Origin of the sequence: Bacteroides ndongoniae, from assembly GCF_900108345.1 — a bacterium.
Classification (GTDB): Bacteria; Bacteroidota; Bacteroidia; order Bacteroidales; family Bacteroidaceae; genus Bacteroides; species Bacteroides ndongoniae.
The window spans coordinates 114,071-229,413 of the sequence record NZ_FNVV01000013.1 but is presented as its reverse complement, the minus strand read 5'-3'; the positions used below and the strand labels follow the sequence as shown (position 1 = coordinate 229,413).

The 115,343-nt window shown below is 48.3% G+C and carries 99 protein-coding genes, 8 tRNA genes, 3 rRNA genes and 1 pseudogene (1 of these 111 cut by a window edge); 22 read left to right on the top strand and 89 right to left on the bottom strand.

Features of this window, described 5'->3' with window-relative positions; genetic code table 11:
* Positions 1-384: 384 nt before the first annotated feature.
* From BQ5591_RS05235 to BQ5591_RS05220, 4 genes are all read right to left on the bottom strand, one after another.
* Positions 385-1,296: a glycosyltransferase family protein gene (locus BQ5591_RS05235; protein WP_071148670.1), complete on the bottom strand. Its 912-nt coding sequence runs from the start codon at positions 1,294-1,296 to the stop codon at positions 385-387.
* A 151-nt stretch (positions 1,297-1,447) separates the two neighbouring features.
* Positions 1,448-3,802 (bottom strand): translocation and assembly module lipoprotein TamL, encoded by a 2,355-nt coding sequence (gene tamL, locus BQ5591_RS05230; RefSeq protein ID WP_071148669.1) that lies wholly within the window; start codon positions 3,800-3,802, stop codon positions 1,448-1,450.
* Between the two features lie 23 nt (positions 3,803-3,825).
* Entirely contained in the window at positions 3,826-8,382 is a 4,557-nt protein-coding gene (locus tag BQ5591_RS05225; protein ID WP_071148668.1) for a translocation/assembly module TamB domain-containing protein, read from the bottom strand.
* A 561-nt stretch (positions 8,383-8,943) separates the two neighbouring features.
* The gene (locus BQ5591_RS05220) at positions 8,944-9,597 is read right to left on the bottom strand and encodes a DUF1349 domain-containing protein (protein ID WP_022162871.1); all 654 of its coding nucleotides are present in this window, start codon (positions 9,595-9,597) and stop codon (positions 8,944-8,946) included.
* Between the two features lie 120 nt (positions 9,598-9,717).
* Between BQ5591_RS05220 and BQ5591_RS05215 the strand changes: the two genes are divergently transcribed.
* Positions 9,718-10,500 carry a response regulator transcription factor gene (locus BQ5591_RS05215; RefSeq protein ID WP_235817044.1) on the top strand — a complete coding sequence of 261 codons (783 nt, stop codon included), beginning with the start codon at positions 9,718-9,720 and terminating at the stop codon, positions 10,498-10,500.
* A gap of 45 nt (positions 10,501-10,545) precedes the next feature.
* Here the strand turns inward: BQ5591_RS05215 and BQ5591_RS05210 are convergent, their stop codons facing one another.
* The 4 genes from BQ5591_RS05210 to BQ5591_RS05195 all read right to left on the bottom strand — a co-directional run bounded on the left by BQ5591_RS05210 (position 10,546) and on the right by BQ5591_RS05195 (position 16,427).
* Entirely contained in the window at positions 10,546-12,867 is a 2,322-nt protein-coding gene (locus BQ5591_RS05210) for a hybrid sensor histidine kinase/response regulator (protein ID WP_071148667.1), read from the bottom strand.
* 55 nt (positions 12,868-12,922) lie between these two features.
* Positions 12,923-14,266 carry an MATE family efflux transporter gene (locus tag BQ5591_RS05205; protein ID WP_071148666.1) on the bottom strand — a complete coding sequence of 448 codons (1,344 nt, stop codon included), beginning with the start codon at positions 14,264-14,266 and terminating at the stop codon, positions 12,923-12,925.
* A 64-nt stretch (positions 14,267-14,330) separates the two neighbouring features.
* Positions 14,331-15,566, bottom strand: a complete 1,236-nt coding sequence (locus BQ5591_RS05200; RefSeq protein ID WP_071148665.1) for a M16 family metallopeptidase — start codon at positions 15,564-15,566, stop codon at positions 14,331-14,333.
* Positions 15,567-15,587: 21 nt separating this feature from the next.
* The gene (locus tag BQ5591_RS05195; protein WP_071148664.1) at positions 15,588-16,427 is read right to left on the bottom strand and encodes a peptidylprolyl isomerase; all 840 of its coding nucleotides are present in this window, start codon (positions 16,425-16,427) and stop codon (positions 15,588-15,590) included.
* Positions 16,428-16,518: 91 nt separating this feature from the next.
* On the opposite strand from BQ5591_RS05195, the gene BQ5591_RS05190 reads away from it, so the two are divergent.
* Positions 16,519-17,892 carry a sigma-54-dependent transcriptional regulator gene (locus BQ5591_RS05190; protein ID WP_071148663.1) on the top strand — a complete coding sequence of 458 codons (1,374 nt, stop codon included), beginning with the start codon at positions 16,519-16,521 and terminating at the stop codon, positions 17,890-17,892.
* Positions 17,893-18,361: 469 nt separating this feature from the next.
* Here the strand turns inward: BQ5591_RS05190 and BQ5591_RS05185 are convergent, their stop codons facing one another.
* Genes BQ5591_RS05185 through BQ5591_RS05175 form a run of 3 tightly spaced genes read right to left on the bottom strand, consistent with a single transcriptional unit; the run spans position 18,362 to position 20,410 of the window.
* Positions 18,362-19,036, bottom strand: coding sequence for an RluA family pseudouridine synthase (locus tag BQ5591_RS05185; RefSeq protein WP_022162880.1), 675 nt, complete (start codon positions 19,034-19,036; stop codon positions 18,362-18,364).
* 9 nt (positions 19,037-19,045) lie between these two features.
* Entirely contained in the window at positions 19,046-19,792 is a 747-nt protein-coding gene (gene fabG, locus BQ5591_RS05180; RefSeq protein ID WP_022162881.1) for a 3-oxoacyl-[acyl-carrier-protein] reductase, read from the bottom strand.
* 30 nt (positions 19,793-19,822) lie between these two features.
* Positions 19,823-20,410 carry a TetR/AcrR family transcriptional regulator gene (locus BQ5591_RS05175; protein WP_022162882.1) on the bottom strand — a complete coding sequence of 196 codons (588 nt, stop codon included), beginning with the start codon at positions 20,408-20,410 and terminating at the stop codon, positions 19,823-19,825.
* Between the two features lie 343 nt (positions 20,411-20,753).
* Between BQ5591_RS05175 and BQ5591_RS05170 the strand changes: the two genes are divergently transcribed.
* The 5 genes from BQ5591_RS05170 (at position 20,754) to BQ5591_RS05150 (ending at position 24,083) form a co-directional block, all read left to right on the top strand.
* Positions 20,754-20,826, top strand: a tRNA-Met gene (locus BQ5591_RS05170).
* Between the two features lie 384 nt (positions 20,827-21,210).
* Positions 21,211-22,056 carry an ABC transporter ATP-binding protein gene (locus BQ5591_RS05165; RefSeq protein WP_071148662.1) on the top strand — a complete coding sequence of 282 codons (846 nt, stop codon included), beginning with the start codon at positions 21,211-21,213 and terminating at the stop codon, positions 22,054-22,056.
* Between the two features lie 8 nt (positions 22,057-22,064).
* The gene (locus BQ5591_RS05160; protein WP_071148661.1) at positions 22,065-22,886 is read left to right on the top strand and encodes a hypothetical protein; all 822 of its coding nucleotides are present in this window, start codon (positions 22,065-22,067) and stop codon (positions 22,884-22,886) included.
* A 1-nt stretch (position 22,887) separates the two neighbouring features.
* Positions 22,888-23,271, top strand: coding sequence for a GntR family transcriptional regulator (locus BQ5591_RS05155; RefSeq protein WP_022162885.1), 384 nt, complete (start codon positions 22,888-22,890; stop codon positions 23,269-23,271).
* On the top strand, positions 23,268-24,083 hold the full coding sequence (locus tag BQ5591_RS05150) for a hypothetical protein (protein ID WP_071148660.1): 816 nt from the start codon (positions 23,268-23,270) through the stop codon (positions 24,081-24,083). Before BQ5591_RS05155 ends, BQ5591_RS05150 begins: the two co-directional genes overlap by 4 nt.
* 538 nt (positions 24,084-24,621) lie before the next feature.
* Here BQ5591_RS05150 and rrf read toward each other — a convergent pair.
* The 6 genes from rrf to BQ5591_RS05120 all read right to left on the bottom strand — a co-directional run bounded on the left by rrf (position 24,622) and on the right by BQ5591_RS05120 (position 31,195).
* Positions 24,622-24,732: ribosomal RNA gene (rrf, locus tag BQ5591_RS05145) — 5S ribosomal RNA — on the bottom strand.
* A gap of 76 nt (positions 24,733-24,808) precedes the next feature.
* Positions 24,809-27,691, bottom strand: a 23S ribosomal RNA gene (locus tag BQ5591_RS05140).
* A 141-nt stretch (positions 27,692-27,832) separates the two neighbouring features.
* Positions 27,833-27,906, bottom strand: a tRNA-Ala gene (locus BQ5591_RS05135).
* A 13-nt stretch (positions 27,907-27,919) separates the two neighbouring features.
* Positions 27,920-27,993 (bottom strand) — tRNA-Ile (locus tag BQ5591_RS05130).
* A gap of 125 nt (positions 27,994-28,118) precedes the next feature.
* A 16S ribosomal RNA gene (locus BQ5591_RS05125) occupies positions 28,119-29,647 on the bottom strand.
* Together the 16S, 23S and 5S rRNA genes with 2 tRNA genes alongside form the textbook arrangement of a ribosomal RNA operon.
* 855 nt (positions 29,648-30,502) lie before the next feature.
* On the bottom strand, positions 30,503-31,195 hold the full coding sequence (locus BQ5591_RS05120; RefSeq protein WP_071148659.1) for an SGNH/GDSL hydrolase family protein: 693 nt from the start codon (positions 31,193-31,195) through the stop codon (positions 30,503-30,505).
* A gap of 195 nt (positions 31,196-31,390) precedes the next feature.
* On the opposite strand from BQ5591_RS05120, the gene BQ5591_RS05115 reads away from it, so the two are divergent.
* Positions 31,391-33,745 carry a beta-N-acetylhexosaminidase gene (locus BQ5591_RS05115; RefSeq protein WP_449374829.1) on the top strand — a complete coding sequence of 785 codons (2,355 nt, stop codon included), beginning with the start codon at positions 31,391-31,393 and terminating at the stop codon, positions 33,743-33,745.
* Positions 33,746-33,755: 10 nt separating this feature from the next.
* Here BQ5591_RS05115 and BQ5591_RS05110 read toward each other — a convergent pair whose 3' ends face one another.
* The 14 genes from BQ5591_RS05110 to BQ5591_RS05045 all read right to left on the bottom strand — a co-directional run bounded on the left by BQ5591_RS05110 (position 33,756) and on the right by BQ5591_RS05045 (position 50,562).
* A complete protein-coding gene (locus BQ5591_RS05110) occupies positions 33,756-35,255 on the bottom strand; it encodes an MBOAT family O-acyltransferase (RefSeq protein ID WP_071148657.1) in 1,500 nt (499 codons plus the stop codon).
* 31 nt (positions 35,256-35,286) lie between these two features.
* Positions 35,287-36,222, bottom strand: coding sequence for an SGNH/GDSL hydrolase family protein (locus tag BQ5591_RS05105; protein ID WP_235817043.1), 936 nt, complete (start codon positions 36,220-36,222; stop codon positions 35,287-35,289).
* Complete coding sequence (locus BQ5591_RS05100) at positions 36,203-37,585, bottom strand: SGNH/GDSL hydrolase family protein (protein WP_071148655.1); 1,383 nt, start codon at positions 37,583-37,585, stop codon at positions 36,203-36,205. The genes BQ5591_RS05105 and BQ5591_RS05100 overlap by 20 nt, the downstream gene beginning before the upstream one ends.
* Positions 37,586-37,631: 46 nt before the next feature.
* Complete coding sequence (locus BQ5591_RS05095; protein WP_071148654.1) at positions 37,632-38,273, bottom strand: TetR/AcrR family transcriptional regulator; 642 nt, start codon at positions 38,271-38,273, stop codon at positions 37,632-37,634.
* A gap of 138 nt (positions 38,274-38,411) precedes the next feature.
* Complete coding sequence (gene hutH, locus BQ5591_RS05090; protein WP_071148653.1) at positions 38,412-39,908, bottom strand: histidine ammonia-lyase; 1,497 nt, start codon at positions 39,906-39,908, stop codon at positions 38,412-38,414.
* Entirely contained in the window at positions 39,905-40,534 is a 630-nt protein-coding gene (locus tag BQ5591_RS05085; RefSeq protein WP_071148652.1) for a cyclodeaminase/cyclohydrolase family protein, read from the bottom strand. Before BQ5591_RS05085 ends, hutH begins: the two co-directional genes overlap by 4 nt.
* A gap of 303 nt (positions 40,535-40,837) precedes the next feature.
* Positions 40,838-42,088, bottom strand: coding sequence for an imidazolonepropionase (hutI, locus tag BQ5591_RS05080; protein WP_071148651.1), 1,251 nt, complete (start codon positions 42,086-42,088; stop codon positions 40,838-40,840).
* Positions 42,089-42,100: 12 nt separating this feature from the next.
* Complete coding sequence (gene ftcD, locus BQ5591_RS05075) at positions 42,101-42,997, bottom strand: glutamate formimidoyltransferase (protein ID WP_071149338.1); 897 nt, start codon at positions 42,995-42,997, stop codon at positions 42,101-42,103.
* A gap of 205 nt (positions 42,998-43,202) precedes the next feature.
* A complete protein-coding gene (locus BQ5591_RS05070) occupies positions 43,203-45,218 on the bottom strand; it encodes a urocanate hydratase (protein ID WP_071148650.1) in 2,016 nt (671 codons plus the stop codon).
* Positions 45,219-45,462: 244 nt separating this feature from the next.
* Positions 45,463-48,015 (bottom strand): glycosyl hydrolase 115 family protein, encoded by a 2,553-nt coding sequence (locus BQ5591_RS05065; RefSeq protein ID WP_071148649.1) that lies wholly within the window; start codon positions 48,013-48,015, stop codon positions 45,463-45,465.
* A gap of 65 nt (positions 48,016-48,080) precedes the next feature.
* Positions 48,081-48,305: a hypothetical protein gene (locus BQ5591_RS21510; protein ID WP_162493691.1), complete on the bottom strand. Its 225-nt coding sequence runs from the start codon at positions 48,303-48,305 to the stop codon at positions 48,081-48,083.
* Between the two features lie 91 nt (positions 48,306-48,396).
* Positions 48,397-48,849 (bottom strand): DUF6078 family protein, encoded by a 453-nt coding sequence (locus BQ5591_RS05055; RefSeq protein WP_071148647.1) that lies wholly within the window; start codon positions 48,847-48,849, stop codon positions 48,397-48,399.
* The gene (locus tag BQ5591_RS05050) at positions 48,846-49,499 is read right to left on the bottom strand and encodes a DUF6563 family protein (RefSeq protein ID WP_071148646.1); all 654 of its coding nucleotides are present in this window, start codon (positions 49,497-49,499) and stop codon (positions 48,846-48,848) included. The genes BQ5591_RS05055 and BQ5591_RS05050 overlap by 4 nt, the downstream gene beginning before the upstream one ends.
* Positions 49,500-49,611: 112 nt before the next feature.
* A complete protein-coding gene (locus BQ5591_RS05045; RefSeq protein WP_235817042.1) occupies positions 49,612-50,562 on the bottom strand; it encodes a sialate O-acetylesterase in 951 nt (316 codons plus the stop codon).
* 293 nt (positions 50,563-50,855) lie between these two features.
* Between BQ5591_RS05045 and BQ5591_RS05040 the strand changes: the two genes are divergently transcribed.
* Positions 50,856-52,667, top strand: coding sequence for a MutS family DNA mismatch repair protein (locus tag BQ5591_RS05040; RefSeq protein WP_071148645.1), 1,812 nt, complete (start codon positions 50,856-50,858; stop codon positions 52,665-52,667).
* A 98-nt stretch (positions 52,668-52,765) separates the two neighbouring features.
* Here BQ5591_RS05040 and BQ5591_RS05035 read toward each other — a convergent pair whose 3' ends face one another.
* From BQ5591_RS05035 to rpsL, 35 genes are all read right to left on the bottom strand, one after another.
* The gene (locus BQ5591_RS05035; protein WP_071148644.1) at positions 52,766-53,293 is read right to left on the bottom strand and encodes a hypothetical protein; all 528 of its coding nucleotides are present in this window, start codon (positions 53,291-53,293) and stop codon (positions 52,766-52,768) included.
* Between the two features lie 252 nt (positions 53,294-53,545).
* Entirely contained in the window at positions 53,546-53,959 is a 414-nt protein-coding gene (locus tag BQ5591_RS05030) for a hypothetical protein (protein ID WP_071149337.1), read from the bottom strand.
* A gap of 138 nt (positions 53,960-54,097) precedes the next feature.
* Complete coding sequence (gene rplQ / locus BQ5591_RS05025) at positions 54,098-54,601, bottom strand: 50S ribosomal protein L17 (protein WP_071148643.1); 504 nt, start codon at positions 54,599-54,601, stop codon at positions 54,098-54,100.
* A gap of 3 nt (positions 54,602-54,604) precedes the next feature.
* A complete protein-coding gene (locus tag BQ5591_RS05020) occupies positions 54,605-55,597 on the bottom strand; it encodes a DNA-directed RNA polymerase subunit alpha (RefSeq protein WP_071148642.1) in 993 nt (330 codons plus the stop codon).
* 11 nt (positions 55,598-55,608) lie between these two features.
* On the bottom strand, positions 55,609-56,214 hold the full coding sequence (rpsD, locus tag BQ5591_RS05015; protein ID WP_022161568.1) for a 30S ribosomal protein S4: 606 nt from the start codon (positions 56,212-56,214) through the stop codon (positions 55,609-55,611).
* Positions 56,215-56,327: 113 nt separating this feature from the next.
* The gene (gene rpsK, locus BQ5591_RS05010; protein WP_007567382.1) at positions 56,328-56,717 is read right to left on the bottom strand and encodes a 30S ribosomal protein S11; all 390 of its coding nucleotides are present in this window, start codon (positions 56,715-56,717) and stop codon (positions 56,328-56,330) included.
* Positions 56,718-56,728: 11 nt separating this feature from the next.
* Positions 56,729-57,109, bottom strand: a complete 381-nt coding sequence (gene rpsM, locus BQ5591_RS05005; protein WP_022161567.1) for a 30S ribosomal protein S13 — start codon at positions 57,107-57,109, stop codon at positions 56,729-56,731.
* A 34-nt stretch (positions 57,110-57,143) separates the two neighbouring features.
* Positions 57,144-57,260 carry a type B 50S ribosomal protein L36 gene (gene ykgO, locus BQ5591_RS20655; RefSeq protein ID WP_002558051.1) on the bottom strand — a complete coding sequence of 39 codons (117 nt, stop codon included), beginning with the start codon at positions 57,258-57,260 and terminating at the stop codon, positions 57,144-57,146.
* 9 nt (positions 57,261-57,269) lie between these two features.
* Positions 57,270-57,488: a translation initiation factor IF-1 gene (gene infA / locus BQ5591_RS05000; protein ID WP_002558052.1), complete on the bottom strand. Its 219-nt coding sequence runs from the start codon at positions 57,486-57,488 to the stop codon at positions 57,270-57,272.
* A 9-nt stretch (positions 57,489-57,497) separates the two neighbouring features.
* Positions 57,498-58,295: a type I methionyl aminopeptidase gene (gene map / locus BQ5591_RS04995; RefSeq protein WP_071148641.1), complete on the bottom strand. Its 798-nt coding sequence runs from the start codon at positions 58,293-58,295 to the stop codon at positions 57,498-57,500.
* Positions 58,296-58,309: 14 nt separating this feature from the next.
* Entirely contained in the window at positions 58,310-59,653 is a 1,344-nt protein-coding gene (secY, locus tag BQ5591_RS04990) for a preprotein translocase subunit SecY (protein ID WP_022161565.1), read from the bottom strand.
* 4 nt (positions 59,654-59,657) lie between these two features.
* The gene (gene rplO, locus BQ5591_RS04985; protein ID WP_022161564.1) at positions 59,658-60,104 is read right to left on the bottom strand and encodes a 50S ribosomal protein L15; all 447 of its coding nucleotides are present in this window, start codon (positions 60,102-60,104) and stop codon (positions 59,658-59,660) included.
* Positions 60,105-60,135: 31 nt separating this feature from the next.
* Positions 60,136-60,312, bottom strand: a complete 177-nt coding sequence (gene rpmD, locus BQ5591_RS04980; RefSeq protein WP_004291222.1) for a 50S ribosomal protein L30 — start codon at positions 60,310-60,312, stop codon at positions 60,136-60,138.
* 11 nt (positions 60,313-60,323) lie between these two features.
* Complete coding sequence (gene rpsE / locus BQ5591_RS04975) at positions 60,324-60,842, bottom strand: 30S ribosomal protein S5 (RefSeq protein ID WP_022161563.1); 519 nt, start codon at positions 60,840-60,842, stop codon at positions 60,324-60,326.
* 5 nt (positions 60,843-60,847) lie between these two features.
* Positions 60,848-61,192: a 50S ribosomal protein L18 gene (gene rplR, locus BQ5591_RS04970; RefSeq protein ID WP_022161562.1), complete on the bottom strand. Its 345-nt coding sequence runs from the start codon at positions 61,190-61,192 to the stop codon at positions 60,848-60,850.
* A 22-nt stretch (positions 61,193-61,214) separates the two neighbouring features.
* The gene (gene rplF, locus BQ5591_RS04965) at positions 61,215-61,784 is read right to left on the bottom strand and encodes a 50S ribosomal protein L6 (protein ID WP_071148640.1); all 570 of its coding nucleotides are present in this window, start codon (positions 61,782-61,784) and stop codon (positions 61,215-61,217) included.
* Between the two features lie 16 nt (positions 61,785-61,800).
* Positions 61,801-62,196: a 30S ribosomal protein S8 gene (gene rpsH, locus BQ5591_RS04960; RefSeq protein WP_022161560.1), complete on the bottom strand. Its 396-nt coding sequence runs from the start codon at positions 62,194-62,196 to the stop codon at positions 61,801-61,803.
* Between the two features lie 56 nt (positions 62,197-62,252).
* Positions 62,253-62,552 (bottom strand): 30S ribosomal protein S14, encoded by a 300-nt coding sequence (rpsN, locus tag BQ5591_RS04955; protein ID WP_022161559.1) that lies wholly within the window; start codon positions 62,550-62,552, stop codon positions 62,253-62,255.
* A 6-nt stretch (positions 62,553-62,558) separates the two neighbouring features.
* The gene (gene rplE / locus BQ5591_RS04950) at positions 62,559-63,116 is read right to left on the bottom strand and encodes a 50S ribosomal protein L5 (protein ID WP_022161558.1); all 558 of its coding nucleotides are present in this window, start codon (positions 63,114-63,116) and stop codon (positions 62,559-62,561) included.
* A complete protein-coding gene (gene rplX / locus BQ5591_RS04945) occupies positions 63,116-63,448 on the bottom strand; it encodes a 50S ribosomal protein L24 (RefSeq protein ID WP_022161557.1) in 333 nt (110 codons plus the stop codon). Before rplX ends, rplE begins: the two co-directional genes overlap by 1 nt.
* 20 nt (positions 63,449-63,468) lie before the next feature.
* The gene (gene rplN, locus BQ5591_RS04940) at positions 63,469-63,834 is read right to left on the bottom strand and encodes a 50S ribosomal protein L14 (RefSeq protein ID WP_022161556.1); all 366 of its coding nucleotides are present in this window, start codon (positions 63,832-63,834) and stop codon (positions 63,469-63,471) included.
* 2 nt (positions 63,835-63,836) lie between these two features.
* Positions 63,837-64,106: a 30S ribosomal protein S17 gene (gene rpsQ, locus BQ5591_RS04935; protein WP_113740847.1), complete on the bottom strand. Its 270-nt coding sequence runs from the start codon at positions 64,104-64,106 to the stop codon at positions 63,837-63,839.
* On the bottom strand, positions 64,103-64,300 hold the full coding sequence (gene rpmC / locus BQ5591_RS04930; RefSeq protein WP_022161554.1) for a 50S ribosomal protein L29: 198 nt from the start codon (positions 64,298-64,300) through the stop codon (positions 64,103-64,105). The genes rpsQ and rpmC overlap by 4 nt, the downstream gene beginning before the upstream one ends.
* A gap of 5 nt (positions 64,301-64,305) precedes the next feature.
* Positions 64,306-64,740: a 50S ribosomal protein L16 gene (gene rplP / locus BQ5591_RS04925; protein ID WP_022161553.1), complete on the bottom strand. Its 435-nt coding sequence runs from the start codon at positions 64,738-64,740 to the stop codon at positions 64,306-64,308.
* A 21-nt stretch (positions 64,741-64,761) separates the two neighbouring features.
* Positions 64,762-65,493, bottom strand: coding sequence for a 30S ribosomal protein S3 (gene rpsC / locus BQ5591_RS04920; protein ID WP_005656540.1), 732 nt, complete (start codon positions 65,491-65,493; stop codon positions 64,762-64,764).
* A 5-nt stretch (positions 65,494-65,498) separates the two neighbouring features.
* Entirely contained in the window at positions 65,499-65,909 is a 411-nt protein-coding gene (gene rplV, locus BQ5591_RS04915) for a 50S ribosomal protein L22 (protein ID WP_022161552.1), read from the bottom strand.
* Between the two features lie 37 nt (positions 65,910-65,946).
* Positions 65,947-66,216, bottom strand: a complete 270-nt coding sequence (gene rpsS / locus BQ5591_RS04910) for a 30S ribosomal protein S19 (protein ID WP_022161551.1) — start codon at positions 66,214-66,216, stop codon at positions 65,947-65,949.
* A gap of 20 nt (positions 66,217-66,236) precedes the next feature.
* On the bottom strand, positions 66,237-67,061 hold the full coding sequence (gene rplB, locus BQ5591_RS04905) for a 50S ribosomal protein L2 (RefSeq protein WP_071148639.1): 825 nt from the start codon (positions 67,059-67,061) through the stop codon (positions 66,237-66,239).
* A gap of 5 nt (positions 67,062-67,066) precedes the next feature.
* The gene (gene rplW / locus BQ5591_RS04900; RefSeq protein WP_022161693.1) at positions 67,067-67,360 is read right to left on the bottom strand and encodes a 50S ribosomal protein L23; all 294 of its coding nucleotides are present in this window, start codon (positions 67,358-67,360) and stop codon (positions 67,067-67,069) included.
* A 16-nt stretch (positions 67,361-67,376) separates the two neighbouring features.
* On the bottom strand, positions 67,377-68,003 hold the full coding sequence (gene rplD / locus BQ5591_RS04895) for a 50S ribosomal protein L4 (RefSeq protein ID WP_022161692.1): 627 nt from the start codon (positions 68,001-68,003) through the stop codon (positions 67,377-67,379).
* Complete coding sequence (rplC, locus tag BQ5591_RS04890; RefSeq protein ID WP_022161691.1) at positions 68,003-68,620, bottom strand: 50S ribosomal protein L3; 618 nt, start codon at positions 68,618-68,620, stop codon at positions 68,003-68,005. The genes rplD and rplC overlap by 1 nt, the downstream gene beginning before the upstream one ends.
* A 24-nt stretch (positions 68,621-68,644) precedes the next feature.
* Complete coding sequence (gene rpsJ, locus BQ5591_RS04885; RefSeq protein ID WP_004291244.1) at positions 68,645-68,950, bottom strand: 30S ribosomal protein S10; 306 nt, start codon at positions 68,948-68,950, stop codon at positions 68,645-68,647.
* A 90-nt stretch (positions 68,951-69,040) separates the two neighbouring features.
* Positions 69,041-71,158: an elongation factor G gene (gene fusA / locus BQ5591_RS04880; protein WP_071148638.1), complete on the bottom strand. Its 2,118-nt coding sequence runs from the start codon at positions 71,156-71,158 to the stop codon at positions 69,041-69,043.
* Between the two features lie 47 nt (positions 71,159-71,205).
* Positions 71,206-71,682: a 30S ribosomal protein S7 gene (rpsG, locus tag BQ5591_RS04875; RefSeq protein ID WP_022161689.1), complete on the bottom strand. Its 477-nt coding sequence runs from the start codon at positions 71,680-71,682 to the stop codon at positions 71,206-71,208.
* A gap of 156 nt (positions 71,683-71,838) precedes the next feature.
* Positions 71,839-72,240, bottom strand: a complete 402-nt coding sequence (gene rpsL / locus BQ5591_RS04870) for a 30S ribosomal protein S12 (RefSeq protein WP_021846443.1) — start codon at positions 72,238-72,240, stop codon at positions 71,839-71,841.
* A 364-nt stretch (positions 72,241-72,604) separates the two neighbouring features.
* Here rpsL and eno point away from each other — a divergent pair, with 364 nt between their 5' ends.
* A complete protein-coding gene (gene eno / locus BQ5591_RS04865) occupies positions 72,605-73,879 on the top strand; it encodes a phosphopyruvate hydratase (RefSeq protein ID WP_071148637.1) in 1,275 nt (424 codons plus the stop codon).
* 104 nt (positions 73,880-73,983) lie between these two features.
* Here the strand turns inward: eno and BQ5591_RS04860 are convergent, their stop codons facing one another.
* Positions 73,984-74,298, bottom strand: coding sequence for a DUF3467 domain-containing protein (locus BQ5591_RS04860; RefSeq protein ID WP_022161755.1), 315 nt, complete (start codon positions 74,296-74,298; stop codon positions 73,984-73,986).
* 257 nt (positions 74,299-74,555) lie between these two features.
* On the opposite strand from BQ5591_RS04860, the gene BQ5591_RS21755 reads away from it, so the two are divergent.
* The 5 genes from BQ5591_RS21755 to BQ5591_RS04835 all read left to right on the top strand — a co-directional run bounded on the left by BQ5591_RS21755 (position 74,556) and on the right by BQ5591_RS04835 (position 84,475).
* Positions 74,556-76,442 carry a hypothetical protein gene (locus BQ5591_RS21755; protein WP_235817041.1) on the top strand — a complete coding sequence of 629 codons (1,887 nt, stop codon included), beginning with the start codon at positions 74,556-74,558 and terminating at the stop codon, positions 76,440-76,442.
* Positions 76,443-76,604: 162 nt separating this feature from the next.
* A complete protein-coding gene (locus BQ5591_RS04850) occupies positions 76,605-77,087 on the top strand; it encodes a hypothetical protein (protein ID WP_235817040.1) in 483 nt (160 codons plus the stop codon).
* Between the two features lie 101 nt (positions 77,088-77,188).
* Positions 77,189-79,453, top strand: a complete 2,265-nt coding sequence (locus BQ5591_RS04845; RefSeq protein WP_235817039.1) for a TonB-dependent receptor — start codon at positions 77,189-77,191, stop codon at positions 79,451-79,453.
* 112 nt (positions 79,454-79,565) lie between these two features.
* Positions 79,566-81,884 carry a TonB-dependent receptor domain-containing protein gene (locus BQ5591_RS04840; protein WP_071148635.1) on the top strand — a complete coding sequence of 773 codons (2,319 nt, stop codon included), beginning with the start codon at positions 79,566-79,568 and terminating at the stop codon, positions 81,882-81,884.
* Between the two features lie 914 nt (positions 81,885-82,798).
* Entirely contained in the window at positions 82,799-84,475 is a 1,677-nt protein-coding gene (locus tag BQ5591_RS04835) for a VapE domain-containing protein (RefSeq protein WP_071148634.1), read from the top strand.
* 111 nt (positions 84,476-84,586) lie between these two features.
* Here the strand turns inward: BQ5591_RS04835 and rpoC are convergent, their stop codons facing one another.
* From rpoC to rpsU, 16 genes are all read right to left on the bottom strand, one after another.
* Complete coding sequence (rpoC, locus tag BQ5591_RS04830; RefSeq protein ID WP_071148633.1) at positions 84,587-88,882, bottom strand: DNA-directed RNA polymerase subunit beta'; 4,296 nt, start codon at positions 88,880-88,882, stop codon at positions 84,587-84,589.
* Between the two features lie 52 nt (positions 88,883-88,934).
* A complete protein-coding gene (rpoB, locus tag BQ5591_RS04825; protein WP_071148632.1) occupies positions 88,935-92,747 on the bottom strand; it encodes a DNA-directed RNA polymerase subunit beta in 3,813 nt (1,270 codons plus the stop codon).
* Positions 92,748-92,852: 105 nt separating this feature from the next.
* Positions 92,853-93,230 carry a 50S ribosomal protein L7/L12 gene (gene rplL, locus BQ5591_RS04820; RefSeq protein ID WP_022020579.1) on the bottom strand — a complete coding sequence of 126 codons (378 nt, stop codon included), beginning with the start codon at positions 93,228-93,230 and terminating at the stop codon, positions 92,853-92,855.
* 97 nt (positions 93,231-93,327) lie between these two features.
* The gene (gene rplJ, locus BQ5591_RS04815; RefSeq protein ID WP_071148631.1) at positions 93,328-93,849 is read right to left on the bottom strand and encodes a 50S ribosomal protein L10; all 522 of its coding nucleotides are present in this window, start codon (positions 93,847-93,849) and stop codon (positions 93,328-93,330) included.
* Between the two features lie 15 nt (positions 93,850-93,864).
* Positions 93,865-94,563 carry a 50S ribosomal protein L1 gene (gene rplA, locus BQ5591_RS04810; protein ID WP_071148630.1) on the bottom strand — a complete coding sequence of 233 codons (699 nt, stop codon included), beginning with the start codon at positions 94,561-94,563 and terminating at the stop codon, positions 93,865-93,867.
* A gap of 15 nt (positions 94,564-94,578) precedes the next feature.
* On the bottom strand, positions 94,579-95,022 hold the full coding sequence (rplK, locus tag BQ5591_RS04805; RefSeq protein ID WP_071148629.1) for a 50S ribosomal protein L11: 444 nt from the start codon (positions 95,020-95,022) through the stop codon (positions 94,579-94,581).
* Positions 95,023-95,080: 58 nt separating this feature from the next.
* Positions 95,081-95,623, bottom strand: coding sequence for a transcription termination/antitermination protein NusG (nusG, locus tag BQ5591_RS04800; protein WP_071148628.1), 543 nt, complete (start codon positions 95,621-95,623; stop codon positions 95,081-95,083).
* 13 nt (positions 95,624-95,636) lie between these two features.
* Positions 95,637-95,825, bottom strand: a complete 189-nt coding sequence (gene secE, locus BQ5591_RS22150; RefSeq protein ID WP_083380883.1) for a preprotein translocase subunit SecE — start codon at positions 95,823-95,825, stop codon at positions 95,637-95,639.
* Positions 95,826-95,839: 14 nt separating this feature from the next.
* Positions 95,840-95,912 (bottom strand) — tRNA-Trp (locus tag BQ5591_RS04795).
* 56 nt (positions 95,913-95,968) lie between these two features.
* Complete coding sequence (gene tuf, locus BQ5591_RS04790; RefSeq protein WP_071148627.1) at positions 95,969-97,153, bottom strand: elongation factor Tu; 1,185 nt, start codon at positions 97,151-97,153, stop codon at positions 95,969-95,971.
* 48 nt (positions 97,154-97,201) lie between these two features.
* Positions 97,202-97,273 (bottom strand) — tRNA-Thr (locus BQ5591_RS04785).
* A gap of 20 nt (positions 97,274-97,293) precedes the next feature.
* Positions 97,294-97,376: transfer RNA gene (locus tag BQ5591_RS04780), tRNA-Tyr, on the bottom strand.
* Between the two features lie 34 nt (positions 97,377-97,410).
* A tRNA-Thr gene (locus tag BQ5591_RS04775) sits at positions 97,411-97,484 on the bottom strand.
* An 89-nt stretch (positions 97,485-97,573) separates the two neighbouring features.
* Positions 97,574-97,873: a ribosome hibernation-promoting factor, HPF/YfiA family gene (hpf, locus tag BQ5591_RS04770; RefSeq protein ID WP_022161943.1), complete on the bottom strand. Its 300-nt coding sequence runs from the start codon at positions 97,871-97,873 to the stop codon at positions 97,574-97,576.
* Between the two features lie 18 nt (positions 97,874-97,891).
* A complete protein-coding gene (locus BQ5591_RS04765; RefSeq protein ID WP_071148626.1) occupies positions 97,892-98,776 on the bottom strand; it encodes a tyrosine recombinase XerC in 885 nt (294 codons plus the stop codon).
* 71 nt (positions 98,777-98,847) lie between these two features.
* Positions 98,848-99,039 (bottom strand): 30S ribosomal protein S21, encoded by a 192-nt coding sequence (gene rpsU / locus BQ5591_RS04760; RefSeq protein WP_022161941.1) that lies wholly within the window; start codon positions 99,037-99,039, stop codon positions 98,848-98,850.
* A gap of 325 nt (positions 99,040-99,364) precedes the next feature.
* On the opposite strand from rpsU, the gene BQ5591_RS04755 reads away from it, so the two are divergent.
* Both BQ5591_RS04755 and BQ5591_RS04750 read left to right on the top strand, forming a co-directional pair.
* Complete coding sequence (locus BQ5591_RS04755; RefSeq protein WP_071148625.1) at positions 99,365-101,146, top strand: aminopeptidase P family protein; 1,782 nt, start codon at positions 99,365-99,367, stop codon at positions 101,144-101,146.
* A 39-nt stretch (positions 101,147-101,185) separates the two neighbouring features.
* A complete protein-coding gene (locus tag BQ5591_RS04750) occupies positions 101,186-101,701 on the top strand; it encodes a gamma carbonic anhydrase family protein (protein ID WP_022161939.1) in 516 nt (171 codons plus the stop codon).
* A gap of 101 nt (positions 101,702-101,802) precedes the next feature.
* On the opposite strand, the gene BQ5591_RS04745 is transcribed toward BQ5591_RS04750, so the two are convergent.
* A complete protein-coding gene (locus BQ5591_RS04745) occupies positions 101,803-103,029 on the bottom strand; it encodes a 3-deoxy-D-manno-octulosonic acid transferase (RefSeq protein ID WP_071148624.1) in 1,227 nt (408 codons plus the stop codon).
* Between the two features lie 44 nt (positions 103,030-103,073).
* Positions 103,074-104,600: a glutamate--tRNA ligase gene (gene gltX / locus BQ5591_RS04740; RefSeq protein WP_071148623.1), complete on the bottom strand. Its 1,527-nt coding sequence runs from the start codon at positions 104,598-104,600 to the stop codon at positions 103,074-103,076.
* 97 nt (positions 104,601-104,697) lie between these two features.
* Between gltX and BQ5591_RS04735 the strand changes: the two genes are divergently transcribed.
* Together BQ5591_RS04735 and BQ5591_RS04730 are read left to right on the top strand one after the other, a co-directional pair.
* Positions 104,698-106,758, top strand: a complete 2,061-nt coding sequence (locus BQ5591_RS04735) for an HD family phosphohydrolase (RefSeq protein WP_022161936.1) — start codon at positions 104,698-104,700, stop codon at positions 106,756-106,758.
* Positions 106,759-106,785: 27 nt separating this feature from the next.
* A complete protein-coding gene (locus BQ5591_RS04730) occupies positions 106,786-107,553 on the top strand; it encodes a hypothetical protein (protein ID WP_071148622.1) in 768 nt (255 codons plus the stop codon).
* 21 nt (positions 107,554-107,574) lie between these two features.
* On the opposite strand, the gene BQ5591_RS04725 is transcribed toward BQ5591_RS04730, so the two are convergent.
* From BQ5591_RS04725 to BQ5591_RS04715, 3 genes are all read right to left on the bottom strand, one after another.
* A complete protein-coding gene (locus tag BQ5591_RS04725) occupies positions 107,575-108,108 on the bottom strand; it encodes a low molecular weight protein-tyrosine-phosphatase (protein WP_071148621.1) in 534 nt (177 codons plus the stop codon).
* Between the two features lie 317 nt (positions 108,109-108,425).
* Complete coding sequence (gene priA / locus BQ5591_RS04720) at positions 108,426-110,894, bottom strand: replication restart helicase PriA (RefSeq protein WP_071148620.1); 2,469 nt, start codon at positions 110,892-110,894, stop codon at positions 108,426-108,428.
* Positions 110,895-111,011: 117 nt separating this feature from the next.
* Positions 111,012-111,590 carry a porin family protein gene (locus tag BQ5591_RS04715; RefSeq protein WP_071148619.1) on the bottom strand — a complete coding sequence of 193 codons (579 nt, stop codon included), beginning with the start codon at positions 111,588-111,590 and terminating at the stop codon, positions 111,012-111,014.
* A 230-nt stretch (positions 111,591-111,820) separates the two neighbouring features.
* Between BQ5591_RS04715 and BQ5591_RS21335 the strand changes: the two genes are divergently transcribed.
* Positions 111,821-111,909, top strand: a tRNA-Ser gene (locus BQ5591_RS21335).
* 262 nt (positions 111,910-112,171) lie between these two features.
* Here the strand turns inward: BQ5591_RS21335 and BQ5591_RS04710 are convergent.
* On the bottom strand, positions 112,172-113,530 hold the full coding sequence (locus BQ5591_RS04710) for a hybrid sensor histidine kinase/response regulator transcription factor (protein ID WP_159434432.1): 1,359 nt from the start codon (positions 113,528-113,530) through the stop codon (positions 112,172-112,174).
* A gap of 174 nt (positions 113,531-113,704) precedes the next feature.
* On the opposite strand from BQ5591_RS04710, the gene BQ5591_RS04705 reads away from it, so the two are divergent.
* Together BQ5591_RS04705 and BQ5591_RS04700 are read left to right on the top strand one after the other, a co-directional pair.
* Positions 113,705-114,991: an IS1380 family transposase gene (locus tag BQ5591_RS04705; protein WP_071147970.1), complete on the top strand. Its 1,287-nt coding sequence runs from the start codon at positions 113,705-113,707 to the stop codon at positions 114,989-114,991.
* A 172-nt stretch (positions 114,992-115,163) separates the two neighbouring features.
* Positions 115,164-115,343, top strand: a pseudogene (locus BQ5591_RS04700) (undecaprenyl/decaprenyl-phosphate alpha-N-acetylglucosaminyl 1-phosphate transferase) (its annotated part continues 294 nt past the right edge of the window); the annotation flags it as partial.

The window sequence follows — 115,343 nt, the reverse complement described above, 5'->3', positions numbered from 1 at the left end:
GCATCTAACTAAATCAGGAAAAGATAATGCGCATACTGTGCCGTTCCAGTGCACTGCCTGCTGCACTGCAAGTGCACTAACTATTGCACTGTGAGTGCACTGACTACTGCACTGTTAGTGCACCAGTTATTGCACTAACAAGGGATAACTGGGAACTGTAACCAGCCGTTAAGCCTTAGCCATCCATTACTCAGGCCGTTAGTTAGCGAGTAGGTACAGCCGCCTGCTTTGATGCGGCTGTCCTTTTCTATCAAAAAGTATTCAACCGGAGAAAATTACTGTTTCGTTACTTTTTTCCCCACTTGGCCTGACCTGTAGTAACAAAAAAGCGCAGAACTTGCAACAGTTCCACGCTTTCTTTATAATGGTTATATAAGTTTCTGATCAGAACAACTTAGCTGGATATTCACCGGCATCAACCAATGCCTTGATCTTGTCAACTACGCTTTGACGATCTTCCGGATAGGTAACGCCAAACCATTTGCTGGTAGTATCCAATACCTCTACAGTAGCAGTACCTTCGTTGATCAGTTTATCTACCATCAACGGAATAAAGAACTCGCTCTTCAGATTTTCTATGTTCTTCGGATCGCTCAGGAAAGTCTTGAAGAACTCTGCGCTATAAGCAAAGTAATCGGGAGTAAAGCCCCAGAAGTTCATGCTGACCGGAGTTGTGTCGGCTGTAGCTGTCCATTCACCGTTGTCATCAATATACTTCACTTCACCGTCAATGCGTTGGATCTTAGTACGTTCTACTACAGAAGTCAACAGATGCTTATCGTCTGTAGTACAAATACCACGTGATACAGTTCCACTCTCGCTCAGTGTGTTACCTACACGGAAACCAACCATTGAATATACATTCTTGGAACCTTCCGGCAAGTTAGCAAGGAATTTACCCATTACTTGGAAAGAATCACGTCCGTAGAAGTCGTCGCAGTTGATTACAGCAAAAGGTTCCTTAATAACGTCGGCGCCCATCATTACTGCATGGTTTGTACCCCACGGTTTCGTACGGCCTTCAGGGCAAGTAAAACCTTCGGGCAGTGCGTCCAATGACTGGAATACCAATTCACACGGAATATGATTTTCGTATTTAGACAGAATCTTATCACGGAAATCTTGTTCAAAATCCTTACGGATAACAAAAACAAGCTTGCCAAATCCGGCCTTGATTGCATCGTAGATAGAATAATCCATAATGGTTTCACCATTCGGACCCAGTCCGTCCAATTGTTTCAAGCCTCCGTAACGGCTACCCATACCAGCAGCCAGCAAAAATAAAGTTGGTTTCATATCAGTTATATTAAAAATAGGTTAGTATATCGTTTTGCATAGATAATGCGACAAAGTTAAAGAATTTTGCTGGAATAATCCAATAAAATTGCCGGAATACAACCAAAATAACCTACACCCCACAAACAGACCTACTTATTGTAACAAACTATCAGAACGGATAACCAATGGCAAAATGTACAGCCAAGCTATCGCGGAACTTCGGAATATTATAATAACCCGACTTGCCAGTGTCGTAAGGATTATGAAGTCCGACACCACAGTCGACACGGAAAACAAGGAAATCCAAATCGTAACGCAAACCGACTCCCGTGCCCAAAGCTATCTGGTTGGCAAAATCTTTCAGAGTCAGTTCACCACCGGGTCGGGAATCGTCCTTACGCATCAGCCACACGTTACCCGCATCGAGGAACAAAGCTCCGTGTAAATCACTGATAATACGGAAACGATACTCCACATTGGCTTCGAAACGGATATCACCCACATGATTGATGAACGAGTACTTATTGTCTTCATCGGGCGGATAGCCACCAGGACCGATATTACGCGCCGTAAAAGCACGTACACTGTTGGCACCACCGATATAGAACTGTTCGGTATAAGGTGCCGTAATAGCATTGCCATACGACCAAATGGCACCGGCAGCTATACGTGAAGCAATCATCTGATTTCTGTCTATTCGGAAATGATAACGAAACTCCGTATTCAACTTCAGGAATTGGGCAAAAGGTACCCCCAACAGCGTTTTATCCCTTTTACTGAAAGGTTCACCAAACATTCGGTAAATCGCAGAAGTCAGGTTACCTGCCGATGCTACGGTTGTCTGCCACCAGATGGGGTTACGTACCGAACGCAATGAAGCGTTGTCGTATGTATAAGTATACTCTATGGCCGGAATAAACTGGTCGCGCAAGCTGACATACAGAGCCGGATTTTCTGCCTGCAGATTCTGAAACGCCTCTGTAGGATTACGCAGCACATTAAAGGTTAGCCGGAAAGGTGTAAAGCTATGCTTGCTGGTAGGCTTGGGTTGAAAATCATACGTAGCGTTTCCGCCAAAAGCCAGCAATTTATAGTACTTGGCACGATTCAGCTGATCAACATACAGACGGAAAGTTGTCGTAGCCGGAAAGTCATACTCACGATCGCCCATCCGGGGAAAAACAACACGCGGAAACATCAACGACGTGGATAGGCCCATTTCGTAACTGTTCATCAGCGAAGAACGGTCTTTACCCGTCTGCCATTCGTAAGACCCGCTCAACTTCACATTCCACGTCTCGCCACCACCAAACACATTGTTCTTCGCCAACGTAAACGATGCTCCCGGACCAGTCTGGTTGTTACTTTTCATCTTTACATTGAAGTCGAACTCAGCATCGTAAGGCTTGTCGAGCATAGCCACAATCTTAACATCGAGCGTATCGGAAACAAGTGCCGTATCGCGAGGCACATATTGAATATCGGCATAACGGAAAATGCCAACGTTGGACAGACGACTCTGCACACGACTCTGGCGATAAGCACTATACAGTCCTTCGAACGAGCGGCGGCGTGTGATACCGGTACTGTCCTGCACCTGACGCTTCATGCGATAACCCTGATAGTTCGTCCATCGGTACACCATATTGGAACGAAGCTTTAACTTGTCGTGATAATAAATCTTCAGACCTTTGTACTCCACACTGTCATTGGGCATTTCTCCTTGTCTTCCCATCAGGAAAAATGATTTCCGCCCCACATAAAAAGGCCGTTCTGCCTGTTTCGACATGCCGGCAACCGGTACCATACGCATAGCCACATGCCCACCGGGCATCAGCGTAGTATCGGCCTGGTATACCAGATAATCAGGACGGAAATAATAACATCCTACGTTGCGAAGCAAATCACTGATGCGAGTACGTTCACCATCCAGATCGAGTACATTAAACTGCTCGCCCGGACTGATGAGCGACCGGCGACGGCTCGCCTCCATGATACGCAGCGTACGTTCACTGAAACCGTGATAGGTCACCGTATCAATCACATAAGGATTGCGCATGTCGACCGTATACTGCAACTTGGCCTTCAGCGAATCCTTCGGGTCGATAAAAGTCTGATAACTCACCGTACCATTGAAATAACCATAATCGCGCAACAGATTGCTCGCCGCTTTCTGACGGATATCGGGATTGACTGAGGAAAGCAATACCGGCTTGGCTGCAAACTTATTGAATATCCAGCGGCCGATGCCTTTCTCGTACTTCACAAACCCATTGTATACCCACAGGCCAAAAGGAAACGGAATACGCACGGTCGAACTACCGAAAAAGGAATTGTTCGGAGCAGTGGCAAGGGCAGCTTCAATCTCTTCCATAGCCGTCTCGCCTACCGGCGTAGTGCTGCGGTTTTCCACGATCATCGGCTTCTGTCCCGTATAGAGTATTTCTCCTTCGGGCAGATGTTTCGTTGTAGAACATGCCGACAGAAAAGCCACACCTATTATATATAATATCAGTCGTTTCATATCATTTCTCCTCATTCTTCTTGTCACTCTTCTATCAGTTTTTCGTCCTTCTTCTTATTACGCTTGAAGATGAAAAGCTCGCCCAGGCGGTCCATTTTCCGGCGAAGCACGAGGCCGACACCTGTTTCTGTAATTTCACCGTCCAGAATACTCTCGTAGTTCTTGTTGTGGAACACACGCACATAACGGGTGCCCGAAGCATCCAGACGATACTCCAGCGAGATGTTGTCGATGAACGATTCTACATCGTTGGTAGCATTGGCTCCGGTTGATACCTTGCCGCCAATCACAATTTGTACGCGGTCGTTGAAGAAGCGTTGCGAATAGCGGAAACTTACATCGGTCTGTTTCTCGCCAGTTTCGGCTGCCGTCCGGTCCTCAATGCCTACGCTGAAGCTGGCATCCATCTTCTCGAACGCCGAACCGGCAAGAGCATTGATCTGGCTCTGCAGCACACTGTTCAGTGCGGCACCCATATTCAGGCCGCCTCCTTTGCCGCCGTTCTTCATGTAGACACCCGTAGCAAGCATGGCAATGGCCTGCGTACTACGCTCCTCGGCTCCCATAGCCTGCAGTTCGTTCTCGACCGTTGCATCTTCGGGGGCTGTAATGTCGAACACCAGATCGGGCGCTTCCAAGCGGTTCTTGATAGAGATGGAAACATCGAAGCTGACCATCCTCGACCCGCCGTTATCATCGCTGGCCACCGAAGCACGTTTACGCTCTGTTGCCTTCAGGTTCAGGATAGGATTCATCAGATCGCCTCTCCACTCCACATAACTGCCATTTGTCAGCTGGAATTCTTCCAACGGAATGACAGGAAGCGAATACTTCAGTCTTCCTCCCGACAGCGTATAGCGCCCGTTCAGATTCATATCACCCATCGGGGTATATTGCAGCGTAAGGTCACCGCCGCCTTCCAGCACTACGTAATTACTGCGGTCTGGATTGAGGTCGGCCCGCAACTGCACAGAGTTGTCTATGTGAACCGATACAACCATATCCATTCCGCCCAGCGACAACGTCGGTACCTCGGCCTGCCGGACAGTGGTCGTATCGGAAAACGAAGTAAAGGTTACCAGGCCGTCCAGACGGTCCTGTACCGTCAGCGGCGAATCGGTCATGACGTATGTCACATCGGTGTTGCTCAACAGATTCATATTGCCTCGCATCACCAACGCATCCAGCGGACCGCGTACGGTGGCCATCAGGTCGACACATACCTTGCCGTACACCAGACTTTCGCGGGTGCGCGGAGCATCGAGCAATGTATAATTCTTTGCCCGCAGATTCAAGTCAGCAGTAGGCCGGTTCATATCGCGGAAATCAACATTACCGTCTATCGTGAAAGGATTGCGGCTGGTCGTATAAATGGCAAACTGATTGAACAACAACCGATTGTTTTCGAAATGTATCGGGCGGTTGTCAAACCAGAACTTTGCTCCCGCCTGACGGGCATATACCGACACACTATCCAAAGAAATGTCACCATTAAGCACAGGTGTATCCAACGAGCCTTCCAGATGCAATCCGCCGCCCACATGTCCGCTAAGCTGTACCATACGGTCGGGCACAAAAGCATTGGCTATTTGCAGAGGGAAACGTTCCAACGTAGCCATTACATCCAGCGATTCCTTCTCGCCTTTCTGAGTAAGGGTTCCGTCGGCAGTCATTACTTCCTCATCGTTCACCATCAGATAAGAGTTGAGGTAGTGTTGCCCCGTTTCACCGGGCAGCCAGGTAGCACCCAATCCCACATCGCCTACCGGCTGTTTCTCGTACGTCAGCTGCTTGATGTTTGCCTCGGCCGACAGTTGCAGGGAAGTTGCAGTCTGTACATAGTGTGCCTCGGCCGAGAACAATCCCGTTATGCGAGGCATATAAGGCATGATAGCAGTCAGCTCGCTCAGCCTGAAACGATCGAGTTCGATATTCATGTTCTGCAACGACACCGTATCGTCCCTGGCCGACTGCATACGGAAACACATGCCATCGTCGCTATCCATATCCACATTGGCGTACAGACGCATGTCCTTGTGCAGATACAGCCAGTTGGCCTCATCGGCAAAATGAAACTTACGGGAAGCGATGACAGGTTCCGACGGGGTAAGGCGGAACAATACTCCATTGCCTTTGCCATTTCCCTCTGTCAGCGGACGGGCATTAATGCCAAACAACAGTCCTGTACGGCCTTCACCATCCACAAAGTCAGCGGTCAGTTCGGCATCCTCGCTGCGTATCTCGCCCGTCAGCGTACTGCGGAATACAAACTGAGGGTTGCCGGGAGCATTGACGACACCTCCTTGCAGCTTCATGCGGGTCGTATCTTGTGCGATGGCAAAGAACAACGTATCGAGCTGCAACGAGTCGACGTGCAGTCCGTGTAGTGCTGTTCGTCCGTTGATACCTATTTCGGGAGTAAACCCAAAGCCTAAACTGAAATCATTGTAAGAAATGTTTTTCGTTGCCAGATAATAGCTGACAGGATTTTCCTTGCCTGCCGTCAGATACATGCCTGCCGATGGAAGCAACTCGCGCAGGGCAGCATGATCCAGCTTACGGTTGTCTATCTGGGCTGTCAACTCTTTCATGAAGCGATCGGACTGATCAAGCAAATGTTTCAGCGTATTCTCGGCACGGAAATTCAGCTTCAAATCGCCCGCATTCATATTCAGTTTGATGGAGTCTCGACGGGCCTCCGCTCCTACCGCAAAGGCAAAAGGACGCTTCAGAGGTTGGGGGGCGATGCCCAATTTGTGCAAATCGAGCTGAGCCACATCCATTTTCAGTTTGCCGTCCAAATAGCGACGATCGAGGCGCATATCGGCATCGGCCTGCATCTGCAACAAAGCATTGTCACTGGTCAGGCTGACCGTAGCAAGCTGAGACTTCAGCCCGGCATCCAGATGTACACCCGATACGTTCCAAGGGCCATACTGCAACCTATCCAGTGATGCCTGTACGGTAGCCTTTGTCCGATATGAAGTAAAGTCGGTTCCCTGCCCTTTGGCACGTACTTTAGCCGATAGCAGATAAAGGGAGTCTTTCGGCAGGAAGTGATGCAGTTGCAGAGAGTCTATCACCAAATCAGCTTCGTAAGTCTCGGCAGACGTATCATAAAAAGCATTCAGATCGAGAAGCCCGTGTCCTTCGTTCAGTTTCAGCTGGGCTGTATAGCGTGAGCCTTCCAGATCGAGACGTGCTCCCAAGTTCATACTGTCAGGGATGATAAAAGAACCGTCGGAAGCTGTTCCGGCCAAGTCGGCCAGAAAATTCAGGTCGTGCGTCTGCATCTCGAAGTCCAGCGTTCCTGTGCGTGTCAGGCTATCAGTCAGGTTCCACAATTCGCCCCCGCCGCTCAGCGAGAAGGCTCCCGGCAGATCGGCCGTAAAGCGTGAAATCTGCATCTGTTTCAGGTTACCTTCTGTACCGGCATGAATCACCAACGGGCGGAAGGGATAAGATTCCTTGAAACTGTCGGGCAGGCCACCGGCAAAAAGCAATACATCCTGCTTACCGATAAAGGCATTGAAGCGGGCCGACAAGCGTCCGGTAGTGGGTATATCGACCAACTCCCAATAGGTTTGCGCCGTCAGGTTCATTTCGCTGTTGGGCGTCTGCAGTTGCAGGGAAGGTACCCGTATCACAGTCGAATCTGACAAGAGGCGTCCGGTCAACGACGTAACACTCAGTCCGGAACGCTCGTTCATCGAAAATTCGCGTATCACAGCACTCATATCTCTGCCATGATACAACACCGAGTCAACTCCTATCCGTATGTCGCGCAAGGCTATGTGCGATGCGTCGAAACCTTCGGCTGGCTGAGCCGAACCGGAATCATACGTAAGTGTCGCTCCGGCAAGCTGAAAGCGGCGCCAACCATAAAGCTGACGTTCCAAATCGACAGTGGCATCTTCCAATCCCACTTCTTCAAGACGGGCAGCCAGCTGCATCGAATCGAGCGGCATATCAAGGCCGACCGATATGTTTTTCAACCGCATGGTATTCAGTTTCACCTTCCAGTTGACAGGCGTCGAAGTCGTATCGGGCACTGCCTCGATTGTGTCGGCGAGCATCACCTGCAGGTGAGTATCGGCCAGTTCCACATCGTTCAGTACGACAGTTTCGTTCATCAGGTTGATACCGTGACTTTTAAGCGAAAATTTTCCAAGTACCCCCTTGACCAGCATTCCGTCTACCAGATTGGAAGTATTGACTGTAGCCTGATTCAGCGTAATGTCGTCCACCTCGACCTGCCCACGTAGCAAAGGCCAGGCCTGCACATGCACATTCAGACTTTCCAAGGTAAGCAACGTATCAGGCTTCATCACTCCCGCCGAAACGTCAGCAGGCTGTATCACCTGCACTCCACGTACCAGCAGATTCAGTGGAAAACGCAGGTCGATACGCTCCACGGAGATGTCCATACCCGTTGATTCGGATGCAATAGACGTTATCTGCTTCCGCAGAAAATTCTGAACCGGAGGCACATAAAGCAATATCATCAGCAGAACGAACAGCAGGACCGGCGTGAGCAATATCCAGACCACCCATTTCAACCATTTCTTTTTCTTTTCCATACACAAGATACGAAGTGTTTTTTTGTAAAGGACGGCGAATCATACCTATGCCAAACTACACAAGCCGCATCCCTCCCTCACAAACATTCACAAAGTAAACAATTAATTTCGACATTTGTTGCTCTGAGGCAGAAAAGTATTTCACCTTTCACACACAAAAGGCCTCAACTGCATGCACCTTTCACAGCAACCAACTGGGGAATAGCCGTTTACGGTGAAACGTGAAACACAACAACCGTTATAGAAACGGCAGTGAAAGAAAAAACATATACACATACATCTTTGCCGGAACACCTTCCAAACATGCGTACGGCATAAAAGAAACATTGTTCTCTCCGGAACAAAAACAATACAAAATACAAGACTCTGTATTAAAGCCTTTTACAGTGCTCCCTACAACAGCCCAGCAAACCCGATATACAACACTTGCACGGCTCGCGAGCCGTACAAGTGTTGCTCGCGAGCCGTGCAAGTGTCCCACACGAGCGACACAAGTGTGGTAGAAAGGCTGCAAATACACGTATCGTAGTGTCTGCAGCCTAATCGGAAAAACAGGCAAACTTACTCGGCATTTTTCTTAAGCCACTCCAGTCTGCGCTGGTCGGGCAAGTGTTTCACCTTGAAGTGCTCGAAGGTAGCCTTGAACCCCTCGCCATCGGGACTGGCTCCCATCAGTCCGACCTGCATGGGGATATTATCCTGCATCCAGGCATTGCGCATCAGTATATATTCCTTGTCGTCGAAAGAATAAAACACTTCGACAGCATCAAGTCGTCTAACGGCCTTTATCCAGACACAATCCACCTTTTGGTCCAAAGCAATGACACTCCAGTCGGAAGTTTTGTGAGTGACTACCGTACTCAAATTGAATTTTCCGTCCACAAACTCAATACCGGCCTTGATATAGTTCTCGTGATCGATGCGCAGCATGAGGCCTGCCTGGTCAAAACGCGCTTTATAGTCTCCCGTCACCTTCACCTTGGCTTCGAACTCGCCTCCATACGTGGCGTAGTAGAAAGGCGCATCGTCCACTGTAAATCCGTAGTGCGAAATACGCCAATAGTCACTCTGAGGCGTTACAAACATGGACAATGTACGCCCCTCTATTTCCCATTCTTCCGGTTCGTTGAACCACTGCATTTTTTCCAAAGACTGTGCCATAGCCGACTGTAAAGACATTGCAACAAATAAAATTGATAATACCCGTTTTTTCATCTTGAACTTGTTTTAAAACTATTGCCAAAGGCCGATTATAGCTTTTCCGGCACTTTTCTGATCGGTCTTTGTACAAATTGATTATTTTTGCAAAAATACAGTCTCGCATCCAACTGTACAATGACTATTAATAACCATTTTGCCATGGAAATCATCCATCAGCTGAACAACGAACTACTCAAACCAGCGTCCGACGGCATGCCAGTGTGTCCCGACGAACTGAACTACTTCAAAAACATTGCCCGAAGCTACGCCTGTACCGAACAGGCCATTGCCGTACTGAGCGACATGCATACAGACACTAGCTACATTTACTATGGCAAGTTTGCGGAAACCCTCGGCCTCAAAGAAGACAACAAAACCGAACGGATTTACTCCATCTGGGAAGAAAAAATTCTCCAGCTTATCCATCCGGACGACCTGAACAGCAAATATCTGCAAGAACTCCGTTTCTTCCATTTCGTAAGGAAGCAACCCAAGGACAAGCAATCGTCCTTCTTTCTGATGAACAAGTTGCGTATGAAAAATCTCGCCGGAAACTATATCTGGGTACTGCACAGACTGTTCTACATCGCTATGTCTCCTACCAGCAACAACTTATGGCTAGCATTATGTCTGTACAACCCTCTTCTGTTCGACATATCGGCAAAAGGAATCGTAGCCAACGCCGTCAGCGGACAGACAATCGAGCTGAAAGACGACAACGGCCTCAATATCCTCTCCCGACGCGAAAGGCAAGTCCTTCAGCTGATCAGCCAGGGAAGAACAAGCAAAGACATCGCCGACGAACTGTACATAAGCATCAACACCGTGAACCGGCACCGGCAGGATATATTAAACAAACTGCAAGTGAGGAACTCCATCGAAGCCTGCAGAATAGCCAAAGAAATGAAAATTATATAGCCCCGTTTCCGGTCTGTCAGCCTGCAACAGAATTTCCGGAAGACGTCAGAATTCTTTCTTCAACTGCTCCAACACCTCATCGACCGCGGCAAGCACCTCGCCCGTGCATTGTTTCAGGTGGTCGGTGAAAGGTACATCGCGGGCAGCCTCCAACTCGCGCAAACGTACGACCAGTTCCGTCGCACCAATCAGGGTGAACAACGGTATCATCTTATGCGCTACGGCCGAAACATCTTTCAGGTTACCGTCATCAAGACCTTTCTTCAAGCGTTCTCTATTCAGCCCGGTCTCGGTAGCAAAACTTTCGAGGATGGACTTCGAAGCCTCAGCATCGTTACCCGAAAAGGCGGTCAGTGCCGAGAAGTTATAACCATGTGGTGAAGGAACGTCTGCATTCCCTGTTGCTGTTTCCGTCCGCTGCGGTATTTCCTGCCCACCCAGTTCGCCCAGCAGTTCCGACACCGTAAAGGGCTTGTGCAGGCATCCGGCAAAGCCATGCTCAACAAACTCGCTGCGCTGCATGTCGCTACGGGCCGTGACGGCTATTACCGGAATCTCTTTTGCCTGAGGAATATTGGAAGCGCGCAACAACTTTAGCAGGTCGAATCCGCTGATGGCCGGCATCTGTACATCCGTCAGCAACACATCGAACTGTTCCGTGCGAAGAGCGTCGAGCAGTTCGTCTAATTGCAGACACGACACAGACCCGATGCCGCTTTGCGACAACATGGCTGCAGTCAGCGTCAGCTGGATGCGGTCGTCATCAATCAGCAACACTCTCTTCAATGCCAGACTTTCCGGTTCCGGCTGTCTCACTTCTTCTGCAACGAGTACATCTGTTTCTTGCTTTTCGGGTAACGCCTGTTTCTTGCCGTCAGCCTCGCTCTTGTTCACTGGGAAGATGGGGATGCGAACCGTGAACGTACTGCCCTTGCCGGGAACACTATCCACATCGATACTACCTTCGAGCAGCTGCACCAGCATGCGAACTATGGAAAGTCCCAAACCGAACCCTTCTTTCCCCTGTGCACTAGGCAAGCGGGTAAACTCCTGGAAGATGCGTTCGCGATCGGCCGGTTCCATGCCCTTTCCGGTGTCGGATACGGCTACTACCAAACGACGGTTCTCATAACGTGCCGTCAGCGTAATGCCTCCCTTGTCGGTGAACTTGACCGCATTCGACAGCAGGTTGGTGATGATCTGCCGCAGGCGCAGGGGATCGCAAATATACGTGCCGTTCAACTCGTCCGAAATCTCACGGCTCAGGGTCAGCCCTTTTTCTGCCGTCAATGGTTCAAAGCTGACATAGATTTCTTCTAATAAATGGGCGGGATGGAAGGTCACACGATGAACCTCGGCTTTATGCAGATCAAGACGATGAAAATCGAGCAGATCGACTACCAACTTCAGCAGATGTTCCGACGAAGTCTTCATATTATCCAGATAGAAACGCTGACGTTCGTCCACCGTAAGCCTTGACAACAGATCAGCATACCCCATGATGGAGCCTAAAGGTGCCTTGAAGTCGTGCGTAATGGCCAGCATCAGCTTCTCGCGCGTCACCAACAGGTCTTCGGCACGGCGACGGGCTACCTCCAGTTCTCGTTTATAACGGTTACTGCGCGCCACGTCGCGCCCTATCAGCACCAGGAAGAAAGCTGCCAGCAATACAGCCCCCACAGCCACTCCGGCAATGGTACGCGCCGAACGCTGACGAACCTCCTGCTGATATTCGGCCTCAGTACGGGCACGTTGAAGCGTTTCTTCCTCGTAATTCTTCAACAAGCTGTCGATTCGTGCCGAAAGCATGTGGTCCATTCGTTTCAGATTATAATTGCGTCGCCGCACGATAACGCTATCGGCACGCTTCTTCTCGGTAATTTCACGTAATTTGGCCTGTAAAGAATCTGTCGGATTGTAGACATCGATCACCGTATCGACGGCAAACTCCAGCGATGTCTTCACTTGGATGGCAGTATCCTTCTTAGGAGGCGAAAACACTTCGCCCAACCTCTTGAAAAAGCCTTTCTTCTTAGGCCGTGTCACCATCGTGTCACGATGCGTAATGACCCGCCGTTGCACGCGCTGCTGCACGACGACCGAGTCGATCCGCTCGGCAATAATATGTTCGATATCGCTGGTCGAGAGCATCTTTTCATTCATCTCGCTCAGCGTACGCAGCATCCGGATGGTATTCTCGTCCTTCTCTTTGAGCAACACCAGCAGACTGTCGGCCCACTGCATGTCTTTACCCTCGGACTGGGTGAGCTTCTCGACCTCTCTGTGCACAAAGAACAAGGCCGACAGCAGCACCACCAGCAACAGGGCATAGCCCAAAATGATCTTCAGTTTCGAAACGCTGTTCATAAGTATCTACTATTTTTTGTTCTTTATGCCCAATCAGAGATTGAAAAGACATTCTTCAGTTCTTCTTGTACGTATCCCAGCGGAAACGGAGCCACAGCATCAGGCCGGCACTGGTCAGGCCGAAGGGGAATGCCATCCAGACTCCCGTTACACCCAGATTCAACACGAATCCACAAAAATATCCTACAGGCAAAGATATGACAAAATAGGCGATAAACGCTATCAGCATCATCGGCTTTACGTCCGAAATACCACGCAAGGCATTCGCGAAGTTAATCTGCAGACCGTCGCCAAACTGATAGATAAGGAACGGGAAGAACAGAGCCGACACCATGGCCGACACCTCGGCACTGTCCGTAAACCATCCGCCCACCCGGCTACGGCAGGCAAAGACAATGCTAAGCAAAACGACCTCCATAAACAGAATCAGATGAAAACCGGCATAAGCCACCCGGCGCACATTGGGCGTATCGCCCTGCCCGTGGAAATTGCTGACACGTACCGCTACCGCTGCTCCCATACCATAGAACATCATAAACGTGAATTGCGAAATGGTAAGCATAATCTGATGTGCAGCCAGTGCCATCGTACCCAGCCAACCCACCATCACCGTACTAAGACTGAACGAAGCAGTCTCCATACCCATCTGCAAGCCTACAGGCCAACCCAGCGCATTGAGCCGGCGGAATACGGCAGCCGACCAACCCAACCGCCACAGTCCTACCCTGTAGCGGGCAAAGCGGCGGCTGCGCCATACGATAAGGGCAAATGCTACCACCATCACAATGCGCGAAAACAGCGTACTCAGCCCCGCTCCCAGTAATCCTAGCTCGGGCAGTCCCAATTTACCGTTGATCAGAATGTAATTGCCTGCAATGTTCAACGCGTTGCCGCCCAGAAGCAGCCACATAGCTGTCTTTGTATCGGTAATACCGTCGGTAAACTGTTTGAAGCCGTTGAACAACAGAACAAAAAGCAGCGAAGCAAGCAACACCAGATAGTAAGGACGGATAAGCGGCAAAAGCTCTTCGGGCTGTCCTAAACGCCCGATATTGAAATAGAGTCCCCCCATAATCAGCGTCAGCAGTACGGCTACCAGCGCATTGGCCACCAGACTGCACAGCAAAGCCTGACCGGCTTCGGGGAAACGACGGTTACCGTAAAGCGCACCCACCACAGGCGTCAGTCCGTAACTGAAACCGGTACTGAAAATGATGCATAAGTTGAAAAGATTGTTCACGAACGAAGCCGCCCCCAGTTCCTCTGTACTGTGGTGGCCTATCATCAACGTATCGGCAAATCCCAATATGATTACGCCCAATTGTCCCACCACGATGGGAAAACCTAAACGGACAAGGGCACGGTAATGACCACCGTAGGTCTGCATCCAATGTTTCATTGGTTATCTCTTTTTAGAATAAAAGTTCTTTAAGTTTCGCAAGCACATAAAAGATTGCGCAAGCCTATCCCTTCCGATAATGCAGCACCGAACAGTTTTCCTGCCGAAAAGCCTGACGTGCCACAGCCTGCAACTGTCCGGAAGTCACCGCACGATAACGCTCCACCGTCCGGTTGATGTCCTCGGCCTGTCCAGTCAGCTCGTACCAGGCCAGGTTGGTAGCTACATTCAAGTAATTGATATTCCCGAATATCTGGGTAGACTCGAACTTGTTCTTCACCTTCTCCAACTCAGCAGCTTCTACGGGCTGTTGCTGCAACTGTTCCAGTTCCTTGCGTACAGCCGCCTCGGCCTGCTCAAGTGACACACCCGCAGCAGGTTTTCCGCTGATATGAAACAATCCGGCATCGCGCGACCCACTGATATAAGCATCGATACTGGAAAACAAGTTCTGCTCCTGCACAAGATGCCGGATCAGACGGCTCGAACGCCCGTTGCTGAGGATATCCGAAAGGATGTCGAAAGCATAGTAGTCGGCATCGTCCCGACTGCACATGTGATAGACCATGAACAAAGCATCCAACGGTACATTGCGTTCTACCGTTAGTCTGCGTTCCGCCTGTTGTTCGGGTTCGGCGGGCAGATGTCTTTCCGGTACATGACGATAAGGGACAGGAGCAAACCACTTTTCGGTAAGCCGTAGAGTTTCTTCCCACGAGATGTTGCCCGTCACGGCAAGTACGGCATTGTTGGGTGCATAATACCGGTAAAAGAAGTCTTCCACTTCCTGCAGCGTTGCCTGTGCAATGTGCGAAAGCTCCTTACCGATAGTGGGCCAGCGATACGGATGTACCTGATAGGCCAACGGACGCAGCAGATGTCCCACGTCGCCATAAGGCTGATTGAGACAACGCTGCTTGAATTCCTCCATCACCACCTCGCGCTGTACCTCCAGACTGTGCTCGCTAAAGGCCAGTCCCAGCATACGGTCGGATTCCAGCCAGAAGCCGGTTTCCACATTGGCTTTGGGCACCGTGAGGTAGTAATTAGTAATGTCGTTGTTGGTCCATGCATTGTTCTCGCCGCCGGCCAGCTGAAGCGGAGTATCGTAATCGGGGATATTCACCGATCCACCAAACATCAGGTGTTCAAACAAATGCGCGAAGCCTGTATGCTGCGGATGCTCGTCGCGCGCACCCACATCATAGACGATATTCAGCGCAACCATCTGCGTACTGGCATCTTCGTAATGCACCAGCCGCAGACCATTGTCCAACGTATGTCTGTTGATCTTGAACATTCCCCTTTTCCCGCTTTATACTTATTCCAATACTTCCACTTTGATAATCTTCACATCTTCTTCGGGACGGTCGTTGCGGTCGGTTTTCACCTTCTGGATTTTGTCTACTACATCCATGCCTTCCAGCACTTCACCGAACACGGTATATTCACCGTCCAGGTGGGGTGTACCTCCTACGGTTGTGTAAGCCTTTACCTGCTCGGGCGTAAAACGGAACTCGGGCATTTTGGCAACCTCGGCTTCAGCCTGTGCAATCAAGGTATCCTGTAAGTTCATCAAGCCTTCGTGGTCGCCGCTCTTACGGAGCTTATAGATTTCCTTCATGTGCTTTTGTGCCAAGGCGTTGAATGCATTGTTCAAGCGCATCTGTCCCATCTGCTGTTCCATGCTCAGCAAAGCCGAGTCACTGTATACCTTACCCGTAACGATATAGAACTGACAACCCGACGAAGCTTTCTGCGGATTCACGTTATCACCCTGACGGGCAGCCGACAAAGCACCTTTTTTATGGAAATATTTGGGATAGACAAACTCGGCAGGAATCGTGTAGCCAACATCGCCCGAACCCAGCATTTTACCTTTCGGCGCATTCTTCGATTCCGGATCGCCGGCCTGTATCATAAAGTCCTTAATGACACGATGAAAAAGAGTCCCTTCGTAAGTTCCGTTCTCGGCCAGCTTGATAAAATTATCACGATGTTGCGGAGTCTCATTATAGAGCTTCACCACAATGTCACCGGCACTTGTTTCAATCTTCAACTTTGTTTCTGTTTCCATACTTCTGTTCTTCTTGTTTCCCGGCCCGCAAGCGGTCAGCCCGCCAACCAGTAATATTAATAATAGTATAAAATACCTTTTCATCTTACTTTTTGTTTAAATTAAGTTTGCAAATATACGACTTTCGGGCAAAACGTCTTACCTTTGTACTTTAAAAGAAGTAAAACAGAAGGCTATGAAGTCAATATTGATCGTAGAAGATGATATCACTTACGGCATGATGCTGAAAACATGGCTCGGAAAGAAAGGATTCCAGGTCAGTTCGGCCAGCAGCATTGCCCGTGCACAAAAACTCATCGGTGAGTCGGAATGCATCGACCTGATATTGTCCGATTTGCGACTTCCCGACCGCGACGGCATAGACTTGCTGAAATGGCTGGGTGAAAAAGGCCAGTCCATTCCCCTGATTATTATGACCGGATATGCCGACATCCAGTCGGCCGTACAGGCGATGAAATTAGGTGCATGCGACTACGTGGCCAAACCTATCAATCCGGACGAACTGCTGAAGAAAATAAACGAAGCACTCAGTACACCGGCTGCCCCCACCCATCACCCCGTAACTACCAAAGAGAAGAAAGAACATCCAGCCAACCGGACAGAGCATTCGGCCTTCCATACTGATTTTTTGGAAGGAGAAAGCGATGCGGCCAAGCAACTGTACACTTATGTGAAACTGGTTGCACCCACCAACATGTCCGTACTTATCAATGGGGCAAGCGGAACAGGTAAAGAATACGTAGCCCACCGCATTCACCAGCTCAGCAAGCGGGCCGATCAACCGTTTGTGGCCATCGACTGCGGCTCCATACCCAAGGAGCTTGCTGCCTCCGAGTTTTTCGGCCACGTGAAAGGCGCTTTTACCGGCGCACTGACCGACAAGACCGGAGCTTTTGTTGCAGCCAATGGCGGAACCATCTTTTTGGACGAAGTTGGTAATCTGAGCTACGAAGTTCAGATTCAGCTGTTGCGTGCATTGCAAGAGCGCAAAATCCGTCCCGTAGGTTCGAACAAGGAAATCAACGTAGATGTCCGTCTGGTGACAGCTACCAACGAAAATCTGGAACAGGCCATCGAAAAAGGCTCTTTCCGTGAAGACCTGTATCACCGCATCAACGAATTCACCCTGCGCATGCCACAGCTGAAAGAACGCCGCGAAGACATCCTGCTCTTCGCTAACTTCTTTCTGGATCAGGCCAACCGCGAGATGGACAAACAGCTCATCGGCTTCGACGAAAAGGCCTCGAAAGCCCTGTTGGACTATCACTGGCCGGGCAACCTGCGCCAGATGAAGAACATTGTGCGCCGCGCCACCCTGCTGGCACAGGGAAAATTCATCACTCTGAACGAACTGAGCGAACTGAAGGAAATAAAAGAGCAGGCTGCCCCCATACCGAACATGGCCCTGCGCAACGAAGAGACTGAAAAACAGCAAATCATCCATGCCCTGCAACAGACTGGCAACAACAAGAGCCGTGCGGCACAACTGTTGGGCATTGATAGAAAAACACTCTACAACAAGCTGAAACTTTATAATATCACAGATTAAAAAAGTGTGGACTTATTCCACACTTTTTCCACAATTCCACACTTTTTCCACACTGGGATTTTTTCGCCTATTTACCCTTTTCATCTAAGGATCAGCCAATTATAGAAGATTCTTGAATCTGGCACGTATTTTGAGATTAAAATAATGTAGTGAGATGTATACACCCATCCACAACTACAGCAAAACAGGAAAAGAGTAAGCCCAAACCTAAATTATAGAATCTAAAAAAAGCAAATGAATTTATGAGATTATGACAAAGTATTAGTAGCAGCCCTGTTTATGTTTGTTTGTGGTGGTGCGTCTCTGGCCAGTCGTGGCCAGGGGCGCCCAAAACCAAGCATCAAACGAAGGTCGCCGAATAATAGTAAGCACACTGCTATATAAAAGCCGTTCCCTCCTTGTCTATTCTGGGGAACGGCTTTTATATTTTTCATCCGACCGGCGCATCATCAGCTACCGGAAATGACAATCAGATATCTGCCGGAAAGGCATGCCACAAATTACTATCAGGAACAGGCGCTACCACCTCAATGAGTTCTTTCGAAACCGGATGTACAAAACGGACCCGACGTGCATGCAGGCAAATGCTTCCATCGGGATTGGAACGCGGAAAGCCATACTTCAAGTCACCACGGATGGGACAGCCCATCTTAGCCAACTGGCAACGAATCTGATGATGGCGTCCGGTCTTCAGATCGACTTCAAGCAGACAGTAATTGTCCGAACGCCCTATCAGGCGATAGTGCAGAATAGCTTTCTTGCTGCCGGGTTTCTCTGAATCGTAAGCATAGCTCTTGTTCTGCTTCTCGTTGCGCACCAAGTAATGCACCAGTTCGCCCTCCGGCTCAGGGGGCATGTTCTTCACAATGGCCCAATAAGTTTTCTTCACCTCGCCGACTCTGAACATCTCATTCAGACGTCCAAGCGCCTTACTGGTCTTGGCAAAAACAACAAGACCGCTCACGGGGCGGTCCAGGCGGTGGGTCACACCGATAAAGACGTTGCCGGGTTTCTGATACTTTTCCTTCAGATACTGTTTGACAATCTCCGAAAGCGGCGTATCGCCGGTCTTGTCTCCCTGAACAATCTCGGAAGCGGTCTTATTGACTATAATGATATGATTGTCTTCGTACAGGACAGTCATAGGCACTGATTACATATTCATACCACCATCTACCTGAATCACCTGACCGGATACATAAGATGACATATCAGAAGCCAGGAAGGTAGCAATGTTAGCCACGTCTTCGGGCGTACCGCCACGACGCAAAGGAATCTTCTTGCACCATTCAGCCTTCACCTCGTCAGACAGGGCATCGGTCATAGCTGTCATGATAAAGCCCGGAGCGATGGCATTGGCACGGATACCGCGCGAACCGAGTTCCTGTGCGATAGACTTGGCCAAAGCAATCATACCTGCCTTCGAAGCAGAATAGTTAGCCTGTCCGGCATTACCGTGAACACCTACTACAGAAGCCATGTTGATGATGCTACCGGCTTTCTGACGCATCATAATCGGAGTACATGCATGGATAAAGTTGAACGCCGACTTCAGGTTGACGTTGATTACCATATCCCATTGTTGTTCGCTCATACGCATCATCAAACCGTCGCGAGTGATACCTGCATTGTTAACCAGAATATCAATGCGGCCAAAATCGGCATGTACGGTCTCAACAACCTTAGCTGTATCTTCGAAGCTGGCTGCATTCGAAGCATATCCTTTGGCCTTTACACCCAACGCTTCAATTTCTTTAACTGTAGCTTCGGCATTTTCATCGATCACCAGGTCGGTGAAAGCGATATTGGCTCCTTCTTGAGCAAACTTCAGAGCGATAGCCTTACCGATGCCACGAGCGGCGCCGGTGATAAGGGCTGTTTTTCCATTTAATAATCCCATAATTGTAATTGATTTATGAATGATTGATAATTATACTTTCTTTCCCAAGGCACCCAATACCAGACGTGTCACATAACGGTCACGCGTATCATCGTCCAGATTGGCACCGACATGCCCCCGAATATAAGGTGCCTCAATACCCTTTATACTGTAATGCATGATTTCGGCTGTCATGTCCAAATCGTCGATATCGAACACGCCTTTCTCCATTCCTTCGCGCAAGACATCCCTGAAAATCAATATTTCGTTGGCATCGAAGCGCTTACGGACTTTCTCAACCCGCCATATATCGCGGAAGAAATTGGCACGCAACGTACCGTTACGGTAAACCACCTCTTTCACCGCATCCAGATGGGTATAAATCATTTCCATCAGTTTCAGATCGGGCGAAATATCCTTCTCGACTACGCGTTTCATCATGTCCGAAAGGATATCGAGTTCCGACTCGACAACAGCCATGTAGATGTCTTCCTTACTTTTAAAATAGGTATACAGCGTACGTCGGCCTTTCTTGGAAGCGAGGGCGATATCATTCATCGTGGTATTCTCCACCCCCATCTTTGCAAATAGCTGACGAGCTACATCCACTAACTTGGCTTTTGTCTTCGATACGGTCATAGGTTAATTGCACATTGCTTAATAATTTGAGCAAAAGTAAGACTTTTCCGCATATATTACAAACAAATAAAGCAATTAATACCAATCTGGAGTTGAAATACATGCTTCGGACGCAGATGGCACAGATAAACATGGAATTTATAATTCGCCCCATATTGAAGCAACGCTTATACGAACAAATCTCATTGAACATCGCATCATCTTCGTCTGAAAAAATTTGCTTGCTCATACAGATAATATCTTCCCAAGTATTGCCTCCATTATCAACCAGAAAAAAATATTCTGCAAAAAATTTGCATATTCAAATAAAATCCGTACCTTTGCACTCGCAAATGAGAAACATCGCGGAGTGGAGCAGTTGGTAGCTCGTTGGGCTCATAACCCAAAGGTCGTCTGTTCGAGTCAGGCCTCCGCAACTAAATATAGAAAGAAAGGTGACCCGCAAAGGCCACCTTTTTTGTTATATTCCTCCTTTCCTTTCGTGGGGCAGTGAGCCACTCAATCAATCTGCCTGCCACATAAAAAAATCCTCAGCAATACACTTGCCCATCCCCACTGCCTATTATAATAAGGTGGAATTATCCTTCTGCCGTAAAACCCTACCGCATTCCAATACCACGTTCCCCCAAAAAAAAACTTTTTTATGCGCGAACTATTGTTTTTCTAAAAATCCTCTTTATATTTGCAGTGCACTATTATACTAATACACTTAATCAGCAGAAGGAAAGGCAAAGATACAGGTTGATAAGGCCTGCACTTGTATCTTGGAGCCTGACATCTGACTTTAAACAAATTACGGTATGTTGCAAGTAAAAAACATTTCATTCAGCTATCACCGCAAGAAAAAAGAAGTCTTGCACGACTTCTCGCTTGCGCTGGAAAAAGGAAAGGTCTACGGGCTGTTGGGCAAGAACGGTACCGGTAAATCTACACTGCTCTACCTGATGGCAGGTCTGCTTACTCCGAAGAGTGGAGAGGTTACGTTTCACGACTTAAATGTCCGCCGGCGGTTACCTGCCACTTTACAGGACATGTTTCTGGTTCCGGAAGAATTCCAGCTTCCGGCTATCTCACTGGTAAGTTATATCGAACTGAACAGTTCGTTCTATCCGAAATTCAGCAAAGAAGACATGGTGAAGTATCTGCACTTCTTCGAAATGGATCTGGATACTGACCTGGGCAGCCTGTCAATGGGACAGAAGAAAAAAGTCTTTATGAGTTTCGCCCTTGCCACCAACACTTCGCTTCTGCTGATGGACGAGCCGACCAATGGTCTGGACATCCCCGGCAAAAGCCAGTTCCGCAAATTCATTGCATCGGGCATGTCGGACGAACGAACCATTGTGATTTCTACCCATCAGGTACGCGATATAGACAAGGTGCTGGATCACGTACTGATTATAGACAACAGCCGCATTCTGCTTGATGCATCGACAAGCGATATCTGCGACAAATTCATGTTTGTAGAAAGCGACGACCGCACGCTGGCCGCACAGGCTCTATACACGCTGCCATCCATACAGGGCAATTATCTGATGTTGCCTAATACAGACGGTGAAGAGACTGAGTTGAATCTGGAATTATTGTTTGGTGCAACCCTGTCCCTGCCGGAACAGATTGCCGAGATGTTTCACCCCACAAAATAGCAAAGAATATGATAAAAGATACTTTTTTCAGCATGCCTCGCTTTGCCAGTATCTGTCGCAAAGAGATGGTGGAAAGCTGGCGCCCCAACCTGCTCCGTTTCGTCATGATGTACGGCATCATGGCCATCATTCTGATATGGGGAGGTTATTTGCAATACTCAAGCGAACTGCCCGGAAGTCATTATTCCGAAGACATCATGTGGAACATGACAGTGACATTGTTTGTCATAGCCATACATATCATGGGAATGCTGAGCGCTTCTTTCGTCATGGAACGGATGAAAAGCAAAACCGGACGGATAAACATCCTGATGACACCCGCCACCATGTTCGAAAAGTTCCTCGCACGATGGCTGATATATACTTTTGCCTTTCTGGTATGCTTTCTGATAGCATTCAAACTGGCCGACTGGACACGCGTAGTGATTTACAACATCTTCTACCCGGACATCGAACCGATAGCTCCCGTACCTTGGGATTATTTTCTGAAATCGGGATTCTATCAGGCTAAATCAAGCATCAGCATTAACATAGCCGTTTATTTCTGCCTGCAATCTTTCTTTGTACTGGGCAGCGTCATCTGGCCCAAACGCTCGTTTGTCAATACTTGCGTAGCCCTTGTGTGTATCAGCATTGCATACATCACGGTAGGAGTTATTGTTGCAAAAGTCTTTGCAGAACAATTTAAAGTACATGTAATAAACGGGATATACAGCTCGGAGGATTCTTTCAGTTTTGTTGTCATTAGCTTATGTTCATTCATAGCCCTGTTCAACTGGACGCTCGCCTATTTCCGTTTCAAAGAATCAGAAATCATAAATCGCTGGTAACATGAATTTTAAAGAAAGCAAAGCCATCTATCTGCAAATTGCAGACCGTATCTGCGACGAAGTATTACTCGGAAAATACGGGGAAGACGAACGCATACCATCGGTCAGAGAATATGCAGCTGTGGTGGAAGTTAATGCCAATACCACTATGCGCTCGTACGACTACCTGCAATCGCAAGGAATCATCTACAACAAGCGTGGCATCGGCTACTTTGTTTCACCCGGCGCATCCAAACTGATACTTTCGCTACGACGCGAATATTTTCTGAAAGAAGAAGCCGACTATTTCTTCAAGCAAATGTACACCCTCGACATTAAGCCTGAAGAACTCTCGGCCATGTATCAAGAGTTTATAAAGAATAAAAATAAAGAAAACGAATTATGAAACGTACCACATATATTATAATAGGAATGCTGTTTGCCGGAGCAATACTGGTGATTGGCACCCTGGCATCTATTCTCAGCACAGGTACCACCTGGGAAGAATCCTGTTTAGACATCAAAGGAGAACAAACAAGCAGACAAATGCCCGAATGCAGAGTTGTACACCTGATGTGTAAAGTGGAAGCACAGGATCTCGAAGAAAGGCATGTCAGCTTTGAACAGACAACACTGAAAATCGGCCCAACCGATTCACTGACCGGCAACCTGACATACACTTCCGAATTAAACAATTACATGGAATGGAAGACAGCAGGCGACACCCTCCAAATTTATTTCTCGTTCCCGACAGACAAACTGGCTCCACAATACCAAAAACTGAAATGGCTGAGAGTACGTTGCGAAGCTATCCAAATGAATATTCCCCAAGGAGTAGAGGAAATCATCTCAGAAAGCTATAACATGCATACACAGTTCAGCGGCCTATCCCGCGACTCACTTGCGTTCAATATCAATAGCCAAGGAGCAACGCTCATTAATGATTGCCGGATAAAATCCCTTTCAGCCAAGGCTCCAGCCCTGTTTTTCCAGAGTGGACAAGTAGATAACTTATATCTCAATCTTGACTTTATCACAGAGTGGACAGTTGACACAGATTCATTCCATATCGACACCGAACACCTTAGCGGCTCATACGAACCTAACTGTTATTTGCAAAAAAATGAATGCCGCCAGGTGCTCTGGACTCCGCTGAGCGAAAAAGCCGAACTGAACATCAAGCTGAAAGAAAAAGCCAGAATCAACGTCATAGAGTAAAGCACTATCCACGCTTTACATCGTTCCGGTGGAGCACTTACAGTAGGATCAATCAAGAAACAAAAACGAAAGGCAACGCTGCCACTGAAACTTTCTCCTTCATCAGGTTACGGTTTCAAGGGCAGCGTTACTTTTATATACTTATTCAGCCTGTACAATATTCTATTTTCCGATCCTTAGCCAGTCTGACTCACAGCCTGGTTAATCTTCTCCAGCCAATTTTGCCTATTATCCTTCTAAAACTCCCCAGTTATCCCCAGTGAGTGCACCAGTTATTGCACTCACAGTGCAGTAGTCAGTGCACTCGCAGTGCAACAGTTGGTGCACTAACAGTGCAGTAACTGTTGCACCGGAACACAGCAGTCGGCGCATTTGGAAAGCACAATTCAAAAGAAAGACATGCGGTATATATTGTTTTCAGGCGCGGCTTTCCCGTGTCTTTCCGTGTCATCCGTGCCTGAGGGGAAAAAAAGAATTCTACGTGCATGCGGAGGGAAAAAAAAAGCCCCTCCGGAACTGTCCGAAGAGGCTTCTACTAAAACGGCGACTACCTACTCTCCCACTGTTACGCAGTACCATCGGCGTGACCGGGCTTAACTTCTCTGTTCGGAATGGGAAGAGGTGGAACCCCGATGCTATAGTCACCTTAATAAGGTCGACATGATGTCTGAAAGTAAAACTTTCAATTCTGAACGTATATAACGACTATGCTGTTACTATTCAAGACCTAAAAGTGAACGGGCAATTAGTAATGCTCGGCTTTGGTGTCGCCACCTTTACACCTGCATCCTATCAACGTCATCGTCTTTGACGACCCTAAGAAATCTAATCTTGTGGCTGGCTTCGTACTTAGATGCTTTCAGCACTTATCCAATCCCGACTTAGATACCCGGCAATGCACCTGGCGGCACAACCGGTAAACCAGAGGTCAGTCCAACACGGTCCTCTCGTACTAGTGTCAGAGCCACGCAAATTTCATACGCCCACGATAGATAGAGACCGAACTGTCTCACGACGTTCTGAACCCAGCTCGCGTGCCACTTTAATGGGCGAACAGCCCAACCCTTGGGACCTTCTCCAGCCCCAGGATGTGACGAGCCGACATCGAGGTGCCAAACCCCTCCGTCGATATGAGCTCTTGGGAGGGATCAGCCTGTTATCCCCGGAGTACCTTTTATCCTTTGAGCGATGTCCTTTCCATACAGAAACACCGGATCACTATGCTCTAGTTTCCTACCTGATCGACTTGTATGTCTCCCAGTCAAGCGCCCTTATGCCATTACACTCTGCGGACGGTTACCAATCGTCCTGAGGGCACCTTTAGAAGCCTCCGTTACGCTTTTGGAGGCGACCACCCCAGTCAAACTACCCACCAAACAGTGTCCTCCATCCAGGAGTTAGAACTCAAACAACCAAAGGGCCGTATTTCAACAGCGGCTCCACGATGACTGGCGTCACCGCTTCGATGCCTCCGGCCTATCCTACACATCAGTTGCCCAAATTCAATGTTAAGCTATAGTAAAGGTTCACGGGGTCTTTTCGTCCCATCGCGGGTAATCGGCATCTTCACCGATACTACAATTTCACTGAGCTCACGGTTGAGACAGCGTCCGGATCATTACACCATTCGTGCAGGTCGGAACTTACCCGACAAGGAATTTCGCTACCTTAGGACCGTTATAGTTACGGCCGCCGTTTACTGGGGCTTCAATTCAACGCTTCTCTTGCGATGACGTCTCCTCTTAACCTTCCAGCACCGGGCAGGTGTCAGGCTGTATACTTCATCTTTCAATTTTGCACAGCCCTGTGTTTTTGTTAAACAGTTGCCTGGACCTATTCTCTGCGCCTCAACTTGCATTGAGGACCCTTTATCCCGAAGTTACAGGGTCAGTTTGCCTAGTTCCTTAACCGTGATTCACTCAAGCGCCTTAGTATATTCAACCCGACTACGTGTGTCCGTTTGCGGTACGGGTACCATACAAGTTATGTTTAGCGGATTTTCTCGGCAGTATGTTTACCCACACTATTGACTTGTCCCGAAGGACGCGTCATACTTTCAGGTTCGATTCTTTCCGTGGATTTGCCTGCGGAAATCAACATCTACTCCCTTAAACCGGCTATTCCGTCAGCCGGCGGTGGTGTCACTCCTGCGTCCCCGCGTCACCCTGCATGGTAGTAACGGAATATTAACCGTTTCTGCCATCGGCGTCGCCGTTCGGCTGAGCCTTAGGACCCGACTTACCCTGATCCGATTAGCGTTGATCAGGAAACCTTAGTCTTTCGGCGGGCAGGTTTCTCGCCTGCCTTATCGTTACTTATACCTACATTTGCTTTTCCACACGCTCCAGAATACCTCACGGTACGCCTTCAACGCTGAGTGGAATGCTCCCCTACCGATGTATAAACATCCCAGAGCTTCGGTAGAATACTTATGCCCGATTATTATCCACGCCAAACTCCTCGACTAGTGAGCTGTTACGCACTCTTTAAATGAATGGCTGCTTCCAAGCCAACATCCTAGCTGTCTTAGCAATCTGACTTCGTTAGTTCAACTCAGTATTCATTTCGGGACCTTAGCTGCTGGTCCGGATTGTTCTCCTTTAGGACATGGACCTTAGCACCCATGCCCTCACTCCCGACATAGAACTGGCACGCATTCGGAGTTTGTCAAGACTTGATAGGCGGTGAAGCCCTCGCATCTTATCAGTCGCTCTACCTCATGCCAGTATAAGTCGAGGCTGCACCTAAATGCATTTCGGGGAGTACGAGCTATCTCCAAGTTTGATTAGCCTTTCACCCCCACCCTCAGTTCATCCAGAAGCTTTTCAACGCTTATTGGTGCGGTCCTCCAGCTGGTGTTACCCAGCCTTCAACCTGACCAAGGGTAGATCACTTGGTTTCGCGTCTGTTCCTTCCGACTATCCGCCCTGTTCAGACTCGCTTTCGCTTCGGCTGCAGGCCTCAAGGCCCTTAACCTTGCCGGAAATAACAACTCGTAGGTTCATTATGCAAAAGGCACGCCGTCACACCGAAAGGTGCTCCGACCGCTTGTAGGCGCACGGTTTCAGGAACTATTTCACTCTTCTGTTCGAAGTGCTTTTCACCTTTCCCTCACGGTACTGGTTCGCTATCGGTCTCTCGGGAGTATTTAGCCTTACCGGATGGTCCCGGCTGATTCACGCAGAATTCCTCGTGCTCCGCGCTACTCAGGATACCACTATGCTTCGTCTGACTTCATGTACGGGACTGTCACCGTCTGCGGTGCTACTTTCCAGAAGCTTCCATTCGTCAGATTTCTTGCAACGACGTGGTCCTACAACCCCTGTCATGCCGTAACATGGCAGGTTTGGGCTATTCCCCGTTCGCTCGCCACTACTTGGGGAATCATTATTTATTTTCTTTTCCTGCAGGTACTAAGATGTTTCAGTTCCCTGCGTTGGCCTCCACCATAAGGATGGATGGTATTCCTTCAGAATACCGGGTTGTCCCATTCGGAAATCCGCGGATCAAAGGTCATTTGCACCTACCCGCAGCTTATCGCAGCTTATCACGTCCTTCATCGCCTCCGAGAGCCAAGGCATCCGCCATGCGCCCTTGCTTACTTTTTTGTCTTATCGACACAGCAGTCGATATATACTTTCAGCTTTCAACTTTTACTTTCATTTTGTACATCATGTCATAGATCGTCGTGAATGAAGAATGAAGAATTATGAATGAAGAATCAAAATTCAGGCATCCCATCACATAAGTGGAGAATAACGGATTCGAACCGTTGACCCCCTGCTTGCAAAGCAGGTGCTCTAGCCAGCTGAGCTAATCCCCCAGATATTTTCAGGTAGTCCCAGGCAGAGTTGAACTGCCGACCTCTACATTATCAGTGTAGCGCTCTAACCAACTGAGCTATAGGACTGTCAGTCTAACCCTCGCCTTTCGGCTCGGCTTCTACTTTTCTCGCAATATCGTAAAAACAATCACGCAGGTACAAGAGAACGGTAAGAGAACCATCCGAACTTCATCTTTCGGACGTCACTCCAGAAAGGAGGTGTTCCAGCCGCACCTTCCGGTACGGCTACCTTGTTACGACTTAGCCCCAATCACCGGTTTTACCCTAGGGCGCTCCTTGCGGTTACGCACTTCAGGTACCCCCGGCTTTCATGGCTTGACGGGCGGTGTGTACAAGGCCCGGGAACGTATTCACCGCGCCGTGGCTGATGCGCGATTACTAGCGAATCCAGCTTCGTGGAGTCGGGTTGCAGACTCCAGTCCGAACTGAGAGGGGTTTTGGAGATTGGCATCCTGTCGCCAGGTAGCGGCCTGCTGTACCCCCCATTGTAACACGTGTGTAGCCCCGGACGTAAGGGCCGTGCTGATTTGACGTCATCCCCTCCTTCCTCACATCTTACGACGGCAGTCTATCCAGAGTCCCCAGCATGACCTGATGGTAACTGGATATAAGGGTTGCGCTCGTTATGGCACTTAAGCCGACACCTCACGGCACGAGCTGACGACAACCATGCAGCACCTCCACAGCGGCGATTGCTCGCTTATCCGTTTCCGGATAATTCCGCTGCAGTTCAAGCCCGGGTAAGGTTCCTCGCGTATCATCGAATTAAACCACATGTTCCTCCGCTTGTGCGGGCCCCCGTCAATTCCTTTGAGTTTCACCGTTGCCGGCGTACTCCCCAGGTGGGACACTTAACGCTTTCGCTAAGCCGCTGACCGTATATCGCCAACAGCGAGTGTCCATCGTTTACTGTGTGGACTACCAGGGTATCTAATCCTGTTTGATACCCACACTTTCGAGCATCAGCGTCAGTTACAGTCCAGCAAGCTGCCTTCGCAATCGGAGTTCTTCGTGATATCTAAGCATTTCACCGCTACACCACGAATTCCGCCTGCCTCTACTGTACTCAAGGCTTCCAGTATCAACTGCAATTTTACGGTTGAGCCGCAAACTTTCACAACTGACTTAAAAGCCCGCCTACGCTCCCTTTAAACCCAATAAATCCGGATAACGCTCGGATCCTCCGTATTACCGCGGCTGCTGGCACGGAGTTAGCCGATCCTTATTCATACGGTACATACAAACATCCACACGTGGATGACTTTATTCCCGTATAAAAGAAGTTTACAACCCATAGGGCAGTCTTCCTTCACGCTACTTGGCTGGTTCAGGCTCTCGCCCATTGACCAATATTCCTCACTGCTGCCTCCCGTAGGAGTTTGGACCGTGTCTCAGTTCCAATGTGGGGGACCTTCCTCTCAGAACCCCTATCCATCGTCGACTTGGTGGGCCGTTACCCCGCCAACTATCTAATGGAACGCATCCCCATCGCTGACCGGAATCCTTTAAAAGGATATCCATGCGGAAGTCCTTTGCTATCGGGTATTAATCTTTCTTTCGAAAGGCTATCCCCGAGTCAGCGGAAGGTTGGATACGTGTTACTCACCCGTGCGCCGGTCGCCATCAATTGAAGCAAGCTTCAATCATGCTGCCCCTCGACTTGCATGTGTTAGGCCTGTAGCTAGCGTTCATCCTGAGCCAGGATCAAACTCTTCATTGTAAGAATATCTTTTGCGACAGTTGCCTGTCGGCATTTGCTCTGTTCAGGACGACCGATTGATTTACCGAAGTTCTCAATTCTTCTCTTTCTTTATATATATATAAGGAAAGAGCATTGACGGTTCTTCTTTACCCGGAGAAATCAGATCTTGCAATCTTCATTTCTCCGCTCTTGTACTACGTATTGTTTATGTAATCTCTTCATAGATCGTTTCTTCTTGACGAAGGCTTTTCTTTCGGAAAGCGGATGCAAAGATAAGAACTTTATTTCATATCTTCCAAATTTTTTCGAAGTTTTTTTTCGTTTTTCTTTTTCAGGGGTTCTTTGTGAAGCGCTGCTTGACAAAGATTACCTTCAGGCTCACTTTCCTTACAGAATGTAAGCAGAAAAAGATCTAAAACTGCGAATCGTTTGTTCCGCGTATCTCAGAATGTCATTTCGCCGCTGCTCTCGTTCTCGAAAGCGGGTGCAAAAGTAGTGGGTTTTTAATTATGCTCCAAATATATCAAACACTTTTTTTCAACTTTTTGATGAAGTTTTTGCTAAATAGCTGATTTATAGATATGTTGTAGAACATGTTTTTAAAGGAGGAATCACGGGGAAAGGAAAAGGGAACACATTATATATTCACATGCGCGCGCGAAAGGGGAAAAAGAGAAGAAAAAGGAGATAGAAAGGGAAAAGGGGGAAAGAAAGGGACTAAATGGCCAAAAGGAAAGGACAAGGAGGAGAAAAGAGAAAGATTTGGAGGAAGAAAGAATACGAATTCAGAAAAGAAAGATGAAGGGGCTAAAAGTTATATTAAAGATTGCCCCTTCATCAAAAAAGTCTTCTTTATCTTAAAAGACAAAGCTACTACTTGCATGCAACACTCGCCACTTGTTCACAGATACTCTTCATACCAGCTACAGAAGGATGACCAGATTGTTTTTCCACATCATGCAAAAGGATGTTCTGCACATTGTAATGACGGCATATCTCGGCCATTGAAGATGTTACTTCAGCTGACAATTCCGAATTGGTAATATTATAAATGGTTGCCTCCGGATACAACTTGATCAGGGAATCGAGCAAAAAGCAAAAAGCCGGACGGAACTGATACAAATCTTCTTTACTCCAATCGGAATATTGATATTCTCCAATCGGGGCACCTGCCCAACTATCATTTGTCCCACCAAATATAAAAATCACATCGGGACGTCCCAGATTATACATACGGGTGATAAAAGCCCGATCAGAATAGTCGTTCTTATCATAACCGGTACAACAGACGGTAGCTCCCGAAAATGAATTATTACGCTCCAACTGATAGCCGTTTTCCTTTATCAGCCGATACCACCAGGTCTCTTCCACATGCCGTACATCGTTTTGAGCATTCTTACCTCCTACTTCAGCATCGTACCAGCAGATATTAACAGACGGAGAAACATAACCTCCGTACGTAGAATAAGAATCACCTAAAATAGAAACTTTCTTTTGTGCAAAAGCATTGGTATACAAGCATAAAGAAAGCAAAAGAACAGATAACAAACAAAAATTTCTTTTCATATTAAATCAAACTAAAATATATAACACTTAATCAAGGAAACTGCCCAGTTTAAGCCTGATTACTGAGGTTTCCGGCATACAAAAATAATAAATATAAAGTAAAACAGATGCAGAGCATTATGCCTTATAAGATTTTAAGAAAACAAATATAAAAATCCGTGGATTTTAATAACTTTGCAACCTAATCCTTAAATAATTAACCATATGAAAAAGTATCTTTTACCAATTGTAGCACTTGCTTTTGCCGCTTGTTCTTCGAATGAGCAACAAGCCTCCTACTCCGTGGTTCCCCTCCCGCAAGAGGTTAACCTTACACAAGACTCTCCGTTCAAGCTGACACGAAGCACAATAATAGCCTATCCGGAGAATAACCCGTTACTGAAACGCAATGCAGAATTTTTGGCTGAATACATTGCTCAATCGACCGGTTATACCCTCCAGACTAAAGCCATAAAGGAAGGAGAAAGTGCAACAGGATGTATCACTTTAGGCCTCAACAGCGAAATAACCAATCCCGAAGGATACAAGTTAAGTACTTCGGCAGAAGGCATCCGCATTGAAGGACAGACCGAAAACGGTGTATTCTACGGCATACAGACATTACGCAAATCTATCCCAGCCGTAGCTCAAGGAGCTACCCTCCTATTGCCCGCAGGCGAAATTAACGATGCCCCCCGTTTTGCTTATCGTGGTATGATGCTGGATGTAGGAAGACACTTCTTCCCCGTTGAATTTATCAAAGAGTATATTGACCTGCTGGCTCTGCATAACATGAATACTCTGCACTGGCACCTCACCGAAGACCAGGGCTGGCGAATCGAAATCAAGAAATATCCGAAACTGACCGAAATTGGCTCTACACGAAACCGTACCGTCATCGGACACAATACCGACCAATACGACAACACGACCTACGGTGGTTTCTACACCCAGGATGAAGCACGCGAAATCGTACGCTATGCACAAGAACGCTACATCACCGTTATCCCCGAAATAGACCTTCCCGGACACATGCTGGCAGCTCTGGCAGCCTACCCCGAATTAGGTTGCACCGGAGGCCCGTATGAAGTGTCTCCCCTTTGGGGCGTATTCGAAGACGTGCTTTGCATCGGCAACGAAAAGACTTTACCATTTCTGGAAGATGTAATGACAGAGATTATCGATATTTTCCCATCGAAATACATCCACATCGGAGGCGACGAAGCTCCACGCACCCGCTGGGAAAAGTGCCTCAAGTGTCAGGCCTTAATCCGTGCCAAAGGACTGAAAGCCGACAAAGAGCACAGTGCAGAAGATCGTTTACAAAGCTATTGCATGGCACACATCGAGAAGTTCCTGAATGAGAAAGGAAGACAAATCATCGGATGGGACGAAATTCTGGAAGGCGACATAGCCCCCAACGCCACCGTCATGTCGTGGAGAGGCAGTGCAGGAGGCATCAAAGCGGCCCAGATGGGACACGACGTCATCATGACACCGAACACCTATTGCTACTTCGATTACTTCCAAAGCGCCGACAAGGCCAACGAGCCTTACGATGCCATCGGAGGATATGTTCCGGTAGAAAAAGTATATAGCCTTGAGCCCACTGAGGGCCTCAACGACCAACAGAAGAAACACATTCTGGGAGCACAGGCCAACTTGTGGACCGAATACATACTGTCACCCGAACAGGTAGAGTACATGGTGCTTCCGCGCATGGCCGCCCTTGCCGAAGTACAGTGGACACAACCTGAGAAGAAAGATTACAATGACTTTGTAAAACGCCTACTCTCTCTTATCCAACTTTATCAAAGAGACGGACTGAACTATGCCAAACACATCTTCGACATCCGGGCCGAAATCTCACCTGCCCCAACCGGAAAAACATCGAAGAAATCAGCCCTGATCACCTTGAACACCGTTGACAATGCCCCTATTTACTATACCCTCGACGGCAGCCAACCCAACGAAACCTCTCAGCCATACGACACGGCAGGCATCAGCATCGATCAGACAACCCAACTGAAAGCCATCGCCATCCGTGCGGACGGAAACGATAGCAAAGTGCTGCAGCGCGATTTCTTCTTCAACAAGGCCACACTCTGCCCTATTCAGCTGACCGGCATACAGCCATCTCCGAAATATACGTATGCGGGAGCCTCCATGCTGGTTGACGGACAACGGGGCAGTGACAACTTTGCCTCGGGCGAATGGCTCGGTTTCATCGGCGGAGACATCACGGCTGTGATCGACTTAGGAACAAGCGGAGACGAAATCAGACGTGCCGGAACTCATGCCTTCGTATCTTTGGGCGACTGGATCATGGGATGCAGCGAGATGCACGTAGCCATCTCCGACGACGGACAGTCGTACCGCGAAATAGCCACCAAAACATTCCCCGTGAAGACTGCGCCCGATACAAGAGGCATCGAAGACTACAGCATCGACTTCGCCCCCGTACGGACGCGCTATGTACAACTCACCCTGAGACCTGCCGTATTGCCCAAGGGACACAACGGAGCAGGCAATCCCGCCTTCCTCTTCCTCGACGAGATAGAAATAGACTGATAGCGACAGATCAGAACTGGAAATAAATGAAGGGCTGGATGTCCGAACTCTTCATCTGAATAACCAGATAAATCAGTGCAATCATCAGTACCGCCTTTCCCAGCAGGGGGAGGCGGATTACTGTTTTTGTACAGGCACGTTCCCAACTGTCGGGCAGGAAGTGAAGTACATATCCCAGCCCCATCAGGGCAAACACTTCCCAATAACCGGCCAGCAATTGCGGCAACAGTTGCGGACGGAACACGGTAAAAATCTGTCGAAGCATATCGACCGACGTAGCGAAGTCGGCATTGCGGAAGAAGATCCAGCAGAAACATACGAAGTGGAAAGTTACGACCACCCCGAAGAAACGCCGGATGCCATGACTCTGCTCGCCCTTCTTGCGCCCCGTCAGCGACATCCAGAACTTATGCACTGCCAAGGCCACACCGTGAAGCACACCCCACAGCACAAAGTTCCAGGAAGCACCATGCCACAGCCCACCCAGAAACATGGTAATAATCAGGTTGACGTACTGCCGCACTTTCCCCTTCCGGTTGCCTCCAAGCGAGATGTACAGATAGTCGCGCAGCCAACTGGACAGCGAGATGTGCCAACGGCGCCAGAACTCGGTGACCGAGGCCGATTTATAGGGCGAGTCAAAGTTGATATTGAAATGGAAACCAAGCAACAAGGCTATTCCTATCGCCATATCGCTATAGCCCGAAAAGTCGCAATAGATTTGCAACGCATAGCCATATACCCCCATCAGGTTCTCTACCCCCGAATAGAGCGTAGGGTTATCGAAAATGCGCTCTACAAAGTTGACGCTGATATAATCGGATATCACCGCCTTCTTAAACAAGCCGCTCACTATCAGAAAGATGCCGCGCCCCAGCATCTCGTTGGAAACAAACAACGGGCGGCGGATCTGCGGGATAAAGTCGCGGGCGCGCACAATGGGACCCGCCACTAATTGCGGGAAGAAGGATACATAGAATGCGTAATCGAGCAAATTGGTGAGCGGCTTTATCTCGCGCCGATACACATCGATGGTGTAGCTCAGCGACTGGAAGGTGAAAAACGAAATGCCCACAGGCAGGAAGATGTCCAGCATGGAGAAGGTGCCGCCCGTCAGCGATGCCCAGCATTCGAGCAGGAAATTGGTGTATTTGAAGTAGCACAGCAAGCCCAGGTTGACACACAGACTGACGACCACCCACAGCTTGCGTTTCCAGCGGGTCACCGTACGGTCCATCAGCAGGGCAAGCAGGAAGTCGCTTACGGTGACGACGGCCAGCAAAAAGAAATAGGTACCGCTGCTTTTATAATAGAAATAATACGAGAACAACGTGACAAACATCAGCCGGGCCGTCGTACGACGCTGCAACAGCAGATAGACGACGATAAAGGCCGCAAACAGCCAGAGAAAAATGCCACTGCTGAAGATCATCGGCGAATGCGGATCGTACACAAAGACATCGCGCAAACGCGTCACGTCGATATGGAGCCAGGAAAACAAATCATCCATAAAACAACTGAATTTAGAGTTTCATCAAATCTTATCTCATCCCCATGCAATAATCGTTGTAAGCCCTCAGCAGAGCCTGATACAGCATCTCGCCCTGCAGACGATAGCCCTCGGGCAAATAGTGCACATGGTCGGGGCGCATCAGGCCGGCCTCCTGCCAGTTCAGGCAGGCGCGTCTGACACCTCCTGCAATATTGTACAGGTCCCAGACGGCCAGACCATTGTCGTCGGCATAGCGGCGGATGGTCTGCACGGTCCTATCGGTACGGGGATTGATCTTATAGGTACGACGGCGCCGGCTTTGGCGGAAGCTTTCGTACGAGCCGGGAGGGGTCGTCATCAGCATGGGCACCTCCGGCAAACGTTCGCGCAGCATACGCACCAGGTCATCTATCTGCCTGTAGTGGGTCATGGAGTTGTATCGACGGTTATGGCTCTCGTTGGTACCGAACGACAGTATCAGCATGTCCGGATGCAGCTCGGCTATCTGGTCTATACGGTCGGGACGGGTAAAGGTGACGCAAAACGCCCCGTTAATGCCGAGGTCGGTATAACTGACCGTACCAAAATCGCGCTGCATCGCTTCGCCTACCGTGCGTGGGAAGATATGTCCGCGGATATGGCTGTCGCCCACGTGGACGATGCGCAACGTGTCCGTCACGACGCCCAAGTGACGCAGCCTCAACTGCTCCCAGATCGGGTCGAGGACGCCCAGACTGTCGGTCAGTACGTTGTCGGCCAACTGCCGGAAAGCAGCCGGATACGTCAGCCGCGGCAGAGCAATGGTATCGGTACGCATGGAGCAGACCGGCAACGTATCGGCACCGACCGCCACCACGTCCGGCATGGGGCAAAGCGGCACGGCATCCTGCGCCTGCACCACCGGCACGGCAATCAGCATCCACACTAAGCAGCACAATGCGTTGCGCCACCCGGCCGACAGCTTGTCAAGGTTCCATTTCTTCATAAGCACGCCTCCTGTCATACTGTTCCTTTCCGTAAACCAGCGCTTCGTACAGCAATTTTGCCAGATGCTTTCCGCCGCGGAAGTTGATGTGTGTATAGTCGTAATTGGCCATTGCAGGTTTCGCCTCCACCAGTCGTGCCATGCTGCCATCGCCACCCATGGCCTCGAACAGATTCCAGAATGCCACGCCGGCATCGGCCGCCAGATTCTGCTGATAACGCATCAGGTTCTTTACTCCCGGCATGGTTCGCAACTCGCCTTCTTCGGTCTTGTAGTCGCGGTCGCCCACGCCCACAATCAGGATGCCGGCCTGCGGAAAGGCTTCCTTCAGGTGCTCCAGCGCGGTATGCATGCCGGCTATGTATTTATCGTACTTCCTGCCAAGCTCGGTAGCCACATTCAGCCCGTACTGAAGAACAATGAGGTCGTACGGGCGTTCGCGGTCAAATTCGCGCAGCGTATGCATCGGTATGGAGCGCAGAGAGAGTCCCGACGTACCGCGCAGCGAGAAATTATCTACCGCAATGCCCGCGTCGCCATCCATCGTTGCGCCATAGAACAGCGTAGAGTCGGCCCGATCCACCGTCCAGCGGACCGACCCGATACGGCCTTCTACGGTCATCGCCTGCAGGCCGCCGGTAGGCTGAAACGTTTCAGTAACGGGTTCGTTGCGGTTGACACGCACCGTAATGGTGGTTTCACCCTTATTACAGAACAGGATGGAGACACGCCGGCACGTATCCAGCAGAGAGGCATATCTGCTCTGCCCCTTCAGCTCGACATAGGCGCCGGGGCCGGGAATGAAGTAATGGCCGGAGATACCCTGCCGGCTCTTGTCGAAAGCCACCGAGTCCATTGCCGAATGGCTTTCCCAACCGCCAAAGGTATGGCGTACGGTGGGGCGGAACCCGCTGACGATGGAAGTGATGGGCACAAAACCTACCCCACGGCCACCGTACTTGCGCTGCAGCATCTCGCGCAAATCGGCAGTCAGGATGTCGCCTTCGATAAAGGAATCGCCGAAGTAGGCGATGCGCACCACCCGGCGCGAGCGGGACGACAATTCGTCCAGTGCCCGGTAGAAAGGAGCCATGCCACGCATGGCGGAATCGCTGTAGTCTTCGATGCAGGTCATGCCCGTACGGCACGTATCGGCAAAGGCCGGCTTCGGCTTGGGCGGCGGAGGCAGCAGCGTATCGGGTTCTTCGAGCGGAACAGCAGGCGGACGCACGTCGCTCAGCAGATCGACCCGCCTCAGCTTATGCCCGCCAATGTTCAGGTCGGGCAGCAGGTACATCAGCAACAGCCCACCCAGCACAAGGAAGACCCAGATAGCGGTATATTTCAATGCATTTTTTTCCATACTTACTCCTTAGAGGAGGGCAAAAGTACGAAAAATGCAGGAAACGTTATCGCTTGTTTCTACGATATTCACAGATAAAGTTTTCCAAGACCTGCGCCCCTTTGATGGTCGAGATGCCACGCAGATAAGTAAACATAATTGTTTCGTAAACAGAGAGGAACGAATACTTCTGACAAATGTCCGTGTTCATCAGCAAGTCCAGCTGTTCGCGTACAAGCAGGCTCATGATCTCAAAATTGACATCATCGCGGAAGAGACCTTGCGAAACGCCTTCCTCGAAGAAACGGATGGCCTCTTCCGAGTTGCGGTTGTGACGGTTCATCATCAGCTCAGCCACCCGCGGATACTTCTTTATGTCCTCAAAAAATTTCTTATTGGTGGCATGAAACTGCTCGATGCTGTACTGGAAAAGCTTCAAGATCACTTCCAACACGTTGCCGGCTACGGCTTGTACCTCCTTCAGGTACTGTTCCTCCATTTCCTGGCGGCGAAGCACGCATGCTTCCAGCAGTGTCTCCTTATCGTAAAACACCTCGTAGAGGGTACGTTTCGAGATGCCCAACGAGGAGGCTATCTCGTCCATCGTGATACTCTTGATGCCATGTTTTGTAAATGCCTCGAGCGAACTGTCGATGATTCGTTTTTTCAGTTCAGCCCGCGGGGCAGGATTCTTCGTATTTTCTTCCATATCGATGCTCTCTCTCTGTACAAACCCATTACTATGGATTCCATGTTGAAAATTAAACGAAGCAAAGATAGAAAGAAAACTCAATATAAAAAGTGAGTTTTCTTTCTATGGTCAAAAGATTAATAAAAATTATATCATTCAGTAATCAAACTTCGTCCGGTTCAGGAACGCGACGGTTTTGTGAATTTCCTTGTACATCACGATGTCGTCTTTCACAAAAGGCACTTCCTTGCGGTACTCGTGCAGGAAGCGTTCCAGCAGAGGCGACGTCTTGAGCGGACGGCGGAACTCGATACCCTGCGCGGCGTTCATCAGCTCGATGCTGAGGATGTGCTCCAGATTGTCCATGATGCGGAAGAGCTTGGTGGCGGCATTGGCGCCCATGCTGACGTGGTCCTCCTGCCCGTTGCTCGACACGATGGAGTCGCTGCTGGCGGCGTAGCAGTACATCTTGTTCTGGCTGACCATCGAGGCGGCTGCATACTGCGGTATCATGAAGCCGGAGTTCAACCCCGGATTGGCCACAAGGAACTCGGGCAACCCGCGCAGGCCCATGATGAGCTGGGCAATGCGTCGCTCGGAGATGTTGCCTAACTCGGCCAGGGCGATACCCAGGAAATCGTACGAGATGGCCAGCGGCTGACCGTGGAAGTTACCGCCGGAGATGATGCAGTCCTCGTCGGGGAAGATGGTGGGATTGTCCGTCACCGAGTTGATTTCGGTGAGCAACACCGACGACACGTAGCGGATGGCGTCCTTGGTGGCGCCGTGCACCTGCGGAATGCAACGGAACGAATAAGGGTCTTGCACATGCTGTTTGGGCCGGGCGATGAGCTCGCTGCCCTCCAACAGCGTGCGGAAGGCTGCGCCTGTCTCTATCTGTCCCTGATGAGGGCGTATCTGCTGGATGCAGTCCATGAAGGGGTCGATGCGCCCGTCGAAGGCTTCGAGCGACAGGGCGGCGATGAGGTCGGCCTTCTTGCTGAGGCGCCGGGCCTTGAGGATGGCGAACACACCGTTGGCGCTCATGAACTGGGTGCCGTTGAGCAGCGCCAGTCCTTCCTTGCTCATCAGGTGGACGGGCTCCCAGCCGAACTCGTCGAGCACGCTGATGGCTTCGCGTTTCTTGCCTTTGTAATAGACGTCGCCCACGCCGATGAGGGGCAGGAAGAGGTTGGCCAGCGGTGCCAGGTCGCCCGAAGCGCCCAAGGATCCGCGGTCATAGACGATGGGCATGACGTCGTTGTTGAAGAAGTCGAGGATGCGCTGCACGGTGATGACCTGCACGCCGCTGTGCCCCAACGACAGGGCATGTGCCTTGAGCAGCATCATCAGTTTCACGATAACGGGCCTTATCTCCTCGCCCACGCTGCAGGCATGGCTCTTGATGAGGTTTTCCTGCAGGGTGCCCAGTTCGTCGGGCGAGATGTTCTTGTTGCACAGCGAGCCGAAGCCGGTGGTGATGCCGTACAGGGGTACGTCGGATTCGGCAATCTTCCGGTCCAGATAGTCGCGGCAGCGCTGGATGCGCAGCTTGGCTTCCGGAGCCAGTTCCAGTTTCAGGTTTTCGTTGATGATTCGCTCGATCAGTTCGAAGGTCAGGTCGCCCGACCCTACATAATACACGTTGTTCATACTCGCAGCTCCCGGTTTATTTCGTCCAACAATGCTTTCTCTTTCAGCAGGGCCTGGCGTTCCAGTTCGTCGGCCTCGTCCTGCAAGCTCAGGGCAAACTCCTTGTCCTTCAGCGAGCCTAAGTTGATGCGCACGTTCATCAGTGCGCCCAGCACGGCACTGCGGGCGGTCATCATAGCCACGCAGGCGTCGGTCACGGCGTTGCGGTTGCCGTGGCGGGCCACTTCCACGATGACGCTCATCAGCTCGTAAGCGTTGCGCGCCACCTGCATCGGTACCAGAGCGGCGTGCTTCGTGGCCTCCTGGATGGCGGCGCTGCGGGCACTCTTCTCCTCATCGGTGGCCTTGGGCATCTTGAAGCAGGCAAATACGCGGTCGTAGGCTTCGGAGTCGCGGTCGATGTCGGCCACGAAAACGTCCTTCCGTTCCGCTGCCAGCGCGGCGATGTGCTGCATCTGCTCCTGGCAGGCTTCGTAGTTCTTCTTGCCGAGGGTCAGGTTGGCCACCATGGCGGCTAAGGACGAGGCGATGGCACCACACAAGGCAGCCACACTGCCGCCGCCGGGCACGGGGGCGTTGCCGGCTACTTTATTCAAAAACTCTTTTACGGTTAAATCGACTAACATGATATTCTGATTTTAAGGTTTTACTTCTGTTTTTTCGGGTGTCCGAATGGCGGGACCGACGGGTAAATGTAACTTTTTATAACCATCAGCAAGCCTTTCTGTAAACCACTGACTATCAGAGCTCTATATTTAGACCCTCTCAGTCGTATAGAGAGGGGGTCTCAGTCCTATACTTAGGTACCCTCAGTCCTATACTTAGGCCCCCTCGGTCGTATAGCGAGGTGGAAAGGGCACAAGACTGTCAGGAAAAGCTACCGGTTCTTACCTTCGGTCACAGCCGGACACATTGCTTTATGAGGCAGGTCAGGAGGGATAAATCACTCCTTCCTTGATGGTCGCAATCACGCAGTTCATGCCGATGTAATAGGGCAGGAAATGGTAATTGTCGGTGTTCAGCACCACCAAGTCGCCCTTCTTGCCCACTTCGATGCTGCCTATCGAACCGGCACGGTTCAGCGCGGCGGCACCGTTCAGGGTGAGGGCCGTGATGGCTTCTTCGATGCTCATCTGCATATAGATGCAGGCTAAGGCAAACGTCAGCGGGATGGAACCCGAGAAGCAGCTGCCGGGGTTCAGGTCGGTGGCTAAGGCCACGGCACAGCCGGCATCTATCATGGCACGGCCGCGGGCGTAGGGTTCCTTCAGTGCAAAGGCAGTCAGGGGGAGCAGCGTGGCGACAACTCCCTTCTCGGCCATGGCGCGAATGTCGGCATCGGAGGCATGCAGCAGGTGGTCGGCCGACGTGGCAGACAGTTCCGCTGCTAATCCGGCACCGCCCAAGGGCACTATCTCGTCGGCATGCAGCTTCAGGTTGAAGCCCATCCCGCGGGCGGCGAGCAGCAGTCGGCGCGACTGTTCGATGGAGAATACCCCCTGCTCACAGAAGACGTCGCAGAACTCGGCCAGCCCGGCCTCGGCCACACAGGGCATCACCTCGCGAATGAGGAAGTCGATGTAGTCGTCGGTGCGTCCGGCATACTCCTGCGGCACGGCGTGAGCACCCAGAAAGGTGGGCACGATGTCCACCCGGCGGTGCTCGTCGCCATTCAGGCTGCGCATGATGCGAAGCTGCATCAGTTCCGTCTCTTTGTCCAGTCCATAGCCGCTCTTGCCCTCCACGGTTGTCACGCCCATGGCGTTCATCTGCTTCAGGAAACCTTCGGCCTTGGCGCGCAGACGTATGAAGTTGGAGGCTCGCGTGGCCTTCACGGTGCTGACAATGCCGCCGCCCCGCTCCATGATGCTCATGTAGCTTTCGCCTTTCAGCCGCCACGAGAACTCGTCGGCCCGCTCGCCTCCGAAGACGAAGTGCGTGTGCGAATCGACAAAGCCGGGCAGCACGCAACGGCCGCGGGCGTTGTAGTGCCAGTAGTGCTGATAGTACCCGTCGCGGTTCTCGCCGCGGTTGGGACCCACATAGGTGATGACGCCGTCGGTCACCTCGATGGTGGCGTGGTCCATCACCAGCAACTCGCCCATCTCTGCTCCCTTGCGGGCGGCAAATCCCATTGGGGTCACTACACGGGCATCGAATATAATCAGGTTTTCGCTCATAACTCCTTGTCTTTACTCCATAATGCGTGCTTCCAGTACCTGCTGCATCGAGAAATTCTCCAATCCCAAGTAGTAGGAGGCGGTATCAATCAGGGCTTCCATCGGCACCAAGCCAATGATCTCACTACCCACGATGCTCACGCCGTAACGACGTGCTTCGATACGTACCAACTCGAAGGCACGGTAGAGGGCAGTGCGGGTATAGTCGGTCATGTTGATGGACACCTGCGTGATGCCGCGGTCCTTCAGCTCTACGCCCATCGCCTTGCAGTAGCGCAGGCCGCCGCCAATGAAACGTATCTTCTTGGCAATGTCGTGGGCAATCTCTAAGCTGGGTGTGGAAAGGTTGATGTTGTAGGCCACCAGCGGCATGCGTGCTCCGATGGCCACAGTACCAGCGGTGGGGTGACGCTCGGTCGGACCGTAGTCGGGATGCCATTCGGGCTGGTGTATCTTCTCGGCCATGCCTTCAAACTCGCCTTTACGGATGGCTGCCAGGTTCTCGCGGTGGGGAGCCGTGGCAGACTTCTCGTACAGGAAGACGGGCAGCTGGTAGCGACGGGCCACTTCCTCGCCGACTTCGCGCGACAGGGCAATGGCCTCATCCATCGTCACGCCCTTGATAGGGATAAAAGGCACCACATCGACGGCACCCATACGCGGGTGTTGTCCCTGGTGGTGATTCAGGTCGATCAGTTCTACTGCCACGCCGATGGCTTCGATGACTGCGTCGCGCAAGGGTTCGGGTTCGCCCACGACGGTCACTACCAGGCGGTTGTGGTCTTCGTCGTTGCTATAGTCAAGCAGTTTCACACCGGCACGTGCACGGAACGGAGCTACAATCTGGTCAATCTTCTGCAAGTCGCGTCCTTCGCTGAAGTTGGGGACGCATTCCATAATTCTGTTCATATACATTATTTATAAGCCTTTCCGGCCTCACCCCCGCCCCTCTCCCAGGGAGAGGGGGGAAAGGAAAGAGAGGGAAAAGGAAAAGTGATTCATATTTCTATCAAAGTAAAAAAGCGTTTATTCTCCCCTCTCCTTGAGAGAGGGGGAAAAGGAAAGAGAGGGAAAGGGAAAAGTGATTCATATTTCTATCAAAATAAAGAAGCACTTACTTCCCCCTCTCCTTGGGAGAGGGGCCAGGGGTGAGGCCCGCCAAACTATTTATCAGCTCCTCATCCGCCAGATAGGGCATCGTGATGTGATAGCCGTCTTCATGGGTGCGGTTGAAGGTCTCGCTGGTCTCCATGGCGTGCGGATTGCGGGCCCACGAACGGCGGGCTACACCGCCCATTACGTCCCACAGCATGGCCGAGCGCAGAATCCGGTCCACCCGCTCGCTGCCGTCGCACACCATGCCGAAACCACCGTTGATGGCTTTGCCGATGCCTACGCCGCCTCCGTTGTGCAGGGCTACGAGGCTCATGCCGCGGGCACAGTTGCCGGCAAAGCACTGTACGGCCATGTCGGCCATGACGTTACTGCCGTCCTTGATGTTGGCCGTCTCACGGAAGGGCGAGTCGGTGCCGCTGACGTCGTGGTGGTCGCGCCCCAGCATGATGGGACCTACCTCGCCACGGCGCACCATCTCGTTGAACCGCAGTGCTATCTTCATGCGTCCCTCTGCATCCTGGTAGAGGATGCGGGCCTGGGTGCCCACTACGAGGTTGTTCTTCTCGGCATCGCGAATCCAGTTGTAGTTGTCCCTATCCTGTCCGCGGCGGGTGGGGTCGATGCACTCCATGGCGGCGTGGTCGGTCTTAATCAGGTCCTCGTGCTTGCCGCTCAGACATACCCAGCGGAAGGGACCGTAACCGTAATCGAACAGTTCGGGGCCCATGATGTCCTCCACGTAACTGGGGAAGATAAAGCCGTTCTTGTCGTCTCCGCCGCGGGCTATCTCGGTGACGCCTGCGTCGAAAACGGCCTTCATGAACGAGTTGCCGTAGTCGAAGAAATACGTGCCGCGGTCCACCAACGTTCGGATAACCTCGAAGTGTCGCTTCAGCGAGGCGTCCACCAGGCGGCGGAATGTGGCCGGATCTTTGTGAAGTAACTCCGTGCGTTCGGCAAAGGTGATGCCTGCGGGACAGTAGCCGCCGTCGTAAGCGGCATGGCAAGAGGTTTGGTCGGACAGGAGGTCGATGCGGATGTTGTAACTGGCGGCATACTCCAGCAGATCGACAACATTGCCGTGGTAGGCGATGGAAACGGCTTGTTTCCGCTGCATGGCCTCATCGGCCAAGGCAAATGCTTCGGGGAGGGAGGAAGTGACATGCCCTACCCAACCCTGTCGGTGGCGCGTCTCAATGCGCGAAGCGTCCACCTCGGCTATGATGGCTGCCGCTCCGGCCATTTCGGCGGCCTTGGGCTGTGCGCCGCTCATGCCGCCAAGTCCCGAAGAGACGAAGAGGCGGCCTGCCAGGTTGCCGTCCTGCGGGATGCCCAATTTCAGACGCCCAGCATTGAGCAGGGTGTTGAACGTGCCGTGTACGATGCCCTGCGGACCGATGTACATCCAGCCGCCGGCCGTCATCTGACCGTAGTTGGCCACGCCCATCTGCATGGCGGTATGCCAGTCCTGCTGGTTGTCGTACAGCCCTACCATCAGGGCATTGGTAATAATGACGCGGGGCGCTTCGGGCTTCGATTTGAACAGTCCCAGCGGATGCCCGCTCTCGATAACGAGTGTCTGCTCCTGCGTCAGCACCTCCAGGTATTGCTTGATGAGCCGATACTGCATCCAGTTCTGACACACCTGGCCCGTCTCGCCATAGGTAACCAGTTCGTAAGGATAGAGGGCGATGTCGAAACAAAGGTTGTTGTCGATCATCACCTGAAAGGCTTTCCCTTCGATGCAGTTTCCCTTGTATTCGTCAATCGGCTTAGCCTTCAAGTCGCCCTGCGGGCGATAGCGATAGCCATAGATGCGTCCGCGGGTACGAAGCTCTTCCAGGAACTCGGGAGCCAGGGTCTCATGCAGTTCTTTAGGGATATAGCGCAGCGCATTTTTCAATGCCGTGGCCGTCTGCGCGGGAGTAAGTGTATAGCCACGGTCCGGCGCCCGCCGGATGCCCTCCACAAAACTGGGATAGGGAGGCAATGTCTTGCTCAGGGTTATTTCCATGATATGATAGGTTAAGGATTTACAAAGTGTCAGTCCATTACAACTGATTCGTGTTGCAATATAGCAATTAATCCGGAAATACCCAATGAAAGAGGGTGAATATTTATCAAAAAGAAAGGAGGAAAGTCAAAAGCAGATAAAAACCAACCTGCAAGTATGATTCAGGCACGGATACACGACAGAACGGAGAGCTACACTCCGCACTTGTTCGTGCTATCCGTGCCTGAACACATTATCGGTACAATTACTTCCGCGTACACTCCGACTCGTCCATGTACAAATAGGACTTGCGGTAGCCACCGAGATCGACTACAATCTTCTCCAGTACCACGGCGGGGTGAAGTGGCTTGAAGTCGAGCGTATAGGTACCGTCGGACGAAGCGGGAAGGGTGAGCGTTACTTCCTTTTCAATCACGCGGCGAGCCACGGTGGGATAGAATACGGAGTAGACGTTCTCGGGCAATTCGTTCAGGTTGTGGTTGAAGTTGACGGTTTCTTCGTTGCCACCGCGGAAACCGACGGTGTATTTGTGGCCCTCAACGTCCTGGAAGGCCAAAGTAGACTTCACTACGACGATGACCTTTACCTGCTTCAGGTCGCGGGCCTCTTCGGGCAACTTCATCTTATAAGACAGAGACGAACCGGCTACGGGCACGGTATAGGGCATCAGCGTAACGCCGCCCAGCGTGCGGCCCATGTCGGGAATCACTTTCCACGACGTGCCTTCGGCGGCCTGACACTCGAAGAAGTGGGGAGCCTCCATGGCTACATAACCGTCGGCACCCGTAAAGACGTAGCCACCCACGGCCTTCTCGGGCTCGGCGATGCGGAATACTTTGGGCAGACGGTCGGCAGGGAAGTTGTCGTTCCACGAGCGGTAGCCGATGTGTTTCTGTATCATCATGTTCTTCCACTTGCCGCCGGACATCACGTTGTTGTAGTCGTCGGTCAGAGCCTTGTCGCGTGCAAAGGTCTGCTCCACCTTGTCGGCCCAGGCATTCGCCTCGGGATTGCCTTCGGCATAGAGCTTGTGGTTCATGGCCTGGGCGTAGTACATTTCGTAGAGGTTGGACATGGCCTGCACGGGGAAGAGTATCAGTTGCTTGTAAGCGTCGCGGTAGGCAGGAGCCAGCGTGAGGTACTGGCGCAAGGCTTCGGCCTCAAGGCGGGCATAGTCGTCGGCCACCTGCTTCCATTCGCCTGTAGCGAGGTTGTAGGTGCGGGCGTCGAGCATCTCGGCAGTCACACGACCGTTGTACTTGTTGTAGAGGTTGAGGATGCGGGCAGCCTCGTCGGCCTGTTCTTCGCCGAAAGCCTGGGCACAGAAGTTGCGGGGATGCTGCATGAAATTCTCGGCGGTATAGGCCAGCGGATTCCAGGCCATGTCGAGGAAGAGGGTGATGGGATATTCCATCGGCTTGAGGTCGCCCACGTTGAGTACCCAAAGTTTATCCACACCGTACTCATAGGTCAGGTGGAGCTGTTCCCACATACCTTGGATGGGGGTCACGTTCAGCCATTTCGTATTGCGGGGCGCGCCCACGTAGTCCACGTGGTAGTACATGCCAAAGCCGCCGGGATGCTTGCGTTCTTCGGCATTGGGCAGACGGCGTACGTTGCCCCAGTTGTCGTCGCAAAGCAGCATGATGACGTCGTCGGGCACACGCATACCCTTATCGTAATAGTCGAGCACTTCCTTGTAGAGCGCCCATACCTGCGGTGTCTCCTTGGCGGGTCGGCCGGTGACTTCCTTGATGATGCGGCGTTGGTTGTCGACAATGTCTTCGAGCAGTTTCACGTTGGTGTCCTCGCTCATGGCTTCGTCGCCGTCGCCACGCATACCGATGGTCACCACGTCTTCGGTGCCTTTCATGCGCTCGATGCCCTCGCGGAAGAATTGGTCGATGACTTCTTTATTGGTCGAATAGTTCCAGGCACCGTACTCCTTGCGCTTGCGTGCCCACTCCTGATGGTTGCGTGCCATCGGTTCGTGATGCGAAGTGCCGATGATGACGCCCATCTCGTCGGCCAGCTTGCCGTTCTCGGGGTCGTCTGCATAGAAAGCCCAGCTCCACATGGCAGGCCACAGGAAGTTACCGCGCAGACGGAGAATGAGTTCGAACACCTTTCCGTAGAATTCGTGCCCGCCGTAATTGGTGCCGAAGGCGTGCTTCACCCATCCGGTCAAGCAGGGTGCCTCATCGTTCAGGAAGATGCCACGATAGGTCACCGCAGGCTCACCGTCGGTATAGACACCGGGACGGACGCAGACAGCCTCGCGGGTCGGTACAGGCACGTCGGCCCACCAGTACCAGGGCGATACACCCATCTGGCGCGACAGTTCGTAGATGCCGTAGATGGTGCCGCGCTTGTCGCTGCCGGCAATGAGCAGCACGTCGCCTTCGATTCCCTCAAGGGGTGCGTGGAGGGTGGTGATGATGTATTTCTCGCGAGCGCCTTCCAGCTGTTTCTTGTCCAGCTTCTTGGCTTTTATCAGTTGCTTGATGAGGGGACTCCGGTCGGCCGAACCGACAATGATCTTCACGCCAGCAGCAGCGGCGGTAACTTTACCGGGTTTCACCCCGACTACTTTTTCGAAATCGGCCTGCAGGTTTTCCACGGCCATCAGCACGCCCTTGTGGTCGTCGTCGCTGCACCAGATGGCGGGTGCGGGACTGCCGGCGGCGTAAAGGGTAAGGCCGCCTTCGGACGGAGCAAAAGTGACAAACTGGTCGGCTGCCTGCACAGACAATACCGACATCCATAATAACAGAAATAAGGTAGAAATGTATTTCATGACATTTTTAAGTTAATAATGCCACAAAAATAACATCTTTCGGGCAAACAGACCTTACGGCTACGTTACATCACAGCCTTTTTGGGGCTACAGAAAGGATATTCGGAGGAAAACAAACCCGTACGGCGGCCATCGTGACTGCTGGTGCGGACGGAAAAGAAGACAGGCAACAAAGTCATTGCACACTGGCTGCACAGCGACTGCACACTGGTTGCAGCGTCGCTGCATACAGGTTGCAGAACTACTGCACGCAGGTTGCAGAGCCACTGCAAACGGCTTTGCAGTAACACTGCACACAGGCTTGCAGTAACGCTGCAACCAGTGTGCAGCGGTGTACAGTCCTGCCGGGCAGGACACAACCATCCGTATGATGAAGGAGAATTACCAGACTAAGGCTTGCTCGTAACCGTCGAAACGGGGTGCCGCAGCCAGTCCCATGTCACGGAAGACAGCCGTTATCCGGCGTTGTTCTTCGGGAGTGATAAGCCGCTTGCCGTTGCGGCTGAGGTAGAAATAGCGTTCGCACGAGAAACAACCCACTACGCGGGCGCGCAGCTCGGCGGCCTGCTTCACGGGAACTTCGTCGAACAGGTGCATCATTCCCCGGGCAAAGCGTACCGGTGTGTCGGGACGGTAAAGGGGACAGGCGGAAAGGTCGGGCAAGCGGTCGACGTAACAGGCATTGACCGTATGCAGCGTCTGGGGTTGCGGGTCTTCGCTCTGTTCGAGCAGACGGGCGGCAATGGCGCGCAGGCAAGTGGCACACTTGGGGCATTTGTCCCGTCCTGCAAAGCAATAGGTATAGGCACGGGGCACGTCTTGTAGCTGTATCATAAAGGTTCGTTTTTGGTTTGTATCATCTTCAGGTACCGACCGACTACTTCGGCCGACTCGCTTGTTTCGCCCTCGAAGCGGGCTCGCAGTTCGGGAAAGGCGGACAGCAATTGCAACATCTTCTCCTTGCCTACAAATTCGGAATGGCCCGTCTCGGGGTCGAGCTCGTAGTACACGCGGTCGTGCACAAGTCCCGAAGCGGCAATGGCGTCGCCTACCTCGCCTCCCAGCTTGGCAGCATCGGCAGGCATCAGCGTACTGGTGGCCGCCTGGCCTACGGGTTGTGCGGAGAAATAGATTTTTCCTCCCACCCACATGGCGGGCGCATACCACTGACCGAAGCGGTAGCGCTTGTAGCGCATCTTGCGGCAATTGACGTAAAGTGCCGTGTCCACGCGCACGGCATAGCAGCGCTTGCGTAGGTAACGGCTCATGCCCGAGTTCTCGGGAGCCGTAATGCGGTAGTCGGCACCGCCCATCAGATATATCTGATTCTTCGAGCGCCGCTCCACTTGCAGGGTTGTCACCGTGTCGCCCTGCTCCTCACGCAGTTCTTTCAGGTTGGCATACATGATTTGCTGCGCCGTGCAGGGCAAAACGCCCCCCAAGATGCTCAGCAACAAAGTCCATAATACGACCCTTTTCTTCATATCGGCTGTCTTTATTTAACGATTTTTCCGTGTTAAAGGTAGTCTATTTTGGAAAAACCTGCAAGAATGAGGCAAAAAGATTGTATCAGCCATTCCCAGAAGACTCCTGCAATCACTCTCCCCGCTGCAGTTTCAACAAAGTCTCGGCATAATTGCGTCCCAACTTCCGGTATCCTTCGGGCGAGAAGTGGAACACATCGGCAGGCTCTACGGCACTGCCTACCCCCGTACAGCCTTCCGAAGAAACCACATGGGCAGTAGGTATCACATCGGGCACAGTGGCAATGATGCTGTTCATCCCCCAGCAAAGCCCGCCTTCCTCCTGACGCAGCATCTCGCCAATCAGTATGGGCACCTCGGCAGCCTCCAGCCCTAAGTCGGCCAACAGGTCACCATATATCTTCTTCACCTTGCCCGGCCAGTCCTGCTGCATGTTGTTCGATTCGCCCTGATGCAGCAAGATGCCTTTAATGACACCTTCCTGCTGTGCCAGCCGCGCCATCTCGATCAACTTGCCGTAAGGCCAGCCACCGTAAGCATTCATCAGCCCCTGCTGCCAGGCATCAGCATTCTGATAGTAGTCGGTATAATGGTCCTTGTCGAAAGCGTCGATGCCTGCTCCGCCCAAAGCCACCACAATCACTCCAACCCTGATGTCCGGATTGTCTGCCACCAGCGTGCGGCCGAAATAATCGGCAGGCGTCAAGCCAGTTTCGGCACGGCACAACGGCGGCACAGCCGTATACCACTGCCCCGGCACGCGGTTCCAGTTGCCCGCCACGACAGCCATCATGCGGAAACGCTCGTCCACTCCTTCCAAGTCCTGCGGCTCGATAGCCGTATAATCGGGACGGGCGTACCCCTCCATATTCGATTGTCCGAAACACAAATAAATGTGGAAGTTGGGATCGGCACCAGTCTCCGGTTCATCGGTCTCTTCAGAATCTCCGGGTCCGTCGGGAACAACCGGCGGTGTATTTCCGTCCAACTCGGGTTCATTACTACAACCGGGCAAGGCCCACGCCAGCATTGCCGCCAAAAAATAAAAAGCAAGTCTTTTCATACTATTAATGTTACGTTCTAAGGTATATGTTTCTACTCTCTCCTCTGCCCCAACTGGCAACAACCCATTGAAGCAAACGCACAAAAATAGCCCCATGCCCTCAGGCAGACAAAGAAACATGTTACAAATACTTTCAATGAGGTAACATCCGGCTTAAAATATATTAAAAAGTTCCATTCCTTTTGGGGGGACAACTTGTAAGTCGGGGGGATGGCCGCTTAAAAACAACCTTTTGCTTTGTAGCCCCCTCACCTTTCCATATCTTTGCCCTCACAAAAAAACATAGCAAACCCATGGACAACATTCAACAGATAGCCGCCCGCTACCGCAGTCAGGTAGAAGAGGCGCAACAGGAACTCAACCGTGTACAACAACGCATTTACCGCATCGGGACGCTACGCGTCGTACTGTTCGTGGCCTGCGTGGCCGGACTGATTTACTTTTGGGACGAGAGCTGGAGCGTGCTTTGCGCCATTGCAGTTGTCACCATGCTCCCTTTCCTGCTCCTGATCAAGCGACACAACCGTCTGTTTGCCCGCAAAGACTACCTGGAAAAGAAAGTGGAAGTGAACCAGCAGGAACTGGCCGCGCTGGACTATGACACCTCGCCCTTCAACGGCGGCGATGAATACACCGATCCCGCCCACCTGTATACGTTCGACCTCGATGTCTTCGGGCAGCGTTCGCTGTTTCAGTACATCAACCGCACCTGCACGCAACCCGGCAAAGCCCGGCTCGCCTCCTGGCTGAACAAGCATCTGGAGAACCGCGAAGAAATTGTCCGTCGTCAGGAAGCCGTACGCGAACTGGCTGCCGAACCCGTGTTCAGACAACGCTTCCGCATACTGGGTCTGCTCTACAAAGGAAAGAAAGCCGACGAAAACGAACTGCGTGCCTGGGCCGAAAGCCCCAGCATCTTCCGGAAAAGACGAGTGCTACGCCTGCTGCCCGCACTGGTAACGGGTGTCAATGCCCTGTGCCTGCTGGCCGTAGTCTTCGGACTGCTGTCGGGCACCGTGTGGGGAGTCATCTGGATGATATTCGTCGTAGGTAGTTTCGCCTTTACGGGAAAAGTCACCAAGATACAGTCAGTCTACGGCAAGAAGCTCCAGATACTCGGCACCTATGCCAACCTGCTGAAGCTGATGGACAAGCAAGACGTACAAGCCCCGTTGCTGAAGAGTATCAAAGAGGAAATTGGTGGCGAACAGCGGAAAGCCTCACAGTCCATCCGACAGCTCAGCAAACTGATGAACGAGCTGGACCAGCGAAACAACATGTTCATGTACGCCGTGCTCAATGGTTGCTTCTTCTGGGAACTGCGACAAATCATGCGCATCGAAGCCTGGAAAGAACAGCATGCCGCCGAACTGCCCCGCTGGCTCAACGCTATCGGAGAGATGGATGCCCTTTGCTCGCTGGGCACCTTCGCCTACAACCACCCCGGCTACGTCTACCCCACCTTCACCGACAAGCCTTTCTGCTTCCGCGGCACCGCACTGGGTCATCCGCTGATGCACCGCGACCGCTGCGTGCGCAACGACATCGACATCGCCAAGCGACCTTTCTTCATCATCATCACCGGAGCCAACATGGCGGGTAAGAGCACCTACCTGCGCACCATCGGAATTAACTACCTGCTGGCCTGTATCGGTGCTCCGGTCTTTGCCCGCGAACTGCAACTCTACCCTGCCCGACTCGTCACCAGCCTGCGTACCAGCGACTCGCTCAACGACAATGAATCCTATTTCTTCGCCGAACTGAAACGACTGAAACTCATCATCGACAAACTACAGGCAGGCGAAGAACTCTTCATCATCCTCGACGAAATACTGAAAGGTACCAACTCAATGGACAAGCAGAAAGGTTCGCTCGCCCTCATCCGCCAGTTCATGACGTTGCAGGCCAACGGCATCATCGCCACACACGACCTGCTGCTGGGTACGCTGGCCGATGCCTACCCCGACGATATCCGCAACTTCTGCTTCGAAGCCGACATCAAGGACAATGAACTGTCCTTCTCGTACCGGCTCCGTCCCGGCGTAGCACAGAACATGAATGCCTGCTTCCTGATGAAGAAGATGGGAATAGCCATGACGGAATAGGCACAAGCGACAGGAATATAAAAAAAGGGATCGGCCGGATAACAGCCAATCCCCTACAAAGCTTAAAGTCAAGTCTAAACCTGTCGCAGGTATCTTATTTACATTTTAGATATAAAAGTAGAAAGTGCAGCTGCCTCCGTTCCGGTGAAATACTTCACTTTGGTTACAGGAGTATACGTATACGGAACAAACTGGAACAGCTGAACAGCCACAAACTTACTGTCTTTGGTAATCATCACGTCCATACGCACATTACCGCTGGCACCACTCTTCACGCCAGCCACTTCGGCCGATAAGTTGTCGAGCATATCTGTCAGACGATTCAGATATTTCAGATCGAAAAACAGGCTACGTTTGGTAGCCACACTGCCGGTAGGCAGATAAATCAACTGTTTCGACTTCCAGAAGATACGGAAAATTCCTCCCAATATCAGCACCGTACCACATACCATAAGGGCCATACTAGCCGTAGAAGTATTGTCAGTCATGCCGAAAACAGCAACAAACAAAAAGATTCCCAAGAGTACCATTACCCCCGAATAGAGCAAAGAAGCCACACTGGTACGCTTTACAATGTCAGGATGAGTTAATGTGAAAATAGTTGTGTTAGAAGTTTGAGTCGCCATAATATTTGTTTTTAAAGAATGAAATAAATAAAGTAAATAGGTCAGCCTACGGCCAGAAGCACCAAGAGACCGACATGCTAGAATCGGGCATTTTTTTCCCAGTTAGGAAAAAATTTCTCCCCTATTGGGAAAAAATATTTCCCCAGTTAGGAAAAAAATAAAGCCTGATATTGCTTAAAAGGAAACCCCATCGAAGGCTACAGAAAGCCTGCACAAATAAAAGGGGATAAGAAACAGGATTCTCTAAAAACACTAAATGAGAATACGCCGCAGTGCAAAGATATAATAATCGCACACCGGACTACAGATGCGGCAGGGCAAGGCATCATAAAACTTCCCTTGACACTGACTACGAACAGCCTCGTAATGGGCTATCTCGCCTACCCTTTCCTTCAAAAAACAAAGATATTCCATCACAGCCGAACGCTGCATGCGTGAAAAAGTTACAAGCTGCGAACAGCTGTTAGCACCGGCCAGTTCGGCATCGGGTAGACATGGCCATTGAGGCATGGTAAAACATTCCCCTTCTTCCTGCAACGAAGTCATCTGTTCCGTCAGCACACGAGAAACCGATTGGAGTGAATCACCCCCCAATGCTTCGTCCATGCGCTGTCCCAGAGCCAGTACAAGAATCAAAATACCAATGATTTTTACGAACTTAGCCATATCACCTACAAATATAACCAATAATTTACAGATACAGAGTTCCAGGGAAATCTTTTAATGTTTGTACACAAAAATATAGAAATAAAAAAAGTCGCCCCAATCACGGGGCGACTTTTCCATATAAAAGAATAGTTGATATTATTCAGCCTTAGCTTCTTCTGCTTTAGCTTCCTCAGCAACAGGAGCTTCAGCAGCAGGTGCAGCCTCAGTAGCGGCAGCAGAGCTCTTCTTAGAACGGCGAGTACGAGTAGCCTTCTTGGCAACTTTGTCCTTAGCCATGTTTTCGTTGTAGTCAACGAGTTCAATGAAGCACATTTCTGCATTATCACCCAGACGGTTACCAGTCTTGATGATACGAGTATAGCCACCCGGACGGTCTGCAATCTTCACAGAGATTTCTTTAAACAGTTCAGTTACAGCATACTTGTCCTGCAAATTGCTAAATACTACACGACGAGAGTTTGTCGTATCGTTCTTTGACTTCGTAATCAAAGGCTCAACAAACTTCTTCAGAGCTTTAGCCTTTGCAACGGTCGTAGTGATTCTTTTGTGCTTGATCAAAGAACACGCCATATTGGCCAACATAGCGTTTCTGTGAGAAGCAGTACGACCCAAATGATTGAATTTCTTATTATGTCTCATTGTTTATTCTTTATCTAATTTATATTTAGAAATATCAGTTCCAAACGACAGATTCAGACTTTCCAGCAAATCATCAAGCTCGGTAAGCGATTTCTTTCCGAAGTTTCTGAACTTCAGCAGATCCGTCTTGTTGAACTGAACCAAGTCGCCTAATGTTTCTACATCCGCAGCCTTCAAGCAGTTGAGGGCACGAACAGAAAGATCCATATCCACGAGTTTGGTCTTCAGCAACTGACGCATGTGCAATACTTCTTCATCGAACTCTTCGTTGCTGTCAGAATCACTTGTTTCCAAAGTGATCTTTTCGTCAGAGAAGAGCATAAAGTGATAAATCAGTATTTTGGCTGCTTCCTTCAGAGCTTCCTTCGGGTGAATGGAACCGTCGGTAGTAATTTCAAGTACCAGCTTATCGTAGTCAGTCTTCTGTTCAACACGGAAAGGCTCAATCTGATACTTGACATTACGTATCGGAGTATAAATAGAGTCGATAGGAATTACGTTCACATCGGTGCAATATTCGCGGTTTTCATCAGCAGGTACATAACCGCGACCTTTGTTAATCGTAATGTCTATCTGCATAGTTGCCTTTGAATCTAAATGACAAATAACTAATTCAGGATTTAACACTTCAAATCCAGTCAAATACTTACCTATGTCACCTGCTTTAAATTCAGTAGAATTCTCAATGGTAATACTTACTTTCTCACTTTCGAATTCTTCAACTACTTGCTTGAATCTCACTTGTTTCAGATTCAAGATAATGTTAGTAACATCCTCCTTAACTCCCGGTACACTGGAGAATTCATGCTCAACACCTTCAATCTTGATGGTGGTGATAGCAAAACCCTCCAAGGAAGAAAGCAGGATGCGGCGCAGGGCATTACCCACGGTAATACCGAAACCGGGCTCCAACGGACGAAATTCGAATTTTCCGAATTTAGAGTCCGCTTCCAACATTAATACTTTATCAGGTTTTTGAAATGCTAATATCGCCATGAAATTAATTATTATTTAGAATACAACTCTACGATCAAATGCTCTTTAATGTTTTCAGGAATGTCTGCTCTTTCAGGAACATGCAACAGTTTACCAACCTTCAGAGTTTCATCCCACTCCAACCAAGGATACTTGCTGTGATTGAAACCAGCCAATGAGTTAGCGATAACTTCCAATGACTTAGATTTCTCACGTACTCCAACAATCTGACCGGGTTTCACTGCATACGAAGGGATGTTTACAACTTCACCATCCACTGTGATATGCTTGTGACTAACCAGCTGACGGGCAGCTGCACGAGTAGGAGCAATTCCTAAACGGTATACAACATTGTCGAGACGACCTTCGAGCAATTGAAGCAATACCTCACCAGTAATACCTTTTGCCGTAGCTGCCTTCTCGAACAGGTTACGGAATTGTTTTTCCAAAACTCCATAGGTGTATTTAGCTTTCTGCTTTTCACGAAGTTGCACACCATATTCAGAAGTTTTTCTCTTTCTTGAATTACCGTGTTGTCCGGGAGGATAATTCTTCTTAGACAAAACTTTATCTGCTCCAAAGATACCTTCACCGAATTTACGGGCTATTCTTGATTTTGGTCCAGTATATCTAGCCATTTCTTTTAATTTTTAATTGTTAGTCATGAACTTAATTTGTTGCAGCCGCGATTGCAGAGAAGAATTATACAATCCAATAACAAAATCAAGTGTCATTTAAATAAAGGTAAATCTTAAACTCTACGTCTTTTCGGAGGACGACAACCATTGTGAGGAAGCGGAGTTACGTCGATAATCTCAGTAACTTCAATACCTGCACCGTGTACAGTTCTAATAGCAGACTCACGTCCGTTACCTGGACCCTTCACATATGCCTTAACCTTTCTCAAACCAAGATCATAGGCAACCTTAGCACAATCTTGTGCAGCCATCTGTGCTGCATAAGGAGTGTTCTTCTTAGAACCTCTAAATCCCATTTTACCGGCAGAAGACCAAGAAATGATCTGACCTTCGCTATTTGCCAGAGAAACAATAATGTTGTTGAAAGATGAATGAACGTGCAATTGTCCATTAGCATCTACCTTTACATTTCTCTTTTTTGCTGCAACTGTTTTTTTTGCCATATCAACAATTATTATTTAGTAGCTTTTTTCTTATTAGCAACGGTTTTCTTTCTACCCTTACGAGTACGAGCATTGTTCTTTGTGCTCTGGCCTCTAACAGGCAGACCGATACGGTGACGTACACCACGGTAGCAACCGATATCCATCAAACGTTTAATATTCAATTGAACCTCAGAGCGAAGATCACCTTCTACTTTGTACTCTGCGCCAATGATCTCACGAATCTTGGCAGCCTGATCATCCGTCCAGTCTTTTACTTTCAGGTCTCTGTCAACACCTGCTTTATCCAAAATTTTTGCTGAACTACTACGACCTATTCCGTAAATATAGGTCAACGCAATTTCACCTCTCTTGTTTTGAGGCAAATCGACACCAACTATTCTTATAGCCATATACTAAATTATTTTTTTTGCAAAAATAATAATATTATCCTTGACGTTGTTTATACTTAGGATTTTTCTTGTTAATAACATACAAACGGCCATTACGTCTAACGATCTTACACTCTGGCGTACGTTTCTTTAAGGATGCTCTTACTTTCATATCTTAATTTTATTTATATCTAAATACAATTCTTCCTTTCGATAAATCGTAAGGAGACATTTCAACTCTTACTTTATCTCCTGGCAAGATTTTGATATAATGCATCCGCATCTTACCTGAGATATGAGCAGTAATCTCATGTCCGTTTTCTAATTCAACGCGAAACATTGCATTAGACAATGCTTCAACTATAACTCCATCTTGTTCTATTGCAGATTGCTTTGCCATATTAATTTCTTAAATTGCTTTATCTCCTAATACTTCTTCAATGAACTTGAACGATGACAAGATATCAGCTTCACCAGACTCTATTGCAATTGTATGCTCGAAATGAGCAGCACATTTACGATCTTTCGTTCTTACTGTCCAGCCATCCCGCTCCATCACAATTTGACGGCTTCCCAAGGTAATCATCGGCTCAATAGCAATGCACAACCCGCGTTTCAACATCGTACCGTAACCACGTCTGCCGTAATTAGGCACTTGCGGATCCTCGTGCATCTCTTTACCGATACCATGACCTACAAATTCACGCACCACACCATAAGAATTGGATTCGCAATGCTGTTGGATTGCATATCCGATATCACCCAGGCGTTTCCCCTGAACTGCATTTTGAATTCCTATGTATAATGCCTCTTTTGTTACTTTAAGCAATTTGCGTACTTCCTCATCAACTTCACCTACACAGAACGTATAAGCAGAATCACCACAAAATCCATTCATGTAAGTACCACAATCGACCGAAACTATATCGCCGTCTTTCAGTACTACATCACTTGGTATGCCATGTACCACCTGCTCATTCACAGAGGTACAAATCGAAGCTGGAAACGGATCGCCATATTGATTGGGGAAACCCTTAAAAGTGGGAATAGCACCATTATCTCTAATGAATTCTTCCGCAACCTTATCCAGCTCCTTTGTAGTGACTCCAGGCTTAATAATCTTGGCTAATTCACCAAGCGTTTTTCCTACAAGCAAATTACTCTCACGGAGCAGCTCTATTTCATCTTCAGTTTTAAGAAATATCATTTCCTCAAAAAAGATTAATATGCAGCTACATTACCACTACGCCCTTTGATACGACCAGATTTCAGCAAACCGTCATAATGTCTCATCAACAGATGACTTTCAACTTGCTGCAGTGTATCAAGAACCACACCTACAAGAATTAACAAAGATGTACCGCCAAAGAACTGAGCAAATTCAGCTTTTACTCCAAATACACCAGCAAAAGCAGGCATAATGGCAACCAAGGCAAGGAAGAAAGAACCTGGCAAAGTAATGCGTGACATAATCACATCAATATACTCTGCTGTTTGCTTGCCCGGCTTAATACCAGGAATAAAGCCATTGTTACGCTTCATATCCTCGGCCATCTGAGTCGGATTAATGGTTATTGCAGTATAGAAATAAGTAAATAATATAATCAACACTGCAAAAATCAAATTGTACCAGAAGCTTGTATGATCAGTTAATGCATGAACGAAACCGCTTGCATTATTTACATTTGAGAAACCAATAAAGGTAATGGGGATAAACATGATTGCCTGAGCAAAGATAATAGGCATCACATTGGCAGCATTCACTTTCAAAGGAATATACTGTCTTGCGCCACCGTATTGCTTGTTACCGACAATTTTCTTTGCATACTGTACAGGAATCTTTCTCGTACCCTGAACAAGCAGGATTGCAAAAGCGATAACGACTAACAAAACAACAAGTTCGATCAAGAACATAACCAAACCACCAGTCTTATCAGTCATACGAGATACCAGTTCCTGGAACAGAGATTGCGGCAAGCGTGCAATAATACCCACCATAATGATCAATGAAATACCATTACCGATACCTTTATCAGTAATTCTCTCACCAAGCCACAAAATAAACATACTACCAGCAGCTAAAATGATGGTAGAATAAACGATAAACAGAGTCCAATCTAATGAAGCACTTAAAGAAGGTCCAGCCTGCATTTTAAGATTCATCAAATAAGAAGGAGCCTGGAACAAAAGAATCACAATGGTCAGATAACGAGTATACTGATTCATTTTCCTTCTACCGCTTTCACCTTCACGCTGCAATTTCTGGAAATACGGAACAGCGATTCCCAGCAACTGAATAACGATGGAGGCAGAGATATACGGCATAATACCCAAAGCAAAAATAGATGCATTGGAAAATGCTCCTCCGGAAAACATATTTAACAAAGCCAAAAGGCCCTCGCTTGTTTGCTCGTGCAACTGAGTCAACATTGACGGGTTAACACCTGGCAATACAACATATGAACCAAAACGGTAGATTGCCACAAACAATATGGTAATGAGGATCCGTTGTCTCAGATCCTCAATTTTCCATATATTCTTTAATGTTTCAATAGCTTTTCTCATTGAATTAGAGTTTTACCACTTGTCCACCAGCAGCTTCGATGGCAGCAGCAGCAGTCTTAGAGAATGCATGTGCCTGTACATCCAACTTAGCAGTCAAAGTTCCGTTACCTAACACTTTTACCAACTGGTTTGAAGAGATGAAACCAGCATCAACAAAATCGTTGATACCTACAGTCTGCAGATTCTTAGCTTCAGCCAGTTTCTGGATTGTATCCAAGTTAATAGCCTTATACTCTACGCGATTGATATTTTTAAAGCCAAACTTCGGAACACGGCGTTGAAGAGGCATCTGACCACCTTCGAAACCGATCTTCTTAGAATATCCAGATCTTGATTTAGCTCCCTTATGACCTCTTGTAGAAGTGCCTCCCAAACCAGAACCCGGACCACGTCCAATTCTCTTTCTTGATTTAGTAGATCCCTCTGCAGGTTTTAAATTACTTAAGTTCATATTGTAATTCGTTTTATTATTCAACAAATAATTACTTAACAATGGTAACCAAGTGTTTAACCTTATCCACCATTCCAAGAATTGAAGGAGTGCATTCGTGTTCAACCACACGATTCAACTTATGAAGTCCCAGTGCATCGAGAGTTCTCTTCTGGTCAGCAGGAGCACCAATTCTACTTTTTACTTGTTTAATCTTTATAGTCGACATAATTTTCCTCCTTATCCTCTAAAAACTTTTTCAATACTGATACCTCTGTTCTGAGCTACCATACGAGCATCACGCATTTCGCTTAATGCCAGAATTGTAGCCTTCACCAAGTTATGAGGGTTAGAAGAACCTTTTGATTTAGCCAAAACGTCCGTCACACCTACACTTTCGAGTACAGCACGCATTGCACCACCGGCAACCACACCCGTACCGTGAGAAGCAGGCTTGATGAATACTTCAGCACCACCAAACTTAGCCGACTGTTCGTGAGGAACAGTTCCCTTCAATACAGGTACTCTTGTCAAGTTCTTCTTTGCAGATTCTACACCTTTTGCTATAGCAGCTGTTACTTCACCTGCCTTACCAAGTCCCCAACCGATGATACCTTCTTCATTACCTACTACCACAATGGCAGAGAAGCTGAAAGTTCTACCACCTTTTGTCACCTTGGTCACACGATTAATAGCAACTAATCTATCTTTCAGTTCTATATCGTTTGAAATCTTAACTCTATTATTAAGTCCTGCCATAATGATTAAAATTTAAGTCCACCGTTACGTGCAGCATCAGCCACTTCTTTTACTCTCCCATGATATAAGTAACCATTACGGTCGAAAACAACAGTAGTAATTCCAGCTTCCTGTGCTTTCTTAGCGATCAGCTCGCCTACCTTAGCAGCTTGTTCCTTCTTAGGCATCTTTTCAGTCATACCCAAAGAAGAAGCGGCAGCCAGTGTTCTACCTGACAAATCATCGATAACCTGAACATAGATTTGCTTGTTGCTTCTAAATACACTCATACGCGGACACTCAGGAGTACCTGAAACTTTATTGCGTACTCTATATTTGATTTTAATTCGTCTTTCTATTTTTGTTGTCATAATATTCTATCAATTTAAATGATTATTTAGCGCCGGCCGATTTACCAGACTTTCTACGAATTTCTTCGCCAACAAACTTAATACCTTTACCTTTGTAGGGTTCAGGCTTACGGAAAGAACGTATTTTAGAGCAAACTTGACCAAGCAATTGCTTATCACAAGATTCCAGAATAATCAACGGATTCTTATTTCTTTCAGACTTAGTCTCTACCTTCACTTCAGGCGGCAACTGTATAAAGATACTGTGAGTATATCCCAAAGCCAGTTCAATGATATTTCCTTGGTTAGAAGCACGGTAACCTACACCGACAAGTTCCAACTCTTTCTTATATCCTTCAGATACACCAACAACCATGTTGTGAACCAATGCACGATACAAACCGTGGAACGCATGTTTTTGCTTCGGATTATCCAACATTGCGTTCTCGTTCTCTGTCAAAACTACATGACCGTCTTCGATGGAAACATTGATAGCAGGATTTACGTATTGGCTCATTTCGCCTTTAGGTCCCTTTACGGTTACTACATCATCCTTCAAAGTAACTGTTACTCCGGCAGGAATGCTAATGGGTAATTTTCCTATTCTTGACATTGCTTATTCCTCCTCATTAATATACATAACACAAAACCTCACCACCGATCTTCAGTTCAGCGGCTTCTTTGTTGGTCATTACACCTTTGGAAGTAGATATTATAGCAATACCCAAACCATTAATAACACGCGGCATATCCTTGTAACCAGTATATTTACGCATACCCGGAGAAGAAATTCTTTCCAGTTTCTTGATAGCGTTTACCTTGTTAACCGGATCATACTTCAAGGCTACCTTGATTGTACCTTGAGGACCATCTTCTACAAACTTGTAATTAAGAATGTAGCCTTTCTCAAAAAGAATCTTAGTGATTTCTTTTTTCAAATTTGAAGCCGGAACTTCCACAACTCTGTGCTTCGCTTGAATAGCGTTCCGCAACCTCGTCAAATAATCTGCTATTGGATCAGTCATATAAAAAATAAATTAAATTAATCAGGACTACCCTGACAATATTTAAAAAATAATAATTACCAGCTTGCTTTCTTTACACCCGGGATAAGACCGTTTGAGGCCATCTCACGGAACTGGATTCTGGAAATGCCGAACTGACGGATATATCCTTTAGGACGACCAGTCAGCTTGCAACGATTGTGCAGACGAATGGGGTTAGCATTCTTAGGCAATTCCTGAAGCTTTTGTGCAGCCTCATAAGCCTCTACAGGGTCACCCGTTCTAACGATTTTCTTCAGGGCAGCTCTTTTCTCGGCATATCTGGCTACTAATTTTGCACGTCTTACTTCACGTGCCTTCATTGATTCTTTTGCCATAACTTATCAATCTTTTTTAGCGTTCTTAAACGGTAAACCGAATTCCTTCAACAAAGCATAACCTTCTTCATCTGTCTTCGCAGAGGTTACAAAGGTAATATTCATACCGAGAATTCTTGTAATACTATCGATATTTATTTCAGGGAAAATGATTTGCTCCTGAATACCAAGGGTATAGTTACCCTTACCATCGAACTTACTTTCAATACCTTTGAAGTCACGGATACGGGGAAGAGCGACACGAACCAATTTCTCAAGGAATTCGTACATTCTCTCACGACGCAGAGTCACCATTACGCCAATAGGCATTTTCTTACGCAACTTAAAGTTTGCAATATCTTTACGAGAAACGGTTGCTACGGCTTTCTGGCCAGTAATAGCAGTCATTTCGTTAATTGCCACTTCAATAATCTTCTTGTCGGCAACAGCCATACCCAGACCTTGATTGATCACAATCTTCTTAAGTACGGGTATCTGCATAGAAGAAGAATACTGGAACTGTGATTTCAATGCAGGAGCGATACGCTCTGCATATTCTTTCTTAAGGCTAGCAGTATTACTCATTACTTAATCTCCTCTCCTGATTTTTTAGAATAACGCACTAAAGTCTTCTTGCCATTGGCATTAGTACTAACTTTTCTACCAACACGAGTTGGTTTACCAGTCTTCGGATCAACCGGATTCAAGTTTGAAATGTGGATAGAAGCTTCCTGCTTCACAATACCACCCTGGGGGTTCTTAGCGCTCGGCTTTGTGCTCTTCGACACCATGTTGATACCTTCAACGATCGCACGTTTTTTCTCAACAAGAACCTTCAACACGCGACCAGTCTTACCCTTATCTTCACCAGCGTTTACGTAAACTGTATCGCCTTTCTTTATATGTAACTTACTCATTACCTAAATCTTTTACAAAATTAAAGTACTTCAGGAGCGAGTGACACCACTTTCATGTTAGTAGCACGGAGTTCACGAGCTACCGGACCGAAAATACGACTACCTCTGATTTCGCCTGCATTGTTCAACAACACACAAGCGTTGTCATCAAAACGTATATAAGATCCATCCGGACGACGGATTTCTTTCTTAGTACGTACGATCAAAGCCTTAGACACTGCACCTTTTTTAATATCACTCGAAGGGATGACGCTCTTGATAGAAACAACAATAACATCCCCTACAGAAGCATAGCGACGACCTGTACCGCCCAAAACGCGAATACAGAGGGCTTCTTTTGCCCCACTGTTGTCACATACTGTAAGTCTGGATTCTGCTTGTATCATAATTACTTAGCTTTTTCTACAATTTCTACTAATCTCCATCTCTTGGTCTTGCTCAAAGGACGAGTTTCCATGATACGTACAGTATCACCTACATTACACTCATTCTTCTCATCATGAGCATGGTATTTCTTAGTCTTGCTAACGAACTTACCATAAATGGGGTGTTTTTCCTTAAATTTGGCAGCAACTGTGATAGTCTTGTCCATCTTGTTGCTAAGCACAACCCCAGTTCTTTCTTTTCTTAAATTTCTTGCTTCCATCAAACTCATCATTTATTGTTAAGTTCTCTTTGACGTAACTCAGTCTTCATACGCGCGATTGTTCTGCGTAACTGTTTGATCTGAGCAGGATTATCCAAAGGAGAAATAGAATGATTCAAAACCATTTGATCATACTTTGCTACTTCTGCTTCAACTCTTTCTACCAAATCACTGGTAGACATTTCTCTAATTTCTGCTATTTTCATACTCCTTACGCATTTTGATTTTGAACATCGTAATCACGTCTTACCACGAACTTAGTAGTGATAGGAAGCTTCTGTGCTGCCAAGCGCAAAGCTTCTTTAGCGATCTCATAAGAAACACCCTCGGCTTCGATGATAATTCTACCCGGTGTTACAGGAGCTACGAATCCTTCGGGATTACCTTTACCTTTACCCATACGTACGTCAGCAGGCTTTCTCGTAATAGGTTTATCGGGGAAAATGCGAATCCAAATTTGTCCTTGACGTTGCATATATCTCGTTACTGCAATACGTGCAGCTTCAATCTGACGGCCTGTAATCCATTTCGTCTCCAAAGCTTTGATACCAAATGACCCGAAAGCCAGCTGGTTACCTCTTTGGGCATTGCCTTTTTGACGGCCTTTTTGTTGTCTTCTGAATTTTGTTTTTTTCGGTTGTAACATAATTCCTAAAAATCAAATTCGTTAGCGATTATTTTTCTTTCTTTTGAAGTTCTTTCCGCCATTGTTTCCGCTATTGCTTCCACGACCACTTTCCTTGCTTTGTGTAAAGTTCGGAGCCAATTCTCTCTTACCATAAACTTCACCTCTACAAATCCAAACTTTAATACCGAGAAGACCAACCTTCGTCAATGCTTCTGCATGACAGTAGTCGATGTCTGCTCTGAAAGTGTGCAACGGAGTTCTTCCTTCCTTATACATTTCAGAACGTGCCATTTCAGCGCCATTCAAACGTCCTGAAATCTGAATTTTAATACCTTCCGCACCCATACGCATTGTATTAGCGATAGCCATCTTGATGGCACGACGGTAGGCAATCTTACCTTCAACCTGACGCGCGATGTTATTAGCCACGATAACGGCGTCGAGTTCAGGTCTCTTAACTTCGAAGATATTAATCTGGATGTCCTTATCGGTAACCTTCTTCAATTCCTCTTTCAACTTATCAACTTCCTGGCCACCCTTACCGATAATGATACCCGGACGTGCAGTACAAACGGTAATAGTCACGAGTTTCAGTGTACGTTCGATTACAATTCTTGAAACGCTGGCTTTAGCAAGACGAGCGTTCAGATATTTGCGAATTTTGCTATCTTCCAACAAAGAATCGCCGTAATTCTTTCCACCATACCAATTGGAATCCCAGCCTCTGATAATTCCTAAACGGTTGCTTATTGGATTAACTTTTTGTCCCATTTACCTTAATTTTGATCTTCGTTATTACTTTTAGAACCAACGAACAATGTTACGTGATTTGAACGCTTGCGAATTCTGTAACCTCTTCCCTGCGGAGCCGGACGCATTCTTTTCAGCGTAGCACCACCATCAACATAAATCTTTGTTACGAACAATTCGCCACTTTCAGCCTTACGTTCGTTTTTCTGCTCCCAGTTAGCAATTGCAGAACGCAGCAGCTTCTCCACTCTCGCAGCAGCCTCTTTAGAAGAGAACTTCAAGACGCCAAGCGCTCTGTTCACTTCCATACCGCGAATCATGTCTGCCACGAGACGCATCTTACGCGGGGAAGTAGGAACATTTTGCAATTTCGCAAAATACATGGATTTAAGGGCTTCTTTTCTTTTATCAGCCGATATTTTTTTTCTTGCTCCCATTATATTATTACTTTATTATTTCAGATAAATCCTGTCTTTATTTTTTCTTGTTACCAGCGTGTCCTCTGAATGTACGAGTTGGAGCAAATTCGCCCAACTTGTGTCCTACCATATTTTCGGTAACGTAAACAGGAATGAATTTATTTCCATTGTGAACTGCAACAGTATGGCCTACGAAATCAGGCGAAATCATTGAAGCTCTGGCCCAAGTCTTAACTACAGCCTTCTTGCCAGATTCATTCATGGCAAGCACTTTCTTCTCAAGTTTAACGTTAATATACGGACCTTTTTTTAATGAACGACTCATAATTTTCTCAATTAATCAGATTACTTCTTTCTTCTCTCAATAATATACTTAGATGATTGTTTCTTCGGAGCTCTTGTCTTAAGACCCTTAGCATACAATCCCTTACGAGATCTCGGATGTCCTCCTGAAGCACGTCCTTCACCACCACCCATCGGGTGATCAACCGGGTTCATAACAACACCACGGTTATGCGGACGACGTCCTAACCAACGAGAGCGTCCTGCCTTACCAGAACTTTCCAGTCCGTGATCTGAATTACCAACGCTACCTACTGTAGCCTTACAAGTGCAAAGGATCTGACGAACCTCGCCTGAAGGCAACTTGATAACGCAGTACTTACCTTCTCTTGAAGTCAACTGAGCAAAATTACCAGCCGAACGAACCAAAGCAGCACCTTGTCCGGGGCGTAATTCGATATTGTGAATTACAGTACCTACCGGGATATTTTGAAGAGGGAGTGCGTTTCCGATCTCCGGAGCCGCATCCGCACCTGACATCAAAGTCGCGCCAACTTGCAATCCATTGGGAGCAATAATATATCTTTTTTCACCATCTGCATAAAACAACAGAGCGATACGAGCCGAACGGTTCGGATCGTATTCAATTGTTTTAACCACTGCAGGTACACCGTCTTTATTTCTCTTGAAGTCAATGATACGAATTACCTTCTTATGACCACCGCCGATGTAGCGCATAGTCATCTTACCTTCGTTGTTACGACCACCTGAAGATTTCTTACCAAATACAAGAGACTTTTCTGGTACTCGTGCAGTAATTTCTTCGAAAGTACCAATAATTTTATGTCTTTGCCCCGGTGTTGTGGGCTTAAATTTACGTACTGCCATTTCTATTAAATATTGCTATAAAAATCAATAGTATCTCCTTCTTTCAACGTAACGATGGCTTTCTTAAAAGCGCTCTTACGACCATTGATGATACCTGCACGTGTGTAACGGCTCTTGTTCTTACCGTCATAGCGCATTGTATTTACATCAACTACTGTAACGTTATAAAGGGCCTCAATTTCTTTCTTAATTTCCAGTTTATTAGCTTCAGGACGCACGACAAAGCCGAAACGATTGTTCGCCTTATCAGTAATTGCAGTCATTTTTTCTGTCACTAACGGTTTAATAATAATTCCCATTATCTAAGCCTCCTTTTTACATTAAGATATTGTCAATAGCAGAAAGTGCGCTTTCAGTAAGCACAAGAACTCCAGCGTCCAATACTCTATAAGTATTCAACCCGGAGATAGTCTGCACGTTAGCACCCTTCACGTTACGAGCTGACAAATATACATTTTTATTTGCTTCCGGTAAAACTAAAAGCAGCTTTTTATCAGAAACTTTAAGATTTTTTGTCATTGCAACAAAATCTTTAGTCTTTGGAGCCTCAAAAGCGAAGTCTTCAACCACAACAATGGCGTTTTCTTTTGCTTTATAAGACAAAGCTGATTTACGAGCCAAAGCTTTTACTTTCTTATTCAGTTTGAAGTAGTAATCTCTCGGTTTCGGACCAAATACGCGTCCACCACCAACAAGTACCGGCGAATTCATGTCACCACGACGTGCACCGCCACCACCTTTTTGACGACCGATTTTACGAGTAGAACCACTGATCTCACTTCTTTCTTTCGATTTGTGAGTGCCCTGACGCTGGTTTGCCATAAACTGTTTAACGTCCAAGTAGATAGCGTGGTCGTTGGGCTCAATTCCGAAGATAGACTCGTTTAACGTAATCTTTCTCCCAGTGTCTTCACCTTTAATGTTATATACGTTAACTTCCATTATTTCTCAATTATTACGATTGAACCTTTGCAACCAGGAACAGAACCTTTCACCAAAAGAAGATTGTGCTCCGCGATTACTTTTAATACTTGCAGGTTTTGAACAGTTACTCTGTCGCCACCAAGCTGTCCGCCCATGCGCATTCCTTTGAATACTTTTGCAGGATACGAACAAGCACCGATAGAACCCGGTTTACGAGCGCGGTTATGCTGACCGTGAGTAGTCTGACCTACACCACCAAAGCCGTGACGCTTAACAACGCCTTGGAAACCCTTACCTTTAGAAGTACCTACTACGTCTACAAAATCGGCATCGTTGAACAGTTCTACAGTTACAGTATCACCCAGATTCAACTCTGTCGCAAATTCTTTGAACTCAGCCAAGTGTTTCTTGGGTGTTACTCCAGCCTTCTTAAAATGGCCCATCAAAGGTTTTGTAGTATGCTTCTCTTTCTTATCCTGGAAGCCCAGCTGAACAGCTGCATAGCCGTCCTTTTCTACAGTCTTCACTTGAGTAACAACACAAGGACCTGCTTCGATAACAGTGCATGGCACGTTTTTGCCCTCGGCACTGAAAACGGATGTCATTCCGATTTTTTTTCCTAATAATCCTGGCATTTCTCTAAATTTTTAATACTTAACTTACACTTTAATTTCTACTTCCACACCGCTCGGCAACTCCAGCTTCATCAGAGCATCTACTGTCTTAGCTGTTGAGCTATAGATGTCGATCAATCTCTTATAAGAAGAGAGTTCGAATTGTTCACGAGACTTTTTGTTTACGAAAGTCGAACGGTTTACAGTAAAGATGCGCTTGTGAGTAGGCAGAGGTATAGGACCGCTGACGATAGCACCTGTAGTCTTTACTGTTCTTACAATCTTTTCAGCTGACTTGTCAACCAAGTTGTGGTCGTAAGATTTCAGTTTGATTCTAATTTTTTGACTCATTACTTTTATTATTAAAATTATTATTCTAAAGAGAGTCCGCAGGTTAAGAGTCATTCGCTAACCTGCGGTACTCTGATTGTATTCTGTTGATTAAATCAGGTCAACACGTCCCTTCACTTCTTCCAATACTGCCTTGGCAATAGAAGTAGATACTTGTGCGTGATGATCGTAAGTCATAGAAGAAGTAGCACGACCAGAAGTAATGGTACGCAATGCTGTTACATAGCCGAACATTTCAGCCAGCGGAACCATAGCCTTCACGATGCGGGCACCTGAGCGGCTTGACTCCATACCTTCTACCTGACCACGACGTTTGTTCAAGTCACCGATCACATCACCCATGTTCTCTTCCGGAGTAACAACTTCCAGCTTCATGATAGGCTCCATCAGCACAGGACCGGCCTTAGAACAAGCATTCTTATAAGCCTGGATTGCACAGATTTCGAATGACAGCTGGTCAGAGTCTACCGGGTGGAAAGAACCATCAAGCAAAGTAACCTTCAAGCTATCCATCGGGAAGCCGGCTAATACACCGTTCTTCATAGCTGTCTGGAAGCCCTTCTGTACAGAAGGAATAAATTCCTTAGGAATGTTACCACCAGTTACTTCGTTGATGAACTGCAGACCGCCTTCTTTGTAGTCCTCATCGATCGGACCAACGTTAACGATGATATCAGCGAACTTACCACGACCACCAGACTGCTTCTTGTACACCTCACGGAGGTTAACAGTCTTCGTGATAGCCTCTTTATAGTTAACCTGAGGCTTACCTTGGTTACATTCAACCTTGAACTCACGTTTCAGACGGTCGATAATGATATCCAAGTGAAGCTCACCCATACCAGAGATAACTGTCTGACCAGTCTGCTCGTCGGTACGAACGGTGAATGTCGGGTCTTCTTCAGCCAGCTTAGCCAGACCGTTAGACAATTTATCCATATCCTTCTGAGTCTTAGGCTCAACTGCGATACCGATAACCGGATCGGGGAAGTCCATAGACTCCAATACGATAGGAGCATCTTCGTCGCACAAGGTATCACCAGTACGGATATCCTTGAAACCAACACCTGCACCGATATCACCGGCAGATACTACTTCTACAGGGTTCTGCTTGTTAGAGTGCATCTGGAACAGACGAGACACACGCTCCTTCTTGCCCGAACGGCTGTTGTAGATATAAGAACCGGCTTCAACCTTACCAGAGTAAACACGGAAGAATGTCAGACGACCTACATAGGGGTCAGTAGCAATCTTAAATGCCAAAGCTGCAGTCTTTTCGTCTTCATCAGGCTTACGGTCTTCCTCTTCACCAGTCGAAGGATTAGTACCTACGATGTTAGGAGTATCCAGCGGAGAAGGCAAGAAAGCACATACATAGTCGAGCAGTGTCTGAACGCCCTTATTCTTGAAAGAAGAACCGCAAAGCATCGGCACGATATCCATCTTCAAGGTTGCAGCACGCAATCCGCGGAGGATTTCTTCTTCAGTGATTGTATTAGGATCGTCGAAGAATTTTTCCATCAAAGCATCGTCGTATTCAGCTACTGTTTCCAGCATCTTGCCACGCCATTCTTCAGCTTCAGCCTGCAAGTTGGCAGGAATTTCCTCAACGTCATAGTCAGCGCCCATGGTTTCATCGTGCCACAGGATAGCTTTCATTTTGATCAGGTCAACGACACCCTTGAAGTTTTCTTCTGCACCGATAGGAATTACAACCGGACAGGGATTAGCACCCAAAACGTCCTTCATCTGACGAACTACTTCAAAGAAGTCGGCGCCCGAACGGTCCATTTTGTTTACATATCCGATACGGGGAACATTGTACTTGTCAGCCTGACGCCATACAGTTTCAGACTGCGGTTCAACACCACCTACTGCACAGTAAGCAGCAACAGCACCGTCAAGTACACGCAATGAACGTTCTACTTCGGCAGTAAAGTCAACGTGTCCCGGAGTGTCAATCAGATTGATTTTATATGTATTGCCTGCATATTTCCAACGAGTAGTTGTAGCAGCAGAAGTAATAGTAATACCACGCTCCTGTTCCTGTTCCATCCAGTCCATTGTGGCAGCACCATCGTGCACCTCACCGATTTTGTGAGTCAGACCTGTGTAGAACAAGATACGTTCTGAGGTTGTTGTCTTACCGGCATCGATGTGAGCCATGATACCGATGTTACGAGTCAAATGTAAATCACGCTTTGCCATTTTCTAAATCTTTAAGTTTTTAATTATTAATAGGTACCACTATAACATTAGAAACGGAAATGAGCGAATGCACGGTTAGCTTCTGCCATTCTGTGCATATCTTCTTTACGTTTGAAGGCACCTCCTTGTTCGTTGAAAGCGTCCATGATTTCGGCAGCCAGCTTGTCAGCCATTGACTTACCACCACGCTTGCGAGCAAAGATAATTAAATTCTTCATTGAAATAGACTCCTTACGGTCGGGGCGGATTTCGGTCGGAACCTGGAAAGTAGCACCACCTACACGGCGAGATTTTACTTCAACTTGAGGAGTTACGTTGTCCAAAGCTTTTTTCCAAATCTCAAGAGCAGATTTCTCTTCGTTCTGCATCTTGTTCTTCACTGTTTCCAGAGCTGCATAGAAGATTTCGTAAGATGTATTCTTCTTGCCGTCGTACATCAGGTGGTTAACGAACTTGGAAACTTTCACATCATTAAAAACGGGATCCGGAAGGATGACACGTTTTTTCGGTTTTGCTTTTCTCATTTGTCTGAAAGAATAATGTTTTTCGTTCTTGGTTGTTTACTTCTGTCTTCTTCAACTCTCCCTCCGGAGAATTTACTCAACCTTTAGCATCTCCAACAAACTAAAACGTAAGTTATTACTTTAATTGTTAATGTTCTGAGCTCTTAGTCCACCTTATTATTTTTTCTTAGCGGGAGCTGCCTGTCCTGGCTTCGGGCGCTTTGCACCATACTTAGAGCGACGTTGTGTACGACCGGCTACACCTGCAGTATCCAAAGTACCGCGAACGATGTGATAACGTACACCCGGAAGGTCCTTCACACGACCACCACGTACCAGTACGATAGAGTGTTCCTGCAAGTTGTGTCCTTCGCCCGGAATGTAAGAGTTCACCTCTTTACCATTGGTCAAACGCACACGAGCTACTTTACGCATAGCTGAATTCGGTTTCTTCGGAGTGGTTGTATACACTCTCACGCAAACGCCACGTCTTTGAGGACATGAATCCAAGGCAGGTGACTTACTTTTGTCAACCAGCACCTGGCGTCCTTTTCTTACTAATTGCTGAATTGTAGGCATTTTAATTGTTTTTAGTTATATATTATTGTTATATTAATTCAGAAACTATACACTTTTGGGCTGCAAAGATACTAATAACTTTTGAATAATCAATGCACTACGTACAATTATTTATTTTTAACGTATTATTTTTCACGGTCATTACACATTTCACATCCATCGCACAAACCTCCCCAATCAAACACCCGGCAATGTTGCAACCAAAGCCACGGACAGCAAACCTGCGGCGAAGACAACCGAACATTACACACCTCTCAACTGTTATTTATAAAGGTGGCATCTGAAAAAACCATCCGGAAAATACCGGCGAAGACACCGATCGGCCACCTGCCATTTATGTAACAAACCCTAAAAACAAAAGCGTATGAATATAAAAAGAATCATCGCCCGCGAAATACTCGACTCGCGCGGCAACCCTACAGTAGAAGTAGACGTAACACTGGAATGCGGCGCCATGGGGCGTGCCGCCGTACCCTCGGGTGCATCGACCGGCGAACACGAAGCCTTGGAGCTGCGCGACGGCGACAGGCAACGCTACGGCGGCAAAGGCACCCTGAAAGCCGTAGGCAACGTAAACCATGTGATTGCCCCTGCCCTCATCGGCATGTCGGCACTTCAACAGCGCGCCATCGACCACAAGATGCTGCAACTGGACGGCACACCTACCAAGTCGAACCTGGGAGCCAACGCCATTCTCGGCGTCTCACTGGCCGTAGCCAAAGCAGCCGCCAATGCCCTCGACATTCCCTTGTACCGATACATCGGCGGTACCAACACCTATGTGATGCCCGTTCCCATGATGAACATCATCAATGGTGGCTCGCACAGCGATGCTCCCATCGCCTTTCAGGAGTTCATGATACGGCCCGTAGGTGCACCGTCGTTCCGCGAAGGACTGCGCATGGGGGCCGAAGTGTTCCATGCGCTGAAGAAAGTGCTTCACGAACGCGGCCTCAGTACGGCTGTAGGCGATGAAGGCGGATTCGCTCCTGCCCTGAACGGCACCGAAGATGCGCTGGACTGTATCATGGCCGCCATCCGCACCGCCGGATACGAACCGGGCAAAGACGTCAAGATAGGCATGGACTGCGCTTCCAGCGAATTCTATAAAGACGGAGTCTATGACTACACCCTCTTCGAAGGCCCCCAAGGCAAGAAACGTTCTGCCGACGAACAGATAGCCTACTTAGAGGAACTCATCAACAAGTACCCCATCGACTCCATCGAAGACGGCATGAGCGAAAACGACTGGGAAGGCTGGAAGAAGCTGACCGCCCGCATCGGGCACCGCTGCCAGCTGGTAGGCGACGACCTCTTTGTCACCAACGTCGAGTTCCTCCGCAAAGGCATTGCCGAAGGTTGCGCCAACTCCATCCTGATCAAGGTCAACCAGATCGGTTCGTTGAGCGAAACGCTCGACGCCATCGAAATGGCCCACCGCCACGGCTACACCACCGTCACCTCGCACCGCTCGGGCGAAACGGAAGATGCCACCATTGCCGACATTGCCGTAGCCACCAACAGCGGACAGATCAAGACCGGGTCGCTGAGCCGTTCGGACCGCATGGCCAAGTACAACCAGTTGCTCCGCATCGAAGAAGAGCTGGGCGACCTGGCCGTATACGGTGTACCTAAATAAACACAGCACCCTCAGTGTTTTTTATAAACGAAGGAGGACAAGCCCCTTGGTTCTGCCACTGGCTTGTCCTCCTTACTTTATTATATAGAATGCCTTTTATAGCATCAGGCTTCACCCTTCAACGGGAAGATGGCCTGACGGCCGGCACCTTCCTGAGGTACCCGGATTTCGCCAAACACTCTTTCGTATTTGGCAATATTCTCTTCCAACGCACGAAGCAGACGTTTAGCATGCTCGGGCACCATAACGACACGCGACTGCACACCTGCCTTGGGCATTCCCGGCAACACGCGTACGAAATCGAATACAAACTCCGAACTGCTATGAGTAATGATAGCCAGGTTCGAATAAGTGCCTTGAGCCACGTCTTCCTTCAATTCTATTTGTAACTGTCCGTTATTATTTTCCTGATTTTCCATAAATATGTGTTTTTAGTTATTGAATCTGTCACAAAAGTACGGAATACTATTCGAAAAATACAAGTAAAAACGCATAAAAGATAACTTAGGTATCGGATTTAATATGCTTCCAGGAGTGAAAGAAGTTATCACTTCACTTAGAAATAAAAGCAGAAGTTTTCCTTCCTGATGAGAAAAAAATAAAAAAGAGAGTTCGCATTTTTCATGATTACGTTATTTTTGCAGAGTAATGAAACCGAAAATCTTTGTATTGTGAAATGAAAGCAAATGGCATAAACTTCGGAAAACTATTGATGCTCAGCTGTGTGCTCGCCGGATTATTGACCGCTTGTAACAGTCAGCCAGATGTCGCCCGCTTGCTGCGACATGCCGATTCAATGTTGACAGACCAGCCAGACTCCGCACTATGCCTATTGAATGACATTCTGGATGAATCGTCCTTTACACCACCCGAACAAATGCAGTTAATATGGGACAAAGCAATGGCACACTACCGGTTAGACATGTCGTTGGCCGAAGATTCATTGATAGGAAAGGCTGCTGCTTATTACCGCCAGTCGGGCGATTCGAGCAAACTCTACGACGGCTATCTGCTGGAAGGTATGTACCTGCGATGGGCAAACCGAGACAACGAGGCCATCGCTGTGTTTGATGAAGGCATTAATTTGGCCATTGCCAGACAAGACACAGCTGACATGCTGGTATTACAACGCAAGAAATTGGAAGTGTACTACAAACAGAGCCGCTACAAGGAATGCCGGAAAATGATAGAAGATATGTTGCGCATAGCCGACAAACTACCAGTAGAGGAACATTATCAGATGGTCTATTCACTGGCGTTAGTGTCTCAACTGGATGGTGATTTGTCTAATATGGATTGTTTAGAAAAAGCAGCCAATCTGGCGTTTGCTGCCGGTGATACGGCTTTTGCCTATCATATCCAACGCAATCATGGCGATGCGTTTATGCTAGCCGGCCGATACCGGGATGCCATAGAGCAGTTTCATCAGCTGATGAAGGCAAAGTTCTCTTTCACTACATCTTTCATTAATGCCATTAAATTGAGCATGGCTTATAGCTATTTCTGTCTGGAGCAATTTGATTCTGCCCGATATTATGTGAACCAGGTAGAACAATCTTTGGACGACATGCGCAAACGAAATAAGAATCAGACTCAACTGATTGAGAAAGGACGGGTATATCTATTGCGTGCCGTATTGGACAACAGGGTCGGTAATCCGATTGATATAGTGGGATTTGAACGTTATTGCGACTCCATAGAGGTCTCTCTTGCCGAAAAGCACCAGACAGAACTACGCCAACAGGAGACCCGTACTCGCTTACAGCAACAGAACTATGAACTTACCATCCGGCGCCAACGGCTGGAATTTCAGATTGTGCTTATCATCGCTTTGCTGCTGGGTATGGTTCTTATTCTAATAATAATGTACCAGCGGAATCTGAAGCGCAAAGAGCAAGTTATCCGTCAACTTTCGGACGATTTACAGAAACATCTGCGCCAACTGAAAGATAATGAAAGACTGATAACCCAGAATCAAGAAAGTATCAGGGAGCTACAAATGCAACTGGTACACCAGCAAGCTCATGAACAACAGGAACAACAGACATTCATCGAAAATCTGAAACTACAGAATCAGGAACTGACACAGCTCAATCAGGATTTGCAACGACAGATTGATATTTACTGGAAACAGTTGAACGATATGCCCTCCAAAGATAAGTTTACTCAGAAACTTACTGCTGAAGTATTGCAACTAAAAGACCGAGAACTTCTGTTGACCACACAATTGATAACCTCTACCCCATTGGTAAAAGAGCTACGCACTTCACCCCGTTTTCTACAATCAGAAGATTTTAATCATCTGACTACTTTGGTCAACAAGGTGTATCCCGATTTCACCTTACGGCTCATGAAGCAATACCCTCGTCTGACAGACGTTGACTTACAGTTGTGTATTCTTTTAAAATTAAATTTTAGCATTGCCCAGATTGCGGCCTTTACAGCGGTTTCTCCTACTTCTGTATCGCAGCAGAAGTCACGTACCAAGAAGCGTATCTTGCAACAGACACCTGATACTTTTGCTGATGGAGAAACGCTCGATTCATGGTTGTACAGGTTCTAAAAAATAGAGACTGTATATATCGTAATATTAGCAAAAACAAATAAGCACCTGTATAACAATAGGATACACATAAAAGCCTGTATATACGAGTTTGTTTAAATGTAAAAAAGAATCAGTTAACTTTGCCCAAAATAACTGAAACGTGAAAAATAAACTCCAAGCATGAAGATAAAGGCTCAGAAAAAACTATCCGAAAAACGAAACGAAACCCGATCTCCAGTCTGCATTGAATCCAATAAACAGCGCATACAAATATTGACTTCCGAAATGGAGCAATTGAAAGAACGGGAATGCAGACTGGCCGAACGTTTGATAGCCGAGCAGCCTTTGGTCAATGAGTTAAGAAGTAATCCCCGTTTCCTTAAAGAAGAGGACAGACTTCTTCTTTCAGCCTTGGTGGACGATATCTACAATAATTTCACGGTCCGTCTTACCACCCGTTTCCCAAATCTGACAGAGGTCGATATTCAATATTGCATCCTCCTTAAGCTCCATTTCTCAGTACCTCAAGTGGCTATCCTATCCGCCATATCACGTACTTCGGTCTATCAGCAGAAAGCACGCATTAAGAAACGGCTCTTACTGATGGATCCTAACCTCTTTATCAATGGTGAAACGCTGGATGCCTGGCTACACAAGTTCTAAACACATGATAATCAATAAATTTATATAGCATGAATACATTAAAACAACTTTTCTTGATATGTTGTGGCCTAATATATGCCTGTACTTTATCGGCGCAAAACATGAGTGGTAAAGTAACGGACGAGCAACAGCAACCCTTGTCTTACGCCAACGTTGTTTTCCTCTCCCTGCCCGACTCGGCATTTGTGGCGGGAGCGGTGAGCGGCGAGGACGGCAGTTTCAGCCTGTCGGCAGAAGGCGGGAAGGGCGTGCTGAAAGTGTCGTGCATCGGTTATACCACTTTATATAAGGATTGCGGGCCGGGCGAACAGCTGTCGCTGCAACTGAAAGCCGATGCGCAACTGTTGGACGAAGTGGTGGTGAAGGGTGACCTGCCCAAGACGAGGCTGAAAGGGAGCAGCATGATTACAACCGTGGCCGGAAGTGTGCTGGAAAAAGCAGGTACAGCCGAGAACCTGCTGGACCGCATACCGGGCGTATCGGCCGGTGGCGGGGCGGTAAGCGTCTTCGGACGCGGAGCGGCGGAGGTGTACATCAACGGGCGCAAGGTGCGCGACTCCTCCGAACTGGATCAGCTGGCCAGCGAAAACATCAAGTCGGTAGAGGTGATCAACAACCCCGGTGCCCGCTATGCGGCTTCGGTGAAGGCGGTGGTGCGCATCACCACCAAGCGTGCGCCGGGCGAGGGATTCGGCTTCAACAACCGTGCTTATGCCAAATTCAACAAAGACTGGACGGTGCTCGACCAGTTCAACTTCAACTACCGCTCGGGAGGCTTCGACCTGTCGGGCATGCTGGCCGCTTCCGACGGGCATGCATGGAGCGAAAGAAACGTTGTGCAGGATACTTATCTGGACAAGCTGTGGAAGCAGCACATGCACATGGACGAAAAGGAACATTCGCAGAACCTCTACACCATGCTTTCGGCCAATTATACGTTCGGCAACGGGCATGCACTTGGAGTACGCTATAACTGGAAACGTCAGCCCCGTTACGACAGTTGGGGAACACTGGACAGCGAAGTGCTACAGAACGGAGAGCAAGACGAACTGTTGCGGAGTGTCTATGAAAGTACTTCACGAGAAACCAGTCACACGCTGAACTTCTATTATGCAGGCCAAGTGGGAAAATGGAACATAGACTTCAATGCTGATGCCTTGTGGAACGGAAATGATACAGACGGATTTACCGATGAACAGGTTACTACCCCATCGGGAACGGAGACCGACCGTCGCCAGGTGAATACCTTCAGTCGGGCAGACAACAGCCTGTATGCCGGAAAATTAGTACTGTCGCGCGAATGGTTAGGTGGCGAACTTTCGCTGGGTGGCGAATATTCGCACAACACGCACGGCAACGACTATGTGAATCCCGAAGGACTGTTAGAAGATGACCACAGCGAGATAAGGGAAGGCAACGCTTCGGGCTTCGTGGAATATGGACGTTCGTTTGGTTCGGTCTATGTGCAGGCAGGTGTGCGTTTCGAACATGTGGCAGCCGACTATTACGAAGGAGGCAAACGGGTAGAAAGCCAAAGCAAGCAGTACAACGACTGGTTTCCGTCGGCTACGGTTGTTGTGCCTGCAGGAAATGTACAGTTGGCACTGAGCTATGCTTCGGACATTGTGCGCCCGTCGTACCACATGCTGAGAGGGAACATTGTTTACAATAACCGTTATACTTACGAAAGCGGTAATCCACTACTCCGTCCGCAAGTGGCACAAAACCTAATTCTGAATGCCGTATACGATTGGACGCAACTGACGCTGGGCTATGTGCACACGAAAGACGCGATTGTCACAACCAGCATCCCCTATTCGGACACCGATCCTTCCATCGCGTTGCTGACCAATACGAATGCTCCGGCATACAATCATACGTTTGCTTCGCTCTCGCTTACTCCTACCATCGGCATCTGGTCACCGCAGCTTACGGCAGCAGTCGTCAAGCAATGGTATCACACAGATACTCCCTGGGGGCGGCTCAATCTGGACAAACCGTTGGTAAGCCTTTCGTGGGAGAACAGCCTGAAACTTCCCGGCGGTTTCCTGTTAAACGCCGATGCTTCGTGGAGTTCGTTAGGTCATGAGGAAAATACGGAAGTGAAGCGACAGTTGTGGTCGGTCAATGCAATGCTTTACAAAGGTTTCCTGAACGACAGGCTTACGTTCCAGCTTCAGGCTACCGACTTGTTCAACAGTACCCGTTCGCGTTCGCTGGTGTACTTGGGCAGCCTGCGTACTTTCTATACGGATGCCGAACCGAACAGCCGAAGCGTCAGCCTGACCATCCGCTACAAGTTCAACGCAACCAAGAGCAAGTACAAGGGTACGGGTGCGGGCAGTTCGCAGAAGAACCGGATGTGATTGGTTGACAAGTGGGACGAGTTGACAAGGGGACGAGGTTATAGGAGGAAAAGGAGAACTTGCTCCTGAATGACAGAAAAGAATATCAAAACAAAATAAAAAGCAACTGATTATGAAGCGACTATCAACCTGCATATTGCTGTTGGCAATGGCAATATGCGCAAGCGGTCAGACACTGACCGGTAAAGTGACGGACGAGCAACAGCAACCCTTGTCTTACGCCAACGTGGTTTTCCTCTCCCTGCCCGACTCGGCATTTGTGGCGGGAGCGGTGAGCGGCGAGGACGGTAGTTTCAGCCTGTCGGCAGAAGGCGGGAAGGGCGTGCTGAAAGTGTCGTGCATCGGTTATACTACTTTATATAAGGATTGCGGACCGGGCGAACAGCTGTCGCTGCAACTGAAAGCCGATGCGCAACTGTTAGACGAGGTGGTGGTGAAGGGCGACCTGCCCAAGACAAGGCTGAAGAACGGGGCCAGCATTACGAACGTGGCCGGAACCATATTGGAGAAGGCGGGAACCGCAGAAAACCTGCTGGACCGCATACCGGGTGTATCGGCCGGTGGCGGGGCGGTAAGCGTCTTCGGACGCGGAGCGGCGGAGGTGTACATCAACGGGCGCAAGGTGCGCGATTCCTCCGAACTGGACCAGCTGGCCAGCGACAACATCAAGTCGGTAGAGGTGATCAACAACCCCGGTGCCCGCTATGCGGCTTCGGTGAAGGCGGTGGTGCGCATCACCACCAAGCGTGCGCCGGGCGAGGGATTCGGCTTCAACAACCGGCTGTTGGGACAGTACCAGTACGACTGGACGGTGCTCGACCAGTTCAACTTCAACTATCGCTCGGGAGGCTTCGACCTGTCGGGCATGCTGTTCGGAAGCAATGACCGGGACGAGTATTTCAAGACGGTCCGGCAGGATACCTACCTGGACAAGACATGGACACAGCATTCCGACCTGTCCAACCGCTCGCACTCGCAGCATCTGGAAGGCATGCTGTCGCTGAACTGGCAGGTGAATCCCGCCCATGCGCTGGGCGTGCGATACAACTACAAGCGTACCCCCAAGTCGGCTTCGGACCTGTCGATGCATACCGACGTGCTGCTGGACGGAGGGGCGTATGAACAAGCGGAGAACACGAACGCTTCGGATGCCCGCCAGACGGACCATCGGCTGAACCTTTACTACAACGGCACCGTGGGCGGGTGGAACGTGGACTTCAACTCCGACGGTCTGTGGAACGAGAACAAAGGAAGAAGCCTCGGACGGGAATACACCCGGACGCTGGAGCTGCCGGAAGAAGCCAGGGACATCACCACTTTCGACGAGAGCCGGAACACGCTGTATGCCGCCAAGCTGGTCGTTTCGCATGCGTTGGCGGGCGGCCAGTTTGCAGTGGGCAGCGAATATACGCGAAACAACCGGACAAGCCTGTACGACAACCGCGAAGGCATCCTGCAAGGCGAGGACGACGAAGTGAAAGAAGAAATGTGGGCCGTGTTTGGCGAGTACAGCCGCCAGTTGGGACAGGGCAGCGTGCAGGCAGGTGTGCGCTACGAGCATCTGAAGAGCGACTACTACGAGTACGGCGTGTTCAACAAAGAGCAAAGCCGGAAGTACTCCAACGTGTTTCCTTCCCTCAGCCTGTCGCACCCCATCGGCCAGGTGCAGTTGCAGCTGAGCTATGCCGCCGACATCACCCGCCCCGACTACAGCCTGCTGAACAGCGCTCCGCGCTACGTCAACCGCTACACCTACGAGGCCGGCAATCCGCTGTTGCAACCTACGTTGAGCCACAACCTCACCTTGGACGTTGCCTGGAAGCAGCTCTACTTTTCGGGAGGCTACCGGCACATCAAGGACGGCATGACCAGCTTCTGCGACTCGTACTCGGCGGACAATCCCGCCATCAGCCTGCTGCGACCGGTCAATATAGAAGACTTCGACAAAGCGTATGCCATGGTGGCCTACAGCCCGAAGTTCGGCTGCTGGCAACCGCAGTGGGTGGCCAGCATGGAGCAGCAGTGGTACAAGGGGAGCACGCCCGAAGGCAGCCGGATGTTCAATCATCCGTTGGGCAGCTTCCTTTGGAAGAACAGCCTGGAACTGCCTTGGGACATCCTGATGTATGTGGACGCGACCGTAATAACCCAGGGACATAGCGAGAACGTGCACAACGACAAGACCCAGTGGCGGCTGGACGCTTCACTGTACAGGGAGTTTGCCGGGAAACGCCTGTCGTGCCTGCTGAGCGTGACGGACCTGTTCAGCACCATGACGAACCACGTGACGGCCTATAGCGGAATCCGCACCCTGACAATGGGCACCGACACGCGGCGCACCTTCACCGTGACCTTGCGCTACAAGTTCAACGCGACCAAGAGCAAGTACAAGGGGACGGGTGCGGGAAGTTCGCAGAAGAACCGGATGTAGGTTAGTTGACAAGTTGACAAGGGGACGAGTTAACGAGGGGGAAAGGCCATAGGGAAAAGAAGGAGATTCCTTATGGCCTTGTTCATTATCCAGCAGTCCCAAACAGCATAGAAAAAGACAACGTTAGCGATGCTTGCATGGCTCACGAACAACACAAGCACGGCTCGTGAGAAACACTTGTACGGCTCGCGAGCAACGCTTGCAATACTCACGGGCTTTGCAGGCGATACTCGAGGGGTTTGCTTACCAAACCCGTGGGCTTTGCAGGCAAAACCTGACGGGATTGCTTGTAAAACTCGGTGACATTGCTTGTCATATCCGGCGGGATTGCTTATTACGTCGGCTAACTACCGATGTTATGCCGCTAAAGTAGGTGGTTATGAATGAAAAGTGAATAATGAAAAACGGGGGAAGGATGGATACGCGGACGACGCGGAGGGGACGGACGAACACGGATGAAAAGGAGAAAAGGAGAAATTGGGTTCACGCTTTCAACAAGGAAAATTAGTGCTGAAAATCAGACGGATGTGGTGAAAGATAAAGCTTCACGTTGATTCAATTAAAAATTAAAAATGAATAATTAAAATCCGCGTTCATCCGCTCATTCCGTGTATTCCGCGTATCCATCTTTCACCACAAATAGTTCACCCACAGAATATTACGGTGAAACTTCACCCTGCAAACTGATAAAAGCTCTGTGTCCTTCCGTGGTGATTGAAAAAAGAAGTTGATTTTTGTTGATTATTTCACCCTCATCCACTTGACAAAGGCCTTCCGATTTTGTATCTTTGGGGAACAGTTAATAAGTTAATGAGTTGACAAGTTGACGAGTTAACAAGTTAACAAGGGAACGGGGAAACTCGGGGTCTGTAACCGCGTCCCCCGTCCACTATCACTTAAACCCCAAAATCGCTATGAACCTGATTACGAACCTGAAAAGCTGGTTCCTTCCGTGGAACGCACGCAAGGACAACACGACAAACGACACGACTAACACGAACGACACGACGACAGCTTCCTCTTCCGCTTCTGCCTACGAACAGTTGTTCTCCGACCTGCAACACGTCTGTACCCGCCTGCCCGGAGGCGAAGTATTTGTAGTGATGGGCGGCGGCGAGTTCAGCGTCCGCATGACATGGACGCCCGACGACCGTGCCAAAGGCGAACAAAAACGTATGTTCAGCCTGAACGGCGGGAACGAAATCATCGAATGGGTGGATGCACAACCCGATGAAGCTGCTGAGGCGCGTATCCTGACAATGGAGCAACCACCTGTCATTGAAGAGAATACGGTGAAAGATGCGCTAAAAGAGGTGGTAAAAGATATGCCCCAAAAAGTCCTCGCCGCACCTGCTGAAGAATCCCCTACCCAACCTGAAAAGCCCTCGCGCCAGCAACAGATGATGCAACGCCTGATGCGCTACCTGAAACTGCACTACGCTTTCCGCTACAACCTGCTGACGGAACGAACGGAGTGCGCCCGTGTGAATAACGACCTAACGGGCAATCCGCACCACCTTATTTATACTCCCGTGGACAACCGCACGCTGAACGGCATCGCCCTCGACGCCATCGACAGCGGCGTGGACTGTTGGGACCGCGACGTGAAACGCTACGTGGAGTCCGACCACGTGCAGGCTTATCATCCGTTCGACCTCTACTTCAAGCACCTCCCCGCATGGGACGGCACCGACCGCGTGACCGAACTGGCCAAACGGGTGTCCGACAGCGACCTTTGGACACGCGCCTTCCACCGCTGGATGCTGGCCGTCACCGCCCAGTGGACAGGCCGTGGCGGAGAGGGACGACGCGCCAACAGTGTGGCTCCGCTACTGGTCAGCACCGCACAAGGCTTTGGAAAATCCACCTTCTGCCGCCTGCTGCTTCCGCCCCAGTTGCGCGATTACTTCACCGAAAGCTTCGACCTGACCAACGCCACGGCGGCGGAGAACAAACTTGCCTCGTACGGACTCATCAACTTGGACGAGTTCGACCGCCTGCCTGCCAGCCGAATGCCCCAGCTGAAGAACCTGATGCAAATGGAAGCCTTGCGCGTACGTCGCGCCTATCGCCGCACGGCAGAGGCACTGCCCCGCATCGCCTCGTTCATCGGCACCAGCAACCGCCGCGACCTGCTGACCGACCTTTCGGGCAGCCGCCGCTTCATCTGTGTGGAGGTGGAGCACCCCATCGACTGCACCACGCCGGTGGATTATGAACAGGTTTACGCCCAGCTGCTGCACGAATTGGAGAACGGCGAACGCTGCTGGTTCAGCAAGGAAGAGGAAAACGAAATCCAGCAAGCCAATCGCCCGTTCTACCGCGTCACGCCCGCCGAAGAGTTGGTCAGCTCCTGTTTCCGCTTCGCCGAGCCGGGCGAACAGGGTGCCCGCCTGATGTCCGCTGCCGAAATCTATGCCACGGTGAAGCGCAAGAATCCCGCTGCTCTGAAGGACTGTTCGTGTACGTCGTTCGCACGCCTGTTGGCGCAGCTGGGGCGCAGGGTGCATACGAAGTATGGGAACGGGTATTGGGTGGAGCCTCACCCCCGGCCCCTCTCCCAAGGGGAGGAGGGAACGGAGCGGGAATGAGAGAATTTCATCGGCTTCGGTAGGGTGCTTCGTGACCGACAGGCATAAAAAAAAGAGATGTGCCAACCTTGACACATCTCCTTTCTTCCTTTATATCTATCTGTTGGTAGATTATTCCTCTACTTTTTCGTCAACTGCATAGTCGAGCACTGTCTTCTTGTTGGCAAGCATACGGTCGTATTCTTCCTTCGAACCGACAATGATCTTCTCGAACTCGCGCTGGCCTGTACCGGCAGGAATCAGGTGACCGCAAATCACGTTCTCCTTCATACCCTCCAGCTTGTCGACCTTACCGTTGATGGCAGCTTCGTTGAGCACCTTCGTTGTTTCCTGGAAGGAAGCAGCCGACATGAAGCTTGAAGTCTGCAATGCAGCGCGGGTAATACCCTGAAGAATCTGAGTAGAAGTGGCGGGAACGGCATCGCGTACCTCAACCAGTTTCATGTCACGACGCTTCAGCATCGAGTTCTCGTCACGCAGCTTGCGGGCAGTTACGATCTGACCCGGTTGCAGGTTCTGCGAATCGCCTGCATCGACAACCACCTTCTTGCCCCAGATGCGGTCGTTCTCTTCCATGAACTCCAGCTTGTCCACTACCTGCTGTTCGAGGAAGCGGGTATCGCCCGGCTCATCGATTTCGACTTTACGCATCATCTGGCGTACGATGATTTCGAAGTGCTTGTCGTTGATCTTCACACCCTGCAGACGGTATACGTCCTGAACTTCGTTCACGATATATTCCTGTACGGCCGTAGGACCTTTGATGGCCAGGATATCGGCCGGAGTAATGGCACCGTCGGACAACGGAGTACCGGCACGTACATAGTCGTTCTCCTGAACCAGAATCTGCTTGGACAGAGGTACCAGATACTTCTTCACCTCACCCGTCTTGGAAGTAACGACAATTTCGCGGTTACCACGTTTTACCTTACCCATCGTAATCTCACCGTCGATTTCGGAAACCACGGCAGGATTGGACGGATTACGTGCTTCGAACAACTCGGTAACACGAGGAAGACCACCCGTGATATCACCCGCCTTACCTACGGCACGCGGAATCTTCACGATCACCTCACCGGCTTTCACCTTCTGGCCGTCTTCCACAACAACGTGACCACCCACCGGCAAGTTGTAAGTACGTATCAGTTCGCCGTCTTCGGTCATGATGTGTGCGGTAGGCACTTTCGTCTTGTCCTTCGACTCGATGATGATGATTTCACGCAAACCGGTAGATTCATCCGATTCTACCTTATATGTTACATTCTCGATTACACCTTCGAACTCGATCTTACCGGTAGCTTCGGTAATGATAACGGCGTTGAACGGGTCCCAACGGGCAATCAGCTTGCCCTTCTCTACCAGTTCGCCATCGGCAGCATACAGAGTAGAACCATAAGGCACATTGTGTGTAGAAAGCACGATTCCTGTATTTACATCCACGAAACGTACTTCAGCCAGACGGCCTACAACTACCTTGGCCGGTTCGCCCGACTCGTCAACGATGTCTACCGTACGAAGTTCCTCAAACTCCAGACGGGCATCGTTCTTGGCTACGATACTTGCGTTGGCCGCAATATTGGCGGCCGTACCACCGGCGTGGAATGTACGAAGTGTCAGCTGTGTACCCGGTTCACCGATAGACTGCGCTGCAATGACACCGACAGCCTCGCCCTTCTGTACCATACGGCTGGTAGCCAGGTTACGTCCGTAACACTTGGCACAAACACCTTTCTTCGATTCGCAAGTCAGCACGGAACGGATTTCGACACTTTCGATCGGAGAATCTTCGATCTTCTGTGCGATGGCTTCGGTGATTTCCTCACCACCGGCAACAATCAGCTCACCTGTAGTAGGATGAACGATGTCGTGCACAGATACACGTCCCAAAATACGTTCGTACAAAGTAGCGATCACTTCATCGTTGTTCTTCAATGCCGTGCAAACCAATCCACGAAGCGTACCGCAGTCTTCTTCGTTGATGATCACATCGTGAGAAACGTCTACCAGACGACGTGTCAGATATCCGGCATCGGCTGTCTTCAAGGCTGTATCGGCCAAACCCTTACGGGCACCGTGCGTAGAAATAAAGTACTCCAACACGGACAAACCTTCCTTAAAGTTCGAAAGAATCGGGTTCTCGATGATCTGACCGCCTTCGGCACCGGCTTTCTGCGGCTTGGCCATCAAACCACGCATACCGGACAACTGACGGATCTGCTCTTTAGAACCACGGGCTCCGGAATCCAGCATCATATATACAGAGTTGAATCCCTGGTCGTCGTTCGAAATGGTTTTCATCAAGATATTGGACAACTCTGAGTTGACATGTGTCCAGATATCAATCACCTGATTATAACGTTCATTATTGGTGATGAAACCCATATTATAGTTATTGATCACCTGCTCTACCTCTTCATATCCCTTCTGTACCAAGGCCTCTTTCTCTTCGGGGATGATGATATCGCCCAAGTTGAACGACAAACCACCCTTGAAGGCCATGTAGTAACCCAGGTTCTTGATTCCATCCAGGAAGTCGGCAGCTTCGGACACACCACAAACCTTGATTACGTGGCTGATGATATCGCGAAGTGACTTTTTAGATATAATCGTATTGATATAACCGGCTTTAGCAGGTACTATCTCATTCACAATAACACGTCCTACAGAAGTATCATGCATCATTTTGTCGACGATATTTCCATTCTCGTCCACATCCTTGACTACGACACTTACCGGAGCGTGAATGTCGCACTTACCTTCATTGTAGGCAATAAGCGCTTCTTCGGGACCATAGAAAGTCAAGCCTTCACCTTTGGCACCCTTACGCAACTTGGTGATGTAATACAAACCAAGCACCATATCCTGTGCAGGCACTGTGATAGGAGCACCGTTGGCAGGATTCAAGATGTTGTGCGACTGAAGCATCAGCATCTGTGCTTCCAGAATTGCCTCGTTGCTCAAAGGCAAGTGAACGGCCATCTGGTCACCGTCGAAGTCGGCGTTGAATGCCGTACAAGCCAACGGGTGCAACTGAATAGCCTTACCTTCGATCATCTTCGGCTGGAATGCCTGAATACCCAGACGGTGCAGTGTCGGGGCACGGTTCAGCAACACCGGATGACCTTTCATCACATGCTCAAGGATATCCCAGATAACAGGCTCCTTGCGGTCTACAATCTTCTTGGCGCTCTTTACAGTCTTCACAATACCGCGCTCAATCAGCTTACGGATGATAAACGGTTTGTAAAGCTCGGCAGCCATCAGTTTAGGAATACCGCATTCGCCCATTCTCAGTTCCGGACCTACAACGATTACCGAACGTGCAGAATAGTCGACACGTTTACCCAGCAAGTTCTGACGGAAACGTCCTTGCTTACCTTTCAAACTGTCGGAAAGAGACTTCAAAGGACGGTTAGCGTCGGTCTTCACTGCACTTGACTTACGCGAGTTGTCGAACAATGAATCGACAGCTTCCTGCAACATACGTTTTTCATTACGCAGAATCACCTCAGGAGCCTTAATCTCAATGAGTCGTTTCAGACGGTTGTTACGTATGATAACACGACGGTAAAGGTCGTTCAAGTCGGAAGTTGCAAAACGTCCACCATCCAACGGAACCAACGGACGAAGTTCGGGCGGAATGACGGGGACAATGCGTACAATCATCCATTCGGGCTTGTTGCGTCCACGCGAAGCACGGAACGATTCTACTACCTGAAGACGCTTCAAAGCTTCAGTCTTACGTTGTTGCGAAGCATCGCTTCCTGCACGGTGGCGCAGTTCGTAAGACAGAGCATCCAGATCGATGTGCGACAACAGGTCGTAAATAGCCTCGGCACCCATCTTGGCGATAAACTTATTCGGATCGGAGTCTTCAAGGAACTGGTTTTCCTTAGGCAGTTTCTCCAAAAGATCCAGATATTCGCCTTCTTCAAGCAAATCGTATTTCGCTACTTCGTCAGACAAAACACCCGGCTGAATAACGACATAACGCTCGTAATAAATAATGGCATCGAGCTTCTTTGTGGGCAATCCCAACAAATAGCCGATTTTATTAGGCAATGAACGGAAATACCAGATGTGTGCAACAGGCACTACCAACTGGATGTGTCCCATACGTTCACGGCGAACTTTCTTTTCGGTTACTTCAACACCACAACGGTCGCAGACAATTCCTTTATAACGAATGCGCTTGTATTTACCACAATGGCACTCATAGTCCTTGACGGGTCCGAAGATACGTTCGCAAAACAGACCGTCCCGTTCAGGCTTGTACGTACGATAGTTGATGGTTTCAGGCTTTAAAACTTCACCACTCGAATTCTCCAGGATTTCCTCGGGAGAGGCCAAACCGATTGAGATTTTCGAGAAATTACTCTTTATCTTATTATCTTTTCTAAAAGCCATACTTTATATATAATTGATAATTGACAATTGATTATTGATAAGCAGACGTTAGTTATTCCAAGTTGATACTCAGTCCCAAGCCTCTCAACTCGTGCAACAACACATTCAACGACTCAGGAATGCCCGGAGTAGGCATAGGCTCACCCTTCACAATAGCTTCGTATGCCTTGGAACGTCCTACAACGTCATCAGACTTGATTGTCAAAATCTCCTGCAGAATGTGGGCAGCGCCAAAGGCTTCCAATGCCCAAACCTCCATTTCTCCGAAACGCTGACCACCAAACTGAGCTTTACCACCTAACGGCTGCTGGGTAATCAACGAGTACGGTCCAATAGAACGTGCATGCATCTTATCCTCAACCATGTGACCCAGTTTCAACATATAAGTCACACCTACAGTAGCCTGCTGCTCGAAGGCTTCACCCGTACCACCATCGTACAGAGTTGTCTTTCCGTAACGCGGCAGTCCAGCCTTGTCAGTCCATTCATTCAAGTCGTCCAGCGTAGCACCATCGAAGATAGGAGTAGCAAACTTCACGCCCAGTTTCTTTCCGGCACTACCTAAAACAGCCTCGAATATCTGTCCGATGTTCATACGCGAAGGCACACCCAGCGGGTTCAATACAATATCTACCGGTGTACCGTCGGCCAAGAACGGCATATCCTCCTGACGAACGACACGAGAAACAATACCCTTATTTCCGTGACGACCTGCCATCTTATCACCAACACCGATCTTACGTTTCTTGGCGATATAAACTTTCGCCATCTGAATAATACCGGCAGGCAGCTCATCACCAATGGTAATGGCAAACTTCTTACGCTTCAGTTCTGCATCCAGCTCTTTGTACTTTCTGATGAAGTTCATTATCAAAGCATGGATCAGCTCATTGGTATGTGCGTCTTTCGTCCAGTTGCTTAACTGTATGGTTGTGAAATCAAGATCGCTGAAATCGGAAGCTGAGAAACGTGCGCCTTTAGCGATTACGTCGGTTCCCAGATAATCCTTCACACCTTCGGATGTGTAGTTTTCTGTCAGCTTCAACAGCTTATTGATAAGGATCTTTTTCAGATCAGCAACCTTTCCTTCAAATTCATCATCGATCTTGGGCAACAGTGCCTTGTCGGCCAGCTTAGAGCTGCGGGTCTTGATAACACGCGAGAACAGACGCTTGCCGATAACAACACCCTTCAATGACGGAGATGCCTTCAAAGAAGCGTCTTTCACATCGCCAGCCTTGTCACCAAAGATAGCACGAAGAAGTTTCTCCTCCGGCGACGGATCAGATTCACCCTTCGGAGTAATCTTACCGATAAGGATATCACCCGGCTCGATGCGAGCACCTACACGAACAATACCATTATCATCCAAGTCTTTCGTAGCTTCTTCACTGACGTTAGGAATATCTGACGTCAATTCTTCCATACCACGTTTCGTTTCACGAACTTCCAAAGAATATTCTTCAACGTGTACAGAAGTCAAAATATCTTCACGAACAACACGTTCATTCAATACAATAGCATCCTCGTAGTTGTAACCCTTCCAAGGCATATAAGCCACCAAAAGGTTCTTACCCAATGCCAATTCACCATTTTCGGTAGAATAACCTTCGGTCAGGATCTGGCCTTTCGTCACACGTTGACCCTTTTCACAAATCGGGCGGAGGTCGATGGTCATATTCTGGTTCGTTCTGCGCCATTTCGGAATGCGGTATTCCTTCAATGCAGGCTCAAAACTTACAAATTCTTCATCTTCCGTACGGTCGTAAAGGATGCGAATCGTTGTTGCGTCTACGAAATCAACCACACCTTCACCCTCGGCAGCGATTTGTGTACGAGAATCACGAGCCAACTGACGCTCGATACCAGTACCCACAATCGGCGCTTCGCTACGAAGCAGAGGAACAGCCTGGCGCATCATGTTCGATCCCATCAACGCACGGTTAGCATCATCGTGCTCAAGGAACGGAATCAATGAAGCGGCAATAGAGGCAATCTGCTGCGGAGATACGTCCATCAATTCTACTTCACTGGGCGGTACAACCGGGTAATCGGCATCCTGACGTGACTTAACCTTATCGCGAATAAACGTACCGTCATCATTCAACGGTGCATTTCCCTGCGCAATAATCTTGCCTTCTTCTTCTTCGGCCGACAGGTAAAGCAAACCTTCGGGCGACAAATCGACCTTGCCGTTGGAAACCTTACGGTAAGGAGTCTCAATAAAGCCCAGATCATTGATCTTCGCAAATACACAGAGCGAAGAAATCAAACCGATGTTCGGACCTTCAGGCGTTTCAATCGGACACAGACGACCATAGTGAGTATAGTGTACGTCGCGCACCTCGAAACCTGCACGTTCACGAGACAAACCACCAGGACCCAGCGCAGACATACGGCGCTTGTGCGTAATTTCTGCCAGAGGATTGGTCTGATCCATGAACTGAGACAAAGCATTCGTTCCGAAGAATGAATTTATAACAGAAGAGATTGTCTTCGCATTGATCAAATCAATCGGAGTGAACACCTCATTATCACGGACATTCATGCGTTCACGAATCGTACGTGACATACGGGCCAGACCGATAGCAAACTGATTGGAAAGCTGCTCTCCCACTGTACGTACACGACGGTTGCTCAAGTGGTCGATATCATCGACATCAGCCTTCGAGTTAATCAATTCAATCAGATACTTGATAATCTCAATAATATCTTCTTTTGTAAGTACCCTTACAGACATATCTGTTGTCAGATTCAGTTTCTTATTGATACGGTAACGACCAACATCACCCAAATCATATCTCTTTTCAGAGAAGAACAGATTATTGATGACTTCACGGGCACTCGCATCATCGGCAGGATCGGCATTACGCAACTGACGATAGATGTAAAGGACAGCTTCCTTCTCAGAGTTACTCGGGTCCTTCTGCAGGGTATTATATATAATAGAGTAATCAGACTGGTTCGGTTCTTCCTTATGAACAAGGATATTCTGAATGCCTGACTCAAGAATAATATCAATATGTTCCGGTTCAATTACAGTTTCGCGGTCGATAACAACCTCGTTACGCTCGATAGAAACTACTTCACCGGTATCCTCATCAACAAAATCTTCAATCCACGTTTTCAACACACGTGCAGCCAACTTACGGCCCACAATCTTCTTCAGATTGGCCTTGTTCACTTTCACGTCTTCTGCCAAATCGAAAATTTCAAGAATATCTTTATCATTCTCGAAACCAATAGCTCTAAGCAAAGTTGTTACAGGTAACTTCTTCTTACGGTCGATATATGCATACATAACGTTGTTAATGTCTGTAGCAAATTCGATCCAAGAGCCTTTAAACGGAATAATACGGGCAGAATATAATTTTGTACCATTAGCATGTACGCTCTGACCAAAGAACACACCCGGAGAACGGTGCAACTGCGATACAACAACACGCTCAGCACCATTAATAACGAACGTCGCCTTATCGGTCATATAAGGGATAGGTCCCAAAAAGACATCCTGAATCACTGTATCAAAATCCTCGTGATCAGGGTCGGTACAATACAGTTTCAACTTTGCCTTCAAGGGGACACTATAAGTAAGCCCTCGCTCTATACATTCGTCGATGCTATAGCGCGGCGGATCAATATAGTAGTCCAAAAACTCAAGAACAAAATTGTTTCTTGTATCAGCTATGGGGAAGTTTTCAGCAAATACCTTGTATAGTCCCTCGTTCTTACGTTTCTCGGGCGGGGTATCCAGTTGTAAAAAGTCTTTAAATGACTTCAATTGTACTTCCAAGAAATCTGGATATTCCAGTGGGTTCTTAGTTGAAGCAAAATTAACTCGTTGATTTACAGTATTTGAAGACATCTGTTAATGGATTTGTAGAACTTAATTTTAAATATATACACAAAAAGGTTAAGAACCCTTTTCACGAAGGGTTCCTAACCGACTTACCTGATTTACAGGCTAATTTTATTTAAGTTCAACTTCAGCTCCAGCTTCTTCCAATGTTTTCTTCAATGATTCTGCTTCGTCCTTAGCCAAACCTTCTTTTACTACACTAGGAGCACCATCAACCATGTCCTTAGCTTCTTTCAAGCCAAGACCACAAGCTTCCTTAACGGCCTTAACAACCTGAAGTTTAGCTGCACCAGCGCTCTTCAATACTACATCGAAAGAAGTCTTTTCTTCAGCAGCAGCTGCACCAGCAGCAGCGGGGCCAGCAGCAACAGCAACAGCTGCAGCAGCAGGTTCAATACCATATTCTTCTTTCAAGATTGTTGCAAGTTCATTAACTTCTTTTACTGTCAAGTTAACTAATTGTTCTGCAAAAGCTTTCAAATCTGCCATTTTTGTATGATTTTAATTGTTTAATACTAAATAAATTGATTATAATTTTTTTGAATCACACAAGCTTATAACAAGCCTGCGACTCTTTGTTTGAAGCTTACGCTTCGGTACGTTCACCAAGAGTTTTGAGAACTCCGTGAAGGGTGTTACCACCTGATTGCAGAGCAGAAATAACGTTCTTGGCCGGAGATTGCAGCAATGCAACAATATCAGCAATAACTTCATTTTTACTCTTAATAGCTACGAGAGCATCCAACTGGTCAGCACCAACATAGAAGCTTTCCTCTGCATATGCAGCCTTCAGTCCAGGAATACCATCTTTAGCCTTATCCTTGATCAACTTAGCCGGTGCGTTTGCAACATTGCAGAACATTACGGCAGTTGTTCCTTTCAAGCATCCATAAACCGGAGAAAAATCGCCCTCCAAGCTTTCCAAAGCTTTGTGGAAAAGAGTATTCTTAACCACCATCAGCTTAATGCCTGCCTTGAAACACTCAGCTCTTAATGCGCTAGTAGCAGCAGCATTCATAGCTGTAGTATCTACCAGATAGAAATGGCCATATTCCTTTACTGTAGCAGCAATCTGCTCAATAATCGTACTTTTATCTTCCTTTCTCATTATTACTCCGTTTTATTAGATTTCTTCAACAGATTTCGGGTCAATCTTAATGCCTGCACTCATTGTGCTAGAAAGATAAATACTCTTAATATATGTACCCTTGGCTGCGGTCGGCTTCAATTTATTCAAAGTAGAGATGAATTCTTTCGCATTATCGCGAATTTGCTCAGCACTAAATGAAACTTTGCCAATTGAAGTATGAACAATACCACTCTTATCAACCTTAAAGTCGATCTTACCTTGTTTTACTTCTCTTACAGCTTTAGCAACATCCATAGTTACAGTGCCACTTTTCGGGTTAGGCATCAATCCACGGGGACCGAGCACACGACCGAGTGCACCAATTTTACCCATGATAGACGGCATCGTGATAATCACATCAACATCAGTCCATCCACCTTTGATCTTTTCAATATATTCGTCAAGACCAACATAGTCAGCACCAGCTTCTTTTGCAGCAGCTTCAGCATCGGGAGTACAAAGTACCAAAACCCGTACAACCTTACCTGTTCCATGAGGAAGTGATACAACGCCTCTCACCATCTGGTTAGCTTTACGAGGGTCAACGCCCAAACGTACGTCTATATCCAATGAAGCATCAAACTTAGTAAAAGTGATATCCTTTACCAATTGAGAAGCTTCTTTGAGAGAGTATGCTTTCCCTGCTTCAATTTTTTCTGCAGCTAACTTTTGATTTTTTGTCAGTTTACCCATTCTAATTGAAGTTTATTAATTATTAACCGGGAACTCCCCTTTTACAGTAATACCCATACTTCTCGCTGTACCTGCAACCATTTTCATAGCAGCTTCTACAGTAAAACAGTTCAAGTCAACCAATTTGTCTTGAGCAATTGCACGTACCTGTTCCCAAGTTACCTCGGCAACTTTCTTACGGTTAGGCTCAGCAGAACCACTCTTTACCTTAGCTATTTCAAGCAACTGAATAGCAACGGGAGGAGTCTTGATTACAAAATCGAAAGACTTGTCTGCGTAGTAAGTGATAATAACAGGAAGTATCTTTCCTGCTTTGTCTTGGGTTCTGGCGTTGAATTGCTTGCAAAATTCCATGATATTGATTCCCTTAGAACCCAATGCAGGTCCAACGGGAGGTGATGGATTTGCCGCGCCTCCTTTAATCTGTAATTTGATTAGTCCAGCAACTTCTTTAGCCATTTTTTTAATGATTTATATATAAAACATTAATGAAGAATACTACAGCGTAACACCTGCACTATTCTTTCTCAACTTGCATAAAGCCTAATTCAAGCGGAGTTTTCCGCCCAAATATCTTTACCATGACCTTCAGTTTCTTCTTCTCAGTATTCACTTCCTCAATGATTCCACTGAAGCCTGTGAACGGACCGTAATTCACCTTTACCGTCTCGCCGACAACATACGGGATATTCAACTCTTCAGTTGCATCCTGAAGTTCATCGACCGTACCAAGAATACGGTTAACCTCCGATTGTCTCAAAGGAACCGGTTTTTCTGATCCACCTAAAAAGCCTATCACATTAGGAGTATTTCTCAAATGATGAGCAACCTCACCCACAAGAGCAGCCTCCACCAAAACATACCCAGGAAGATAACTTCTTTCCTTCACAATTTTCTTACCATTGCGAACCTGGTATACCTTTTCGGTAGGAATCAACACCTGAGATACATAATCACCAAGGTCGCTGTTCTTAATATCAGCTTCAAGGTATTCCTTTACCTTAGTTTCTTTTCCGCTAATAGCACGCAGAACGTACCACTTCTTTTCAACCTCAGACATTTTTCCTTAATTTTTAATGTGGATAAACAAATTCCATTACATTCTGGAAACATAGATCCATCAGAAATACTACCACTGCAATTAGTAGGGAAGCATATAAAACAACTACTGCACTGCTAGTAAGTTCAGAATACGTGGGCCACGACACTTTATGCACAAGTTCGTCGTAAGTCTCTTTAAAATAAGCTATAATCTTCTTCATTTTAAAAATATTAGCACGGGAGGAGAGGCTCGAACTCCCGACACCCGGTTTTGGAGACCGGTGCTCTACCAACTGAGCTACTCCCGTTTGAACATAATCAGTTCCCAGCTGAAGACCGGGAACTGATTTATATATTTAGACTATTAGTCCAGAATTTCTGTAATCTGACCAGAACCTACTGTACGTCCACCTTCGCGGATAGCGAAACGCAAACCTACGTTCAAGGCAACCGGATAGATCAAAGTAACAGTGATTTCTACGTTATCACCAGGCATTACCATTTCTACACCTTCAGGGAGAGTGATTTCACCTGTACAGTCCATAGTACGCAGATAGAACTGAGGACGGTATTTGTTGTGGAACGGAGTGTGACGACCACCTTCTTCTTTCTTCAAAACATAGATAGAAGCTTTGAACTTAGAGTGAGGCTTAATCTGACCCGGCTTGCAGAGAACCATACCACGTTTGATTTCGTTCTTGTCGATACCACGGAGCAACAGACCTACGTTATCACCAGCTTCACCTTCGTCCAACAGTTTGCGGAACATTTCAACACCAGTTACAACTGACTTCTTGTCTTCACCCAAACCAAGGATTTCAACTTCATCACCTACGTGAATAACACCAGCCTCGATACGACCAGTTGCTACAGTACCACGACCAGTAATTGAGAATACGTCCTCAACAGGCATCAAGAAAGGTTTATCGATATCACGCGGAGGCAGAGGAATCCAAGTATCGCAAGCATCCATCAACTCCATAACTTTCTCTTCCCACTTTTCAACGCCGTTCAATGCGCCAAGAGCAGAACCCTGGATAAACGGAGTGTTGTCACCATCAAATTCATAAGCAGACAACAGTTCACGCATTTCCATTTCAACAAGCTCCAACATTTCGGGATCGTCTACCATATCGCACTTGTTCATAAATACAACAAGTCTCGGTACGTTTACCTGACGAGCCAACAGGATGTGCTCACGAGTCTGAGGCATCGGACCATCAGTTGCAGCAACTACGATGATAGCACCATCCATCTGAGCAGCACCAGTAACCATGTTCTTTACGTAGTCGGCGTGTCCCGGGCAGTCTACGTGAGCATAGTGACGGTTAGCAGTTTCATATTCTACGTGAGAAGTATTGATAGTGATACCTCTTTCCTTTTCTTCAGGAGCGTTATCAATCTGATCGAAAGACTTAACTTCTGACAGACCTTTCTTTGCCAACACTGTAGTGATAGCAGCTGTCAACGTGGTTTTACCGTGGTCTACGTGACCAATTGTACCAATGTTTACGTGAGGTTTGGTACGTTCGAATTTCTCTTTAGCCATAGCTTTACTTGTTATTTATTTGATTAATAATCAGCTTACACTTTTATGAGCTGTTACCGGGACTTGAACCCGGGACCTCTTCCTTACCAAGGAAGTGCTCTACCGCTGAGCTATAACAGCAAGAGGAGGAAATAAGAGTGTGGGCAAAGATGGATTCGAACCACCGAAGGCGTAAGCCAGCAGATTTACAGTCTGCCCCATTTGGCCACTCTGGTATTTGCCCTAAAAAGCAAAGAACTCTTTTCCTTTTTTTTGAGAGCCTCTTGTCGGATTCGAACCAACGACCCCGAGATTACAAATCACGTGCTCTGGCCAACTGAGCTAAAGAGGCTTATTTTATGCAGCCGCTGCATCCTTGCTTAGGCTAAGCGGCTGCAAATTTAGGCATTTATTTTTTACCCGCAAAATTTTAGCGGATTTTTATTTGTTTCGTTGTTTTTCCTTGTACTTAACCAGCTGCTTTTCCAAAGCATCCAGACACAAGTCTACCGCTTCTTCGAAAGAGTCGCAAACTTTATTTGCATAAAATTCGCCATTCGGAACCAGCACTTTAACACCAGCTTCCTTATTTTCTGCAGTTTCTGGTTTAACTACCTTTAATGACACCTCTACTTTCTGTATATCATCGTAAAATCGCTCCAACTTAGCAGCTTTCTTCTGAATAAAAGCCTGCAATTGCTCTGACGCATCAAAGTGAATTGATTGAATTCTTACTTCCATAGTTACCTCCTTTTTTATTTAGGCCCGAGGATGAGCCTGGTTATACACTTTTTTTAGCTCCTCAAATGTAGTATGCGTATAAACCTCAGTCGTCGCCAAACTTTCATGCCCCAGCAATTCTTTAATCGCAACTAACTTTGCATCATGATTCAGCATCGTTGTCGCAAAAGTATGCCGCAGCACGTGTGGACTCCTTTTCTTTATAGCAACTACCTTTGAAAGAGTTCGTTTCACAAGGTTGGTAACGAAACTCCGAGAAAGACATTCACCGTTTTCGCGAATAAAAAAAGCATTCGACCGAACCGGCGCTACCTCATTTCTCCTGTTGACATACTCGGACATCATCACCTTCAGTTCTTCGCCAAAGGGAATCAAGCGTTGCTTATTTCTTTTTCCCGTCACTTTAATCTGAGAAAGAGAAAAATCAACATCTCCATCATCAAGTCCGATCAGTTCGGCGAGACGCATTCCTGTTACATAGAACATTTCTATAACCAAGCGATCCCGACAACCTTTAAATCCTTCACCGAAATCCGTATCATCCAGCACACGATCCATATCACTCTCCTTTAAAAAGACAGGCAAGACCTTCTTCTTTTTAGGAGCCACCACTCTTCGCAGCGGGTCAGAATCCACTTCTCCTTTGCGGAGCAGAAACTTGTAATAAGATCTGAGCGAACTCAACTTTCGGTTAATCGTAGAAGCAAGAAGCCCTTTATCCATCAAGCTTATCACCCATTCACGGATAAGTTCCGCATCTACTTCCGAAGGAGTCAAGTCTCCGACTTTTTCTTCTATAAAATCTTGCAGATCTTGGATATCAGCTTTATAATAGGCTACTGTCCCCGCCGAATAATTCCGCTCATACCGCAAATATTCTATAAAAGCATCTGTCAACAACATATCGCTACATCAATAATTCATGCAACGAATGTATGAAAAGAATTCAATACTTCAAAGGAATTTACGAATTATTAATCCTCTACTTGCTGAAGTTTTTGAACATAAACGGCATGCTCTTTCTTAAGTCTCTTAATTACAGACGGTTTGTCGAATTGCTGTCTGTTTCTTAATTCCTTAATAATGCCAGTCTTTTCAAATTTTCTTTTGAACTTCTTCAGCGCTTTTTCAATGTTTTCGCCTTCTTTTACAGGTACTACAATCATTTTTTTGTTTTTTAGTTGTTAATAGGTTAAAAATCTCACGATTAATTCGAGCCGCAAAAATACACATACTTTCTTTATTCACAAAACATTCCGAAGAAAAATCATAGAATAAGACTGAAAATCATGTTTTTCCAACAGCAACAAGCTAGTCATTCTTCAAAGCTATCAACCCAAAGACTTCCGATTCCCAAATACAGAAAACCGACGAAACGAACTCTCCTCTCTTCGATTCAACACAACTTAAGCCCACCAAAGTTGAATTATTAAAAGAAAGTAAGTAACTTTGGTGAAAAATCATTCCTTTTATATATAATATGTACGCAATATGAATCCAAACACCAATCTGCGTATTAAAGCGCTCCGAACTATTATGGAAAAAGAAGGCATAGCAGCCTTCATCATTCCAAGTACCGACCCACACTTAAGTGAATATGTAGCCCCACACTGGGAATCGAGAAAATGGATCTCGGGATTTACAGGATCAGCCGGCACAGTGGTCATAACTCACCATGAAGCCGGTTTATGGACCGACTCCCGCTACTTTTTACAGGCGGCACAACAGTTAGAAGGTACTGAAATAGTATTATATAAAGAAATGCTGCCAGAAACTCCCTCTATACCGGCATTTCTGGCTGCTCACCTAAAAGCCGAAGAGACGGTAGGTATTGACGGCAAAATGTTTTCTGCCACACAAGTTGCTTTACTGGAAAAAGAATTGGCCGAAGCAAATATTTCTATCAAAGCCATTGCCGATCCCATGGAGGAACTGTGGACAGACCGTCCATCCATCCCAAACACCCCAGCTTTTATCTACGACATCTGTTATGCAGGAAAAAGCTGCGAAGAGAAAATAGAGACTATCCGTAAGGCTATCCTAAAAGACGATGCAAAGTACATTCTGCTCACAGCTTTGGACGAGATAGCCTGGACACTCAATATCCGCGGGAACGACGTACACTGCAACCCCGTTGTTATCAGCTATTTACTAATAGGACAGGATAGTGTACATTTCTTTATCGAACCAGAGAAAGTAACCAAAGAACTTGCAGCATACCTCCATCACAGCAAGATAGAAATACATTCTTATAATGAAATCGAGCAATTCCTGAAGCAACTGAACAATACAAGCATACTGGCAGAGCCATCCAAAACCAATTATTCGGTCTATTCGGCTATCGCTCCGGAATGTACGATCGTAACCGGTCCTTCCCCTGTAAGTCTGCTGAAAGCAATCCGCAACGAACAGGAGATAAGCGGAATACGTTCGGCTATGTTAAAGGACGGCGTAGCTCTTGTCAAATTCCTGAAATGGCTTGAGACAGCCGTACCGACCGGCAAGGAAACCGAAATCAGCATCGATAAAAAACTGCATGAACTCCGGGCCGCCCAACCTCTCTACATCGGCGAGAGCTTCGATACCATCGCCGGCTATAAAGAACACGGCGCCATCGTTCATTACGAAGCTACACCGGAAACGGACGTTGTTCTCAAGCCCGAAGGGTTCTTACTGCTGGATTCGGGGGCACAGTACCTGGACGGAACAACCGACATTACCCGTACCATTGCACTGGGCGAACTGACCGAAGAAGAAAAGACCGACTACACCCTCATCCTGAAAGGACATATCGCATTGGCCATGGCCGTTTTCCCCGAAGGAACACGAGGAGCCCAATTGGACGTATTGGCTCGTATGCCGATATGGCAGCATCACATGAACTTCCTCCACGGGACAGGTCATGGGGTAGGACATTTCCTGAATGTGCATGAAGGACCGCAAAGCATCCGGATGAACGAAAACCCTGTCACCCTGCACGTCGGCATGCTTACTTCGAACGAACCTGGAGTCTACAAAGCCGGAAGCCACGGCATACGAACCGAAAATCTGGTACTGACCATACCGGCAGGCGAGGGCATGTTCGGCAACTATCTCAAGTTCGAGACTGTGACCCTATGTCCTATCTGTACGAAAGGCATTATTAAGTCATTGTTAACTACCGAAGAAGTCAACTGGCTGAATGATTATCACCATACAGTATACGAAAAACTTTCGCCACTTCTTGATGAAGACGAATGCCAATGGTTAAAGAACGCTTGCCAAGCAATTTAAGCACATCAATCTGTCAATCACATAATAAAAACTAAAAATATGGCATTAATAAAATCAGTAAGAGGATTTACACCCGAAATTGGAGAAAATTGTTTTTTGGCCGACAATGCCACCATCGTCGGCGATGTAAAAATGGGTCGTGACTGTAGTGTGTGGTTCAACGCCGTCCTACGAGGAGATGTCAATTCCATCCGTATCGGTAATGGAGTCAATATCCAGGATGGCAGCGTACTGCATACACTGTACGAAAAATCGACTATCGAAATCGGAGACCATGTTTCTGTAGGCCATAACGTTACAATCCACGGTGCAACCATCAAAGACTATGCTCTGGTAGGCATGGGAGCCACCATCCTGGATCATGCAGTAGTAGGCGAAGGCGCCATCGTCGCCGCCGGCTCTCTGGTATTGAGCAACACAGTCATCGAACCGGGAAGTATCTGGGGAGGAGTACCCGCCAAGTTCATCAAGAAAGTAGACCCCGAACAGGCCAAAGAGCTGAACCAGAAGATAGCCCACAATTACCTGATGTACTCACAATGGTATAAAGAATAACCACAAACTTGTTATTTCATACCTATAAATACTTTTTCAGCCGCCTCCGGCAACATGTCCAGAGGCGGCTGAAAATCATTAAAATATAAAGTTGGGAAAAATCAGAAATTAATCATTCCCAATATCTTATCCGTTGCACCGGCATTACCCGTCACATATTGTCCGGCATTCACACCAGTCTCTTTCAAGAACTTTTCGTCGGTAAGCAGACGGTCAAGCAACGCTTTCAGTTCCTCATAGTTCTTGATTGAGTAAGCACCTTTTGACTCGATCAGCTGAATAGCTTCCTGAAACTTCTGATACTTGGGACCCAAAATAACGGGAATGCCATAAACCGCTGCTTCGAGCGTATTGTGAATGCCTACCCCAAAACCGCCGCCAATATAAGCAATCTCACCATAACGGTAAATAGACGAAAGCAGGCCGAAGCAGTCTATAATCAGACAATCAGCCTTACGCACATTCGTTTCATCGGCACGGGTATAGCGCACATAAGGACGCTTCAGCTTACCGATTATCTCTACCAGATGGTTCTCATCAATCACATGAGGAGCAATAATCAGCTTGATTTCCGGATGCTGATTGAAATATTCAATAAACAAATCCTCATCGGGTTGCCAGGAACTACCTGCAACGAAAGTCATGGTATTGTTCTTAAACGCCTCAACCAGCGGCAGCACTTTCGCTTCCTCGCGTATTTGCAGCACACGGTCGAAACGGGTATCTCCCACTACTGTCACACGATTGATGCCAATCTTGGCCAGATAGCGTTTGGAGCGTTCGTTCTGCACAAACAGATGATCGAAGTTACGGAGTACATTGCGATACGTCCCCCCATACCACTTGAAGAATATCTGCCCACGGCGGAATATGGAAGAAACGCTATACACCGGAATGCAACGTCTGTGCAGTTCGTCCAAGTAGTTCTTCCAGAATTCGTACTTGATAAAGAACGCCATACAAGGATTTACCAGATCCAGAAACTTGCGTACGTTACGAGGTTTGTCAAAAGGCAGATAGCACACTACGTCTGCCCCTCTATAGTTCTTGCGCACTTCATAGCCCGACGGCGAGAAGAATGTCAGCAAGATTCCGTATTCGGGATACTTTTCGCGTATCTTCTCGATGAGCGGACGGCCCTGCTCGAACTCGCCCAGCGAAGCAGCATGAAACCAGATATAACGTACATTCTTGTCCAACTGCTGACGCAACAGTTCATACACCACCCAATGCCCTTTCATCATCTTCCGGGGCTTGCGGCTGAACGGAGCATCCAGATGAACAAGAATATCATAAATGGCAATCGCCAAATTGTAAAGTACGCTCATTTAGTCAAGAATTAGAGGTACAACTTTTGTTGATATTGCAAATCTCAGCCTATCACTTCTACCGCACGCTGTATGCGTTGCAATGTTTCTTCCTTGCCCAGAAGTTCTGTAATGTCGAACATGTGGGGGCCTTTGCATTCGCCTACGACAGCCAGACGGAAAGCATTCATCACATTGCCCATATGATATCCTTTCTCGGTAATCCAGCCTATTACAACATCTTCGGCAGGTTTCGACGAAAAGTCTTCGATGCCACGCAATACTTCCATCAGTTCACCCATAATGCGTGGAGTATCTTCCGACCAGCGTTTCTTTACATCCTTTTCTGCATAAGTGGCAGGTGCAACAAAGAAGAAAGCAGCCTGTGCCCAAAGTTCCTTCACGAAGTTCACACGACCCTTCACCAAAGAAACCACTTTCGTCAGATATTCATCAGAATACTTGCTGACATCAACACCATTGTCTGCCAGAACCGGCTTGAACAACTGTGCAATTTCTTCGTCGGACTTGCGCAGAATATATTCATGGTTAAACCAGATACCTTTCTTATAGTCGAACTTCGCACCAGACTTGCTGCAATGACTCAGGTTGAACAGCTTCACCAGCTCATCCATCGACATCAGCTCCTGATCGTTACCGGGGTTCCATCCCAGCAAAGCAAGGAAGTTGATGACCGCTTCGGGCAGATAGCCTGACTCGCGATAACCCGACGACACTTCGCCCGTCTTCGGATCTTGCCACTCCAGCGGGAATACCGGGAATCCCAGACGATCACCATCGCGCTTACTCAGTTTACCGTTGCCTTCAGGCTTCAGCAACAGAGGCAGATGCGCGAACTGGGGCATCGTATCTTCCCATCCGAAAGCACGGTAAAGCAATACATGCAAAGGAGCAGAAGGCAACCACTCTTCACCACGGATCACATGCGACACTTCCATCAGATGGTCGTCCACAATATTGGCCAGGTGATAAGTAGGCAATTCGTCGGCCGACTTGTAGAGTACTTTATCGTCGAGAATCGAGGAATTGATGACCACTTCGCCACGGATAAGGTCGTTCACATGCACGTCTTCGTTCGGTTCAATCCGGAAGCGAACTACATATTGCTTGCCGTCGGCAATCAAGGCATCTACCTCTTCCTTAGGCATCGTGAGCGAATTGCGCATCTGCATACGAGTCGAAGCGTCATACTGGAAGTTAGGAATCTCCTTACGCTTTGCTTCCAGTTCCTCGGGAGTATCGAAAGCTATATAAGCCTTGCCGGCATCGAGCAACACCTGCACATATTTCTTGTAAATATCGCGACGTTCCGACTGACGGTAAGGACCGTAATTTCCGCCGAAGCTAACTCCCTCGTCGAAGGGAATGCCCAGCCACTTGAAAGACTCTAAAATATATTCCTCGGCACCCGGCACAAAGCGGTTGCTGTCAGTATCTTCTATACGAAAAATGAGATCGCCTCCATGCTGACGTGCAAAGAGGTAGTTATATAAAGCAGTACGCACACCTCCGATGTGCAATGCGCCCGTTGGACTTGGAGCAAAACGGACTCTGACTCTTCTTTCTGTCATAATCTTCCTTACTTATAAATAATTTAGATGGCAAAATTAAGCCTTTTTTTCCACACTATTGTTTTTTTTTGTACTTTTCGCAAAAAATTCAAGCATTATGAGCTATTTCAACGAGAAACAGACCCGACTCTACAGAAATTTGCTATATAGAGCACTGATTTTCATCGGTACTGTCGCCCTTATTGTATACTTTCTGCCCCGCGACGGCAAATTCAACTACCAGTTTGATATTGACAAACCGTGGAAGTACGGCCAACTGATGGCTACCTTCGACTTTCCCATCTACAAGGACGATAAGGTAGTGAAACACGAGCAAGACAGCATACTGGCCAACTTCCAGCCTTACTATCAGGTAGACAACAGCATCGGCCAGGCTGCCATCAACAAGCTGAAGAACGATTATCAGCACCATTTGCGAGATATTCTGCCTTCGTCTGACTATCTCCGCCATCTGGAGAAAAAGCTGACTGAAGTCTACAGTGCCGGCATACTATCGACCGACAATCTTGAGCAGCTCCGTCAAGACAGCACGGCAGCCATCATGATTATCGACGACAAACTGGCCCAACAACGCAATACCGACAAGCTGTTTTCGGTAAAAAGCGCCTATGCCTACCTGATGAACGCCGACACCGTGCACTATCGCCGCGACCTTCTGCGCCAATGCTCGCTCAACGAATATCTGTTGCCTAACCTTACCTACGATCAGGAACGTACGGAAAGCGCACGGAAAGAAGTGCTCAACAACTACTCCTGGGCCAACGGCATCGTACTGAGCGGACAGAAAATCATCGACCGGGGTGAAATTGTCGACCAGGAAACCTACAACATACTGGAAAGTCTGCGCAAAGAGTCCATCCAACGCAGCGAATCGGTAGGACAGAAACGTCTGATGCTGAGCGGACAGATTCTGTTTGTCAGCATCTTCATGCTCTGTTTCATGCTCTATCTCGACCTGTTCCGCAAAGACTACTATCTGCGCAAGGGCAGCCAGTCGTTGCTCTTCACACTTATCATGTTCTATTGCGTCATCACGGCCATCATGGTAGCCAACAACATCTTCAATGTCTACATCCTGCCTTACGCCATGTTGCCCATCATCATCCGGGTATTCCTCGACTCACGTACGGCTTTCCTTACTCATGTGGTAACCATCCTGATCTGCTCCATCTGCTTGCGCTACCCTCACGAGTTCATTTTGCTTCAGATATCTGCAGGTATGGTGGCCATCTACAGTCTGCGTGAATTGTCGCAACGCTCGCAGCTGTTCAAGACAGCCTTGCTGGTCATTCTGACTTATGCTACCGTATACTTTGCCTTCGAACTGATAACTGAAAACGACCTGTCAAAACTGAACGGTAGCATGTATACTTACTTCATCATCAACGGCATACTGCTGCTGTTCACCTATCCGTTGCTTTTCTTACTGGAAAAGACATTCGGTTTCACGTCCAACGTCACACTGGTCGAACTGTCGAACATCAACAACAGCTTGCTGCGGCGTATGTCCGAAACCGTACCTGGCACCTTCCAGCACTCCATGCAGGTAGCCAACCTGGCTGCCGAAGCTGCCAACCGCATCGGCGCCAAAAGCCAGCTGGTACGTACAGGAGCCTTATATCATGACATCGGCAAAATGGAGAATCCGGTATTCTTTACCGAAAACCAGTCCGGAGGAATCAATCCGCATAAGAACCTGAGTTACGAACAAAGCGCACAGGTAGTTATCAGTCATGTAACGGGCGGACTGAAATTGGCCGAAAAGAACAATCTGCCCAAAGTAATCAAAGAGTTTATCTCGACCCACCACGGACGTGGAAAGACAAAATACTTCTACATCTCGTGGAAAAACGAACATCCCAACGAGGAACCCAACGACGAACTTTTCACCTATCCGGGTCCTAATCCGTTCACCAAGGAACAAGCCATTCTAATGATGGCCGACTCGGTAGAAGCCGCTTCGCGCAGCTTGCCCGAATATACAGAAGAAAGTATCAGCAATCTGGTAGAGAAAATCATCGATTCGCAGGTAGAAGACGGCTACTTCAAGGAATGCCCCATCACCTTCAAGGACATCGCCACCGTGAAAGCCGTATTCAAAGAAAAGCTGAAAACGATGTATCACACCCGCATCAGCTATCCCGAACTGAAGAAATAGACGTTGAACCCTCATAATACCAAGACCATGAAAGCCACTATCCAAGAAGAAAAACGAGCCACGAGCTTCCTGCAAAAGAACGACATACGAGTGGAAGAAATCAGCAGCTTCCGATTCATGCAACGCTATACGCCGCAACCGGAAAAGCACTGTAAGACCAACCTGTACGGATCGGGCATCCTGACCCTATTACTGAAGTCGGGCGAAGAAAAAGCACTGATTGTGCACCTGCGCCAACACCCCACAGCTCTGATACACTTCCTGCTTTCACGCGGTATTCCTTTCGAAAACTGCCGGATGGAAAACCGGCCAGTTACCCGCCGTCCTGAGCCTGCTACCTACAAGCGCATGTCGCTCTACATGTTCTGGTATTTCATTCTTTTTGTGATTTGCCTCGGCATGGGGTTCTACACCACCACCCTTAGTCTGCCCGCAGGTATCCTGTTGTCCATCCTGTTCTTCGGGATGAGCCTTTACTGCATGTATCTGCTCCAGACGCGTTTCTGCTATCTGAAGCTGGAAGCCGACCGTCTGACCATCGTCAGCGCCGGACGCGAAATACACTACGCTTACGACGACGTGCTGAAAGTAAACTTCGACTTTGCCCGCGAGCCCAACGCCACACACATCATGGAGGTGCTGGACAGTACATACCGCTACCGTCTGTTCTACATCGGCCGTGTGCCCCGCACCCAACTGAACCAGCTCACAAACCAACTACAACAAGCCGGAATAGACGCTACTTGTAGTCTGAATGCCGAAAAGCGGCACTATCACGACGTGTACCATGGATAATGGAGAATGGAGAATTATTAATTACTCTTCCTCATTATCCATTATCAATTCTCCATTATCAATTCTCAATTCCTCAAGCAGCCCGGCGCAGGCATCCTCCAGCAAGTCGAGCACATATTCGAAACCTTCGGCACCGCCGTAATAGGGATCGGGCACGTAGTCAGCATGCGTAAAGCGGGTGCAATAATCCGTCATGCGCCGTATTTTGCGCTCGGTTTCCACCGAGGGAGCACGTTCCTTCAAGTCTTCGATGTTGCGGTCGTCCATACCGATTATCAGGTCGAAATCGTAGAAGTCGCTGGTGCGGACTGGACGCGAACGGTGCGTCAGGTTGTAACCGCGCCGGATGGCATGGGCACGCATACGCGGGTCGGGCAGCTCGCCCTGATGAAAACTTAAAATACCCGCTGAATCTATCACAAACTGTTCCTCCAGTCCTGCTTCTTCCACCAAATGTCTCATCACTCCTTCGGCCGAAGAAGAACGACAGATGTTACCCAGGCAGACGAACAAAATCTTATGTTTCGGTTGCTGTTTCTTATTGTCTGTTTCCATTGCAATCATTGTTTACATCGGCACATGCCATTCGCGTGCAAAGGTAACATTTTTTTCATTGAATGGGCGTGAGTCTTCACCTTTCAACGCATTTCACTGTATATCAACACCTTCCGGTGAAAGGTGAAGGATGAAAGGAGGTTTTCGGAAACTCTGTTTATAGCAAATAAAAGGTGATTTTAGAGGCTTCACAAGCCACACAAGTACCGCTTGCGAGAGACACAAGTGTCGCTCACGAGCCACACTTGCACGGCTCGCGAGCCGTACAAGTGTCCCACAAACGGATGACAAGTGTACATCAAAAAGGGAAATAAATCTTACATCGGATCTACGTCGTAGTAAACGATGAGCGACTTGAAGCGATCCTCGGCTACCATCTCGCGCTGCACTTGTACGAGCAACTGGCGGGCACGAGCCATCGAAGCATTCATCTCGATTTTCACCACAATCTTACGGATGAACAACGTCTGGATGCGGGCCACAGGAGGCTTGTCGGGTCCCAACACCCGTGCGCCGAACACAGCACGGAGTTTGGAAGCCATCGTCTGCGCCATCAGGTCGAGCAACTGTTCGTTGCGGTTCTTCAGGTAGACGTACACCAAACGATAATAAGGTGGATAGCGGAACATCTGACGTTCGGCCAACTGCCCGCCAACCATTCCCTCGAAATCGTTGTGCATCACTTGCGGAATGATGGGATGGTCGATGCTCTTGGTCTGTAGTACCACCCTGCCCCGTCCGTTCTTCCGACCGGCACGGCCAGCCACCTGCGCCATCAGCTGAAAAGCACGTTCGTAAGCACGGAAGTCGGGATAGTTGAGCATCGTGTCGGCATTGAGGATGCCCACCACACTGACATGATCGAAATCCAATCCCTTGGAAACCATCTGTGTACCGATAAGAATGTCTGTACGCCCCTGCTGAAAATCGTGGATGATGCGTTCGTAAGCCGAACGGGTACGGGTCGTATCCAAGTCCATACGCGCCACGCGTGCTTCGGGGAAAATGACCTTCACATCGTCTTCGATCTTCTCCGTACCGAAACCGCGGTTGCGTAAATCTACCCCTTCGCAAGCCGGGCACTGCCGCGGGACAGGCTGCGTATATCCGCAATAATGGCAAGTCAGCTGGTTCAGCCCCTTATGATAGGTCAGACTGACATCGCAGTTCTTGCATTTCGGCACCCAACCGCACGTATGACATTCTATCATAGGCGCAAATCCCCGCCGGTTCTGGAAAAGTATCACCTGTTCCTTCCGTTCGAGTGCTTCGCGCATGTACTGAAGCAGCAAAGGCGAAAAGGGGCCGTTCATGCGCTTCTTCCGCTGCAGCTCCTTGATGTCAACTGGAATGATTTCGGGCAGTTGCAGTTCCTTGTATCTTTCTTTCAGCTCAACCAACGCATATTTATCGCCCTCGGTGGCATTGTACCAACTCTCCACACTAGGCGTAGCAGTACCCAGCAACGTCTTTGCTCCATACATCGACGCCAGCACAATAGCTGCGTTGCGGGCATGGTAGCGGGGAGCCGGATCTTGCTGCTTATAAGTATTCTCGTGCTCCTCGTCGACGATAACCAGTCCCAACCGCTGGAAAGGCAGGAAGAGGGACGAGCGTACACCGAGAATAATATCGTAAGGATGTTCGGACAGCTGTTTTTGCCATACTTCCACCCGTTCGGCATCAGGGAACTTGGAGTGATAGATGCCCAATCGTGAACCGAACACCCGCTTCAGTCGTTCTGTAATCTGAGTGGTAAGAGCGATTTCGGGAAGCAGATAGAGCACTTGCCTACCCTGCCGGATGACCTGTTCAATCAGGTGAATATAAATCTCGGTCTTACCGCTGGAGGTGACTCCGTGCAGCAGACAGACATTCTTCTGCCGGAACGAAGCCAAAATCTCGTCGTAAGCCCGCTGTTGATGCACGTTCAGTGCGTTCAGCGGTTCCTCTCCCCCACTGGACACCATATCGAGACGACCTACTTCGTAATGGTACACCTCGAACACACCTTTTTCCACCAACGCATTGAAGACAGCAGGCGTAGCCCCTGAACGTTGCAACAGTTCAGCCTTCGGCACCTCCTTCACCGTCCTGCCACCCAGGCAACCCGACAGTTCGATGTACTTCATCAGCAAGTCCAGCTGCTTCGGCGCCCGCCGTTGCAGTTCGTCGAAAAAGAAATGTAACCGACGTTCGTTGCGGGCAGCCTCGGTCAGACGTACCCGAGTCTCGGTCTTGGGCTTATAGGTGCGCTTCAGTTCTTCTTTTACAAATAGCGCATCTTTCTCCAGCAACGACTTCACTACCGACAGGATATTCTTCAGCCCGCTGTCTTTCTCCAACCGGGTCACAGTCTGTTCGGGCTCGGCAGTAAGCAAGTCGAAGACTTTCTGTTCGCGTTCGGTCAAAGGTTCGGTCGCCTCAAAGTCCGAGTTAAGCTCCACCACGGTCTCGCTCTCCAACTTCAGGCCCGAAGGCAAGGCTGCCTTATACACATCGCCCTGCGTACAGAGATAATAATCGGCCAACCACTCCCAGAACTTGAACTGGAGCGGAAGCAGCACAGGCTGCGTATCGAGCACGGCCGAAACTTCTTTCACTTCGTAATCCTGCGGTTTCAGGAAGTGCACATTGCGCACAATGCCCGTATAGAACTTCTTCTTGCCAAAGGAGACAACCACCCGACAGCCTATCTGCACCTCCCCGTCCATATCCGGCGGCAAGGCATACGTGAAACAGGCATTCAGGGGCAAAGGCAATATGACATCGACAAACTTTTCCATCGTGCCGGCAAAGATACGATAAAAAGACAGAAAGAGGGTGTATCAAATTAGGAAACTGCTTTCTCCAGTCATCCTAAATTTTGATACACCCTCCTCAACTAAGAGAAAATATATTTCTTAGAAAAGATAAGCTAATGAAATTTGCCAGGTCTTCGTTTTTCCGTTACCACCTATTTCATCACCAAGAGCCTCACCAACTCCCTTCCATGAGAAGCTGTCGCCCAAAGGAATCTGGTAATTTACACCGATCTGCAGATGTTGAATGAGCTTCACACCAGCACCAATATTCAGACCTACTTGTGTAGCTTTCGTATCAAAACCTTCCCATTTAGTATCTTTGAAATTAAAGAAAAAGTCCGGTCCGGCAGCTACATATACACCCAACATACTACCCAAGCCAATCGTATACTTCAGATTAACGGGAATTTCAATACCCTGTTGTTTCCATTCGTCCTCACCACGTTGCGAGTACATCAAGGCACCGTCGATGCCCAAACCAATTACCGGAACAGTAAACTCGGCCATCGGGCCAATGAAGAAGCCGGTAGTATTGTCACTTGTCGGTCCGTTTTTAAAGTCCAGTTTTGACATACTCAAACCGCCTTTAAGACCCCACTTCAACAGTTGCGCTTGCGCAGGCGTAGCCATAGCCAGACAGCAGATAGCCACTAAAAATACACCAAAAAACTTTTTCATAACTCTAAATGTTTAAGAATTTGCAACAAATATATAGATTATCTTAAAAAAAGAACAACATTTTTGCCAAAAAGTTCACTCCGGTCTTTTACAAGCCTTAAGTCTGCCCTTCTTCACCAAAGATTCGATTTAGCGCTCATAAGGCAGAAAGTGAAAAGAAAATCGTAAAAAAACAGCTGGAAAAGTATAACGAATAAAAGAAAATCTTACCTTTGCACCGTCAAAAGGAAGGAAAGATGCCAGAGTGATCGAATGGACCGGACTCGAAATCCGGCGAACGGCTTTTGCTGTTCCGTGGGTTTGAATCCCACTCTTTCCGCTAAAGATATAATAATCAGCCCCTTTTAATGACATCTCAAAAAGCTGTTCATTTTTAGGTACAGAATACACACCTCTTGTCAGGAGGTTCGTTATTTTCCGCAATGACGATGATGTGTGTAATCTGTGCCTATTTTTATGCTCAAACATGCCGAAAACCACGCTGCAATCCGATACAGCAATCCCCCCAATTATTTTTTCCCAGTTAGGGAAAAAGATTTCTCTAACTGGGAAAATATTTCTGGGCAGTAGGCAAATAATTATCAGACAGAATGCTTACTGTCTGTTTCCTTCTTATACTGAGTAGGCGTCTTGCCCGTATATTGCTTGAACGAGGTACTGAAATAACGTGCCGAAGCAAATCCCACTTTCTCGGAAATCTCTGTAAAATTGAAATTACCTTCCGCTATCAGTTTCATGGCCTGTTCGATCCTTATTTTATTAATGTAATCGTTGGCTCCCATGTCGGTAATAGCTTTCAGCTTATTGTACAGCGAGGCACGGCTCATACCGATCTGCTTGCACAAGAAAGGAATATCGAGCTCCGTATTGTCCAGATTGTCCACTATAATCTGATTCAGTTTATCCATAAAGAGAGTATCCTTCTTCGTCAGGTCGTTCTCACCAAGTACAGGCTGCTCACCAACCTGCTGATAATGCCGACGGGTCTGCACCCGGTTATACAACTTATTAACCACCTTAGCCAGAAGCTCTTTCATTTCGAAAGGCTTCTCCAAATAGCTGTCGGCTCCCAACATATAGCCATACTGCCGGCTATCCTCGTCGTTTCTGGCCGTAAGCAGAATAAAAGGAATGTGGCTTACAGCAATATTCTCCTTGACGGCCTTGCAAAGTTCATATCCGTTCATAACCGGCATCATTACATCACTGATAATGATGTCCGGACTCTCTTCGCAAGCTATCTTATATGCCTGTTCACCGTCATACGCCACCAGCACACGCTTGAACAAATCTTTCAGGTCATCGGCCAGGTAATCAACCAATGCTGTATTATCGTCCACCACCAATATCACATAATCTTTCAGATGAACACTGCTTATCTTATCCTTGTCGGGCATGGCTATATCGATAGACGATTGTGACGAAAGCAACTCATTCAGATAGGCATTGTTCTTCGGAATGTCCCGGGTAATGGTCTGCGACAACGGCAATTCGAAATAGAACGTAGCCCCTTTGTCTGGATTGTTATAAGCCCCGATTTTACCTTTGTGCAGTTCGACAAGTATTTTAGAATATGACAAGCCAATGCCACTACCTCCCTGCTCGGAATCTCCCTGATAGAATCGTACGAATAACTTGTCCGGATCGACATTCTTCAGTCCGATACCTTGATCGGAAACGGAAATCCGAATGTACTGCCCGTCTTCCGTCAGTTCTGTCTTCACCCGAACAGACGACTGAGCCGGGCTGTGTTTAATGGCGTTCATCAACAAATTGGACAAGATAACAATACACTTTTCCTTATCGAAAGATACCCGACCAATTTTCTCGTCAAGTTGTAGCTCAATCTGATTGATATCATTTTCATCGCCAGCAAAATTGGCGCATACCTCTTCGATCCACCGATTCAGATCGTAACTTTGTATATCCAGTTTAGTCATGGTCATTTCCATCTTTCTGGCATCAAGAACCATACTAACCTAAATTCCGCAGCATTTTAGTTTAACTTATTTTATAAGTACCTGAGCAACAAAAAGTTGCTCAGGATTTTGCCATGTCAGATTTTTCACCTATCTTAGTGTTGCAAATCAAAATATGTATCAAACCCGACAGACATGGCAAAGGTAGCAATAAAATCTGAGAAACTCTCTCCTTTTGGAGGAATTTTTTCAATAATGGAGCAATTTGACTCCAATCTCTCATCTGTAATCGACTCAACCCTCGGTATGAGATGTAGGCTGTATGGTTATCAATACAGCGAAATCATCCGTTCGCTTATGAGCGTTTATTTCTGTGGCGGCTCATGCATAGAGGATGTCACCACTCATCTGATGTATCACCTCTCGCTTCATCCGACACTTCGCACATGCAGTGCCGACACGATTCTCAGAGCCATAAAGGAACTGACCCAGGATAACATTTCCTACACATCCGACACTGGCAAGACCTACGACTTAAACACGGCAGACATGCTGAATACACTGCTCCTCAATTGCCTATTGTCCACAGGGCAGCTGAAAGATGGCGAGGGGTATGACGTTGACTTCGACCACCAGTTCATAGAGGCTGAGAAGTTTGATGCGAAACCCACATACAAGAAGTTTCTCGGATACCGTCCTGGCGTGGCGGTTATTGGCGACTTGATTGTCGGCATTGAGAACAGCGACGGCAACACAAATGTCCGTTTCCACCAGAAGGACACGCTGAAGAGGTTCTTTGAAAGGTTTGAAAAGAACAAGCTTATGATCAACCGTTTCAGAGCTGATTGCGGCTCGTGTTCTGAAGAGATAGTGGAAGAGATTGCTAAACACTGCAAGACCTTCTATATCCGTGCCAACCGATGCAGTTCGCTCTACAATGACATCTTTGCCCTCAGAGGTTGGAAGAAAGTGGAATTGGGCGGCATTGAGTTTGAGCTGGCCTCCATTCTCATCGAGAAATGGAAAGGGAAGGCATACCGTCTTGTGATTCAAAGACAGAAGCGGATAGACGGCGAACTCGACCTGTGGGAAGGAGAATACACCTACCGCTGCATCCTTACAAATGACTACGAGTCTTCCGAGAAAGAGATTGTCGAATTCTATAACCTCCGTGGAGGGAAGGAACGCATCTTCGATGACATGAATAACGGATTCGGCTGGAACAGGCTTCCAAAATCCTTCATGGGAGAAAACACGGTGTTTCTTCTGCTTACGGCACTCATACGCAACTTCTATAAATTCATCATGGCGAGGCTTGACGTGAAGAGGTTCGGACTCAAAGCAACAAGCCGCATCAAGGCGTTTGTCTTCAAGTTCATCTCTGTGCCAGCCAAATGGGTCAGGACATCAAGGCAGTATGTGCTGAATATCTATTCATGCAACAACGCTTATGCTGATGTGTTCCAGAATGACTTTGGATGACACCGACAACTTATGGTCGTGATTTTGCGTATTGCCTCAAGTCGCATGGTGGGGTAAGGGGATTTAATGCGTCTTTGTGGCGATTTTTGCTGCGTTGCACCCTCTTTTGCCACAGTGTCGCTACCTTTTTGACCTCTGTGTCATCTTATGAGGGCGGTTGCGGATTTGAGGTTATTACAATGTTTTCGGGAATGCCGAGCACGGAAAAAAGATTTTCATGGGTGACACAGGCAGCCTGACCGTTGGCATGATGCTCTGTCTTCTCAGTCTCAAGTTGACTATGTGTGGGACAGATGATAATACGGTACATATAAATCCGATGGTGCTGGCATTCTCCCCGCTGCTGATTCCT

What these genes read in the sequence shown, in the direction of transcription:
- BQ5591_RS05035 (WP_071148644.1), bottom strand. Translation starts at nt 53,293, where the DNA reads ATGGCGACTCAAACTTCTAACACAACTATTTTCACATTAACTCATCCT.
- ftcD (WP_071149338.1), bottom strand. Translation starts at nt 42,997, where the DNA reads ATGAACAGAATTATGGAATGCGTCCCCAACTTCAGCGAAGGACGCGAC.
- rpsL (WP_021846443.1), bottom strand. Translation starts at nt 72,240, where the DNA reads ATGCCTACAATTCAGCAATTAGTAAGAAAAGGACGCCAGGTGCTGGTT.
- BQ5591_RS05050 (WP_071148646.1), bottom strand. Translation starts at nt 49,499, where the DNA reads ATGAAGAAAAGGGTCGTATTATGGACTTTGTTGCTGAGCATCTTGGGG.
- BQ5591_RS05030 (WP_071149337.1), bottom strand. Translation starts at nt 53,959, where the DNA reads ATGGCTAAGTTCGTAAAAATCATTGGTATTTTGATTCTTGTACTGGCT.
- rpoB (WP_071148632.1), bottom strand. Translation starts at nt 92,747, where the DNA reads ATGTCTTCAAATACTGTAAATCAACGAGTTAATTTTGCTTCAACTAAG.
- rpsS (WP_022161551.1), bottom strand. Translation starts at nt 66,216, where the DNA reads ATGAGTCGTTCATTAAAAAAAGGTCCGTATATTAACGTTAAACTTGAG.
- BQ5591_RS05155 (WP_022162885.1), top strand. Translation starts at nt 22,888, where the DNA reads ATGAATTTTAAAGAAAGCAAAGCCATCTATCTGCAAATTGCAGACCGT.
- rpsE (WP_022161563.1), bottom strand. Translation starts at nt 60,842, where the DNA reads ATGGCAGGACTTAATAATAGAGTTAAGATTTCAAACGATATAGAACTG.
- eno (WP_071148637.1), top strand. Translation starts at nt 72,605, where the DNA reads ATGAATATAAAAAGAATCATCGCCCGCGAAATACTCGACTCGCGCGGC.
- fabG (WP_022162881.1), bottom strand. Translation starts at nt 19,792, where the DNA reads ATGGGATTATTAAATGGAAAAACAGCCCTTATCACCGGCGCCGCTCGT.
- BQ5591_RS21755 (WP_235817041.1), top strand. Translation starts at nt 74,556, where the DNA reads ATGAAAGCAAATGGCATAAACTTCGGAAAACTATTGATGCTCAGCTGT.
- BQ5591_RS04765 (WP_071148626.1), bottom strand. Translation starts at nt 98,776, where the DNA reads ATGTTGTTGACAGATGCTTTTATAGAATATTTGCGGTATGAGCGGAAT.
- BQ5591_RS04705 (WP_071147970.1), top strand. Translation starts at nt 113,705, where the DNA reads ATGGCAAAGGTAGCAATAAAATCTGAGAAACTCTCTCCTTTTGGAGGA.
- tamL (WP_071148669.1), bottom strand. Translation starts at nt 3,802, where the DNA reads ATGAAACGACTGATATTATATATAATAGGTGTGGCTTTTCTGTCGGCA.
- BQ5591_RS05095 (WP_071148654.1), bottom strand. Translation starts at nt 38,273, where the DNA reads ATGGAAGAAAATACGAAGAATCCTGCCCCGCGGGCTGAACTGAAAAAA.
- BQ5591_RS05205 (WP_071148666.1), bottom strand. Translation starts at nt 14,266, where the DNA reads ATGAAACATTGGATGCAGACCTACGGTGGTCATTACCGTGCCCTTGTC.
- rplQ (WP_071148643.1), bottom strand. Translation starts at nt 54,601, where the DNA reads ATGAGACATAATAAGAAATTCAATCATTTGGGTCGTACTGCTTCTCAC.
- BQ5591_RS04725 (WP_071148621.1), bottom strand. Translation starts at nt 108,108, where the DNA reads ATGGAAACAGACAATAAGAAACAGCAACCGAAACATAAGATTTTGTTC.
- fusA (WP_071148638.1), bottom strand. Translation starts at nt 71,158, where the DNA reads ATGGCAAAGCGTGATTTACATTTGACTCGTAACATCGGTATCATGGCT.
- rpmD (WP_004291222.1), bottom strand. Translation starts at nt 60,312, where the DNA reads ATGTCGACTATAAAGATTAAACAAGTAAAAAGTAGAATTGGTGCTCCT.
- rpoC (WP_071148633.1), bottom strand. Translation starts at nt 88,882, where the DNA reads ATGGCTTTTAGAAAAGATAATAAGATAAAGAGTAATTTCTCGAAAATC.
- BQ5591_RS05100 (WP_071148655.1), bottom strand. Translation starts at nt 37,585, where the DNA reads ATGGAAAAAAATGCATTGAAATATACCGCTATCTGGGTCTTCCTTGTG.
- rpsH (WP_022161560.1), bottom strand. Translation starts at nt 62,196, where the DNA reads ATGACTGATCCAATAGCAGATTATTTGACGAGGTTGCGGAACGCTATT.
- rplA (WP_071148630.1), bottom strand. Translation starts at nt 94,563, where the DNA reads ATGGGTAAACTGACAAAAAATCAAAAGTTAGCTGCAGAAAAAATTGAA.
- BQ5591_RS04715 (WP_071148619.1), bottom strand. Translation starts at nt 111,590, where the DNA reads ATGAAAAAGTTTTTTGGTGTATTTTTAGTGGCTATCTGCTGTCTGGCT.
- BQ5591_RS05120 (WP_071148659.1), bottom strand. Translation starts at nt 31,195, where the DNA reads ATGAAAAGAAATTTTTGTTTGTTATCTGTTCTTTTGCTTTCTTTATGC.
- rpsM (WP_022161567.1), bottom strand. Translation starts at nt 57,109, where the DNA reads ATGGCTATAAGAATAGTTGGTGTCGATTTGCCTCAAAACAAGAGAGGT.
- BQ5591_RS05105 (WP_235817043.1), bottom strand. Translation starts at nt 36,222, where the DNA reads ATGAAGAAATGGAACCTTGACAAGCTGTCGGCCGGGTGGCGCAACGCA.
- rplF (WP_071148640.1), bottom strand. Translation starts at nt 61,784, where the DNA reads ATGTCAAGAATAGGAAAATTACCCATTAGCATTCCTGCCGGAGTAACA.
- rpsC (WP_005656540.1), bottom strand. Translation starts at nt 65,493, where the DNA reads ATGGGACAAAAAGTTAATCCAATAAGCAACCGTTTAGGAATTATCAGA.
- rplK (WP_071148629.1), bottom strand. Translation starts at nt 95,022, where the DNA reads ATGGCTAAAGAAGTTGCTGGACTAATCAAATTACAGATTAAAGGAGGC.
- rplN (WP_022161556.1), bottom strand. Translation starts at nt 63,834, where the DNA reads ATGATACAAGCAGAATCCAGACTTACAGTATGTGACAACAGTGGGGCA.
- BQ5591_RS05215 (WP_235817044.1), top strand. Translation starts at nt 9,718, where the DNA reads ATGACTATTAATAACCATTTTGCCATGGAAATCATCCATCAGCTGAAC.
- rplJ (WP_071148631.1), bottom strand. Translation starts at nt 93,849, where the DNA reads ATGAGAAAGGAAGATAAAAGTACGATTATTGAGCAGATTGCTGCTACA.
- ykgO (WP_002558051.1), bottom strand. Translation starts at nt 57,260, where the DNA reads ATGAAAGTAAGAGCATCCTTAAAGAAACGTACGCCAGAGTGTAAGATC.
- BQ5591_RS05040 (WP_071148645.1), top strand. Translation starts at nt 50,856, where the DNA reads ATGGACAACATTCAACAGATAGCCGCCCGCTACCGCAGTCAGGTAGAA.
- BQ5591_RS04835 (WP_071148634.1), top strand. Translation starts at nt 82,799, where the DNA reads ATGAACCTGATTACGAACCTGAAAAGCTGGTTCCTTCCGTGGAACGCA.
- BQ5591_RS05150 (WP_071148660.1), top strand. Translation starts at nt 23,268, where the DNA reads ATGAAACGTACCACATATATTATAATAGGAATGCTGTTTGCCGGAGCA.
- nusG (WP_071148628.1), bottom strand. Translation starts at nt 95,623, where the DNA reads ATGTCTGAGGTTGAAAAGAAGTGGTACGTTCTGCGTGCTATTAGCGGA.
- BQ5591_RS05055 (WP_071148647.1), bottom strand. Translation starts at nt 48,849, where the DNA reads ATGATACAGCTACAAGACGTGCCCCGTGCCTATACCTATTGCTTTGCA.
- BQ5591_RS04750 (WP_022161939.1), top strand. Translation starts at nt 101,186, where the DNA reads ATGGCATTAATAAAATCAGTAAGAGGATTTACACCCGAAATTGGAGAA.
- rplR (WP_022161562.1), bottom strand. Translation starts at nt 61,192, where the DNA reads ATGACAACAAAAATAGAAAGACGAATTAAAATCAAATATAGAGTACGC.
- rpsQ (WP_113740847.1), bottom strand. Translation starts at nt 64,106, where the DNA reads ATGATGAGTTTGATGGAAGCAAGAAATTTAAGAAAAGAAAGAACTGGG.
- rpsU (WP_022161941.1), bottom strand. Translation starts at nt 99,039, where the DNA reads ATGATTGTAGTACCTGTAAAAGAAGGCGAAAACATTGAAAAAGCGCTG.
- BQ5591_RS04840 (WP_071148635.1), top strand. Translation starts at nt 79,566, where the DNA reads ATGAAGCGACTATCAACCTGCATATTGCTGTTGGCAATGGCAATATGC.
- rpsJ (WP_004291244.1), bottom strand. Translation starts at nt 68,950, where the DNA reads ATGAGTCAAAAAATTAGAATCAAACTGAAATCTTACGACCACAACTTG.
- BQ5591_RS05020 (WP_071148642.1), bottom strand. Translation starts at nt 55,597, where the DNA reads ATGGCGATATTAGCATTTCAAAAACCTGATAAAGTATTAATGTTGGAA.
- rpsN (WP_022161559.1), bottom strand. Translation starts at nt 62,552, where the DNA reads ATGGCAAAAGAATCAATGAAGGCACGTGAAGTAAGACGTGCAAAATTA.
- infA (WP_002558052.1), bottom strand. Translation starts at nt 57,488, where the DNA reads ATGGCAAAGCAATCTGCAATAGAACAAGATGGAGTTATAGTTGAAGCA.
- rplP (WP_022161553.1), bottom strand. Translation starts at nt 64,740, where the DNA reads ATGTTACAACCGAAAAAAACAAAATTCAGAAGACAACAAAAAGGCCGT.
- rplW (WP_022161693.1), bottom strand. Translation starts at nt 67,360, where the DNA reads ATGGGAATTATTATTAAACCGTTAGTGACAGAAAAAATGACTGCAATT.
- BQ5591_RS05070 (WP_071148650.1), bottom strand. Translation starts at nt 45,218, where the DNA reads ATGGAAATAACCCTGAGCAAGACATTGCCTCCCTATCCCAGTTTTGTG.
- hpf (WP_022161943.1), bottom strand. Translation starts at nt 97,873, where the DNA reads ATGGAAGTAAGAATTCAATCAATTCACTTTGATGCGTCAGAGCAATTG.
- BQ5591_RS04730 (WP_071148622.1), top strand. Translation starts at nt 106,786, where the DNA reads ATGAAAGCCACTATCCAAGAAGAAAAACGAGCCACGAGCTTCCTGCAA.
- BQ5591_RS05210 (WP_071148667.1), bottom strand. Translation starts at nt 12,867, where the DNA reads ATGAACAGCGTTTCGAAACTGAAGATCATTTTGGGCTATGCCCTGTTG.
- rplL (WP_022020579.1), bottom strand. Translation starts at nt 93,230, where the DNA reads ATGGCAGATTTGAAAGCTTTTGCAGAACAATTAGTTAACTTGACAGTA.
- rplV (WP_022161552.1), bottom strand. Translation starts at nt 65,909, where the DNA reads ATGGGAGCAAGAAAAAAAATATCGGCTGATAAAAGAAAAGAAGCCCTT.
- BQ5591_RS05165 (WP_071148662.1), top strand. Translation starts at nt 21,211, where the DNA reads ATGTTGCAAGTAAAAAACATTTCATTCAGCTATCACCGCAAGAAAAAA.
- BQ5591_RS04755 (WP_071148625.1), top strand. Translation starts at nt 99,365, where the DNA reads ATGAATCCAAACACCAATCTGCGTATTAAAGCGCTCCGAACTATTATG.
- rplD (WP_022161692.1), bottom strand. Translation starts at nt 68,003, where the DNA reads ATGGAAGTTAACGTATATAACATTAAAGGTGAAGACACTGGGAGAAAG.
- BQ5591_RS04850 (WP_235817040.1), top strand. Translation starts at nt 76,605, where the DNA reads ATGAAGATAAAGGCTCAGAAAAAACTATCCGAAAAACGAAACGAAACC.
- BQ5591_RS04860 (WP_022161755.1), bottom strand. Translation starts at nt 74,298, where the DNA reads ATGGAAAATCAGGAAAATAATAACGGACAGTTACAAATAGAATTGAAG.
- secE (WP_083380883.1), bottom strand. Translation starts at nt 95,825, where the DNA reads ATGAAGAAGATTATAGCTTATTTTAAAGAGACTTACGACGAACTTGTG.
- rplX (WP_022161557.1), bottom strand. Translation starts at nt 63,448, where the DNA reads ATGAGTAAGTTACATATAAAGAAAGGCGATACAGTTTACGTAAACGCT.
- tuf (WP_071148627.1), bottom strand. Translation starts at nt 97,153, where the DNA reads ATGGCTAAAGAGAAATTCGAACGTACCAAACCTCACGTAAACATTGGT.
- BQ5591_RS04735 (WP_022161936.1), top strand. Translation starts at nt 104,698, where the DNA reads ATGAGCTATTTCAACGAGAAACAGACCCGACTCTACAGAAATTTGCTA.
- rplB (WP_071148639.1), bottom strand. Translation starts at nt 67,061, where the DNA reads ATGGCAGTACGTAAATTTAAGCCCACAACACCGGGGCAAAGACATAAA.
- rpmC (WP_022161554.1), bottom strand. Translation starts at nt 64,300, where the DNA reads ATGAAAATAGCAGAAATTAGAGAAATGTCTACCAGTGATTTGGTAGAA.
- BQ5591_RS05190 (WP_071148663.1), top strand. Translation starts at nt 16,519, where the DNA reads ATGAAGTCAATATTGATCGTAGAAGATGATATCACTTACGGCATGATG.
- map (WP_071148641.1), bottom strand. Translation starts at nt 58,295, where the DNA reads ATGATATTTCTTAAAACTGAAGATGAAATAGAGCTGCTCCGTGAGAGT.
- rplO (WP_022161564.1), bottom strand. Translation starts at nt 60,104, where the DNA reads ATGAACTTAAGTAATTTAAAACCTGCAGAGGGATCTACTAAATCAAGA.
- hutI (WP_071148651.1), bottom strand. Translation starts at nt 42,088, where the DNA reads ATGAGCGAAAACCTGATTATATTCGATGCCCGTGTAGTGACCCCAATG.
- rpsD (WP_022161568.1), bottom strand. Translation starts at nt 56,214, where the DNA reads ATGGCTAGATATACTGGACCAAAATCAAGAATAGCCCGTAAATTCGGT.
- hutH (WP_071148653.1), bottom strand. Translation starts at nt 39,908, where the DNA reads ATGAACAACGTGTATTATGTAGGGTCGGGCGACCTGACCTTCGAACTG.
- BQ5591_RS04745 (WP_071148624.1), bottom strand. Translation starts at nt 103,029, where the DNA reads ATGAGCGTACTTTACAATTTGGCGATTGCCATTTATGATATTCTTGTT.
- BQ5591_RS04710 (WP_159434432.1), bottom strand. Translation starts at nt 113,530, where the DNA reads ATGACTAAACTGGATATACAAAGTTACGATCTGAATCGGTGGATCGAA.
- BQ5591_RS05110 (WP_071148657.1), bottom strand. Translation starts at nt 35,255, where the DNA reads ATGGATGATTTGTTTTCCTGGCTCCATATCGACGTGACGCGTTTGCGC.
- rpsK (WP_007567382.1), bottom strand. Translation starts at nt 56,717, where the DNA reads ATGGCAAAAAAAACAGTTGCAGCAAAAAAGAGAAATGTAAAGGTAGAT.
- priA (WP_071148620.1), bottom strand. Translation starts at nt 110,894, where the DNA reads ATGGAAAAGTTTGTCGATGTCATATTGCCTTTGCCCCTGAATGCCTGT.
- BQ5591_RS05195 (WP_071148664.1), bottom strand. Translation starts at nt 16,427, where the DNA reads ATGAAAAGGTATTTTATACTATTATTAATATTACTGGTTGGCGGGCTG.
- rplC (WP_022161691.1), bottom strand. Translation starts at nt 68,620, where the DNA reads ATGCCAGGATTATTAGGAAAAAAAATCGGAATGACATCCGTTTTCAGT.
- BQ5591_RS05045 (WP_235817042.1), bottom strand. Translation starts at nt 50,562, where the DNA reads ATGAAAAGACTTGCTTTTTATTTTTTGGCGGCAATGCTGGCGTGGGCC.
- BQ5591_RS05085 (WP_071148652.1), bottom strand. Translation starts at nt 40,534, where the DNA reads ATGTTAGTCGATTTAACCGTAAAAGAGTTTTTGAATAAAGTAGCCGGC.
- rplE (WP_022161558.1), bottom strand. Translation starts at nt 63,116, where the DNA reads ATGAGTAATACTGCTAGCCTTAAGAAAGAATATGCAGAGCGTATCGCT.
- BQ5591_RS05235 (WP_071148670.1), bottom strand. Translation starts at nt 1,296, where the DNA reads ATGAAACCAACTTTATTTTTGCTGGCTGCTGGTATGGGTAGCCGTTAC.
- BQ5591_RS05065 (WP_071148649.1), bottom strand. Translation starts at nt 48,015, where the DNA reads ATGAAATACATTTCTACCTTATTTCTGTTATTATGGATGTCGGTATTG.
- BQ5591_RS04845 (WP_235817039.1), top strand. Translation starts at nt 77,189, where the DNA reads ATGAGTGGTAAAGTAACGGACGAGCAACAGCAACCCTTGTCTTACGCC.
- BQ5591_RS05200 (WP_071148665.1), bottom strand. Translation starts at nt 15,566, where the DNA reads ATGTTCAAGATCAACAGACATACGTTGGACAATGGTCTGCGGCTGGTG.
- gltX (WP_071148623.1), bottom strand. Translation starts at nt 104,600, where the DNA reads ATGACAGAAAGAAGAGTCAGAGTCCGTTTTGCTCCAAGTCCAACGGGC.
- rpsG (WP_022161689.1), bottom strand. Translation starts at nt 71,682, where the DNA reads ATGAGAAAAGCAAAACCGAAAAAACGTGTCATCCTTCCGGATCCCGTT.
- BQ5591_RS05175 (WP_022162882.1), bottom strand. Translation starts at nt 20,410, where the DNA reads ATGACCGTATCGAAGACAAAAGCCAAGTTAGTGGATGTAGCTCGTCAG.
- BQ5591_RS05220 (WP_022162871.1), bottom strand. Translation starts at nt 9,597, where the DNA reads ATGAAAAAACGGGTATTATCAATTTTATTTGTTGCAATGTCTTTACAG.
- BQ5591_RS05160 (WP_071148661.1), top strand. Translation starts at nt 22,065, where the DNA reads ATGATAAAAGATACTTTTTTCAGCATGCCTCGCTTTGCCAGTATCTGT.
- secY (WP_022161565.1), bottom strand. Translation starts at nt 59,653, where the DNA reads ATGAGAAAAGCTATTGAAACATTAAAGAATATATGGAAAATTGAGGAT.
- BQ5591_RS05225 (WP_071148668.1), bottom strand. Translation starts at nt 8,382, where the DNA reads ATGGAAAAGAAAAAGAAATGGTTGAAATGGGTGGTCTGGATATTGCTC.
- BQ5591_RS05185 (WP_022162880.1), bottom strand. Translation starts at nt 19,036, where the DNA reads ATGACTGTCCTGTACGAAGACAATCATATCATTATAGTCAATAAGACC.